Origin of the sequence: Kribbella sp. NPDC050124 (assembly GCF_044460355.1) — a bacterium.
Taxonomy (GTDB): Bacteria; Actinomycetota; Actinomycetes; order Propionibacteriales; family Kribbellaceae; genus Kribbella.
This window is the reverse complement of sequence record NZ_JBITJU010000012.1, coordinates 109,263-222,543: the sequence shown is the minus strand read 5'-3', so window position 1 is coordinate 222,543 and position 113,281 is coordinate 109,263. Positions and strand designations below refer to the sequence as shown.

The 113,281-nt window shown below is 69.2% G+C and carries 105 protein-coding genes (2 of these 105 only partly in view); 57 read left to right on the top strand and 48 right to left on the bottom strand.

Annotation, left to right across the window (positions count from 1 at the left end):
* A protein-coding gene (locus ACIBL3_RS26795; protein WP_396356328.1) for a response regulator transcription factor crosses the window boundary here: on the bottom strand, positions 1 to 541 show its 5' portion. 152 nt of this gene lie to the left of the window's left edge; only the first 541 of its 693 coding nucleotides appear in the window; the start codon lies at positions 539 to 541; the stop codon falls past the left edge of the window.
* Positions 542 to 667: 126 nt separating this feature from the next.
* Here ACIBL3_RS26795 and ACIBL3_RS26790 point away from each other — a divergent pair, with 126 nt between their 5' ends.
* The 5 genes from ACIBL3_RS26790 to ACIBL3_RS26770 all read left to right on the top strand — a co-directional run bounded on the left by ACIBL3_RS26790 (position 668) and on the right by ACIBL3_RS26770 (position 5,022).
* Complete coding sequence (locus tag ACIBL3_RS26790; protein ID WP_396356327.1) at positions 668 to 994, top strand: hypothetical protein; 327 nt, start codon at positions 668 to 670, stop codon at positions 992 to 994.
* Between the two features lie 98 nt (positions 995 to 1,092).
* Positions 1,093 to 2,103: an AAA family ATPase gene (locus ACIBL3_RS26785; RefSeq protein ID WP_396356326.1), complete on the top strand. Its 1,011-nt coding sequence runs from the start codon at positions 1,093 to 1,095 to the stop codon at positions 2,101 to 2,103.
* 76 nt (positions 2,104 to 2,179) lie between these two features.
* Positions 2,180 to 3,124, top strand: a complete 945-nt coding sequence (locus ACIBL3_RS26780) for a DUF58 domain-containing protein (RefSeq protein WP_396356324.1) — start codon at positions 2,180 to 2,182, stop codon at positions 3,122 to 3,124.
* Positions 3,121 to 4,059 carry a VWA domain-containing protein gene (locus ACIBL3_RS26775; RefSeq protein ID WP_396356323.1) on the top strand — a complete coding sequence of 313 codons (939 nt, stop codon included), beginning with the start codon at positions 3,121 to 3,123 and terminating at the stop codon, positions 4,057 to 4,059. Before ACIBL3_RS26780 ends, ACIBL3_RS26775 begins: the two co-directional genes overlap by 4 nt.
* Before the next feature lie 18 nt (positions 4,060 to 4,077).
* Positions 4,078 to 5,022 (top strand): S1C family serine protease, encoded by a 945-nt coding sequence (locus tag ACIBL3_RS26770; protein WP_396356322.1) that lies wholly within the window; start codon positions 4,078 to 4,080, stop codon positions 5,020 to 5,022.
* Here the strand turns inward: ACIBL3_RS26770 and ACIBL3_RS26765 are convergent.
* Positions 5,015 to 6,052 (bottom strand): DUF5937 family protein, encoded by a 1,038-nt coding sequence (locus tag ACIBL3_RS26765; protein WP_396356321.1) that lies wholly within the window; start codon positions 6,050 to 6,052, stop codon positions 5,015 to 5,017. The two genes, ACIBL3_RS26770 and ACIBL3_RS26765, sit on opposite strands and share 8 nt — an antisense overlap.
* 55 nt (positions 6,053 to 6,107) lie before the next feature.
* Here ACIBL3_RS26765 and ACIBL3_RS26760 point away from each other — a divergent pair, with 55 nt between their 5' ends.
* Positions 6,108 to 6,932: an aldo/keto reductase gene (locus tag ACIBL3_RS26760; RefSeq protein WP_396356320.1), complete on the top strand. Its 825-nt coding sequence runs from the start codon at positions 6,108 to 6,110 to the stop codon at positions 6,930 to 6,932.
* Between the two features lie 18 nt (positions 6,933 to 6,950).
* Entirely contained in the window at positions 6,951 to 7,418 is a 468-nt protein-coding gene (locus ACIBL3_RS26755) for a YkvA family protein (protein ID WP_396356319.1), read from the top strand.
* A gap of 225 nt (positions 7,419 to 7,643) precedes the next feature.
* On the opposite strand, the gene ACIBL3_RS26750 is transcribed toward ACIBL3_RS26755, so the two are convergent.
* A complete protein-coding gene (locus ACIBL3_RS26750; protein ID WP_396356372.1) occupies positions 7,644 to 8,381 on the bottom strand; it encodes a sulfite exporter TauE/SafE family protein in 738 nt (245 codons plus the stop codon).
* Between the two features lie 88 nt (positions 8,382 to 8,469).
* Between ACIBL3_RS26750 and ACIBL3_RS26745 the strand changes: the two genes are divergently transcribed.
* Positions 8,470 to 9,345: a LysR family transcriptional regulator gene (locus tag ACIBL3_RS26745; protein ID WP_396356318.1), complete on the top strand. Its 876-nt coding sequence runs from the start codon at positions 8,470 to 8,472 to the stop codon at positions 9,343 to 9,345.
* On the opposite strand, the gene ACIBL3_RS26740 is transcribed toward ACIBL3_RS26745, so the two are convergent.
* On the bottom strand, positions 9,342 to 10,046 hold the full coding sequence (locus ACIBL3_RS26740; RefSeq protein WP_396356317.1) for a TetR/AcrR family transcriptional regulator: 705 nt from the start codon (positions 10,044 to 10,046) through the stop codon (positions 9,342 to 9,344). The genes ACIBL3_RS26745 and ACIBL3_RS26740 overlap by 4 nt on opposite strands.
* A 70-nt stretch (positions 10,047 to 10,116) precedes the next feature.
* On the opposite strand from ACIBL3_RS26740, the gene ACIBL3_RS26735 reads away from it, so the two are divergent.
* The 3 genes from ACIBL3_RS26735 (at position 10,117) to pepN (ending at position 14,225) form a co-directional block, all read left to right on the top strand.
* The gene (locus tag ACIBL3_RS26735) at positions 10,117 to 11,196 is read left to right on the top strand and encodes an FAD-dependent oxidoreductase (protein ID WP_396356316.1); all 1,080 of its coding nucleotides are present in this window, start codon (positions 10,117 to 10,119) and stop codon (positions 11,194 to 11,196) included.
* Positions 11,197 to 11,286: 90 nt separating this feature from the next.
* Positions 11,287 to 11,766, top strand: coding sequence for a hypothetical protein (locus tag ACIBL3_RS26730; protein ID WP_396356315.1), 480 nt, complete (start codon positions 11,287 to 11,289; stop codon positions 11,764 to 11,766).
* A gap of 23 nt (positions 11,767 to 11,789) precedes the next feature.
* Positions 11,790 to 14,225, top strand: a complete 2,436-nt coding sequence (pepN, locus tag ACIBL3_RS26725) for an aminopeptidase N (protein WP_396356314.1) — start codon at positions 11,790 to 11,792, stop codon at positions 14,223 to 14,225.
* A 70-nt stretch (positions 14,226 to 14,295) separates the two neighbouring features.
* Here the strand turns inward: pepN and ACIBL3_RS26720 are convergent, their stop codons facing one another.
* Positions 14,296 to 14,835 (bottom strand): RNA polymerase sigma factor, encoded by a 540-nt coding sequence (locus tag ACIBL3_RS26720; RefSeq protein WP_396356313.1) that lies wholly within the window; start codon positions 14,833 to 14,835, stop codon positions 14,296 to 14,298.
* A 55-nt stretch (positions 14,836 to 14,890) separates the two neighbouring features.
* Between ACIBL3_RS26720 and ACIBL3_RS26715 the strand changes: the two genes are divergently transcribed.
* A complete protein-coding gene (locus ACIBL3_RS26715; RefSeq protein ID WP_396356312.1) occupies positions 14,891 to 15,916 on the top strand; it encodes a serine/threonine-protein kinase in 1,026 nt (341 codons plus the stop codon).
* Positions 15,917 to 16,190: 274 nt separating this feature from the next.
* Positions 16,191 to 17,087: a hypothetical protein gene (locus ACIBL3_RS26710; protein ID WP_396356311.1), complete on the top strand. Its 897-nt coding sequence runs from the start codon at positions 16,191 to 16,193 to the stop codon at positions 17,085 to 17,087.
* 275 nt (positions 17,088 to 17,362) lie between these two features.
* On the opposite strand, the gene ACIBL3_RS26705 is transcribed toward ACIBL3_RS26710, so the two are convergent.
* Genes ACIBL3_RS26705 through deoC form a run of 4 tightly spaced genes read right to left on the bottom strand, consistent with a single transcriptional unit; the run spans position 17,363 to position 21,635 of the window.
* Complete coding sequence (locus ACIBL3_RS26705) at positions 17,363 to 18,373, bottom strand: S66 peptidase family protein (RefSeq protein WP_396356310.1); 1,011 nt, start codon at positions 18,371 to 18,373, stop codon at positions 17,363 to 17,365.
* Positions 18,374 to 19,249 carry an aldehyde dehydrogenase family protein gene (locus ACIBL3_RS26700; RefSeq protein WP_396356309.1) on the bottom strand — a complete coding sequence of 292 codons (876 nt, stop codon included), beginning with the start codon at positions 19,247 to 19,249 and terminating at the stop codon, positions 18,374 to 18,376.
* Positions 19,239 to 20,675, bottom strand: a complete 1,437-nt coding sequence (locus tag ACIBL3_RS26695) for an aldehyde dehydrogenase family protein (protein WP_396356308.1) — start codon at positions 20,673 to 20,675, stop codon at positions 19,239 to 19,241. Before ACIBL3_RS26695 ends, ACIBL3_RS26700 begins: the two co-directional genes overlap by 11 nt.
* A gap of 3 nt (positions 20,676 to 20,678) precedes the next feature.
* Complete coding sequence (gene deoC / locus ACIBL3_RS26690; protein WP_396356307.1) at positions 20,679 to 21,635, bottom strand: deoxyribose-phosphate aldolase; 957 nt, start codon at positions 21,633 to 21,635, stop codon at positions 20,679 to 20,681.
* 80 nt (positions 21,636 to 21,715) lie between these two features.
* Between deoC and ACIBL3_RS26685 the strand changes: the two genes are divergently transcribed.
* The 4 genes from ACIBL3_RS26685 to ACIBL3_RS26670 all read left to right on the top strand — a co-directional run bounded on the left by ACIBL3_RS26685 (position 21,716) and on the right by ACIBL3_RS26670 (position 24,862).
* Positions 21,716 to 22,276, top strand: a complete 561-nt coding sequence (locus ACIBL3_RS26685) for a PH domain-containing protein (RefSeq protein ID WP_396356306.1) — start codon at positions 21,716 to 21,718, stop codon at positions 22,274 to 22,276.
* Positions 22,277 to 22,292: 16 nt separating this feature from the next.
* A complete protein-coding gene (locus tag ACIBL3_RS26680; protein ID WP_396356305.1) occupies positions 22,293 to 23,195 on the top strand; it encodes an alpha/beta hydrolase in 903 nt (300 codons plus the stop codon).
* 110 nt (positions 23,196 to 23,305) lie between these two features.
* Positions 23,306 to 24,241 (top strand): neutral zinc metallopeptidase, encoded by a 936-nt coding sequence (locus ACIBL3_RS26675; RefSeq protein ID WP_396356304.1) that lies wholly within the window; start codon positions 23,306 to 23,308, stop codon positions 24,239 to 24,241.
* A gap of 168 nt (positions 24,242 to 24,409) precedes the next feature.
* Positions 24,410 to 24,862 carry a hypothetical protein gene (locus tag ACIBL3_RS26670; protein WP_396356303.1) on the top strand — a complete coding sequence of 151 codons (453 nt, stop codon included), beginning with the start codon at positions 24,410 to 24,412 and terminating at the stop codon, positions 24,860 to 24,862.
* A gap of 95 nt (positions 24,863 to 24,957) precedes the next feature.
* On the opposite strand, the gene ACIBL3_RS26665 is transcribed toward ACIBL3_RS26670, so the two are convergent.
* Together ACIBL3_RS26665 and ACIBL3_RS26660 are read right to left on the bottom strand one after the other, a co-directional pair.
* Positions 24,958 to 26,610 carry a phospho-sugar mutase gene (locus tag ACIBL3_RS26665; protein ID WP_396356302.1) on the bottom strand — a complete coding sequence of 551 codons (1,653 nt, stop codon included), beginning with the start codon at positions 26,608 to 26,610 and terminating at the stop codon, positions 24,958 to 24,960.
* A 13-nt stretch (positions 26,611 to 26,623) separates the two neighbouring features.
* Positions 26,624 to 27,085, bottom strand: coding sequence for a gamma-glutamylcyclotransferase (locus ACIBL3_RS26660; protein ID WP_396356301.1), 462 nt, complete (start codon positions 27,083 to 27,085; stop codon positions 26,624 to 26,626).
* A 31-nt stretch (positions 27,086 to 27,116) separates the two neighbouring features.
* On the opposite strand from ACIBL3_RS26660, the gene ACIBL3_RS26655 reads away from it, so the two are divergent.
* Complete coding sequence (locus ACIBL3_RS26655; RefSeq protein ID WP_396356300.1) at positions 27,117 to 28,496, top strand: NAD(P)H-quinone dehydrogenase; 1,380 nt, start codon at positions 27,117 to 27,119, stop codon at positions 28,494 to 28,496.
* On the opposite strand, the gene ACIBL3_RS26650 is transcribed toward ACIBL3_RS26655, so the two are convergent.
* The 4 genes from ACIBL3_RS26650 to ACIBL3_RS26635 all read right to left on the bottom strand — a co-directional run bounded on the left by ACIBL3_RS26650 (position 28,493) and on the right by ACIBL3_RS26635 (position 35,503).
* Positions 28,493 to 32,755: a BTAD domain-containing putative transcriptional regulator gene (locus tag ACIBL3_RS26650; RefSeq protein ID WP_396356299.1), complete on the bottom strand. Its 4,263-nt coding sequence runs from the start codon at positions 32,753 to 32,755 to the stop codon at positions 28,493 to 28,495. The two genes, ACIBL3_RS26655 and ACIBL3_RS26650, sit on opposite strands and share 4 nt — an antisense overlap.
* A 72-nt stretch (positions 32,756 to 32,827) precedes the next feature.
* Entirely contained in the window at positions 32,828 to 33,724 is an 897-nt protein-coding gene (locus ACIBL3_RS26645; RefSeq protein WP_396356298.1) for a hypothetical protein, read from the bottom strand.
* Positions 33,725 to 33,734: 10 nt separating this feature from the next.
* Complete coding sequence (locus tag ACIBL3_RS26640) at positions 33,735 to 34,607, bottom strand: hypothetical protein (RefSeq protein ID WP_396356297.1); 873 nt, start codon at positions 34,605 to 34,607, stop codon at positions 33,735 to 33,737.
* Between the two features lie 11 nt (positions 34,608 to 34,618).
* A complete protein-coding gene (locus ACIBL3_RS26635; RefSeq protein ID WP_396356296.1) occupies positions 34,619 to 35,503 on the bottom strand; it encodes a hypothetical protein in 885 nt (294 codons plus the stop codon).
* A gap of 404 nt (positions 35,504 to 35,907) precedes the next feature.
* Here ACIBL3_RS26635 and ACIBL3_RS26630 point away from each other — a divergent pair, with 404 nt between their 5' ends.
* Complete coding sequence (locus ACIBL3_RS26630) at positions 35,908 to 37,917, top strand: hypothetical protein (RefSeq protein ID WP_396356295.1); 2,010 nt, start codon at positions 35,908 to 35,910, stop codon at positions 37,915 to 37,917.
* 82 nt (positions 37,918 to 37,999) lie between these two features.
* Positions 38,000 to 38,902 (top strand): hypothetical protein, encoded by a 903-nt coding sequence (locus tag ACIBL3_RS26625; RefSeq protein WP_396356294.1) that lies wholly within the window; start codon positions 38,000 to 38,002, stop codon positions 38,900 to 38,902.
* A gap of 58 nt (positions 38,903 to 38,960) precedes the next feature.
* Here ACIBL3_RS26625 and ACIBL3_RS26620 read toward each other — a convergent pair whose 3' ends face one another.
* Positions 38,961 to 39,785, bottom strand: a complete 825-nt coding sequence (locus ACIBL3_RS26620) for a hypothetical protein (protein WP_396356293.1) — start codon at positions 39,783 to 39,785, stop codon at positions 38,961 to 38,963.
* A 199-nt stretch (positions 39,786 to 39,984) separates the two neighbouring features.
* Between ACIBL3_RS26620 and ACIBL3_RS26615 the strand changes: the two genes are divergently transcribed.
* From ACIBL3_RS26615 to ACIBL3_RS26605, 3 genes are all read left to right on the top strand, one after another.
* Complete coding sequence (locus ACIBL3_RS26615; RefSeq protein ID WP_396356291.1) at positions 39,985 to 41,562, top strand: N-acetylmuramoyl-L-alanine amidase; 1,578 nt, start codon at positions 39,985 to 39,987, stop codon at positions 41,560 to 41,562.
* A complete protein-coding gene (locus tag ACIBL3_RS26610) occupies positions 41,559 to 42,779 on the top strand; it encodes a SpoIID/LytB domain-containing protein (RefSeq protein WP_396356290.1) in 1,221 nt (406 codons plus the stop codon). Before ACIBL3_RS26615 ends, ACIBL3_RS26610 begins: the two co-directional genes overlap by 4 nt.
* Positions 42,780 to 42,856: 77 nt before the next feature.
* Positions 42,857 to 44,008 carry a glycoside hydrolase family 76 protein gene (locus ACIBL3_RS26605; protein ID WP_396356289.1) on the top strand — a complete coding sequence of 384 codons (1,152 nt, stop codon included), beginning with the start codon at positions 42,857 to 42,859 and terminating at the stop codon, positions 44,006 to 44,008.
* 84 nt (positions 44,009 to 44,092) lie between these two features.
* Here the strand turns inward: ACIBL3_RS26605 and ACIBL3_RS26600 are convergent, their stop codons facing one another.
* Positions 44,093 to 44,938 (bottom strand): peptidylprolyl isomerase, encoded by an 846-nt coding sequence (locus ACIBL3_RS26600; RefSeq protein WP_396356288.1) that lies wholly within the window; start codon positions 44,936 to 44,938, stop codon positions 44,093 to 44,095.
* Between the two features lie 171 nt (positions 44,939 to 45,109).
* Positions 45,110 to 47,014 carry a hypothetical protein gene (locus tag ACIBL3_RS26595; protein WP_396356287.1) on the bottom strand — a complete coding sequence of 635 codons (1,905 nt, stop codon included), beginning with the start codon at positions 47,012 to 47,014 and terminating at the stop codon, positions 45,110 to 45,112.
* A 364-nt stretch (positions 47,015 to 47,378) separates the two neighbouring features.
* Here ACIBL3_RS26595 and ACIBL3_RS26590 point away from each other — a divergent pair, with 364 nt between their 5' ends.
* Positions 47,379 to 47,933 (top strand): hypothetical protein, encoded by a 555-nt coding sequence (locus tag ACIBL3_RS26590; protein WP_396356286.1) that lies wholly within the window; start codon positions 47,379 to 47,381, stop codon positions 47,931 to 47,933.
* Between the two features lie 95 nt (positions 47,934 to 48,028).
* Here ACIBL3_RS26590 and ACIBL3_RS26585 read toward each other — a convergent pair whose 3' ends face one another.
* Positions 48,029 to 48,676, bottom strand: coding sequence for a hypothetical protein (locus tag ACIBL3_RS26585; RefSeq protein WP_396356285.1), 648 nt, complete (start codon positions 48,674 to 48,676; stop codon positions 48,029 to 48,031).
* A gap of 185 nt (positions 48,677 to 48,861) precedes the next feature.
* On the opposite strand from ACIBL3_RS26585, the gene ACIBL3_RS26580 reads away from it, so the two are divergent.
* The 3 genes from ACIBL3_RS26580 (at position 48,862) to ACIBL3_RS26570 (ending at position 51,350) form a co-directional block, all read left to right on the top strand.
* A complete protein-coding gene (locus ACIBL3_RS26580; RefSeq protein ID WP_396356284.1) occupies positions 48,862 to 49,692 on the top strand; it encodes a helix-turn-helix domain-containing protein in 831 nt (276 codons plus the stop codon).
* A gap of 65 nt (positions 49,693 to 49,757) precedes the next feature.
* A complete protein-coding gene (locus ACIBL3_RS26575) occupies positions 49,758 to 50,339 on the top strand; it encodes a dihydrofolate reductase family protein (RefSeq protein WP_396356283.1) in 582 nt (193 codons plus the stop codon).
* A gap of 180 nt (positions 50,340 to 50,519) precedes the next feature.
* A complete protein-coding gene (locus ACIBL3_RS26570; protein ID WP_396356282.1) occupies positions 50,520 to 51,350 on the top strand; it encodes an alpha/beta fold hydrolase in 831 nt (276 codons plus the stop codon).
* Between the two features lies 1 nt (position 51,351).
* On the opposite strand, the gene ACIBL3_RS26565 is transcribed toward ACIBL3_RS26570, so the two are convergent.
* The 7 genes from ACIBL3_RS26565 to ACIBL3_RS26535 form a co-directional block, all read right to left on the bottom strand.
* Positions 51,352 to 51,999 carry a response regulator gene (locus ACIBL3_RS26565; protein ID WP_396356281.1) on the bottom strand — a complete coding sequence of 216 codons (648 nt, stop codon included), beginning with the start codon at positions 51,997 to 51,999 and terminating at the stop codon, positions 51,352 to 51,354.
* A complete protein-coding gene (locus ACIBL3_RS26560) occupies positions 51,996 to 53,123 on the bottom strand; it encodes a sensor histidine kinase (RefSeq protein WP_396356280.1) in 1,128 nt (375 codons plus the stop codon). Before ACIBL3_RS26560 ends, ACIBL3_RS26565 begins: the two co-directional genes overlap by 4 nt.
* The gene (locus tag ACIBL3_RS26555; protein WP_396356279.1) at positions 53,120 to 53,944 is read right to left on the bottom strand and encodes a hypothetical protein; all 825 of its coding nucleotides are present in this window, start codon (positions 53,942 to 53,944) and stop codon (positions 53,120 to 53,122) included. Before ACIBL3_RS26555 ends, ACIBL3_RS26560 begins: the two co-directional genes overlap by 4 nt.
* A gap of 77 nt (positions 53,945 to 54,021) precedes the next feature.
* Entirely contained in the window at positions 54,022 to 54,234 is a 213-nt protein-coding gene (locus ACIBL3_RS26550; protein ID WP_396356278.1) for a hypothetical protein, read from the bottom strand.
* 2 nt (positions 54,235 to 54,236) lie between these two features.
* Positions 54,237 to 54,932: a DUF2306 domain-containing protein gene (locus ACIBL3_RS26545; RefSeq protein ID WP_396356277.1), complete on the bottom strand. Its 696-nt coding sequence runs from the start codon at positions 54,930 to 54,932 to the stop codon at positions 54,237 to 54,239.
* Entirely contained in the window at positions 54,929 to 55,597 is a 669-nt protein-coding gene (locus tag ACIBL3_RS26540) for a hypothetical protein (RefSeq protein ID WP_396356276.1), read from the bottom strand. Before ACIBL3_RS26540 ends, ACIBL3_RS26545 begins: the two co-directional genes overlap by 4 nt.
* A 100-nt stretch (positions 55,598 to 55,697) precedes the next feature.
* Positions 55,698 to 58,349: a LuxR C-terminal-related transcriptional regulator gene (locus ACIBL3_RS26535; protein WP_396356275.1), complete on the bottom strand. Its 2,652-nt coding sequence runs from the start codon at positions 58,347 to 58,349 to the stop codon at positions 55,698 to 55,700.
* 46 nt (positions 58,350 to 58,395) lie between these two features.
* Here ACIBL3_RS26535 and ACIBL3_RS26530 point away from each other — a divergent pair, with 46 nt between their 5' ends.
* Together ACIBL3_RS26530 and ACIBL3_RS26525 are read left to right on the top strand one after the other, a co-directional pair.
* Positions 58,396 to 59,067, top strand: a complete 672-nt coding sequence (locus ACIBL3_RS26530) for a TetR/AcrR family transcriptional regulator C-terminal domain-containing protein (protein ID WP_396356274.1) — start codon at positions 58,396 to 58,398, stop codon at positions 59,065 to 59,067.
* Between the two features lie 22 nt (positions 59,068 to 59,089).
* Positions 59,090 to 59,839: an META domain-containing protein gene (locus ACIBL3_RS26525; RefSeq protein WP_396356273.1), complete on the top strand. Its 750-nt coding sequence runs from the start codon at positions 59,090 to 59,092 to the stop codon at positions 59,837 to 59,839.
* Between the two features lie 7 nt (positions 59,840 to 59,846).
* On the opposite strand, the gene ACIBL3_RS26520 is transcribed toward ACIBL3_RS26525, so the two are convergent.
* Both ACIBL3_RS26520 and ACIBL3_RS26515 read right to left on the bottom strand, forming a co-directional pair.
* Positions 59,847 to 60,320 (bottom strand): DUF488 family protein, encoded by a 474-nt coding sequence (locus ACIBL3_RS26520; protein ID WP_396356271.1) that lies wholly within the window; start codon positions 60,318 to 60,320, stop codon positions 59,847 to 59,849.
* A 60-nt stretch (positions 60,321 to 60,380) separates the two neighbouring features.
* The gene (locus ACIBL3_RS26515) at positions 60,381 to 60,776 is read right to left on the bottom strand and encodes a RidA family protein (RefSeq protein WP_396356370.1); all 396 of its coding nucleotides are present in this window, start codon (positions 60,774 to 60,776) and stop codon (positions 60,381 to 60,383) included.
* A 97-nt stretch (positions 60,777 to 60,873) separates the two neighbouring features.
* Here ACIBL3_RS26515 and ACIBL3_RS26510 point away from each other — a divergent pair, with 97 nt between their 5' ends.
* On the top strand, positions 60,874 to 61,848 hold the full coding sequence (locus tag ACIBL3_RS26510) for a helix-turn-helix transcriptional regulator (protein WP_396356270.1): 975 nt from the start codon (positions 60,874 to 60,876) through the stop codon (positions 61,846 to 61,848).
* A gap of 248 nt (positions 61,849 to 62,096) precedes the next feature.
* Here the strand turns inward: ACIBL3_RS26510 and ACIBL3_RS26505 are convergent, their stop codons facing one another.
* The 3 genes from ACIBL3_RS26505 to ACIBL3_RS26495 form a co-directional block, all read right to left on the bottom strand.
* Positions 62,097 to 63,644, bottom strand: a complete 1,548-nt coding sequence (locus tag ACIBL3_RS26505; RefSeq protein WP_396356269.1) for a hypothetical protein — start codon at positions 63,642 to 63,644, stop codon at positions 62,097 to 62,099.
* Positions 63,645 to 63,950: 306 nt separating this feature from the next.
* Positions 63,951 to 65,714, bottom strand: coding sequence for an acetyl/propionyl/methylcrotonyl-CoA carboxylase subunit alpha (locus ACIBL3_RS26500; RefSeq protein ID WP_396356369.1), 1,764 nt, complete (start codon positions 65,712 to 65,714; stop codon positions 63,951 to 63,953).
* An 83-nt stretch (positions 65,715 to 65,797) separates the two neighbouring features.
* On the bottom strand, positions 65,798 to 66,244 hold the full coding sequence (locus ACIBL3_RS26495; protein ID WP_396356268.1) for an Lrp/AsnC family transcriptional regulator: 447 nt from the start codon (positions 66,242 to 66,244) through the stop codon (positions 65,798 to 65,800).
* 70 nt (positions 66,245 to 66,314) lie between these two features.
* On the opposite strand from ACIBL3_RS26495, the gene ACIBL3_RS26490 reads away from it, so the two are divergent.
* Complete coding sequence (locus ACIBL3_RS26490) at positions 66,315 to 67,220, top strand: SMP-30/gluconolactonase/LRE family protein (RefSeq protein WP_396356267.1); 906 nt, start codon at positions 66,315 to 66,317, stop codon at positions 67,218 to 67,220.
* Here ACIBL3_RS26490 and ACIBL3_RS26485 read toward each other — a convergent pair whose 3' ends face one another.
* Positions 67,221 to 68,576 (bottom strand): three-helix bundle dimerization domain-containing protein, encoded by a 1,356-nt coding sequence (locus ACIBL3_RS26485; protein ID WP_396356266.1) that lies wholly within the window; start codon positions 68,574 to 68,576, stop codon positions 67,221 to 67,223.
* A 168-nt stretch (positions 68,577 to 68,744) separates the two neighbouring features.
* On the opposite strand from ACIBL3_RS26485, the gene ACIBL3_RS26480 reads away from it, so the two are divergent.
* Positions 68,745 to 69,674, top strand: a complete 930-nt coding sequence (locus tag ACIBL3_RS26480; protein WP_396356265.1) for an SMP-30/gluconolactonase/LRE family protein — start codon at positions 68,745 to 68,747, stop codon at positions 69,672 to 69,674.
* A gap of 117 nt (positions 69,675 to 69,791) precedes the next feature.
* Complete coding sequence (locus ACIBL3_RS26475) at positions 69,792 to 70,760, top strand: hypothetical protein (protein WP_396356264.1); 969 nt, start codon at positions 69,792 to 69,794, stop codon at positions 70,758 to 70,760.
* 48 nt (positions 70,761 to 70,808) lie between these two features.
* Here ACIBL3_RS26475 and ACIBL3_RS26470 read toward each other — a convergent pair whose 3' ends face one another.
* From ACIBL3_RS26470 to ACIBL3_RS26455, 4 genes are all read right to left on the bottom strand, one after another.
* Entirely contained in the window at positions 70,809 to 72,248 is a 1,440-nt protein-coding gene (locus ACIBL3_RS26470; RefSeq protein ID WP_396356263.1) for an Nramp family divalent metal transporter, read from the bottom strand.
* Between the two features lie 97 nt (positions 72,249 to 72,345).
* Complete coding sequence (locus ACIBL3_RS26465) at positions 72,346 to 72,786, bottom strand: YdeI/OmpD-associated family protein (protein WP_396356261.1); 441 nt, start codon at positions 72,784 to 72,786, stop codon at positions 72,346 to 72,348.
* Between the two features lie 395 nt (positions 72,787 to 73,181).
* The gene (locus tag ACIBL3_RS26460; protein ID WP_396356260.1) at positions 73,182 to 73,502 is read right to left on the bottom strand and encodes a hypothetical protein; all 321 of its coding nucleotides are present in this window, start codon (positions 73,500 to 73,502) and stop codon (positions 73,182 to 73,184) included.
* A 146-nt stretch (positions 73,503 to 73,648) separates the two neighbouring features.
* Positions 73,649 to 75,850 carry an MMPL family transporter gene (locus ACIBL3_RS26455; protein WP_396356259.1) on the bottom strand — a complete coding sequence of 734 codons (2,202 nt, stop codon included), beginning with the start codon at positions 75,848 to 75,850 and terminating at the stop codon, positions 73,649 to 73,651.
* Positions 75,851 to 76,029: 179 nt separating this feature from the next.
* On the opposite strand from ACIBL3_RS26455, the gene ACIBL3_RS26450 reads away from it, so the two are divergent.
* The 6 genes from ACIBL3_RS26450 (at position 76,030) to ACIBL3_RS26425 (ending at position 85,637) form a co-directional block, all read left to right on the top strand.
* Positions 76,030 to 77,397: an MFS transporter gene (locus tag ACIBL3_RS26450; protein WP_396356258.1), complete on the top strand. Its 1,368-nt coding sequence runs from the start codon at positions 76,030 to 76,032 to the stop codon at positions 77,395 to 77,397.
* On the top strand, positions 77,394 to 79,514 hold the full coding sequence (locus ACIBL3_RS26445) for a molybdopterin oxidoreductase family protein (RefSeq protein WP_396356257.1): 2,121 nt from the start codon (positions 77,394 to 77,396) through the stop codon (positions 79,512 to 79,514). The genes ACIBL3_RS26450 and ACIBL3_RS26445 overlap by 4 nt, the downstream gene beginning before the upstream one ends.
* Complete coding sequence (gene nirB, locus ACIBL3_RS26440) at positions 79,511 to 83,416, top strand: nitrite reductase large subunit NirB (protein WP_396356256.1); 3,906 nt, start codon at positions 79,511 to 79,513, stop codon at positions 83,414 to 83,416. The genes ACIBL3_RS26445 and nirB overlap by 4 nt, the downstream gene beginning before the upstream one ends.
* 91 nt (positions 83,417 to 83,507) lie before the next feature.
* Entirely contained in the window at positions 83,508 to 83,837 is a 330-nt protein-coding gene (gene nirD, locus ACIBL3_RS26435) for a nitrite reductase small subunit NirD (RefSeq protein ID WP_396356255.1), read from the top strand.
* Positions 83,827 to 84,954, top strand: coding sequence for a uroporphyrinogen-III synthase (locus ACIBL3_RS26430; RefSeq protein WP_396356254.1), 1,128 nt, complete (start codon positions 83,827 to 83,829; stop codon positions 84,952 to 84,954). Before nirD ends, ACIBL3_RS26430 begins: the two co-directional genes overlap by 11 nt.
* Positions 84,951 to 85,637: a sirohydrochlorin chelatase gene (locus ACIBL3_RS26425; RefSeq protein ID WP_396356252.1), complete on the top strand. Its 687-nt coding sequence runs from the start codon at positions 84,951 to 84,953 to the stop codon at positions 85,635 to 85,637. Before ACIBL3_RS26430 ends, ACIBL3_RS26425 begins: the two co-directional genes overlap by 4 nt.
* On the opposite strand, the gene ACIBL3_RS26420 is transcribed toward ACIBL3_RS26425, so the two are convergent.
* The gene (locus ACIBL3_RS26420; protein WP_396356251.1) at positions 85,634 to 86,473 is read right to left on the bottom strand and encodes a nitroreductase/quinone reductase family protein; all 840 of its coding nucleotides are present in this window, start codon (positions 86,471 to 86,473) and stop codon (positions 85,634 to 85,636) included. The genes ACIBL3_RS26425 and ACIBL3_RS26420 overlap by 4 nt on opposite strands.
* Positions 86,474 to 86,540: 67 nt before the next feature.
* On the opposite strand from ACIBL3_RS26420, the gene ACIBL3_RS26415 reads away from it, so the two are divergent.
* Together ACIBL3_RS26415 and ACIBL3_RS26410 are read left to right on the top strand one after the other, a co-directional pair.
* Positions 86,541 to 86,972 carry a MarR family winged helix-turn-helix transcriptional regulator gene (locus tag ACIBL3_RS26415; protein WP_396356250.1) on the top strand — a complete coding sequence of 144 codons (432 nt, stop codon included), beginning with the start codon at positions 86,541 to 86,543 and terminating at the stop codon, positions 86,970 to 86,972.
* Positions 86,972 to 88,264, top strand: a complete 1,293-nt coding sequence (locus ACIBL3_RS26410) for a hypothetical protein (protein ID WP_396356249.1) — start codon at positions 86,972 to 86,974, stop codon at positions 88,262 to 88,264. Before ACIBL3_RS26415 ends, ACIBL3_RS26410 begins: the two co-directional genes overlap by 1 nt.
* Here the strand turns inward: ACIBL3_RS26410 and ACIBL3_RS26405 are convergent.
* Entirely contained in the window at positions 88,242 to 88,628 is a 387-nt protein-coding gene (locus ACIBL3_RS26405) for a MerR family DNA-binding transcriptional regulator (protein WP_396356248.1), read from the bottom strand. The genes ACIBL3_RS26410 and ACIBL3_RS26405 overlap by 23 nt on opposite strands.
* A gap of 151 nt (positions 88,629 to 88,779) precedes the next feature.
* Here ACIBL3_RS26405 and ACIBL3_RS26400 point away from each other — a divergent pair, with 151 nt between their 5' ends.
* Together ACIBL3_RS26400 and ACIBL3_RS26395 are read left to right on the top strand one after the other, a co-directional pair.
* Positions 88,780 to 89,943 (top strand): acyl-CoA dehydrogenase family protein, encoded by a 1,164-nt coding sequence (locus tag ACIBL3_RS26400; RefSeq protein ID WP_396356247.1) that lies wholly within the window; start codon positions 88,780 to 88,782, stop codon positions 89,941 to 89,943.
* A gap of 7 nt (positions 89,944 to 89,950) precedes the next feature.
* Positions 89,951 to 91,480: an acyl-CoA carboxylase subunit beta gene (locus ACIBL3_RS26395; RefSeq protein ID WP_396356246.1), complete on the top strand. Its 1,530-nt coding sequence runs from the start codon at positions 89,951 to 89,953 to the stop codon at positions 91,478 to 91,480.
* 1 nt (position 91,481) lies between these two features.
* Here the strand turns inward: ACIBL3_RS26395 and ACIBL3_RS26390 are convergent, their stop codons facing one another.
* Positions 91,482 to 92,639, bottom strand: a complete 1,158-nt coding sequence (locus ACIBL3_RS26390) for an SMI1/KNR4 family protein (protein WP_396356245.1) — start codon at positions 92,637 to 92,639, stop codon at positions 91,482 to 91,484.
* 69 nt (positions 92,640 to 92,708) lie between these two features.
* Here ACIBL3_RS26390 and ACIBL3_RS26385 point away from each other — a divergent pair, with 69 nt between their 5' ends.
* Together ACIBL3_RS26385 and ACIBL3_RS26380 are read left to right on the top strand one after the other, a co-directional pair.
* Positions 92,709 to 93,482: an HpcH/HpaI aldolase/citrate lyase family protein gene (locus tag ACIBL3_RS26385; protein ID WP_396356244.1), complete on the top strand. Its 774-nt coding sequence runs from the start codon at positions 92,709 to 92,711 to the stop codon at positions 93,480 to 93,482.
* 61 nt (positions 93,483 to 93,543) lie between these two features.
* Positions 93,544 to 94,239 (top strand): maleylpyruvate isomerase N-terminal domain-containing protein, encoded by a 696-nt coding sequence (locus ACIBL3_RS26380; protein ID WP_396356243.1) that lies wholly within the window; start codon positions 93,544 to 93,546, stop codon positions 94,237 to 94,239.
* Here the strand turns inward: ACIBL3_RS26380 and ACIBL3_RS26375 are convergent.
* Positions 94,236 to 95,309 carry a CobW family GTP-binding protein gene (locus ACIBL3_RS26375; RefSeq protein WP_396356242.1) on the bottom strand — a complete coding sequence of 358 codons (1,074 nt, stop codon included), beginning with the start codon at positions 95,307 to 95,309 and terminating at the stop codon, positions 94,236 to 94,238. The genes ACIBL3_RS26380 and ACIBL3_RS26375 overlap by 4 nt on opposite strands.
* Before the next feature lie 95 nt (positions 95,310 to 95,404).
* On the opposite strand from ACIBL3_RS26375, the gene ACIBL3_RS26370 reads away from it, so the two are divergent.
* From ACIBL3_RS26370 to ACIBL3_RS26345, 6 genes are read left to right on the top strand one after another with little or no spacing between them, the layout of a single operon-like run.
* Complete coding sequence (locus ACIBL3_RS26370) at positions 95,405 to 96,613, top strand: GNAT family N-acetyltransferase (RefSeq protein WP_396356241.1); 1,209 nt, start codon at positions 95,405 to 95,407, stop codon at positions 96,611 to 96,613.
* A 17-nt stretch (positions 96,614 to 96,630) separates the two neighbouring features.
* Positions 96,631 to 97,347 (top strand): DUF4129 domain-containing protein, encoded by a 717-nt coding sequence (locus tag ACIBL3_RS26365; RefSeq protein ID WP_396356240.1) that lies wholly within the window; start codon positions 96,631 to 96,633, stop codon positions 97,345 to 97,347.
* The gene (locus tag ACIBL3_RS26360; RefSeq protein WP_396356239.1) at positions 97,344 to 97,937 is read left to right on the top strand and encodes a hypothetical protein; all 594 of its coding nucleotides are present in this window, start codon (positions 97,344 to 97,346) and stop codon (positions 97,935 to 97,937) included. The genes ACIBL3_RS26365 and ACIBL3_RS26360 overlap by 4 nt, the downstream gene beginning before the upstream one ends.
* A gap of 6 nt (positions 97,938 to 97,943) precedes the next feature.
* Positions 97,944 to 98,954 (top strand): AAA family ATPase, encoded by a 1,011-nt coding sequence (locus ACIBL3_RS26355; RefSeq protein WP_396356238.1) that lies wholly within the window; start codon positions 97,944 to 97,946, stop codon positions 98,952 to 98,954.
* On the top strand, positions 98,951 to 100,252 hold the full coding sequence (locus ACIBL3_RS26350; RefSeq protein ID WP_396356237.1) for a DUF58 domain-containing protein: 1,302 nt from the start codon (positions 98,951 to 98,953) through the stop codon (positions 100,250 to 100,252). The genes ACIBL3_RS26355 and ACIBL3_RS26350 overlap by 4 nt, the downstream gene beginning before the upstream one ends.
* On the top strand, positions 100,249 to 100,797 hold the full coding sequence (locus ACIBL3_RS26345; protein ID WP_396356236.1) for a hypothetical protein: 549 nt from the start codon (positions 100,249 to 100,251) through the stop codon (positions 100,795 to 100,797). Before ACIBL3_RS26350 ends, ACIBL3_RS26345 begins: the two co-directional genes overlap by 4 nt.
* On the opposite strand, the gene ACIBL3_RS26340 is transcribed toward ACIBL3_RS26345, so the two are convergent.
* On the bottom strand, positions 100,794 to 101,348 hold the full coding sequence (locus tag ACIBL3_RS26340) for a TetR/AcrR family transcriptional regulator (RefSeq protein WP_396356235.1): 555 nt from the start codon (positions 101,346 to 101,348) through the stop codon (positions 100,794 to 100,796). The two genes, ACIBL3_RS26345 and ACIBL3_RS26340, sit on opposite strands and share 4 nt — an antisense overlap.
* Before the next feature lie 125 nt (positions 101,349 to 101,473).
* Here ACIBL3_RS26340 and ACIBL3_RS26335 point away from each other — a divergent pair, with 125 nt between their 5' ends.
* On the top strand, positions 101,474 to 102,892 hold the full coding sequence (locus tag ACIBL3_RS26335; RefSeq protein WP_396356234.1) for an MFS transporter: 1,419 nt from the start codon (positions 101,474 to 101,476) through the stop codon (positions 102,890 to 102,892).
* A 98-nt stretch (positions 102,893 to 102,990) separates the two neighbouring features.
* On the top strand, positions 102,991 to 103,314 hold the full coding sequence (locus ACIBL3_RS26330) for an MmcQ/YjbR family DNA-binding protein (RefSeq protein ID WP_396356233.1): 324 nt from the start codon (positions 102,991 to 102,993) through the stop codon (positions 103,312 to 103,314).
* Between the two features lie 67 nt (positions 103,315 to 103,381).
* Here the strand turns inward: ACIBL3_RS26330 and ACIBL3_RS26325 are convergent, their stop codons facing one another.
* The 4 genes from ACIBL3_RS26325 to ACIBL3_RS26310 all read right to left on the bottom strand — a co-directional run bounded on the left by ACIBL3_RS26325 (position 103,382) and on the right by ACIBL3_RS26310 (position 106,205).
* Positions 103,382 to 104,053, bottom strand: coding sequence for a dienelactone hydrolase family protein (locus ACIBL3_RS26325; RefSeq protein WP_396356232.1), 672 nt, complete (start codon positions 104,051 to 104,053; stop codon positions 103,382 to 103,384).
* Positions 104,043 to 104,498, bottom strand: coding sequence for an SRPBCC family protein (locus ACIBL3_RS26320; protein WP_396356231.1), 456 nt, complete (start codon positions 104,496 to 104,498; stop codon positions 104,043 to 104,045). The genes ACIBL3_RS26325 and ACIBL3_RS26320 overlap by 11 nt, the downstream gene beginning before the upstream one ends.
* A 36-nt stretch (positions 104,499 to 104,534) precedes the next feature.
* Positions 104,535 to 104,918 carry a VOC family protein gene (locus ACIBL3_RS26315; RefSeq protein ID WP_396356230.1) on the bottom strand — a complete coding sequence of 128 codons (384 nt, stop codon included), beginning with the start codon at positions 104,916 to 104,918 and terminating at the stop codon, positions 104,535 to 104,537.
* A 66-nt stretch (positions 104,919 to 104,984) separates the two neighbouring features.
* Entirely contained in the window at positions 104,985 to 106,205 is a 1,221-nt protein-coding gene (locus ACIBL3_RS26310) for a neutral zinc metallopeptidase (protein WP_396356229.1), read from the bottom strand.
* 88 nt (positions 106,206 to 106,293) lie between these two features.
* On the opposite strand from ACIBL3_RS26310, the gene ACIBL3_RS26305 reads away from it, so the two are divergent.
* Genes ACIBL3_RS26305 through ACIBL3_RS26295 form a run of 3 tightly spaced genes read left to right on the top strand, consistent with a single transcriptional unit; the run spans position 106,294 to position 110,657 of the window.
* Complete coding sequence (locus ACIBL3_RS26305; protein WP_396356228.1) at positions 106,294 to 107,985, top strand: DUF885 domain-containing protein; 1,692 nt, start codon at positions 106,294 to 106,296, stop codon at positions 107,983 to 107,985.
* A gap of 11 nt (positions 107,986 to 107,996) precedes the next feature.
* Positions 107,997 to 109,181: a Maf family nucleotide pyrophosphatase gene (locus tag ACIBL3_RS26300; RefSeq protein WP_396356227.1), complete on the top strand. Its 1,185-nt coding sequence runs from the start codon at positions 107,997 to 107,999 to the stop codon at positions 109,179 to 109,181.
* Between the two features lie 9 nt (positions 109,182 to 109,190).
* Entirely contained in the window at positions 109,191 to 110,657 is a 1,467-nt protein-coding gene (locus tag ACIBL3_RS26295; RefSeq protein WP_396356226.1) for a M16 family metallopeptidase, read from the top strand.
* Here the strand turns inward: ACIBL3_RS26295 and ACIBL3_RS26290 are convergent.
* The 3 genes from ACIBL3_RS26290 to ACIBL3_RS26280 all read right to left on the bottom strand — a co-directional run bounded on the left by ACIBL3_RS26290 (position 110,654) and on the right by ACIBL3_RS26280 (position 112,875).
* Positions 110,654 to 111,013, bottom strand: a complete 360-nt coding sequence (locus ACIBL3_RS26290; RefSeq protein WP_396356225.1) for a hypothetical protein — start codon at positions 111,011 to 111,013, stop codon at positions 110,654 to 110,656. The genes ACIBL3_RS26295 and ACIBL3_RS26290 overlap by 4 nt on opposite strands.
* 10 nt (positions 111,014 to 111,023) lie before the next feature.
* Positions 111,024 to 111,224, bottom strand: a complete 201-nt coding sequence (locus ACIBL3_RS26285; RefSeq protein ID WP_396356223.1) for an acyl-CoA carboxylase subunit epsilon — start codon at positions 111,222 to 111,224, stop codon at positions 111,024 to 111,026.
* 73 nt (positions 111,225 to 111,297) lie between these two features.
* The gene (locus tag ACIBL3_RS26280) at positions 111,298 to 112,875 is read right to left on the bottom strand and encodes an acyl-CoA carboxylase subunit beta (RefSeq protein ID WP_396356222.1); all 1,578 of its coding nucleotides are present in this window, start codon (positions 112,873 to 112,875) and stop codon (positions 111,298 to 111,300) included.
* Positions 112,876 to 112,968: 93 nt separating this feature from the next.
* Between ACIBL3_RS26280 and ACIBL3_RS26275 the strand changes: the two genes are divergently transcribed.
* A protein-coding gene (locus ACIBL3_RS26275) for a hypothetical protein (RefSeq protein ID WP_396356221.1) crosses the window boundary here: on the top strand, positions 112,969 to 113,281 show its 5' portion. Its footprint extends 2,312 nt past the window's final position; the window shows 313 of its 2,625 coding nt (coding positions 1-313); it begins with the start codon at positions 112,969 to 112,971; the stop codon falls past the right edge of the window.

Sequence of the window (113,281 nt, the reverse complement as noted above, 5' to 3'; positions counted from 1 at the left end):
GCAGTTCCTCGGCGGAGACGACGTGACCGGGTCGCGACATGAGGTAGCGCAGTACGCCGAACTCCTTCAACGTCAGCGGGAGCTCGCGGCCGGACCGGGTGGCGAGGTGGCGGGAGGAGTCGAGCACCAGGTCGCCGACGTGCAGCTGAGTCGTCCCATTGGTGACGTCGCGGCGCAGCAGGGCGCGGATCCGGGCGAGCAGCTCGACCAGCGCGAACGGCTTGGTCAGGTAGTCGTCGGCACCCTCGTCGAGCCCGCGGACGCGGTCGGCCAGCGAGGCGCGCGCGGTCAGCATCAGCACCCGCAGCTCGCGGCCGGAGGCGACCTCGATCTCACCCCGGCGTACGGCGCGGCACAGGTCGAGGCCGCTGGTGTCCGGCAGGGTGATGTCCAGGATCGCCAGGTCGTACGCCGTGGTCGCGAGCTTCTCCATCGCCTCGGCGCCGGTCGTGGCCGTGTCCACGGCGTAGCCGGCCCGGCCGAGTCCGGAGCGCAGCGCGCTGACCAGGCCTTCCTCGTCCTCCACCACCAGTAGTCGCACGAGACCAAGGTAGCTCCCGGCGCCGGGTCGGCAGGCCTGCGCTTTCGGTGGACTTTCGCTCCGCTTTCCGGTCGTTTTCGGGCTCCTTTGATGTGGTGGGGGCCAATCGACCGAAGGAGTTTCTTGATGAACGTCCCAGGTAAGCGGCTCATCCTCGGTACGGCGGTCGCCGCGGCAGCTCTCGGCGTCGGCGGGATCGCCTACGCGACCACCGGCGACCCGGCGCCCGAGCAGGGCTACGTGACCATCGAGGACGGCGCGACGACGCCGTCGCCGGGCACCGGCGCCGAAGGTACGCCGGGAAGCGGCAGCGCCGGACGTGATGGCCAGGACTGCCCGGAGAAGAACGGCGGTCAGGGCCAGAACGAGGGCCAGAACCAGGGTCAGGGCCAGCAGGGTGAGCAGCCGTCGCAGCCCGAGCAGACCCAGCCGGACGCGGCCGAGAACGCATGACAACCCCGAATCCGACCGAGCCGGGTGTCGCAAGGCACCCGGATCGGGGGGTGGTAAGGCCCGCCCAGGTGCGGCGGACAGGTGACTTGGAGGTAGGTGTGGAAAGACGTACTGAGGGTGGGGTTCCGGCGGCTTTGCTGGAGCATGCGTTGTTCGAGGTGAAGCGGGTCGTGGTGGGCCAGGACCACCTGGTGGAGCGGATGCTGGTCGGGCTGCTGGCCCGTGGGCACTGCCTGCTGGAGGGCGTGCCGGGCGTCGCGAAGACGCTCGCGGTGCGGACGCTGGCCGAGGTGATCGGTGGGCAGTTCTCCCGGCTGCAGTTCACCCCGGACCTGGTGCCGGGCGACATCATGGGCACCCGGATCTGGCGGCCGTCGGCGGAGGGGTTCGACACCGAGCTCGGCCCGGTGTTCGCCAACCTGGTGCTGGCCGACGAGATCAACCGCGCGCCGGCCAAGGTGCAGTCGGCGTTGCTCGAGGCGATGGCCGAGCACCAGGTCAGCATCGGCGGCCGCAGCTACAAGCTGCCGGAACCGTTCCTGGTGCTGGCGACCCAGAACCCGATCGAGTCCGACGGCGTGTACGCACTGCCCGAGGCCCAGCGGGACCGGTTCCTGCTGAAGATCACAGTGGACTACCCGAGCCCGCTCGAGGAGCTCACCATCCTGCAGCGGATGAGCGCGCACCGGCCGCACGCGAACGCCGTGCTGACGCCGGAGCAGGTCGCTCAGTTGCAGGAGGCAACGGACGACGTCTTCGTCCACAACGCGGTGGCGGAGTACGTCGTACGCCTCGTGCATGCGACCCGGGTGCCACAGCAGTACGGCGTCAACGACCTGCAAGGCGTGCTGGAGTTCGGGGTGAGCCCGCGGGCCACGCTGGGCCTGGTCGCCGCCGGGCGGGCGCTGGCGTTGCTGCGCGGTCGGGACTACGTCCTGCCTGCCGACGTGTACGACGTCGCGCTCGACGTGATGTCGCATCGCCTGGTCCTCACCTTCGACGCACTCGCCGACGGAGTCGACCCGCGGGCCGTGATCTCGCGCATCCTGCACGCCGTCGAGCAACCGCACGTCGTTCCCTCGGACGGCGTCCAGGGGTCGGCAGCATGAACGAGCAGAGCGAGTTCATCATCAAGCACTGTATGACTCGTGCCTCATCCGCGCCCGGAGCGAAGCGAGGACGTGGATGAGTCTCCAGGGCCCGGACCTGCTCAAGGGGCGGGAGCGGGCGTTGCGGACGCTGGAGCTCTCCGTCAAACGGAAGCTGGAAGGGTTCCTGCACGGCGAGATCACCGGGTTGCGAAGCGGACCGGGCAGCGAGCCGAACGAGGCACGGCCGTACCAAGCCGGCCAGGACGACGTCCGCCGGATGGACTGGAACGTCACGGCGCGCTCGCTCGAACCGCATGTCCGGTCGCCGTTGGCCGAGCGGGAGCTGGAGACCTGGGCGTTGCTCGACGCATCGGCCAGCATGGACTTCGGTACCGCGCTGAGTGAGAAGCGCGATCTGGCCATCGCCGTGGTCGGGGCGGTGGGCCTGCTCGCCGACCGGCCCGGCAACCGGCTCGGTGTCCGCGTCGCCGTCGGTGACCACCTGTCCCGGATCCCCGACGTCGGTGGCGCGGCAGCACTTCGCCGTACCCTGCGCACGCTGTTGTCGTTGCCGAGGGCAACACCGGGTGAGCATCCCGCGGTCGCGCTGGGGACGGCGATCACCCGGTTCAACCGCGAGCATCCCCGCCCCGGATTGCGAGTGGTCGTCTCGGACTTCCACGACGACACCTGGGCGGACCCGCTCCGCCGGCTGGCGGCGCGGCACGAGGTGATCGCCGTCGAGGTGCTCGACCCGCGCGAGCTCGAGCTCCCCGAGGTCGGCCTGCTCACGCTGGTCGACCCGGAGACCGGCCGCCGGCGCGAGGTGCAGACGGCCAGCAAGAAACTGCGGCGCAAGTACGCGGACGTGATGACAGCCAAACGTGAACAGACCGCTCGCGACCTCCGGGCCGCCGGCGCGGCGCACCTCGTGCTGCGGACCGACACCGACTGGGTCCGCGACGTGGCTGCGTTCGCCACGGCCCGCCGCCGCGCGAGCGTCCGCCGGAACCCGATGGGAAGGACCGGTATCCGATGAGATTCGAGCAACCGCTGTGGTTGCTGCTGCTCGGCCTGGTGGTGGCGCTGGTCGCCGCCTACCTGGTGGCCCAGCGACGCCGCAGCAAGTACGCCGTCCGGTTCGCGACCCTCCCCATGCTGGAGAAGGTCGCCCCGACGCGGCCCGGCTGGCGGCGGCACGCGCCGGCCGTGGCGTTCCTGGCCGCGCTGACCGTGCTGACGATCGCGATCGCCCGGCCGGTCGCCGATATCCGGGTGCCGCGGGAACGCGCCACCGTGCTGGTCGCGATGGACGTCTCCAACTCGATGGCCGCGACCGACGTCGCGCCGAACCGGTTCGAGGTGGCCAAGCAGGCCGCGGTTCAGTTCGTCGAGGAACTGCCGGAGAAGTTCAACGTCGGCCTGGTCTCGTTCGCCCGGTCCGCGACCGTGGTCGCGCCGCCGAGCACGAACCACCAGGCCACCGTGGACGCGATCAACAGCCTGACGCTGACCGACAGCACCGCGATCGGTGAGGCCGTGCTGACCAGCCTGCAGGCGGTACGCACGATCGACCCGGACGACCCGCCGCCCAGCCGGATCGTGCTGCTGTCCGACGGCGGCAACACCTCCGGCCGCCCGATCGACGAGGCCGCCGAGGCGGCGGTCCAGGCCGGCGTGCCGGTGTCGACGATCGCGTACGGGACTCCCGAAGGCACCGTGAACCTCGAAGGCCGGAACATCCCGGTCCCCGCCGACACCGAGGCGTTGCAGAGCCTCGCCGAGGCGACCAACGGCGACTTCTACGAGGCCGAGAGCGACGAGCAGCTACGCGACGTCTACTCCGACCTGCAGTCGTCGATCGGCTGGACCACCGAACCACGCGAGATCACCAACCTGGTGGCGGGAATCGCCCTGGTCACGGCGCTGCTTGCCGCACTGGCCTCGCTGCTCTGGTTCTCCCGTCTGCCCTGAGCAGTGAAGGAGCCCTCGATGAGCCCTCATCTCGGTCAACCGTTCCGCGGCCCGCACTACGCGCCCGGTCCACCCCCTGCGGCGCCGCTGCCTGCACCGGAGCCGCAGTACCCCTTCTCCGTCACCCCGGCTTCCGCTGGGTCGGCTCCCCCCTCTCCGGCCGCGGCACCTCAGGCCGGGGTGACGGTCCAACCACCTGCGAAGACGTCCGGTACGGCGGCCCGCCGTGGACGGGTCGTGGTCGCCAGCCTCGCGCTGTCGATCGTGGCCGGCGGGCTGGCCGGCGCAGTGACGGGATCGCGCGATCCCGAGTCCGCGGCGGTCGAACTGCCCCAGGCGGCCGCGCCACCCGCGGCCGAGCAGGGCTCGATCACGGCGGCGGCCGCGAGTGTGCTGCCCGGTGTGGTGTCGGTGCGGGCCGGCCGGGCGACCGGGTCCGGGTTTGCGATCGATCAGCAGGGTCACGTGGTGACCAACGCACACGTGGTGGAAGGAGCGAGCGATGTCTCGCTGGTGCTGTCGAACGGCCGCCGGGTCGACGCCGAGATCATCGGATCCGACGAGGACAACGACCTCGCCGTCCTCCAGGTCTCGACCGCCGACGCCGAGGGACTGCGTGCGCTCACGCTCGGCCGGTCCGCACAGCTGCGGGTCGGCGACCCGGTGCTGGCCGTCGGCTCACCGCTCGGCCTGGAAGGGACGGTGACCGCGGGGATCGTCAGCGCGGTCGACCGGCAGGCGCGGTTCGGCGACAACAACACCCGCCAGTCGGCGATCCAGACCGACGCCGCGATCAACCCGGGCAACTCCGGCGGCCCGCTGGTCAACTCCGCCGGTCAGGTCGTCGGCGTCAACACGGCGATCGCCACCCTCGGCACCTCGTCCCGCTCCGGCAACATCGGCATCGGCTTCGCCATCCCGGTGGACCGGATGAAGACCATCGTCGAAGGCCTGATCAACTGACCTGAAGAAGTGCCTCGGCAAGAGAAGTTCGGGCGTAAAGGACGAGGCGGCCCGAGCGGTGGGAAGTGACGAGCCCGGCGGCGCGGAGCGCACTCAAGTGCTGTGAAACGCCGCCGGGTGTCAGGCCGGTTCGCCCGGCCAACTCTGTCGTCGATCTCGGGCTGCCGAGCTGGTTCAGCAGCTCGGCCCGGGATCGGCCCAGTACGCCGGCCACCCCAGCCGGCGTCGGTCGCGTGGAGTCGTCCCAGAGCGTGGCGACTCCACGAGCCGGGTAGGTGAGTGTCGGCTGCCACGGCGGGATCGTGCTCGAGTACACGTTCGGCCAGACAAAGGCCGACGGCGTCAACAACAGTCCTTCACCGGCAAGCCGCCGTACACCTTGGAAGCGCCGGTGCCTGATGTGCAGCGAGTCGCCCCGCCACCGCACCGACTCGGCGAGATCGTCGAACAGCCCGGCCGGCCCGGCCAGTCCGAGTTGCCGGCCGCGATAACGCAGATCGTCTTCCAGCAAAGCGCGGATCCGCCCCCAGTGCGGTGCGATCGCCAGCTCCCAGTACGTGCGCACCTGCGCGGCAAGCAAGGCGATCCCGGCCGCTGGATCGGTGTACAGCTCGGCAACAGCCGCCGAAGGAAAATCGTTGGCCTTCGGCAACTGACGGGGAAGTTGCGCTTCTGCCAGCGAGCCGAGTGGATGGCTGCGCGCATACGCGAGTACGTCGAGATCGGCACGGACCTGCTCGGCCGGGACACGCTTCAGGGCGCCGAGATCCGCGTCGAGGTCGGAGAACGGGCTGTGCGGCGCCGGGGTGAGGAAGTCCGGGATGTACCAGACGGCCGGATCGACCAGATCGAACAGCAGGCCGAGGTCGGCGCCCGCGATCCGCTCCCGCGCCGTACGCGCCCAGCGGTCGTGGAAACGGTCCGGCCGCCGGGTCTTGAGCAGCCGGATGCTCGCGGCCACCTCCCACAGCGGCGAGACCGCGATCCGGGTCCGGGCCAGGTCGGCCACGGTGAAGGTGATCGTCAGCATTCAGCTCAGCCTAAATCAATTCAGTCGGCGCCCGAGCGGTCCGAGGGTTGAGCCCATGACGATGCGACTCAAGATCGGCGACCTGGACGTTCATCGACTCGGCTTCGGCGCGATGCGGCTGACCGGCTACCGGCCGGTGGCCGACCGGGCGGACGCGATCCGCGTGGCCCGGCGGGCGGTCGAGCTGGGCGTCGACTTCATCGACACCGCCGACGCGTACGGTATCGGGGCCAACGAGGAACTGCTCGCCGAAGCCCTGCACCCGTACGGCGACGTGGTGATCGCGACCAAGATCGGCCACACCCGCCCATCACCGCGCGAATGGATCCCGCTGGGGCGACCGGAGTACCTCAGGCAAGCGGCCGAGCTCAGCCTCCGTCGCCTGCGGGTCGAGCGGATCGACCTGCTGCAACTGCATCGCGTGGACCCGGCAGTCCCATTCACTGACCAACTCGGCGCGCTGGCGCAGCTCGTCGACGAGGGCAAGGTGCGGTACGTCGGCCTGTCCGAGGTGACCGTGGACCAGTTGCGGGAGGCGCGCCGGCACGTCGAGGTCGTCAGCGTGCAGAACCGCTACAACCTGACCGATCGCGGGCACGAACCGGTGCTGGACTACTGCACCACCGAAGGAATCGCCTTCATCCCGTGGGTCCCGATCGCGCTCGGCGAGCACGCCGGCTCGCGTGCGATGGCCGAGATCGCTGCCGAGACCGGAGCCACCGCCGCACAACTGTCGCTGGCGTGGTTGCTGCACAGGTCGCCCGTGGTCGTGCCCATCCCGGGCACGAGCTCCGCAGCCCACCTGGCCGAGAACGTCGCTGCAGCCGACGTACGCCTGACCACGGGCCAGCTGACGCGGCTCGAGGCCTATAACGGCTGACGCCTCTACAGTTGGTGGATGGTGTTCTTCGGTGGACTGCTCGGCCTGATCGGGCTGGCGACCCTGGTGTTTCGCGACGGCGAGATCGCCGGGTTGCCGGCGGTCGGGGTGGGTGTGGGCCTGCTCGTCGTCGGGGCGGTGGTGGCCGGGCTGGGCGTCGTACGGCGTCGGCGGCTGAAGCGCCGGCGGGCCGAGCGAGGCGAGCCGGAGCCGATCGGGGACGTGTTCGAGCGGGCTCGGGCGCTGCCGCGGCTGCTGCGTGCCGCGCGGCGCGGAGACTACCCCGGGTTGCCCACGAGCCGGATGGCGCTGTGGGGGCTGGCTGTGGTGTACCTGATCTCGCCGATCGACATCCTGCCGGAGTTGCTGCCGCTGCTCGGGATCGCCGACGACGCTGGCGTCGCGGTGTGGCTGCTCACGAGTGTGTCGACCGCGACGGGCCTCTACCTTCGTCACGAACGCGATCAGCAGCGAGCCAATCCGTGATGTCGGCCGCGGCCTCCTCGGGATACTCGTAGGCGAACAGTTGCAACGGATCGGTGGGTGGCGCTGACTCGTTGAGTCGCGTAGCCGCGGCGAGGAGTTGGCGGGCGGACGCCAGTACGAGCTCGGCTTGGGCGACCGCCTCCGCAGGGTCGTCCAACGTCACCGCCGACCGGGCGAGATCGGCGACTTCGCAGGCCTGGTAGGCCATTGCGAGCTGGGCGCGGTTCATCGGAACGCTCGCACGAAGAAGAGCACGGTCATCGCCACCGCAGTCGTGAGGACCAGCGTGCGCAGGAGTTTCGCGGGTATCCGGCGGACCAGGTGGGCGCCGGCGTAACCACCGACGACGGCGCCGGCCAGGAGCGCTGTCAGCTCCAGCGGCTGCTGCAGAACATCGGCAGCGAAGAGGAAGATGACGGCGGCGGTCAGATAGACGGCGGCGACCTGGATGACCCGCAGCGGGTTACCCCGGGCCGGGTCGAGCGACGTGGTCGCGGTCCAGAAGGCCAGCATCATCAATCCGACCGCACCACCGAAGTACCCGCCGTAGATCGACAGCAGGAACTGCCCGGCCAGGATCGCCACCGGCCCGGGCCGTCCGAGCCGCAGTGCTGCTGTCAGCCGCTTGCCGAACGCGAGGACGACGGTCGCGAACGCCAGCAACCACGGCATGGCCGCCTCGAACGATGCCGATGGCAACAACAGGAGCAACCCGGCGCCGATCGCCCCACCCAGCACGCTGGCCGTCGTCACGGCGGTCGTCGAGGGCTGCGCCAGCCCCTCGACCTCCCGCCGGTAGACCCAGGCGCTGGTCGCGTTCCCGGGCAAAAGGGCGACGGTCGTGGTCGCGTTCGCGGTTACCGGGGCCATGCCGCCGGCGACCAGCGCGGACAGTGCCACGAAGCTCCCGCCACCGCCGACGGCGTTGAGCGCGCCGGCGGCGACACCGGCCAGGAGGATCATCAGCACCCTTCGAGGATCACGGCTCGGCCGACGCTCCACAATGCGCGATCCCCGTAGTCAGCCTAAGGCTGAGACGTAGGCTGGAGACATGCGGTACGACCTGGACGACCTGCGGCTGTTCACCCTTGTCGCGGCAGAAGGCTCGATCACCAGTGGCGCGCGGGTGATGCACTTGAGTCTGCCTTCGGCGAGCGCGCGGGTCAGGGCGCTCGAGGTACAGGCCGGCGTACCGCTGCTCATCCGCGAGCGCCGCGGGGTCCGGCTCACTCCGGCGGGTGCCACGCTGGCCCGGCACGCCCGCGAGGTCCTGGCCGAGACGACCCGCCTCGACAGCGCGGTCGCGTCGTACGCCGTCTCCCGAACCGCCCCGATCCGCCTGGTCGCCGGTGGATCCGCGATGCACCAACTCGTGCCCGCCGCCCTCGCCACCTTCCTGCGCGACCATCCCGAGTACGACGTGAACGTGAGCGAACGCCGGACGATCCGCAGCGTCCGCCTGCTCGCCTCCGGAGAGGCCGACCTCGGCGTCATCCTGGACGACGAACCCACCAACCTCCGCACCGAACCGCTCGCCGACGACTCCCTGGTCGTGATCGGCCAAGCCGGCGGCGTCCTGTCCGGCCGCACCTCGATCGCGTACGCCGAGGTCGCCGAACATCCCCTGGTCGGCCTCGACCGCGGCTCCCCGCTCACCCAGTGGATGGACGACCGCCTCGGCCCACACGCACCGGCCCCGCGCTACCGGACCCTCGTCCCCACTCTGCACACCCTGATCACCCTCGCCACCGCCGGCGCCGGCCTGGCGATCGTCCCGCGCCGAGCCGTCGACGCCAGCACCGCCGTGGAGATCTGCCCGCTGCAGGACTCCTGGTCCACCCGCGCTCACCTGCTCTGCTACGCCGCGAACGCCCCCGAGCCCGCCCACCTGTTGGCATCCCACTTGCACTCCGCGGCGACGCGCTAGCGCTGCAGGCGGTGCGACATGCCGTCCAGCAGGTAGCTCAGACCCAGCTCGAACACCTCGTCGGCGGACCGGTGGTGGGCGTCGTGGATGGTCTTCTCGAGGGTGGGGTAGTGGCCGGCGGCGAACATCCGAGACAGATACGGGAAGGTCTTCGCCTGCCATTCCCGCTCGTTCTGCCCGGAGGCGCGTTCGGCGCGGCGCTCGGTGACCACCTTGCGCACGGCGCCGATCAGGTAGAGGTCGAGCGCCTCGATCACGCCCATCATCGTGTCGACGTCGTCGATCCCGGCAGCCCGGAGCGCGGACAGCGACGCCTCGGTGTGCGCGAGGGTCGCCGGGCCGAAGTGCGGGCGGCCGCCGAGCAGATCGGCGAACCACTCGTGCCGCAGGGCAGCGTCCCGGATCCCGTTCGCGATGGACCGCAGTACGTCGGCCCAGGTCGACCCGGTCGGCGCCGGGATCTCGCCGTACACGGCGTCGACCATGAGCTCGAGCAGTTCTTCCTTGGTGTCGACGTACCGGTAGAGCCGCATCGGGCCGGCGTCGAGCGCGCCGGCGACCTTGCGCAGGGACACGGCCTCCAGGCCTTCGGCGTCGGCCAGAGTGACCGCTGCCTGCACGATCCGCTCCCGGCTCAACGGGCTCGGGACCCGCCGCTCCGGCGGCTCGGGCCGCTCCCAGACGAGGGGATTGTCTGCCACGTCGGGAACGATACACTGGCTCTGGCGATACAGTGTATCGGAAAATACGGCGTATCGAGGAGAGCTCATCGTGATCGCGATCATCGGAGGCGGGCCCGGCGGCCTCACCCTCGCGCGAGTCCTGCACGTCCATGGCATCGACGCCGCCGTGTTCGAGCGCGACGCCGGACCGGAAGCCCGTCCCCAGGGCGGCATGCTCGACCTGCACACCGACACCGGCCAGGCTGCCCTGCGCACCGCCGGGCTCGAGCGGCAGTTCCTCGCGGTCGCGCGCCGCGAAGGGCAGGACATGCGGCTGCTGGATCACACCGGCACGCTGCTGCTCCAGGAGGACACCCCGGACGATGCGCCGTTGGCTCGCCCGGAGATCGACCGGGCGGATCTGCGGGATCTATTGCTCGCCTCGCTTCCGGTCGGCACAGTCCGTTGGGGCAGCGTCTTCAGTCATGCCGCGCCGCGAGCCGGTGGGTACGTCGTGCACTTCGCCGACGGCAGCGTGGTCGAGTGCGACCTGCTCGTCGGTGCGGACGGCGCCAACTCCCAAGTCCGCTCGCTGGTCACGGACGCCAAGCCCGTGTACGGCGGGAGCACCACACTCGACAGCGCCATCCACGATGCCGACCGCACCCAGCCCGAACTGGCCGCGATGGTTGGTCGCGGCAACTACTGGGTGTTCGGCCCGGACCGGCACCTGGCTGCCCAGCGCAACGGCGACGGCACCATCCGGCTCGGCATCTCGCTCCAGGGCGCCCCTGACCTCGACAGTGACCTGCTCGACGGCTGGCATCCGCAGATCCGTCGGCTGTGGGCCGCGCGGGACGAACCGATCGTGGTCCGCCCGGTGTACGTGCTGCCGGTCGGCCTGACCTGGCCGCGCCGGCCCGGTGTCACCCTGCTCGGTGACGCCGCCCATCTGATGCCACCGGTCGGAGAGGGGGCCAACCTGGCCATGCTGGATGCTGCCGATCTCGGTCGTGCCATCGCGGCACACCCGGGCGATCTGGATGCCGCGGTGGCGGACTATGAGCCGGCGATGCTGTCTCGTGCCGCCGAGACCGCGAAGAGATCCGCGGCGGTCGCGGAGCTGCTGACCGGACCGGACGCCGCGCACAAGGTACTGCGGTTCTTCCAGCCACAGGTCGTCGACTAGCGTGCGGGGGTATGAACGAACGCAGTGAGTTCATCATCAAGCACAGCCGCTTTGTGCCTCATCCGCGCCCGGAGCGAAGCGAGGACGTGGATGAGTTCGGATGAGGCGATTCCCCTGCAGGCGTTCAGTGCGTTGCTCCACAGCGAGAACGTCGCGACGGTCTGCAGAGCATTGAACATGTACCAGGTGGCCGCGTCGTACACGCGGTTGTCGGGAGGGAATCCGCTGGAGCCGCTCGGCGGTGAGGTGCGACAGGTTGCTCGGCAGGTGTTGTCGCGGCCCCCGATCGAGGGGGACGCGGAAGTGCGAGCGGCGTTCGATCACTTGAGCGCGCTGAACGTGCTCACGAGTCTCGCTGAGTCCGAGGATGGGGAGCTGATCGCGGACGTGCTGGAAGGCACGACGGATACGGACGTGCGGGCAACGGCTCTGCTTGCGGCAGCCGCCGTACCTGCTGATCCTGGTGCGCGGCTGCTCGGCGTGCTCGACGCGATGACGCAGGACGAGGCGCTCGACGAGCGGGACCGGGCGCGAGCGCATGCTGTGCGCGAAAAGCTGACGAGTCCTTAGGGTCGCTCGGATAGCGTGCAGGCATGCGCGCGCTGACAGTTGAAGAGGCCCGGCAACGGGCAGCAGACCTTGCAGTCCGGTCCTACCGGGTCGACTTCGACCTGACCGGGCCAGGCGACACGTTCGTCACCACGAGCCGGATCCGGTTCGGCGCGGCGAGCGACTCGACCTGGGTGGACGTGAAGCCCGAGCGGTTGCTCGCGGTCGAGCTGAACGGCGACGCGCTCGACGTCGGCCTGCTCGCGGAGGGCCGCTTCCCGCTGTCCGGTCTGCAGGCCGAGAACGACCTCGTGGTGACTGCGGAGCTGAAGTACTCCGTGGACGGCGAGGGCCTGGTGCGGTCGGTGGACGCGGCCGACGGGCGGGTCTACACGTACGGGATGTCGTCGCTCGAGTCGGCGCCGCGGTACTACCCGTGCTTCGACCAGCCCGACCTCAAGGCGCCGTACACGGTGACGGTGAAGACGCCGGTGGACTGGGTTGTGCTGGGCAACGGCGCGGCGACGCAGGTCGCTCCGGGGCAGTGGGAGCTGGCCGAGACCAAGCCGCTGTCGTCGTACTTCGTCACCATCGTGGCCGGCCCGTACCACCTGATCCGCAGCGAGTACGACGGGATCCCGCTCGGGCTCGCCTGCCGGCAGTCGCTGAAGGAGCACCTGGAGCGGGACGCGGCGGACCTGTTCCGGACCACCGGGCAGGCGTTCGACGAGTACCACCGGATGTTCCGGCGCCGGTACCCGTTCGGCGAGTACTGGCAGGTGTTCGTGCCGGACTTCAACCTCGGCGCGATGGAGAACCCGGGCTGCGTGACGTTCGCGGACCACCTGGTCTTCCGCAGCAAGGTGACCGAGGCCGAGCGCAGCACCCGGGCGCGGATCGTCGTGCACGAGATGGCGCACATGTGGTTCGGCGACCTGGTCACGATGAAGTGGTGGAACGACATGTGGCTGAACGAGTCGTTCGCCGAGTACATGGCGCACCGGGTGTCCGAGCACGCCACCGACTACCAGGGCAACTGGACCGACTTCGGATTCGTCCGCAAGTGGTGGGGGATGCAGACCGACCAGAGCAGCTCGACCCACCCGGTCGCGCCGGACAGCCCGAAGGACGCGCGGCAGTCGCTGAACGACTTCGACGGCATCTCGTACGCCAAGGGCGCTGCCGTGCTCAAGCAGCTCGCGAAGTACCTCGGCGACGACGTGTTCCTGAAGGGCGTCAACGCCCATTTGGAGGCGCACGAGTACGGCAACGCCGACCTGCACGAGTTCATCGCCAAGCTGAATGAGGCCGGCGCCAGCGACCTGGACAGCTGGTCCGAGCAGTGGCTGCGGACCTCCGGTCTGGACACCATCACCGCCGAGCGGACGCCGGCCGGCGTCGTCCTGCGCCGGACCAGCCCGGACGGATCCCGCCGCCCGCACAAGCTGAGCGTCCGCGGGTACGACGAGACCGGCGCGTCCGGCACCGTCGACGCCATCCTCGACGGCGACACCGTGGAAGTTGCCCTGAGCAATCAGGTGGTGGTTCCGGACGCCGACGACGACACCTGGGCGAAGATCCGGCTCGACGCGACCAGCCTGGCGAACCTGCCCGCCGTACTGCCGACGATCGAGGACGGCGCCACCCGCGCAGTGATCTGGAACTCGGTCCGCGACGCCACGGCCGACGCCGAGCTGGACCCGCGGCAGGCGCTCGAGCTCTTCGCCACCGCGATCCAGCACGAGGACAGCGACATCGCGGTCGGCTCCCTGGTGCGTTGGCTGCAGGAGCGGGTGCTCGGCGGCTACCTTCCGTACGACGAGTCGCGCGCAGTCGTCGCCGATGCCCTGAGCAACAAGCTCGCAGCGACCGAGCCGGGCGGCAGCCTGCAACTCGCGACCGTGCGTGGCTTCATCGCGACCAGCGACGACGCCGGCCTCCTGCAGTCCTGGCTCGACGGCAAGCAGCTCCCGCCGGGGCTGGACATCGACGCCGATCTGCGCTGGGCGCTGGTCCTGAGGTTGGTCCGGCTGAATGCGCTCGGCGGCGACGCGATCGACGCCGAGCTGGCCCGCGACACCTCGACCGAAGGGGTCAACCACGCTGCCCGCTGCCGGTCCGCGCTGGCGGACGGCAAGGAGGCCGCGTGGACTCGGATCATGACCGATCCGGCGATCGGGGTGAAGGAGTTGCTGGCGGCGGCCGAGGGCTTCTGGCATCCCGGTCAGGCGGCGGTCACCGCGCCGTACGTGGACCGGTTCTTCACCGACATCCATCGGACCGCCGAGATCAGGGCCGGCATGGTGGTGGCGCTCGCCGCGCAGCGGATCATGCCGGAGTTCGTGATCGAGCCGGAGCTGCTGGCCCGTGCCGAGGTGCTGGCGGCGGACGAGACGGCTGCCCCGGGCATCCGGCGGCAGGCGGCTGACTTCGCCGACAACCTCCGGAAGGCGGTCACGGTACGACGCACCTTCGGCTAGCCTGACTACACAATGTGTCTCCCCGAGTCTGAGGAGTCACCGACTGCGTTGGTCCAGGATTCTCGCTGTCTCAGTGGACGGTGAGTCGCTCGGCGACGGCCTTCCGGGCCTGGTGGATCCGGGCCTTCACCGTGCCCAGCGGGACGTCGAGCTCGTCGGCGATCTCGGCGTACGAAAGGGCCCCGAGGTCGCGAAGGACCAGCGGTTGGACGAGCTGCGGGTGGCTCGACTCGAGGTTTTCCAGGGCCTCCAGCAGGTCCAGCCGTGAACCGGCGATCACCGACGTGGTGCGCGGGTCGACGGCCTCCGGCAGCACCTCGGCGGACTGCTCCACCGACCGCCGCTTGAGCGAGCGGTAGGTCTGCCGGGCCTGGTTGGTGGCCACGATCGTCACCCACCCCGCGAAGCTGCCGGTGCCCTTGAAGGTGTGGATCTTGTTCGCCACCTGGAGCAGGGTGTCCTGGACCGCCTCCTCGGCGTCCTCGTGGTACGGCAGGAACTTGGCCACCCGCCGCTGTACCTGCGGCCGGATCGCCTTCAGCAGTTCCGGTACCACCGATTGGTCCCCCGTCGCGGCGCGTGCCGCGAGTTGCTCCAACTCCTCGTTCATGCTCCCCCAGAGTGGTGTTCGCCTGACGGCCCGGCTGTGATCGACAATAGCCCGGATGGATGTCATCGGGAGGTACCGGCTGCAGGACAAGATCGGCGCAGGCGCGTTCGCGACCGTCTGGCGTGGGTTCGACGACGACCTCGACGTCGACGTGGCCGTCAAGGTCCTCGCGGACAACTGGGCGTCGCGCGCCGACGTGCGGGAGCGTTTCCTGTCCGAGGCGCGGCTGATGCGCCGGATCGCCAGCGACCGGGTGGTCCGGGTGTTCGACCTCGGCAAGCTCGACGACGGCCGCCCGTACTTCGTCATGGACTACATCGGCGGTGGCACGCTGGCCGACATCCTGCGGTTCGGGCCGCTGGAGCCGGCTGACGCATTGTGGTGGGGCGCCGATCTGGCCCGTGCGGTCGCGGCTCTTCATGGCGAGGGCGTCGTACACCGCGATGTCACCCCGGCGAACCTGCTGCTCCGGCCCAACCAGGGTGACGAGTCGGGCGGTGGAACCCACCGGATCGTGCTGGCCGACCTCGGCCTGGCCAAGCGGGCGGCGGAGGCCTCCGGACTGACCCAGGCTGTCGGGACGCCGTCGTACATGGCGCCCGAGCAGGGGCGGGGTGACGGTGGGTTCGACGAGCGGGCGGACATCTACGCGGTCGGCGCGGTGACGTACGCGCTGCTCACCGGGCATCCGCCGTACTCAGCCGGCTCGATCAGCGACGTGCTCAACCGGGATCCCGACCTGCCGCCGCCGAGCCTGCGGTCGACCCTGCACGACGCGGTCGGGCCGCTGGACGACGTGATGGCGCGGGCGCTCGCGTACCACGTCACCGACCGTTGGGAGCGGGCCGACACCCTCGCCGAGCGGCTGGAGGTGGAGGCGTACCGGCTCGAGCAGGAGGCGCCGCTACGCGCGATGGAGCGGACCCAAATCAGCGAAGAAGACGACGACCTCCCGACCACAGTCGCGACGGAGGCCCCTCCAGTACGGCGAAGCCGTCGCGGCCGAGCCTTGTTCCTGCTGGCCCTCCCGATCGTCTTCGTCCTCGCCGGCGCCGGCGGCTGGTACCTGTTCGGACGGTGAGACGCGGGGATCCGTCTCAGCGCTTGGCTGCTTAGAGTAGTTGCATGGCTACTCATCGCAGTATCCTGGCGCTCGGGGTTGCTGCGCTTCCGACACCAGCTACGACGATCCGGGTCTCACCTTGCAGGCCAAGATCAAGTGGAAGTTTCGTCACGATCACGGCGCCGGTCTCGTGTTTCCCGGACCCCAATCCGGCGCTCGCTCGAACCGTCGTTCGCTGACCCTTGCCCGCCGCTAGCCTGCGACCGGGTCAACCGAGAGGGTGGGAGTGCTGATGCGGACGAGTGGGCTCGTGGGTGTGGTGGTCGGGTCGCTGCTACTGGTCGGGTGTGGGTCGACCGAGCAGCGAGTCGCGACGTCGGGGAGTAGCCCGAGTGCAAGCAGTACGACGCCGTCCGCGACCACAGCCCCGTTGTCGCCCAAGGCGGAGTACCAGAAGAAGCTGACCCAGATGGACGTGCGGCTGTCGGTCGCGTACGAAGGTCTGGTCACGATCACGGACCCGAGCAAGCTGGGCGACAAGCGCTCGAACCTCAACCTGGCCGTGACGATGGAGACCCACACCATGACGGTCCTCCAGCCGCCCGCGGAGGCGGCGGCCGCGCACCGGGCGCTGCAGCAGGCGCTCACTGCCCTGAACACGTCGATGGGTAGCTTCGACGTCAAGTGCGCAGGCTTGGCGCTGACCGTGCAGGGGATCCAGCGGGGGATGGAAACCAAGCTGCGGCCGGCCCTCAACCAGCTGGCGAAGCTCGGCCTGCGGGCCGGTACCTTCCTGCCGAAGAAGTTGCCGCCGGCCCCTGTCATCACTCGCCCGGACAACGGGACCACGATCGTCCGCAGCGGCTCCCGGGGCGCCGGCAGGCTCCGCGTGGACAACGCCGGCACCGCCGATGTCGCGGTGTCGGTCGTCACCGGCGGCAAGCCGGCTTCGCCGCACGTGATGACGTACGTGCGAGCCGGCAAGGTAGCCACCGTGAGCGGGATCCGGGGCGGCTACCAGCTGTACTTCAAGTCCGGCGCCGACTGGAACCCGAAGACCCGCCAGTTCACCGACTCCTGCACCTTCCAGAAGTTCGACCAGCCGTTCCCCGCCAACCAGAGCTGGCAAATCAGCCTCAAACCAGTCATCGGCGGCAACGCCTCGACAAGCGAAGTCGACGGCTACTAGGCGGGTGGTGGCTGGCGGGGTTTGTGGTCGGTGGCGGGTTGCAGCACGTCAGCGGTGACATATCCCGCCAGCGGGGCACGCCCGCCGGGGTTTGCCCGGTATTTGGGCGGTTTCGTCCGCATCTTGGGCCCTTGGGAGTCCGGCGGGGGCTTGCGCAGGAAGTGGGGACCTGGGACAGGGTGTCTGCTGTTCAAGGGTCCCAGAGGCTGTTCAAGGCGCCGAATGCCGGCGAGTTGTTGCCTGCGGCAACTGCATGGTCTCGAAGGGACGGCGGATCAGTACGTCACGGTGATGCGCTGGGTGGCGGGGGTGATGGTGACCTGGCCGCCGTACGGGAGGACTTGCTGGGGGTCGGTGTGGCCTATGTCCAGGCCCTTTACGACCAGGGCGGAGGGGTTGTACTCGGTTAGGGCGCGGTCGACGGCGAGGTACTGGCCGGTGACGTAGGCGACGGCTTCGGCGGGGGTTGTGTGGTGGTCGAGGGCCCAGGACTTCGGGCGGCCCCAGAGGACTGCGTCGAAGCGTTCCAGTAGACCGCGTTCGCCGAAGTTGCGGAGGATTCGGTAGACCTGCTCCGCCGTCGGCATCTCCTCGCTGGTCTCCAGGAACAGCACGCCGTCGTAGGAGTCGACCGGTCGCATCCACCGGTTCGCGGACAGCTGCCAGTCGAGGATCTCGAGGCAGCCGCCCCACAGCCGCCCGCTGACCGGCTCTGAACCGCTCCAGGTCCACCCGGTGCCGTCGAACAGCTCCGGCTCGGTCTCCAGTACGGACGGGTCGGCCCAGTCGCGGTCGTGGTCGGTCCAGCCGGTGGCCGGGGTCAGGTCGAAGTCGCCCGGCGTGAACAGCGCGGCCCGCAGCGAGCGCTCGCTGTCCGGGTGCATCGCGCCGCCGCGGCCGAACTGCACCATCACGCTGCCGCCGTGGTACGCCGGCAACCCGTGGAAGTACAGGAAGTTGAGCAGGTTCGTGTTGTCGCTGTACCCGTAGAACGGCTTCGGGTTCGCGCGGAACACCTCCGGATCGAGGTGCTTCAGCACGGTGAGCTGGTCGTCGCCGCCGATACTCGCGATCACCGCGCGAATCGACGGATCCGACCAGGCTGCGTGCAGATCCGCCGCCCGCTGCTGCGGCGTCGTCCCGAGCTTGCGGGTGGTCGGATACTCGACCGGCTCCAGCTCCCAGGACCGCAGCCGCTGCAGCCCGAGCTCGTACGGCGCCGGGAAGAGCTCGGGCAGTCCACCGGACGGCGAGACGATCGCGACCCGGTCACCAGGCTGGACCATTCAGACTCCGATCGGGTGCCAGACGGTCTTCAGTTCCAGGTACTGCGTGAGGCGGGACAGCCCCGGAGACTCCGACCAGTCCTCCTCGGCGGGCCGCCGTACCCGCTTGAGGTTCTCCGCCGCGGCGGCCTCCAGGTCACGGGCCTCGTCGGCGTCCTCGATCCCGCACAGGTCGATCGCGTTGACGTCGAGGTGCGACGCCAGCCACGGGCCGATCTCGGACGCGGACCCGGTCAGGATGTTGACCACGCCACCCGGCAGGTCGGAGGTCGCCATCACCTCGCCGAGCGTGACGGCCGGCAACGGACGCTCGTACGACGAGACCGCGACGACCGTGTTGCCGGAGACGATCGCGGGCGCGATCACGCTGGTCAGGCCGAGCAGGCTGGAGTCCTGCGGTGCCAGCACCGCGATCACACCGGTTGCCTCAGGCAACGAGAAGTCGAAGTACGGGCCGGCCACCGGGTTGCTGGAGCCGACCACCTGGGCCAGCTTGTCGGCCCAGCCGGCGTACCAGACCCAGCGGTCGATGGACGCGTCGACGACCGCGCGCGCCTTGGCCGCCGACAGGCCCTCGGACGCGGCGACCTCGGAGCTGAACTGGTCGTGCCGGCCCTCCATCACCTCGGCGATCCGGTACAACACCTGGCCCCGGTTGTACGCCGTCTTGCCGGACCAGCCGCCGAACGCCTTCCGGGCCGCGACCACCGCGTCCCGGGCGTCCTTGCGGGAGGCTTGGGACGCGTTCGCGAGGAACCGGCCCTTGGCGTCGTTCACGACGTACGACCGTCCGGACTCGCTGCGCGGGAAGGCGCCGCCGACGTACAGCTTGTAGGTCTTGCGCACCGCGAGCCTCTGGTTGTCCTTAGTGGGCAAGGTAGGCCTCCAGACCGTGGCGACCGCCCTCGCGGCCGTAGCCCGACTCCTTGTAGCCGCCGAACGGCGAGGTCGGGTCGAAGCGGTTGAACGTGTTCGCCCAGACCACGCCGGCGCGCAGCTGGTTCGCCATCCACAGGATCCGGGAGCCCTTCTCGGTCCAGATCCCGGCGGACAGCCCGAACGGGGTGTTGTTCGCCTTCTCCACCGCCTCGGCCGGGGTCCGGAAGGTCAGCACCGACAGCACCGGGCCGAAGATCTCCTCGCGGGCGATCCGGTGCGCCTGCGACACCCCGGTGAAGACGGTCGGCGGGAACCAGTAGCCCTCGGCCGGCAGCTCGCACTCCGGCGACCAGCGCTCGGCGCCCTCGTCCTCACCGATCTGGGACAGCTCGCGGATCTTGGCCAGCTGGGCCGAGGAGTTGATCGCGCCGATGTCGGTGTTCTTGTCCAGCGGGTCGCCGACCCGCAGCGTGCTCATCCGGCGCTTCAGCCGGGCCAGCACCTCGTCGTACACGCTCTCCTGGACCAGCAACCGCGAACCCGCGCAGCAGACGTGGCCCTGGTTGAAGAAGATGCCGTTGACGATGCCCTCGATGGTCTGGTCGATCGGCGCGTCCTCGAAGACGATGTTCGCCGCCTTGCCGCCGAGTTCGAGCGTGATCTTCTTGTCCGAGCCCGCGACCGCCTTGGCGATCGAGCGGCCGACCTCGGTCGACCCGGTGAACGCGACCTTGTCCACGTCCGGGTGCTCGACCAGCGCCTGGCCGGTGCGCCCGGCGCCAGTGACGATGTTCACCACACCGGGCGGCAGGTCGGCCTGCTGGCAGATCTCCGCGAACGCCAGCGCGGTCAGCGGAGTCGTCTCGGCAGGCTTCAGTACGACGGTGTTGCCGGCTGCCAGCGCGGGCGCGATCTTCCAGGCCAGCATCAGCATCGGGAAGTTCCACGGGATCACCTGGCCGGCGACCCCCAGCGGCTGCGGGTCCTCGCCGGCGCCGGCGTACTCGAGCTTGTCGGCCCAGCCCGCGTAGTAGAAGAAGTGCGCGGCCACCAGCGGGATGTCGACGTCGCGCGACTCCCGGATCGGCTTGCCGTTGTCGAGCGACTCCAGCACGGCCAGCTCACGGGAGCGTTCCTGGATCAGCCGGGCGATCCGGAACAGGTATTTCGCCCGGTCCCGGCCGGCCATCGGGCCCCAGACCTTGTCGAACGCTTTACGGGCCGCCTTGACTGCTTTGTCGATGTCGGCCGGCCCGGCCTCGCTGACCTCGGCGAGCACCTCCTCCGACGCCGGGCTGACGGTCTTGAACGGCTTCCCGTCCGTCGCCTCGACGAACTGGCCGTTGACGAAGAGCCCGTACGACGACCTGATGTCGACGATGGCCCGTGACTCGGGAGCCGGTGCGTACTCGAATCTGCTCATGCCTCAGTCCAGCGTGAAGTAGTCGGGTCCGGGGTAGTGCCCGGTGGCCAGCTTGGTGCGTTGCATCAGCAGGTCGTTCAGCAGGCTGGACGCGCCGAAGCGGAACAGCTCCGGGTCCAGCCAGTCCGGTCCGGCCGTCTCGTTGACCGTGACCAGGTACTTGATCGCGTCCTTCGCGGTCCGGATCCCGCCGGCCGGCTTGACGCCGATGTGCAGGCCGGTGGCCTCGTGGTAGTCGCGGACCGCCTCGAGCATGATCAGCGTCACCGGCAGCGTGGCCGCGGGGGACACCTTGCCGGTCGAGGTCTTGATGAAGTCCGCGCCGGCCAGCATCGCCAGCCAGGACGCCCGCCGGACGTTGTCGTAGGTGACCAGCTCACCCGTCTCCAGGATGACCTTCAGGTGCGCGTCCCCGGCCGCCTCGCGGATCGCGGTGATCTCGTCGAAGACCATCGCGTACCGCCCGGACAGGAAGGCGCCGCGGTCGATCACCATGTCGACCTCGTCGGCGCCCGCGGCGACCGCGTCCTTGGTGTCCTGGACCTTGATCGCCAGGCTGGAACGCCCGCTGGGGAAGGCGGTTGCGACACTCGCCACGTTGATCCCCGAGCCCTGCAGCTCGCGCTTCGCGGTCGCCACCAGGTCCGGGTACACGCAGACCGCGGCGACCTGCGGGGTGCTCGGGTCGGCCGGATCGGGCCGGCGCGCCTTCGCGCACAGCGCCCGGACCTTGCCGGGAGTGTCCTGGCCCTCCAGCGTGGTCAGGTCGATCATCCGGATCGCCAGGTCGAGTGCATACGCCTTGGCGGTGGTCTTGATCGACCGGGTGCTCAGCGTGGCGGCCCTGGCCTCGGCGCCGACCTGGTCGACGCCCGGCAGGCCGAGCAGGAACCGGCGCAGCCGGTCCTCGGACGAGGTCACGTCGGCCAACGAGTCGACGCCGCTGTCGAGTGTGGTCACGTCCGGCAGTCTACGGCGACCAGATCACGATCCGTACTCCACTGTGGGGTGGGTGACCGGTCGCCGGTTACGTTGTGCGGGTGAAGCAGAAGCCGTCGGAGCGCGAGCAGTACCTGTCCACGTCGAACCGGATCACCGGGGTGATCGTGATGGTGATCGGCGCGGCCGGCCTGCTCGACATCGTGCTGGAGTGGCGGACCGTGACCGGTCTGCTGGTTGCCGCCGTGATCGGCCTGCTGATGATGCTCGCGTACGTCGGCCTGGTCCGGCCGTCGGTCACCCTCAGCCCCGACAACATCCTGCTGCGTAACCACCTCCGCGACCAAACGATCCCGTGGAACAAGGTCACCGGAGTCGACGTCACCGACATCCTCCGCGTGCACACCGCGGACTTCCGTTACCGCGCGCCCGGCGTCCAGGTCGTCATGCGTGATCTCCGCAAGCAGCGCGTCGGCGGCCGCAAGCTCTCCGACGACAGCTCGATCTCCCGGGCCGACTTCGTGGTGGACCGGATCGAGACCCATATGGAGCAGTACGGCAAGAAGGCCGAGGGGGAGATCGTCACCTCCTGGGCCCGTCCTGAGCTGGCTATCGTGGCTGTGCTGGCGGTCGTCGCCGTACTGGCCGCCCTGTTGCGCTGACCGGGGCGGGACGCAGATGCCACCGCTGTCCCGTCGCACGCTGATCCGCACCGGCGTGGCCGCGGCGGTCACCGGTGTCGCGACCGTGGCCGCGGTGGAGACCGGAGTGATCCCCGGTCGCGCTCGCGTGCACGACGTACTCGGGCTGACCGGGCCGGATGGCGTCGTACCCGATGTGCCTGGTGGGCCGGTCGAGTCGGGCACGTTCGAGTCGTTCGGACGCCGTACGACGGTGGGCTACAGCGTGATCTATCCCGACGGCTACGGGCCGTCCGCGGCGCTTCCCGTCGTACTCGTGCTGCATGGGCGTGGCGGCGACCACACGTCGGCGGTCAACGACCTCGGCATCGATCGCTACCTGACCGCCGCAGTGCAAGCCGGTACGCCGCCCTTCGCGCTGGCAACTGTGGACGGTGGGCGGGACACCTACTGGCATCGACGTTCCGGCGGTGAGGATCCCGGGTTCATGCTCGACCAGGAATTCCTTCCCCTGCTGGCGAAACTCGGCCTGGACACCTCGCGCTACGGCCTGCTCGGCTGGTCGATGGGCGGGTACGGCGCACTGCTCTGGGTCGCGCTGCACTACTGGCAGCGTCGTGTCCGGCCGGCCACCCGCGCGGTCGCGGTCGGTGCCCTCAGCCCGGCGCTCTGGCGTCGCTACGAGGACACCACACCCGGTGCGTTCGACGACCAGGGCGACTTCGAGATCAGCCAGGTGTTCGGCCGCAAGAGCGGGTTCCGGGATGTTGCCGTGCGCATCGATTGCGGCCGGGACGACCCGTTCGCCGAGGCCGCGGAGGACCTGCGGACCGAGCTCGGAGCGACCGGTGGTGTGCAGCTGGGCGCGCACACGGCCGGCTACTGGCGCCGCATGCTCCCTGACCAGCTGAGGTTTCTCGGCGCCCGAGTTGCCGATTAGCGGGAACTCCCGGTCCATTCGCGGCGTCAGAGCCCGTGTTCAGCCTGGGATGGCCCCCTGCGCACTCCAGGATGTGCACGACAGGTCCCTAATTCTCGAGAGTGGAGATCATGCTCAACCTCTCCCGCAGCACCCTGCGTGGTCTGACCGGCGTCGCCGCCGTCACCGCCCTCGCAGCCTTCGCAGTACCGAACGCGCACGCCGTGCCGGCCGCGAACCCGTCCTACCCGGCCCTGCCGCAGCCGGCCGAGACCCCGAACCAGGTGGTCGGCACCCCGCCGGCGGGCGAGGGCCTGACGACCATGGCGTCCTCGCCGACGACCATCGTCCGCTACAACCGGCTCTACAGCACCCCGGCGATCACGCCGTCGAAGTGCAAAGAGGTCAACGTCTCACTGCGCACCCAGGCGGGCGTGGCGTCGTACGCCACCCAACTCTGGACCTGCATGTACGCGGCTTGGGCCGTTCCGCTGAAGGCAGCCGGCGCGGCATACAAGGTGAAGCCGAAGCTGTCCGTGCACAGCGGCACCAAGATCGCCACCGACTGCGGGACCGTCAACAACACCACTGGCTACTACTGCAGCGGGCGTGGCGGTGTCATCTACATCCCGGCCGCCTACATCATGCAGACCTGGGGCCAGAACCCGACGTACGCGCGGGCGTGGCTGACCCAGATGATGTCGCACGAGTACGGTCACCACGTGCAGTTCCTGACCGGCATCCTGAACGCGTCCTGGACGCGTCAGCTGTCGTTCACCACCAACTCCGCGCGGCTCGAGGAGAGCCGTCGCCGTGAGCTGCAGGCTTCCTGCCTGGGCGCGGCCTACGTCGGCGCGAACAAGCGGTACTACCCGATGGCCGGCGGCCTGCTGACGCAGTACAACTACCTGATCAGCCACATGGGCGACCAGCCGGGCGGCGTCCGCGACCACGGCTCGCCCAAGAACCACGCGTTCTGGTCGACCGCGGGCTTCAACGCGAGGCACACCTACACCGTCGCGGGCAACTGCAACACGTTCAACGCGTCGTCGACGTACGTCGCCTGACCCGCTGGACGTTCTAACGTAACTCAGCCGCCTGGTACGCGTTGGCGTACCGGGCGGCTGTTGCGTTTTGCCGACACGTGCACGATCTGCGATCGTGTGGTTACTTGTTTCGGGCTCGCACGCCTTACAGTTCTGAGTCGAGCAGTCTCACGGCAGGAGTCAAGGACAGTGAACTACGACGAGTTCAACACCGAGTACGCCAAGGTGCTGGACAAGATCAAGAGCGGCAGGTGCAGCTGGTCCGAGCTGTCCGGTCACGTCTCGCGGCTGCGTCAGGCGACCGCGGGGATCACCGTGCCGGTGGAGCGGACCCAGGTCGACCACGACCTGGCGGCGCTGAGCCAGATGGTCGACATGTCGCGGCGGACCAACGACAAGGAAGACGTCTGGACGGTCACGTCCGAGGCGATCCGCCGGGCCAGCAGCCAGGAGGGCTCGGTCGCGGACCGGATCGCCCGGATCGACGCGAGCATCGCCGAGATCGCCAACCTGGCGAACCGGAACCCGGACGAGCGCGACGCGCTGATGCAGTCGACCAGCACGCTGCGCATCCTGCACTCGTCGCTGCAGGCGTCGCTCCGCGCCGAACAAGCCGAAGCCGCGGCGGCCGCCGCCCGCTGATCCTCGTTCCGGGAAGCTACCCGCCAGGTGCTCCCGGTACGTCGAACGTCAGCCGCTGACCCTGGACGGTCGAGCGGCTGACGTTTCCGTGCGTTCTACAGGCCCAGTGCTGTTGAGAGCGACTGCTTGACCGTAGCCAGGTCCGTCGCTGCCTGCTCGCGGGCGGCGGCGACGTCGGCGGTGACCGGGATGACGACCTCGAGGTAGCACTTGAGCTTCGGCTCGGTGCCGGACGGGCGCACCACCACGCGGGCGCCCTCGGACAGCGTGTAGCGCAGGCCGTCGGTCGGCGGCAGGGTCTCGGAGCCCTCGCTGAGGTCGTCCACCCGCTCGACCGTGTGACTGCCCAGCGACGTCGGGGGAGTTGCCCGCAGCCGCTCCATCGCGGTCTTGATCAGCGACAGGTCCTCCACCCGCACCGACAGTTGGTCGGTGGCGTGTAGGCCATGCTTGACGGCGAGGTCGTCGAGCAGGTCCAGCAGCGTGCGCCCCTCCGACTTCGCCCGGGCCGCCAAGTGCAGCACCCGGACCAGCGTCGACACGCCGTCCTTGTCCTTCACCGCCACCGGGTCGACGCAGTAGCCCAGCGCCTCCTCGTAGCCGAAGACCAGCCCCGGCACCCGTCCGATCCATTTGAATCCGGTGAGTGTCTCGACGTACTCGACGCCGTGTGCGGCCGCGATCTTGCCGAGCAGCGACGACGACACGATCGAGCACGCGGCGACGCCGTCGGGCCGGGACGACAGCAGGAACTCGCCGAGCAAACCACCCAACTCGTCCCCGCGCAGCATCCGCCACCCGCCCTCGGCCGCGGAATCCGGTACGGCGACCGCACACCGGTCCGCATCCGGGTCGTTGGCCACCGCGAGGTCGGCGTCCATCGACCGGGCCAGCTCGAGCGCCGCGTCGATCGCACCCGGCTCCTCCGGGTTCGGGAAGGACACGGTCGGGAAGTCCGGATCCGGATCCGCCTGCGAGGCGACCACCGACGGTACGGCGAACCCGGCCCGCGCGACCGCGTCCTCGACCAGCGACCGCCCGACGCCGTGCAGCGGCGTGTAGGCCACGGTCAGCTCGCGGGGCGCGTCCGCCGGCACCAGCTCGGCGATCCGGTCCAGGTAGGCGTTGATCAGCTTGTCGCCGGTGGTCTGCCAGTCGTCGCCGCGCGGCACCGAGTCCAGGTGGCCGACCGCGGCGATGGCGGCGGCGATCTCGGCGTCCGCCGGCGGCACGATCTGCGATCCGTCACCCAGGTAGACCTTGTAGCCGTTGTCCTGCGGCGGATTGTGCGACGCGGTGACGACCACGCCGGCCACGGCGTTCAGGTGCCGGATCCCGAAGGCGACCACCGGCGTCGGGGCCGGGCGGTCCAGGAGTACGGCGTCCAGGCCCGCGCCACGGACCACGGCGGCGGTGTCCTGCGCGAACACGTCGGACTTGTGCCGGGCGTCGTACCCGATCAGGACCGGGCCGTTGGTGAGGCCTTTCGCCTTCAGGTAGGCGCAGAGACCGGCGGCGGCGCGGATGACCACGACCCGATTCATCCGGTTCGGCCCGGCGGCGACGGCTCCGCGGAGTCCCGCCGTACCGAACTCGAGGGTGCCGGCGAAGCGGTCGGCCAGCTCGGCCGTGACATCGGCCCTGTCGCCGGCGTCGAGGAGCGCCCGGAGCTCGGCGCGCGTGTCGGGGTCGGGGTCCTCGCTCAGCCAGGCTTCGGCGGCGGTCCTGAGGTCATCATTGACGGTCACAACCGCAAGATAGCTAATGTCCAGACGACTGGCAGGGGCGCGCGCGGAGGTCGGCGACGTAGTCGTCCGGCGCGCCGGCGGCCTCGGCGGCCTCGGCGAGGATGCCCAGGTAGCGGGCCGACGGGAGACCGCCCTCGTAGGCGTTCAGGACGTACATCCAGGCCAGCTGCTCGCCGTCCAGGGTCTGCACCCGGACCTGGATCTTGCGGTAGACGCCCTGGTCGATCCACTCCCACTCGTCCAGCCGCTCGACGTCCTTGGGGTGGATGTCGTACAGGGCGACGAAGACCTGGTTCGCCGGGTCGGCGGGGTCCTCCACGACGGTGGCCATGGCGCCCTCCCAGCCGAGCTCCTCACCGCCGAAGGTGAGCCGCCAGCCGGTGATCCACCCGGTCCCACGCAGGGGGGAGTACGGGCACCGCTCGGCCATCAGGTTCGGGTCCAGATTCGACGCAAACGCGGCGTACAGGGTCACGACGACACAGGATACGGAAGAATGGCCTCCCGTGGCGCGAGTTGTGATCATCGGAGGCGGTCCAGGCGGGTACGAAGCGGCGAGTGCGGCCGCCCAGCTCGGGGCGGAGGTGACGGTTGTCGATTCCGACGGAATCGGCGGTTCCGCGGTGCTCACCGACTGCGTTCCGAGCAAGACGCTGATCGCGACGGCCGAGGTGATGACCGAGGTCGAGGAGGCCGGCCGGCTCGGTGTCCGGCTCGAGGACGGCGACGAGGATCCAGCGAACTCCGTGCGTGTCGACCTCTCCGTCGTCAACCAACGGGTCAAGCGGCTGGCCGCCGCGCAGTCCGACGGCATCACCCGGCGGCTGGACCGGGACAAGGTGAGGATCATTCAGGCGCGCGGCCGGCTCGACGGGCCGGAGACCGTGGTGGCCGGCGACGAGCGGCTGGACGCGGACGTCGTACTGATCGCCACCGGGGCGCGGCCGCGGATCCTCAAGGGCTCGGAGCCTGACGGTGAGCGGATCCTGACCTGGGAGCAGGTGTACGAGCTCGAGGAGCTGCCCGAGCGGCTGATCGTGGTCGGGTCCGGTGTCACGGGCGCCGAGTTCGCCAGCGCGTACGACGCTCTGGGCAGCGACGTCGTCCTGGTGTCGTCGCGGGACCGGGTGCTGCCCGGCGAGGACGCGGACGCGGCCGCCGTACTGGAGGACGTGTTCAAGCGGCGTGGGCTGACGGTGCTGGGCAAGTCCCGGGCCGAGTCGGTCAAGCGGCAGGGCGACGGGGTCGTGGTGACGCTCACGGACGGCCGTACGGTCGAGGGATCGCACGCGCTCCTCGCGGTCGGATCGCTGCCGAACACCGATGACATGGGCTTGGCCGAGTCGGGCGTGTCGCTGGGCGACGGCGGCTTCGTCACGGTCGACCGGGTCTCCCGCACGACGGCCCGCGGCGTCTACGCGGCCGGCGACTGCACCGGTGTCCTCATGCTTGCCTCGGTCGCCGCCATGCAGGGCCGGATCGCGATGGCGCACGCGCTCGGCGACGCGGTCAGCCCGCTGGACCAGTCGACCGTCTCCGCCAACGTCTTCACCGCCCCGGAGATCGCCACCGTCGGCGTGTCCCAGGCGGCAGTCGACGCCGGCAGCAGTACGGCGATCGTCGTGAAGGTCCCGCTCGCCGACAACGCCCGCGCCAAGATGCAAGGCGTCCGGGACGGTTTCGTGAAGCTCTTCTGCCTCCCGAACACCGGCATCATCGTCGGCGGTGTCGTCGTAGCGCCCCGCGCCAGCGAGCTCATCCACCCCATCTCCCTGGCCGTCGGCGCCCGCCTCACCGTCGACCAGGTCGCCGCCTCCTTCACCGTCTACCCCTCAGTCTCCGGCTCCGTAGCCGAAGCCGCCCGCCAACTCCACCTGCGGGGCTAGGGGAGGTCGGGGCAGACCTTCTGGAACGGCTGCTGCGGTAGGTACTGCGCCCACTCCGCCGCCGTCAGGTTCCGGCCGGCCATCCGGCAGCCGACCTCGACGGCGCGCTTCGGGTCGGTGTCCCAACGGAAGATCTGCCCGTCGTGCGACGCGATGACGACGTCGTGTGTGCCGGCGACGAACTCGGCGGTCGCAGGCACCGGCTCGCCCGGACCTTGCGGTGCACGCGCGGTGCCGAGCAACTCGAGGGTGCCGGCATCCCAAAGGCTGACGCCGCCGTCGATCGCCCCGGTGATCAGCCGCGTGCCGTCATCGGAGTACCGCACCCGCAGGACCTCGGTGCCGAGCCCGGTCGAGGGCTGCCGCAGCTGCCCGGTGGCGAGCTCGATCGTGACGACCTCACCGCTCTGTCCGGTGACCGCCACTTTGTCCCCGGCGGGTGATACAGCCGCGCTGTAGGCGCTGAAATCCAGGTCTCCTTCGGTTCGGATTTCACCGCTCGCGATGTCGATCACTCGCCAGTGCTCGGACGAGCCGTCGAGCGAAGTGTCGAAGATCATGGCAGTCCGCCCACCCGGCGATGCCACGGCGCAACAGTCAGCCGGACCGGCGCGCAGGCGCCCCTGGGTTCGTAGCGTCTCCGCGTCCAGCAGTGCGATTTGCTGCTCGGCGTCGCCGGACAGGAGCTTGCGGTCTCCGTCGACATAGGCCAGCGCGCCGATCTCGACCGTGGTGACGCGCCGCTCGGTCAGGACTTTGCCGGTGGCTGGGTCGAGCACACTGATCGCACCGCCTTCCCCGCAGTCGCCCGCGCACCCGGCATGACTCACGTACCGCAGTCCGTCGGAACGCCAGACACCCGGCACCACCCCGCCCTCCCAGGTCGGCAGCGCCCGAGGCGGTGTCGCACCTGCACCCGTGGTGTCGGCGAATCTGATCCATGCTCGGTCACCGTCGAGCCATCTGTACGCGACCCGCCGTCCGTCCGGCGACAGGTCCGTCTGGCCAACGACCGCCATACCGCCGACAGTTGCGGTTCGTCGGAGGTAGGTTTGCTGCGCGATCAGGTCCCACGTGCGCAGCATGCCGTCGTCACCTCCGGTGTAGAGCGACCGGCCGTCCTGGCTGAACCGCACTGCCCAGCTCTGCTCGAACGTCCGCCAGCGAAGGATCGGCTGCCACGACGTGGTGCTCCAGACGATGACCTCGCCGTCGTGAGAGGCCGACGCCACCATCGTCCCGTCGGTCGAGAAGCTCAGGCCTCGAGGCTGATCGGCGTGCCCGCGCAGGCGTCCGAGGTCCTTGCCGGTCCTGGCATCGAGCACGTGCATCGTGTTGTTCATGACGAAGTCGTGGAACTCTCCTACCAGCACAGTCCCGTCGGGGCTCAGGCCGAGCGCACCGAAGGTCGGCACGTCCGGCCGCTGCCAGATCCGGCGGCCGGTGTCCACGTCGTACGCCGTCATCGGCCACCCGGTGTACATCGTCCGCCCGTCGTCGCTGATCGCCATGCTCTGGACGCCCTTGCCGAGCGGCAGCACCTTCGGCGGCAGGTGCCGTGCCCGCAGGTCCCACACCACCGCGAACCCGTTCAGTTCGATCAGCCTGACGTCGGCGCGGTGGTCCTCGATCGCCGTCACGACCAGACGATTGCCGTCCGCGCTGAAATCCGTCGAGATGATCCCGTACTTCGCTGACGCCGTCGGAAGGCGTGGCCGGGCCAGCCGGGGTCCGGACTCCTGCATCGTCGCGGGGTCGAGCAGCCGCACCGGATCGGGATCCGGTGTCTCCGCGGTGGCGACCAGCAGGCTGCCATCAGGGCTGAACACCCCGCCGACGAAGGCTTGCTGCTGAGAGGGCGGGAAGCCCGCGTAGGTGCCGATGAGGCTGTTGTCGGTCGCGTTGTACAGGCGCAGCCGGTTCCGCGCGTCACCGGAAGCGAGCCATTGACCGTCCGGGCTCAGTACGATCCCGTCGACCTCCCCGCCGCCGGCTGGTGCGGACCGGACCAGCCGCGGGTGCTTGCTGAGGATGGACACGAGGTTCGCACGGGTTTGCGGTGAGTCGACGAGCCGGGCGCCGGCGGTCGCGAGCAGCACCGACAAGCTGATGTCCTCGGACAGTTGGGCCTGGGAGCCGACGCGTTGGGCGTCGGCCGCCAGTGCCAGTCGCTGGGCCGTCGAGGCCTGCCTGTCGGCGCGACCAGCTTGGCTCGCGGCGAGGAAGCCCGCGATCAGCGCGCCGACGAGCAGCACCGCGGCGGTGGACAACGCGGCACGCAGCCGCCGGTTCACGCGCAGCTGATGCCGGGCTCGTTCCTCGGCCGCCCGAAGCTCTGCCTCGGACAACCGCTTGCCCTCGGCAAGGAAATCCTGTTCTGTGGCGGTCAGCGCCGCCCTGCCGGTGGCCTGCCACTCCAGCGCTTTCGTCAATCGCGTCCCGCGGTACAGCTCGCTGTCCGGCCGCCCGAGGCCATCCCACGAGTCGGCCGCCACCGCGAGATGGTGCAGGATCCGCTGGCCCTCCAGGTCGTCGTACAGCCACTCCCGCAGCCGCGGCCAGGCCCGGGCCAGCGCCTCGTGGGCAACCTCCAGCACCCCGTCGTCACTGGTCAGCAGCCGCGCTTCGACCAGCACGTCGACCACCGCGTCGTTCTCCGGGCCGGTGACCACCAACCGGCGCGGCAACCGGCTCCGGACCGGGTCTCCCTCCGGCCCGGGGGCCACCAGCCGCAGCAGGAGATCCCGCAGTGCGGTCTGCTGCTCCGGGGCGAACCGGTTGTAGACCTCCTCGGCGGACTGGGCGACAGCCCCTTGGATTCCGCCCGACGCGCGGTAGCCGGCGACGGTCAGCGTCCGGCCCTCGCGACGCTCCCAGGTCTCGACCAGTGCGTGCGACATCAGCGGCAGCGCGCCGGGGCGACCGGCGACGTCGTTGACGAGCAGATCGACCAAGCCCGGCTCGATCACGAGCGAGGCCTGCCTGGCCGGCTCGACGATCGCTGTGCGCAGATCGTCGTCCGCCATTCCGGTCAGCAGGTACAGGCCCTCCTCGACGACCCGGGCCAACGTCGGGTGCGAGGACACGTCTGCGAGCCGATCGGCCCGCAGCGACAGGATCAGCGGAGCCACAGTCCGGTGCGCAGTCAGGGCGCTGATGAAGGTTTCGCGCTCAGCGAGGTCCTGGCACAGCGAGAACAGTTCCTCGCACTGGTCGACGATCAGCGCCGGCACGGGGCCACCACGTGGCATCGCCGTTGTCAGCGCGGCGACCGGATGCGCTCCAGGGGTGATCACCACGACGACCCGGCCGTCGTGGCGCAGACCGGCGGCCACACCTGCCCGGATCAACGACGACTTGCCGCAGCCGGACGGGCCGACGACGGCCAGCACCCGCGACTCCGCCAGCTTGTGCAGGCAGGCGGCGAGGTCGGCTTCGCGTCCGAAGAAGCCGTCCGCGTCCTCGACGTCGTACGGCTTCAGGCCGGGGTAGGGGCACCGTGGGCTCGGCTCCGGTAGTGCGGTCGCGACCACGAGCGCCGGGTCCTGACGCAGAATCGCCTGCTCCAACGCCTCGACTTCCGGGCTCGGGTCCAGACCGAGCTCCCGATCCAGGACGGCGCGCAGCCGCTGGATCGAGCGCAGCGCGTCGCCCTGTCGTCCCGCCTGGTACTGCGCGGTGGCCAGCAGCGCCCAGCGACGTTCGCGCAGCGGTGCCTCGGCCACCAGGGCTTCCGCCTTGGCCAGCACCGCATCGTGCCGACCCGCTCGCAGCTCCGCGTCGACGTACATCTCCTCGGCCGTTCGCCGCAGCTCCTCCAGCCGCGACACCTCGATCTGGGCGAGGTCCCAGCCCTCCAGTTCGTCCAGCGGCCTGCCCCGCCAGAGGGTCAGGGCATCGGCGAGGACCAGCGCCGAGCGCTCGGCCTCGTCGGCCGCCAGCAGCTCACGCGCACGGCCGATCGCGCGCTCGAAGCGGCGCGCGTCGATCTCGTCGGCGGGGACGGCCAGCCGGTAACCGAGCGGTGTGGTCTCGATCGCGTGGCTGCCGAGCATCTTGCGGAGCCGGACCACGCACCCCTGGAGGATCTTCGCCGCCGAGGCCGGCGGTCGCTCTCCCCACAGCACATCGATCAGCGCGTCCGCGCTGACCACTTCTCCCGGATGCACGACCAAAGCCGCGAGCACGACCCGGTCGCGCCGGCCGAGAACCTTCTGCTCCCCCTCGATCGTGAGCGGGCCGAGAACGGCGATACCCACTCCTCGACTCTCGACCCGCCGGTCACGGCGGTCAAGCCCCGCGATACCGCGGCGATACTCGGTTGCTGAGGACTACTCGCCGAAGAGTGGGGCGGCGGAGTCGGGGGCAAGGCGGTGGTTGACGGGGTCCTTGAAGGTGCCGGGGAGTTTGCCGAGGCCCTGGATGACGGTGCTGGTGCCGTTGGCGTGGCCGACGGCGTACAGGTAGGCGGCGCCGCCGTCGGTGTCGATCGCGGTCAGGAGGGTGCCCTGCGTGCCGCACTTCTCGGCGACCAGGGATTCGAAGGCGCCCCAGGTCGGCCGCCGGACGACCTTGACGACCGGGGTCGACGAGTTCGTGGTCGGGATCCGGATCGTGTAGAGCGCGCCGCCGTACGTGGTGGCCAGGAAGGTGTCGTAGGTCTTCGTCTCGCTGATCACGGTGAGCGTCTTCACCGCGGAGAAGCCGGCGAACGACCCGATCGGGTGCCAGCCGCCGTTGTCACCAGCCCGCCACCGGAAGATCACGCCGTCGTTGCGGAGGCCGTAGAGGTAGTTGTGACCGATCGGACCACCGACGTACGGCGTGTAGTAGGTGCTGGCGACCGCCGTGAAGCTGCCCCAGCCACCGGCGGCTCGAGTCACGTCCTGGAACGGCTTGCCGTCCCGGTCCCAGCCGTAGCTCGCGTAGTAGAGCGCCGAGCCTGCGATGACGGTGCCGCTGTACGTGGTGCCTTGGGGTGCGGTCAAGGACCAGGTCCAGCTGGTGCTCGCCCGAGCCAGCCCCGGGGAGAACAGCTGCCATGGGTCGCCCGGTCCGGTCGCCGTCGGCGGCGTGCCGGCTTGCACGCTCCGGCTCACCGCCGCGCCGGCGGCTGTGATCGATCCGACCTTCTGCTGACAGGCCGCCGTCGGCGCCGCGACCGCCGTACCCGCGGGAACCGTGGTCCCCAGCAGCACGGCTGACACGGCCAAAGCCTTCATCCGCATGGTTGGTCCCTCACTCGCCGAACAGCGGCGCGTTGCCTTCGGCGGTGTCGAGGTTGTACACCGGGTCCTTGTAGGTGCCCGGCACCTTGCCCAGGCCCTTGATCACGGTCGAGGTGCCGTTGGCGTGACCAACGGCGTACAGGTAGGCGGAGCCGGTGTCCTTGTCGATCGCGGTGAGGAGCGTGCTCTGCGAGCCGCACTTCTCGGCGACCAGATGCTCGAATCCCTGCCACGTCGACGCGCGCACCTGCTTGACGACGGGTTTCGCCGTGCCGACCGGGATCCGGATCGTGTAGAGGGCGCCGCCGCGGGTGGTCGCCAGGAAGGTGTCGTACGTCGCCGTCTCGCTCATCAGCGCCATCGTCTTCACCGCGCTGAAACCGGCGTACGAGCTGACCTGCTTGAAGCCGTTGGTCCAGCGGAACAGCACACCGTCGTTCCGCAGGCCGTACTTGGCGATCCGGGTCGTCGGTCCCCAGTAGAGCGACTCCTCGACGGCGATGAAGTTGTCCCAGCCACCGCCGATCCGGGTCACCGTGTTGATCGGCGTGCCGTCGGTGTTCTGGCCGTAGGTCGCCTGGTACAGCGAGGAGCCGAGGACGACGTACGCCGAGTCGTAGTAGCCGACCGGGTTGAGAAGTGTGTAGGTCCAGGTCGTGCTCAACCTGGCAGCTCCCGGGGAGAACCTGTGCTGGCCCGTGCGCTGCTCGGCCGTCGGCGGCGTCGAAGCGGTGATCTTGGCATGGGCGCGGTCGCCGTTGGCGTTGATGGATCCCACGGTCATCTCACACGCGGCGGTGGACGCCGCTTGGGCGGGCGTTGTTGCCAGGCCGGTCAGGAGTACGGCGGACGCCGCCAGGGAGACTGCTCGTTTCAAGCTCATCTATGTATGCCTTACTCGCCGAAGAGGGGCGGGGTGGTGTCGGTGGTGCGCAGGTAGTAGACGGGGTCGTTGTAGCTGCCGGGGATCTTGCCGAGGCCCTTGATGACGGTCGAGGTGCCGTTGGCGTGGCTGACGGCGTACAGGTAGGCGGAGCCGGTGTCCTTGTCGATCGCGGTGAGCAGGGTGCTCTGCGAGCCGCACTTCTCCGCGACCAGGTGCTCGAACGTCTGCCACGTGGACGTGCGCACCTTCTTGACCACGGGGGCGCCGGTCCGCGGGAACCGGATCGTGTAGAGCGCGCCGCCGCGGGTGTTCGCGAGGAACGTGTCGTAGGCCTTGGTCTCACTGGTCAATGCCATCGTCTTCACCGCGGCGAAGCCGGTGTAGCGGGTGACCGTGGACGTCGGGTTGCCGTCCCACCGGTGAGCGTACCGGTACAGCACGCCGTCACCCCGCAGCCGGTACGTCGCGAGGTGCGGACCGGACGACAGGTACGACGCTCGCTCGGTCACGGTGTACGTGCCGAAGCCCGTGCCCGCCCGACTCATGCCGACCGGGCCGTCGGGATCGGGCCCGTACCACGCGTTGTAGATCGTGTCGTTGAGCAGGACCTCGCCCGAAGTGATCGGTCCGTCCGGCTCACCGGTCCGCCCCCGGATCCACGTCGAGCTGATCTTCGCGATCCCCGGCGAGAAGAGATGGACACCGGTCCCTTGCTTCGCGGTCACCGGCGACGAGGCCGTGACATCGGAGTACCCGACATCCCCGCCACTCGTGACCGAGCCAACAGTCATAGTGCACGCGGCAGTCGTCGCCGCCGTACTCACGGAGGCGGTGGCAAGACTGCCCAGCAGCCCGGCACACGCCGCAACCGCGAGAGTTCGTTTCAGGGTCATACCGACTTGATACGGGCGACTCCGGAAAAGTTGCGGAAGACACGGGAAAACCTGCATCTGCGCAGATCGGGGGGTGACCACGGGGTGTGACCGGGGTGCTGGGCGTCGTTCCGGGGAGAAATCGGGTCGGCGATTTATATTGGTGACTAATAGTTATCGTTGCTTGTGGCAAGCAAAAGCCGTGGTCCTGAAACGCCTGGGTCACCTGGGGCGGCACCAGCCGGTCCACCCCGGTCGCAGCCGGCGCGACCGCACTGGTCTACCAGGCCTACGAGAAGGCCCACGGCGGCAACGTCCCGGCAGGCTTCTACTCGACCGCGAAGGACATCCTGAAGTCGTCCGCGAAGGACCTCGGGTACGATGCCACCGTCCAGGGCTCGGGGTCGATCGACGTCGGCAAGGCGGTGGCGAGCGCGGGCGGCAAGCGTGCCGTCGTCACGCCGTCGCAATGGCGGGTCGGCGATTACCGCGGCACCGAGTACCCGGTGTTCGCGAACGTCATCTCGCCCGGCGCCTCGGACTCGCAGAAGTTCACCCTCCAGGGTCCCGGCGTCTGGCAGGTCAGCGACCGCCAGCTGGTCCGGACCGCGAACGACACGTTCTCCCTCAGCAGCAAGGACCTGAGCAAGGAGAGCACGGCCAACTTCAACGCGCCCGACTACCTGATCGACCTGACCAAGAAGGTCCGGCAGCATCGGGACGCGGACCTGATGGTGGTCAAGCTCGAGTACCCGCGGTCGCAGTTCGACGGTGACAACAACCTCACCGAGGACCAGGGCTGGCGGCTGCTCACCTACAACTGGACCGACGTGAACCACGACGGCAAGCTGTGGACCGACAAGGACCACAACGGCGTCGTCAACCACACCGACAAGACGACGAGCTCGAACATCGACGGCTTCCTCGACCTCGACTTCGCCAAGTCGGAGCTGCAGCAGGGCGAGTACAGCCGGTTCATGTACCACCGCGCCGGGGCGAACGCGTTGCAGTCGTTCGTCCGCGACCCCGCCCAGCGGATGGCCGACGGCCTGTTCCTCGGCCTGCAGCACTCTGCCCGGAACGCCTCGATCCCGGTCACCGACTTCAAGATCTCGATCGACTGGTACAAGAACAGCGACTGGAAGTGGGTCAGTACGCCGAAGGTCGCGAACGGCCCGTTCACGGCGTCGATCAAGGTGCCGGCCACGGCGCCGTACGGGATGTACTCCGGCGCCGTCGTACTGACTCGCGGCTCGGACGAGATGGTGGTGCCGGTGTCGGTGGCGGTCGCGGCCAAGGCGACGCAGGACGCGAGCGGCAGGATCACCGGTGCGATCACCTTCGGCGGTGACGACGTCGCGAAGGCGCAGCAGAACTACACCTACAACAACGGGTCCGTGTTCGGCGCCAACGACTGGACCTGGCGAGCCGAGTCCGGTGACTGGCGGTTCTTCTACCTGGACGTGCCGAAGACACCGGCCGAAGGCACGAAGTTCTTGGCCAACACCAGTTGGGAGGACTCCGGTCCCTCCACCGACCTCGACACGTTGATCATGGGCCGGTCGGTGAACCACTTCCAGCTCGAGCCCGACTCGGTGTTCGGTGCGCCGTACACGCTCGACACGGTCGGGAAGAGCCCGAACACCAACGTGCGCGCCGGTGTCTGGCGGTTCGACACCGCGACCGGCGGTCCGGCCGACGTGGTGACCGCGCCGGCGCAGGAAGGCCTGCAGGCGGTTGCGTTGCACCAGGTGAGCTGGCAGGGCGACAAGTTCAGCACGCCGTTCAAGGTGCAGCTGGGCAGCGCGTCCGTCGCCCCGTCGTCGGTCGTCCAGACCGCGACCGGGAACACCGGTGGGTTCGACGTGAAGTTCGAGTCGAGTGTCCCGCTGGACGGTCTGAAGGCGGCCGCGTTCGGTCTCAGCCAGCCGAGTACGACGACCGAGGTGGCGCACCAGGACAACCCGGACGACCCGGCGACGGCGAGCGTGAAGCGGAACCTCACGCTGTCACACGCGTCCCGGCTGAGGGTGAGTACGGCGCTCGACGGCAACGACCTGGATCTGTACGTGGTCCGCGACGCCAACAACGACGGCGTCTTCTCCTCGTCCGAGATCGTCGCCTCATCGGCCGGCGGGACCGCGAACGAGGCGGTCGACCTGGTCAACCCGCCGGACGGCAACTACCAGATCTGGGTGCACGGCTACGCGGTCGCCGGTACGCCGTCCTTCACGCTGAACGTCAACGCGATCCAGGGGAACGACCTGACGGTGAGCGGCCTGCCCACCGGTCCGGTCCCGGCCGGCACCCAGGTCACGCTGCACGTCGACTACGACAGGGCGATGACACCGGGCCAGACGTACAACGGTGAGCTGCTGCTCGGACCGGCCACGGCACCCACCGCGCTGTCGGTCCCGATCAAGATCACCAGATAACTCGCAACTTTTCCGGCGGGGACCGTATCTAGCTCTGCAAGAGAGGGGAGAAACCACATGAGCTTGAAACGAGTTCTCCGCCGTGATCGCCGCCGCAGTGCTGGCCGGCGCGGCGGCGATCCCGGCGAGCGCGACCCCGCCGAAGCCGGGGCCGGAACTGAAGGCAGGACCACCGAAGGTGGCCGCCGGTACGGCGGCCAACCCGTGCGGCATGTACGTCGGGGCGTTCGACGCGGCCGGCAACACCGGCGGGGCGGACGTGGTCGCGACCCGGCCGCCGACGGCGCAGCCGTTCGAGGACCCGATCAAGGTGTTCCCGGTCAAGGAGAGCGCGACCTGGTACTTCAGCGCGCTCACCGCGGAGTCGTGGTGGTACGGCAAGGTGATCAGCGGCACCGGCCTGTACTCGGCGGAGATGCGCTGGGACGGCGTCGAGCCGGAGCCGGTGGTCAGCTCGAAGCGGATCGGCGGCGGCTGGGACCGGTTCACCCAGATCGAGGAGTCCGACGCGGCGTTCGTGAGCAAGCCGCACAGCTACCTCTACGGCCTGCGCGACGACGGTGTCCTGTTCCGCTGGGACACCAACGGCTTCAAGTCGCTCGGCTCGTACCCGGGCTTCTCCGCGGTCAAGACGATGGCGATCATCAGCGAGACCGGCACCTACGACACGCTGCTGGCCACCACCCGCGGCGGCGCGCTCTACACCATCCGGATCCCGCTGACGTCCCCGATGAAGCCGATCGTGAAGCCGGTCCGGACCCGGACCTGGCAGGGCTTCGAGTCGATCGTCGCCTACAAGTGCGGCACGCAGAGCACGCTGCTGACCGCCGTCGACCACGACACCGACAGCGCCTACCTGTACGCCGTCGGCCACGCCAACGGCACCGCTACGTTGATCGAGGGACTCGGCAAGATCCCCACCCCGTTCCCTGGCGTCACCCACTTCGCCATGACCGGCGAGGGTGAAGACCTCTTCGGCGAGTAACCCACCAAAGGCACGAGCCCCGGCGACCGATGTGGTCGCTGGGGCTCGGTCGTTCGGGTCAGAAATCGCCGCCGAAGTCGCCGCCGCCGAAGTCCCAGCCGCCGGAGTCGCCGCCGCCGTCACCCATGTTGAAGTCGTCGCCACCGCCGCCGTCGCCACCCGCGTCGGCCTGGCCGGCGTCGTACCCGGCCGCGTAGTCGCCGTAGCCGCCGCCGGCGAACATGCCGCCGAGCATGGTGCCGAGGAACATACCGGTCATCACGCCGCCGAGGGCGCCGAACATGCCCTGCGCGTACGGCGAGTAGGCCGGGCCGGCCTCCCAGTACGGGACCCGCTGCGGGCCGACCATCACCTTGCGGACGTCCGGCTCCGCGCCGGCCCGGACCCGCTCGGCGTCGGCCGCGCAGGCCGGCACCTCACGCGGCGCGCCGCCCGGCGGCGCCCAGGTCACGTCCTCGACGGACGGGCCGTGCTGCGGGTTGAAGAAGCAGGACGGGCGGCGCTGCGGCAGCGGCTCGCCGTTCACCCGGGCGCGCACGCACGCCGCCGCGTAGCGGCCGTCCTCGAGGATCTCGATCACGTGCTTGATCTCGTCGGCCTGGGTGACCTTGCCGACCGCCTCCTTGGCCGACTCGTACGCGTCCAGGGCGCGCTGGTAGTCCTGCCGGGCCCCGTCGCCGAGGTCCTTGCCGACCATGTCCAGGTCCAGGTCCTGCAGTTCCTCACCGAACCTGGTGATGTCCTCGTCGGCGGTGCGCTTGACCGATTCGAGCTCGGCGGCGGTGATCTGGTGCTGCTGGCGGTTCTGCAGCTGGGTCCGCCGGTACGACCGGTATGCCAGAACGGCGATCACCACGAGTGCGATGATCAGGATGAGTTCCATGACGGGCCTCTTCTGCCTCTAGGGCTGTCTCGCAGGGCTTTACCCAGAGCCTACCGAAGTCCTCAACACCCGGACGCCACGCAGGGTGACGCAATCCCGGAAAAACGATCACCGAGCGCGCATAATCGATTACCGCCGCCCAGCGACCGTTGGACCTCCGCCGGAAGGCTGTGTCATGGGCAAGGGCATGAGCAGGGCGATGAGCAAGACCTCGCGACTCGTGACGCTCGCGGTGACCGGGCTCGCCCTCGCCTTCCCACAGGTCCTGCCGGATCTGCAGTCCGTCCCTCCCACGACTCCGCCGACGCCGGCGCCGGCCGAGGCGTCGTACCAGGAACTCGCGATCGACGGGCCGACGGTCGCGGCCGAGACGAAGCCGTTCGCGATGGTGGGAGTCACTTGGCCGAGCGGTGCACAGGCAGTGCAGGCGCGTGTGCGGGTGCTGCGGGCCGGGCAGTGGGGCGAGTGGCAGCGGCTGACCGTTGAGGACGAGCATGGGCCCGATCCGGCGTTGCCGGAAGGCACGCGGGCGGGGACGGAGCCGCTGTGGGTCGGTGACGCGAGCGGTGTGCAGGCCAGTGCGGTGACGGGCAGTGGTACGACGATCGCCGACGCGAAGGTGGTGCTCATCCAGCCCGGCGTACTCGCGACGGACGCGGACGAGCCGACTGCGCAGAGTGTGGAGCCGGAGGCGGCCAGAGCGCCGTACCCGATGCCGGCGATGGTGAGCCGGAAGGCGTGGGGCGCGGACGAGCGGCTGCGCAGCCACAACGGCAAGGCGTGTGCGCGTCCGAAGTACACGACCACAGTGCAGGCGGCGTTCGTCCACCACACCGCCGACCGGAACGACTACACCCGCGCGCAGGTCCCGGCGATGGTGCGCGCGATGTACGCGTACCACGTGAAGAGCCGCGGCTGGTGCGACCTCGGGTACAACTTCCTGGTCGACCGCTTCGGCCGGGCCTTCGAGGGTCGGTACGGCGGCGCGCAACTGCCGGTGCTCGGCGCGCACACCGGCTCGTTCAACGCGAACTCGTTCGGGGTGGCGTTGATCGGCAACTTCGAGAAGTCGACGCCGAGCCAGGCGATGCTGGAGAAGACCGCCTGGGTGATCGCCTGGAAGCTGGACGCCAACTACCGGTCGCCACTGGCGACGATCGTGCTGGCCGGCAGCCGCCTGCACACGGTCTCCGGCCATCGCGACACCAAGGCGACGGCGTGCCCGGGCAACCAGTTGTACGGCAAGCTCGGCTGGCTCAAGCAACGGGTCAACGTCCTGATCGGCGGCAGTGTCTCTACGCCGATCTACCGCTTCGCCAAACGCATCGGTTTCCGGCACGCCGGCCAACCGTTCTGGGGCGAGCACCGGACGAGGACCGGCTGGGCGACGTACTTCGGCACCCGGGACGTCTTCAACTCCGTCGCTACTGGCACCCATTCGACGGTCGGGGTGTTCCGGGCTCGCTACCGGCAGCTCGGGCCCGACACGGTGCTCGGGCTGCCGACGAGTGAGTTCCGGAACAGCGTGAACGGCACGAAGGTGCAGTACTTCCGCAACGGCGCGCTGTACTGGTCGAAGTCGATCGGCACCCGCCCGGTGGGTGGACTGATCTACGCGCGGTACGCCGCTCTGGGCGCGGAGCGGTCGCGGCTCGGGCTGCCGATCACCGACACGTACAAGGTCAAGGGCGGTCTGCGACAGAAGTACCAGCACGGCTGGCTGACCTACAACCAGCACCGCGGGAAGGTCTACGTCGAGTACCGGAGCGTGCGATGAAGAAGCGCGCGATCGCTGCCGTCGTCCTCGGCTCCACGGTGATCAGCGCGACCGCTGAGGCGCGGATCATCGCGCCGGACGCGGTGCCGGACACGACGATCAGCGGCCGCGGTTTCGGTCACGGGCGGGGGATGTCGCAGTACGGCGCCCAGGGTGCGGCGATCGCGGGGAAGTCGGCGCGGCAGATCCTCGACTTCTACTACCCGGGCACGGCAACCGGCAAGGCGACCGGGAGCATCCGGATCCGGATCAGCGCGGACACCACCGACGGCGTCCGCGTCGGCGCGGTCAACCACCTGAAGGTCCGCGACCTGAAGACCGGCAAGGTCTACCCGTTGCCCAGGGCGTCGACCCGGAACCAGTGGTCGATCGACCCGTACGGCGACCACGGCACCACGGTCAGCTCGTACGACGCGAAGACGCGGAAGTGGACGCTGTGGAAGACGTTCACCGGCATGACGCAGTTCGAGGGTGCTTCGGTGACCGGGCTGATTTTGCCGAGTGGCGCCGTACGGCGGTATCGCGGGTCGCTGCGGGCCATCGACGTACCGGGGACGGATCTGGACACGGTGAACGTGGTGTCGCTCGAGCACTACCTGCGGGGCGTCGTACCGCGAGAGGCCTTGTCCAGTTGGCGTCCGGCGGCGCTGCAGGCTCAGGCCGTTGCCGCGCGCACCTATTCGGTGTTCCACCGTGGCCGGGCGACGAAGCGGGCGTACGACCTCTGCGACACGATCTCCTGCCAGGTGTACGGCGGCTACGACTCGGAGAAGGCGGCGGCCAACACAGCGATCGCTGCGACGGCGGGACAGGTCCGGCTCTACAAGGGCAAGCCGATCATCGCCGAGTTCTCGTCGTCGAACGGCGGCGCGACGGCGACCGGCCCGATTCCGTACCAGGTGATGAAGCTGGACGGGTGGGACGCGTACCCGGGCAACGGGAATCCGAACGTGACCTGGACGGTCACCCGGACGGCGGCGGAGCTGCAGGCGGTGTTCGACGTCGGGTCGATCCGGAGCCTGCGGGTGCTGAAGCGGACGGGGATCGGGCCGAGCGGCGGGCGGGTGCTCACGGTGGAGGCGGTCGGGTCGAAGGGGCGGCGGGTGCTGACCGGCGACCAGCTCCGCGGGCGGCTGCAGCTGCGCTCGGCCTGGTTCGCGTTCGTGCCCAGTCCGCTTGATATACCAATTAACCCGGCTGAAGCTGCCGGGCGCTGAGCCATTGACGCGATTCCCTTGCTCCGGTTAGAACTTGACATCGATGTCAACCGCCACCGCCCAGGAGGAGCAGGTCGATGCGCAGGAGAATTGGTATATCAACCAGGATCGCGGCCGGGGTGCTGGCTGTCGCCGTACTCGGGTCGCTGCACGTGACCGGAGCTGATGCCGTGACCAGCAACGCGGCGCGCGCCCAGGCGTCGTACGAGGCGCTGAACAAGTACTTCGACGCCGGGCAGAACCTGCTGCTCGAGGAGTACCCGAACACGCACCCGAACCCGTACGCCTACGTCTGGCCGTACTCGCAGGCGGCGATCGCCGCGGAGAACCTGGCCGGCATCCCCGGCGCGGGCATCCAGGCGTCGAAGGAGGCCGACCGCCGGATCGCGGCGTACGAGCCGTACTGGAACGCCGAGACGACGCCGAAGGGGTACGACTCGTACGTGCGCCCGCCGCTGGGTCAGGGTGGTGACAAGTTCTACGACGACAACGAGTGGATCGGGCTGCACCTCGTCCAGCACTACAAGCGGACCGGTGACAAGGCGGCGCTCGCCCGGGCGCGCGAGATCTTCGCGCTCGTCGTGCACGGCTGGGACACGGACCCGACGCACCCGTGCGCGGGCGGCGTCTACTGGACCCAGGCGCCGTGGAGCCAGGACCGCAACACGGTGTCGAACGGACCTGGTGCCGAGCTCGGCGCGCATCTGTACCTGCTGACGCGGGACAAGTCGTACCTGTCCTGGGCGAAGCGGATGTACGACTGGACGCAGGACTGCATGCTGGCGCCGAACGGGTTGTACTGGGACCACATCGACCCGGCCGGCACCATCGAGAAGACGCAGTGGAGCTACAACCAGGGCGTGATGCTCGGGGCCGGCGTACTGTTGTACAAGGCAACGGGTGAGCGGAAGTACCTGGACGACGCCAAGTCGGTCGCGAACGCGTCGCTGGCCTTCTACGCCGAGGACGACCGGCTCTGGAAGCAGCCGACCCGCTTCAACTCGATCTGGTTCAAGAACCTGCTGATCCTCGACTCGGTCGCGCCGGACCGCCGCTACAAGCAGACCATGCAGGCGTACGCCGACCGCGCCTACACCGAAGCCCGCGACCCCGCGACCGGCCTCTACCACTTCGTAGACGGCCCCGTACAACTCCTCGAACAATCCGGCATCGCCCAAATCCAGGCGCTGCTCGCCTGGCCCCGCACCAAGTACGACCTCCTCGCCTGACCACCACCGGCTAGGCACCCGGCTCAACTGACAACACGCCCGTCGCTCTCGCTAGGGAGCGACGGGCGTGCTCTTTGTTCTTACTCAGGCAGCAGCAGAAGCCGTCTTGATGTCCACGGGGGTGACGGGGGCGCCGTCGGTCGGCCCGTTCTGGGGGACTACGCCGGCTTCGGCGACCTTGTCGATCAGCTTCAGGCTCGGCTCGTCCAGCGTCCCGAACGCGGTGTAATCCGGTGACAGCCCACTCCCGTCGCCGTACACGATGAAGAACTGGCTCCCGTTCGTGTTCGGCCCGGAGTTCGCCATCGCCAGCGTGCCCCGCCCGTACTTCAGCGTCGGGAACACCTCGTCCGCGAAGCTGTACCCCGGCCCGCCGCTCCCGGTCCCGCTCGGGTCGCCGCACTGCAGCACCTGCAGCCCCTCGCCGACCGTCATCCGGTGACACTTCGTGTTGTCGAAGTACTTCTGCCCGACCAGGCTGAGGAAGTTCTTCACCGTGCACGGTGCGAGCGCGCTGTCCAGCGTCAGCTGCAGGTCGCCGATCGAGGTGTCGAGGCTGACCTTCGACGTACCCGACGCCTTGGTCTTGCCGTCGGCCGGCGGGTTCACCTTCTTGCTCGCCGCCTCGGTGCCCTTCTTGTAGGTGCAGCTCACCTCGGCCGGCAGCGGCGTCTCCCGCTTCGGCGCCGGGGCGAGCGCGGTCGGGATGCTCTTCGGCATGTTCTCCGTCCGCGCAGTCGACGCGGCCGGCGCGTCGTCATCGCCGGTGCCGAGCACGATGAAGACCCCCACCACGACCGCCACCACCGCGACGACCGCGGTCACGGTGACCGCCAGGTTCCGCCGCTGCCGGCGCCGCTCGGCCTCCCGTTCAGCCTGCCGCTTGGCCTTCCGCGCCGCCAGCTGCTGCTGATGGGTCTTCTTGGACATGCAGAACCCTCCTCACGAGATGTCTGCAGGGAACCTACAGCGTCAACCTGAGAACTGTCTGTCAATCCCCGAGAACTGTCGCGAGCCGCCCCCAAAGGACACCGCTCCGCGGCGGCTGCCTACTTCCACCTTCGGCGGGTGCGCAGGCTGTTGTCCGCTCGCCTCCGGTGGTCAGACCTGGGCCTCCGCGTGGACGTGGGGTTCGGCGGGGTGGGGAGTGCCGTCGGAGAGGACGATGATTCGGTCGGCGGTGGTGAGGGTGACGGGGGCGTCCTTGGGTGGGTTGAGGACTACGCCGTACGTCGGGGGCTGGTGGAAGCGGGCGTGGAGGCGGTAGCCGATGGCGGTTTCGTTGTGGCGGCGGGCGGATTCGGCGAGGGTGGCGAAGTTGGCGGGGTGACCGGGGACCAGGTAGTCGGCGGCGGGCTTGAGGTAGATCTCGGCGCCGTCGGGGCTGAACAGTTGCGCGAAGACCGCGGCCAGGTGCCGGTTCTCGGTCAGTTGGGTGAGCAGCAGGCTGATCAGCTTCTCGCTGACCACGAAGTCGTCGGCCTTGGTGACCTGGGCGATCTCGCGGTTCGCCTCGTCGTTGATCTCGCTGACGATCGAGTACGGGTCGCCGAGCTGCTGCGCCAGGTCGCGCAGGTGCAGCAACGTCAGCAGGGTGCGCGCGTCCGCCTGCTGCTCGCCGTGCGCGTCGGCCGACAGCACGATGACGTGCTGGTACGTGCTCATGTCGAGCGCCTCCAGCTCACCACGGTTCGTCGGGTCGCAGTACGTCGTACCGGTCGAAAGGTTCTTGTAGTCGCCGAGCTGCGGCTCCACCTCGTCGAGGCCGGCGATCTGCAGGTGCGAGCCGGGGGTCGCGAACTCGTCGAGCAGCGCGATGATCTTCGGCGCCCGCTTGTTCCAGCCGATCATCAGCGTGCGCGCCGGGTCCGGCGCCCGTACGACGGGTGCGGCGATCGCCTCCTCGATCACGGCCGGCGAGACGGTGGCGCGGTGGATCAGGCTGTCGTCCTCCGCGAGTACGACGAGCTCGTCGGTCTCGCGGACGATCCGGTCGGCCGGTGGGTTGAGTTCGATGCGGCCGTCGGCGTACCGGAGTCCGACGCCGATGCCGCGGTCGAAGCTCCGGCTCACCTCGCCGAACGGCAACCCGGCCGCCGACGCGTCGCGCCGTACGTAGAACTCGGTGCCGGCGAACGCGAGCAGGTCGGTGCAGACCGCAGACAGCCCGGACTGACGGTGCGCTTGGACGATCAGTCGTACGGCGAGATCGTCGGCGCCGATGAGTTGGGTCCGGGGCCCGCCGGCCAGCTGCGCTGCGGCGAGGTTGTCCGAGTCGGAGACCGCGGCGACGACATGCGGGCCGCCGGCCTGGCGCGCCCGGTCGCCGAGCGCGAGCAGGACCTTGATGACCTGGATGTCCGCGTCCTCGGCCGGCGGTGGAAGCACCATGACCGAACGTGCCGCGGCCAGGTTCACCAGGTCGAGGTCGGCCGGGCGGAGTGGGTTGCCGGTCCGGCAGACGACCACGGTCCGGCCGAGATCGCCGACCCGCGCGCGCAACGCGTCTTCCATCTCCACCTTGTCCTTGTCGGCAAGGATCGCGATGCACGACCGGCGCTCGCTCTGGTGCGCCTGGACGAGCTCGGCGACGACGGTGAACACCTGCTCCGACCAACCGAGGATGACGGTGTGGCCGCGCTCGACGACCCGCGACCGGCCCTTCCGCAGATCTGCGATCTTGCCTTCCAAGCCGGTGGTCAGCACGCCGATGAATGCACTGACCACGAAGATGCCGCCGAGGGTGATCGCGAGCATCAGAGCGAGGAACATCGGGCTGCCCTGGTCCCCACCCATCGTGCCGGGGTCGATGGCGCGCAACAGCGTCATCCACAACACTCCCGGCCAACCGCCGTGCTCGGTCACATCACCCGGCACCATCGCAACCACCAGCGCCGAAACCACCAGCACCAGCAGACCGCTCGCCAGCCCGAGCCATCCGATCAACGCCGGTGTCCCCCGCGACATCGTGCTGTCGAACCAGTACCGAGCCCGCTCCCGCCACATACACCTCTCCTCACAAAGCCAACCCGCGAACTATGCCATCAACCACGCCCCAACACAGAACCGAGGAAGGGACACCGCCCAAAGGACACCGCTCCGCCGCGGCAGTCCTGTTGCCGCCTCGGCCTGTCGGCCACCGCAGGCCGGCCGGCTGGCAGGTTGTTTGACCGCTGACGTGCTGCAACCTGCCAGCGACCATGGAGGCCGCCACCGGCCGGGCTGTACCCGCCGCTCGCGGGGTTCGGCTTACAACTACCGCGCCGGGAAGTGGTCGCCCTATCCGTGGGCTTGGTTGTGTCGAACGTCGGGTGATCCATTCGATCGACCGGTCGACCGATCAACGTTCTGCGTGGGAGAGGAAACAGTCATGCAACAGACGCGTGCACCCAGTCGGTGGCGGCGGGTGCTGAAACGGTTCGCCGCGGTTGCGGCCGTGCTGGTCCCCATGGCGGTCGTCTCGGTCGTCCTGGCGGAGCCCGCTCAGGCGACGGTTTGTCGGACCAACGCCCATGTCTACCTGACGTCGGTGTATCCGGGCAGCTTCCGGTTCGAGAACCAGCCGGTGGACGGCGGCACCGACGACTACCAGATGTTCGCCGGCGACTGGACATCGCTCCGGGTCGGCGGCAACGGTCTGCGGCCGTACACGTCGGCGTTCTGGAATGTCCAGAGCAACGTCAGCGGTTCGTTCACCTTCAACAGCGCGGTCGCCGGAGGCAACTGCGTCGCGAACGAGACCTACGTCAACCTTGCGAGGCACACCGTCGCAGGGGAGGTCTGGACGGTCCGGGCCAACTACCTGACCGGAAACTCGGGCCAGTTCATCCAGAACCAGGCCCACTTCCGCATCATCTTCAACGACCCGCCCCCGCCGGACCCGTGGTACCAGCAACCGTGCTACTACGCCGAGGCGTGCTTCTGAACACCTGATCGACTCGTGTGAGCTGGGCTGGGCCCGGCTCACACGAGCCAAGGAACCAGACCGACAACGCGATTCCAACGTTCTGTGCCGCGGTGCTAGTCCTGCGGGTAGAACCTTGTCCAGTACAACGTGCCTTCGTCGAGGAATGGCTCGTAGGTGCAGGTCGTGGAGGATGGATTCGCGGCGTTGCTCCTGCGGGCGTAGCCCTGGAGGACGGGCCGGCCGAGTGTGAGTGCGTCGGCGACGTCCGACAGCATGTCCGTCGTACTCATCCAGTACGGCGAGAAGGAGCCGCCGGCCTCCGCGTCGTACCTGCCGATGCAGCCGTGCAGTTCGCCCTCCCGCAAGTCGGCGAACAGCTCGACGTCGGTGCCGGCGTCCCCGATCGGCAAGAAGCCGTCCAGCCAGGCGAGCGACCGCGTGCCCGCGTACTCCTGCTCGCCCGGTCGGTCCCACCTGGCGTAGATGCCGCGCAGCATCTCCCGCCGCCTCAGCATCAGCTCGCAGGTCATCGGGTTGAAGAGAGTCGGCAGGATGTTGCCGAAGCCGCTGCGCGGTTTGATGCCGTTGTTGAGGCTCAGCCAGGCCACGAGATCCGCGGGCAGGCGACCGTCCATGGCAGTCCGTACGGCGGAGATGCTCTGCGACGGCGACGGCGGCTGAAGGTCGTCGTACGCGTCGGGAAGATGCTGCTTCAGCCACCCCGTGATGGTTGCCCAGGACTCTGGCACCGGTCGTTCCACGGTCACATCCTGGATCACGCGTGGGATCAGCAGTGGGGAGAGGATCCCGGGTGCGGCAACCAGGGCGCGATCGCCGAGAACGATCCGGCTGAGCGGCGGCGCGGCTGGAGTATCCCGGGGTGCGGTGCCAGCGGGGTGTATCGACCTGCCGGTGGGGTGTCGGCGATGCTGTGGGGGTGGAGTACGTGTCCAGGGTGCCTCGACCGCCGCTCGACGGGCTGATCGACGACCTTTACTACCTGGAGGGTGCGCCGCCGTACGCCCGGCTGACGCTGCCGCCGGCGCCGGCGGCGTACCTCATCGTCAACCTCGGCGCGCCGTTCCGCATCCGCGCCGGCACCGACCTCGAGACGGCCGAGTACGCCGACGGCTGCGTGGTCACCATGCCCACCAAGGCGTTGGAGTTCGGCTACCCACTCCGGACCCGGTCCGTCGGCGTGCACTTCAAGCCGTGGGGACCGGCACCGTTCCTGCCGATGCCCGCGGCCGAGCTGTGTGACCGGCCGGTGACGGTAGAGCAGGTTTGGGGCCGGCCCGCCGTTGCTGAGCTGCGAGACCGGCTGGCCACGGCGGACGGACCGCACGAGATGCTGACGCTGCTCGAGGAGGAGCTGGTGCGACGGCTGTGCCAGACCGCCGGATTGGGGCTGGTCCGCCATACAAGCAGCGTCATCGCGGCGACCACTGGAGCGGTGGCGATCGGCGACCTGAGCGTGGCAGCCGGTGTCAGCACCACTCATTTGGCACAGCGGTTCAAGGAGCTGATCGGTGTCACTCCGAAGCGGCTGGCTCGCGCCTGCCGCTTCACCGCCACCGTGTTCGCGATCGACCCCGCCGGACCGATCGACTGGGGCGACCTCGCCGCTCGCGCAGGCTACTTCGACCAGGCTCACTTCGGCCACGAGTTCCGGGCGTTCACCGGGCTCACTCCGACCCGGTACGTCGAAGTCCGGCAGCAGTTCCTGCGCGAATATCCCGGCCACGTGCTGGACGGCTGGCCGCTGCCGGCCGATTGATTTCTTACAAGAGCAACAGCTCACGACGCGCTAATTTTGGAGCACCCAAAGCAGAGGAGAGCGCCGTGGGCAAGGTGGTCATGTACAGCACGGTGTCGGTGGACGGCTTCATCGCGGACGAGAAAGACCAGCCCGGACCGCTGTTCGACTGGTTGACCAGCGGTGACGTCCCGTTGGACGAGAGCGGAGTGCTCAAGGTGTCGCAGGTGTCGTTCGACTACACCAGGGAGTACTGGGACCAGATCGGGGTGACAGTCGCCGGCCGCCACGTCTTCGACCTGACCGACGGCTGGGACGGGAAGCCTCCGGCTGGGGTCGACCACGTGGTCGTCGTGACGCACCGGCCGAAGCCCGAGGGCTGGGACCCCGAGGCGCCGTTCCACTTCGTCGACGGCATCGAGGCTGCCATGGCCAAGGCACAGGAGCTTGCCGGTGACCGCATAGTCGAGGTCGCCGCCGGCGACGTCGGTGGCCAGATGCTTGCCGCCGGTCTGGTCGACGAGGTGCGCATGGACGTCGTACCCGTCGTGTTCGGGTCCGGCAAGCGCTACTTCGGGTCAGTCGACGCGCAGCACCTGTTGGAGGATCCTGACGTGGTGATTCAGGGCAACCGGGTGCTTCACCTGCGCTACCGGGTGCGCCGTTGACCGATCGGAGCGGCCGCGGGTCGACTGCTGACTCCAGGGCCCAGGTGACGTTGTGCTTGCTGGACTGGGGGATCGTGTAGACCAGGCTGCATGAGTCTTCCTGCTGAGGTTGTCAGGCCGGTGCGGATCGAGGTGAGGCAGGGGCACCACTTGGCGGTGCGGCGGCGTGGGGATGGTGGTGTGCCGCTGCTGTTGGTCCATGGGTTCCCGTGTACGAGCCGGATCTGGTCGCACAATCTCGTGCCGTTGGCTGAGGCGGGGTTTGATGTCGTCGCGCCGGATCTGCGTGGGTACGGCGACTCCGATTTCGCGCCGGATGACTTCTACGATTTCAACGCGTTCAACACTGACCTGACTGGTCTGTTCGACCAGCTCGGCTGGGGTCGCGTGGTCGTCGCCGGGCATGATCTCGGCGCGATGATCGCCATCGACATGGCCAACCGCCACCCCGATCGGGTCGAGCGGCTGGTGATCCTGGACGACTCCATGCCCGATCTGGGTGAGGCGTTCGCGGCGGCGGGTATCCCGTCGATCGATCCCAAACCCGCCGTCTACGACTACCAGCGCCGCCAAGGGCTCGACGCCGACGCCCTGGTCGCCGAGCTCGCGACACCCGAGCAGCGGCGGCGTTACGTGGCCGAGTTCTACGGACATCGCCTCTGGTGTCCGCCCGATGCCTTCGATGACGAGGACTTGGCCTTCCTGACCGAGCCGTACGGCGCCGCCGCCCGGCTGCGGGCCGCCTTCGCCGACTACGAGGTCGTCATGGGTACCCGGCCGCTGTCAGCCCCGGAGCAGATCGACCGTCCGGTCCAGCAGCCGGCGCTGCTGCTGATCGGGACCGACCAGGTGACCATCCGCAACCACATCGAGGAGCGGTGCGCGCTCGCCTTCCCCGAAGCGGTCGGTCCGTTCTGGGTCAAGGGAGCCGGCCACTTCATGCCTTGGGAGCGGCCCGAGACCGTCAACCGCGCCATCCGCTCCTTCTGCGGCGACCTACTCGCAGCCTGAACTAGCGGGCGATGCCGTGTCGGTGGGCCCAGATGGCGATCTGGACGCGATCACGGAGGTCCAGCTTGGTCAGGACGCGGCCGATGTGGGTCTTCACGGTGGCCTCGGAGAGGAAGACCGTGGCGGCGATCTCCGCGTTGCTGCGGCCGTCGGCGACCAGCCGGACGATCTCCAGTTCGCGGTCGCTCAGCAGTCCCGCGGTCGCCTGTCGGGCCGCCGGATCCGGTGCGAAGGCCAGCAGTTGTTCGACCACCCGGTGAGTCACCGACGGCGAGAGGACGGCGTCGCCACGGTGGACGGCGCGGATCGCGGCAGCGATCTCGGTGACCGGCGCGTCCTTGACGACGAAGCCCGACGCGCCCGCCCGCAGCGCCGCGTACACGTACTCGTCGGTGTCGAATGTGGTCAGCACCAGGATCCGGGCGTCGTGGTCCGACGCAACGATCCGCCGAGTCGCCTCGATACCGTCCAGGATCGGCATCCGGAGATCCAGCAGAACGACATCGGCCCTGCTGCCCTCGACAGAGCGGACCGTCTGTAATCCGTCGGCGGCCTCACCGACCACAGTCATGTCCGGTTGTGCGTTCACCGATGCGACGGCGCCGGCGCGGACCAGATCCTGGTCATCGGCGACGAAGACCCGGATCACGCCGACACCTTTGGGTGGTACGGCACCTCAGCCGTGACGGTGAAGGTCCGCTCGGTCCGTACCACCAACTGCCCGCCCACCGCGGCGAGCCGCTCGCGCATACCGACCAGGCCAAGACCTGGTACGCCGGGAACCGCAACGGCTGACCGTCGTGCGTTCGTGAAGGTCATCGTCACCCGGTCAGTCTGCCAGTGCTCCCGATAGCCGACCGCTGCGCCGGCGGCATGCCTGGCTGCGTTGGTCAGGGCTTCCTGGACGAATCGGTAGAGGGCGAGTTCGGTGGCAGCACCGAGCGCCCGCGGAGTGCCCTCCACCGTGTGGTTGACGTCGAGGCCTGCACCGCGAACCCGCGCGAGCAGTCCCGGCACCTGCGTCAGCATTGGTTGCGGCTGCAGATCGGTCGTCTCTTGCAGAGTCCGCAGTGTGGCTCTCAGATCGCTCAGCGAGGAACGAGCGGTGTCCTCGATGACCTCGAGCGCGGTATCGGCCTTCGCGGGGTCGAAGCGGGCGACGCGGGACTGGCCGACGATCACGGTCAGGGAGTGGGCCAGGATGTCGTGCAGGTCGCGCGAGATGCGGGCGCGCTCGTCGGCGACCGCGCGCCGTTCCCGCTCCCGTCGTTCGAACTCCGCGCTCTCGGCGGCCAGGACCGCGGCGTCGAGCTGGGCCCGACGGAGCAGGCCCATGGTCCAGGCGACCCCGACCACGGCGACGAGCAGTATCAACAGCAGCCAGGGGACCGGCCCGAACCCGGACCTCACCACGTCCGGATCGATGGCGTAGCGAATCGTCGTCCCGCCCGCGCCGGCGAGACCGACAGCCAGGGACATCACCCGGCTCCCGTAGGCCGCCGCCGCGTAGATCACCAGGAGTACGACGAGGGTGGACGGAAGGAGGAAGAACAACCCGGTGCAGACAGCCTGGCCGGCGACGCCAAGGGCCACCAAAGCCAAGGCCAGTACAGGCCGTTCGCGCCGCCAGGCCACCGCCGCGTGGGTGCCCGCAGCCAGGGCAGTCACGACCCAGGCCGACGTCAACGGCAGAGACTGGAACGCCATCACCGTGGTGAACGGGAGCAGTACGACCGCCGCGACCAGCGCGATCGCAGCCGACGGCGACCTCACACCGCGACCTCGGATCGCTTCGCCGGGACCGCTGCCGCGTCGAGAAACAGCAAGGTCGACGCCAGCATCACGACACCGAGTGCCAGCCACGAGCCGTACACGCCGGTCACCGTCAACGACGCCGCACCGGTGCCGAACCTGACTGGCGCACCCGCCACCTGCGTGACCTGCGCAAGGAGGCCGAACACCATCAAACCGCCCATACTGAGCAGCGCGAGAGACGAGAACCATCCGCCGGCGGCCAGGACGAACCGCAGCAGACCGTGTCCGGGCGAGGTAGTGGTGAGCAGAACGACCCAGACAGCTGCGGTGGCGAACGCGGTCAGCTCCATCGCGGGGAACCCGCTGCCGCCCTCCAACCACCACGCGAACTTCAGGAGCGGGTACGGCACCGACAACACCACTCCTCCCCAGCCGAGCATCCATCGAGCTCCGACCGGTACGGCCGCCGGCCTTGCGCGCCACGTGAACACTATCGTCGTCAGGGCCGCGACGAGGTCGAGTCCCCTGGCGACCGCACCGGGCCAGTCGACGGACGCGAACTCGCCGGCCGGGATGCCGGTCACCGCGAAGAAGGCGCGAAACCCGTCCAGCATCACGCCGCCGGATGCGCCGAGGAGCACGACCACCGCCGCCCAGCCCGCGACCGCGCGATGTCGTTGCAGCGCGAGGGACAGCACGGCCAGACCCGCTCCGATCAGACCCAGCCAGGATGGCGGGAAGATCCGCGCATAGTCGGCGCCAGGACCGACGACCAAAGCAACAGCCGAGGCGAGCGCGGCACCGGACACTGCAAGTACGGGCACGTGAGTTCGATTCATACCGAAACCCTGCCCGGGCTACCCTGCGCACACATCAGCCCCAGGTCGCGCCATCCTGCGACCTGAGTCGATGGAATTCAGCGGTTGGAGGTGAGGGAGATGAGGGTGGCGCCGAGGTTGTGGATTTGGGCGAGTAGGCGATGCAGTGCTGCTTGATCCGATACGGGGCCGCGCAGGGTGGTGGTGCCGTCGCGTTCGTGGGTGAGGGTGAGGCCGTCGAACCAGGTTGACCAGTGGTGGTCCAGGTGGCCGGCGATGCGGAGTTCGTAGGTTCGGGGAGGGGGTGGCATGGTCAGGGCTCCTTGGTTGCTCGCGCTCGGCGTACGGCGGGGTGGCGGATGAGCCACTCGGCTGCGACTAGGTTGATCAGCCAGCCGGAGCTGACTGATAGGGCCGTGGTCAGGCTGGTGGTGCCGAAGACGCCTTCGCCGAGGCCTTGGGTGAAGACCTGGGTGCCGGCTGCTACCGAGAGGGCGTAGGCGCGGATCATCCAGGCTCGGTGGGCTGCGAAGTTGCGGCGTCGTACGGCGGTGAACCCGAGGACCAGACTGGTTGCGATGGCGGAGCCTGCGATGAGGCGGGCGGTCCAGAGCAGGTCGCCGCCGGGGGCGCCGGCGTAGAAGAGCGTCATCCAGAGCCCGGAGCCCGCGACGAGCAGGCCGGCTCCGACGAGTACGCGACCGGCGCGGCGGTGCCAGGCGCGGTGCCGGCGACGCAGCCGCGCTGGGAACTGGAACGCGCCGACGACCGCGTACACCGCGGCGGAGACAACGTGTACGACGACCGGAGCAGGCGAGGCGTCGATGCGAGGGTTCGTAGGCAGCACCTGTGGACCGCCGGCGAGCTCCAGAAGCCGGAGCGATCCGGCGACGAGCGGGAAGATCGTCAGCGCGAGCAGTGCGGTCGGAACCCGCCAACTCGAGCCCTCCCGACCGCGCCGCGGGCGAGGCGGCGCGGGCAGGTTGCGAGAGGCGGCGTACTCCGTCATTTCGCACCTGCGGTGACCGGGGTTGCCTCGGAAGTGGCGGTGCGGGTGGTGCGCCAGAGCGAGTAGCCGAGGGCGATCATGGCGATGCCGTTGGGGAAGGCGAGGAGGCGGTAGAAGGCATCTGGCATGACGGAGAGGGCGATGGTCACCACGCCGCCGGCGGCGAGGAGCAAGGTTGCCCAGCGGGTCAGGACGCGGGCTCGGAAGAGGGCGATGCCGAAGACGAGGCCGCCGGCCAGGTAGCCGATGTCCTGGACCCGTACGACGGTCGAGAACAGGCCGACGTCACCGGTCGGGGTGTTGCCAGTGGAGACGGCGATGATGTCGTTCACGAAGCCGGGGTTGGTGTCGGCGATGGCCGGTAGCAGGTAGCCCGCCGTCAGCGCCGTACTCATGATGGCGAGGTAGCCGACGCTGAGCAGCGCGTAGCCGACGAGTCCCACCAGGCCGTTCCGCCGTACTTGGCTCACGTACATGCCGGTGATGCCGGCCAACGCCAGCACGGCCATCACGGCCTTCAGGGTGCTCCGTACGACGACCTCGGTCGTGGTGATGGAGGTGGCGTCCAGGTGTGGGTGGCCGATCTGGACGCCGACGAAGAGCAGTCCAGCAGCGACAGCGGCGGCCCCGGAGGCCCGGGTGAGGGTGGTTGCGGTGATGGTCATCGTCAGCTCCTTGGTTCCGGTGGTGCTTGGCTATGTCCGGAACGTAGGGCGCGAGGTGGTGACCAGACGTCACCACATCTGGTGACTGACGATGTGACTGTTACAGCAGGCCGAGCTCGCGGCCGCGGCGGACGGCGGCGGAGCGGGTGTTGACGTCGAGCTTGGTGAAGATGCGCTTGGTGTGCGTGCGCAGCGTGTTCAGCGAGACGAACAGGTGGCGGGCGATCTCCGGACCGGTGAGCTCGCTGGCGAGCAGCCGCAGTACGTCGAGCTCCCGCTCGCTCAGCGTGGTGGGCAGCGACGCCGGAGGGGGTGTACCAACGCCGTCGAGGAGCCGTCGGGCGTGTCGGCGCAGTACGTCGTACTGGCTGGAGCCGGCGTCGTGCAGCAGGGCCAGCATCGGAGCACCTTCGTCCAGGAACAGACGCACGTAGGCATCGGGTTCTGGTGCGGTGGTGAGTGCCCGGTTCAGGTCAGCGAGGGCCTCGGATGCTTGACCGCGCGCGTGCAACGTCAGCGCTTGCAGCATGCCGATCTCCAGGAGGCTGCCGGCGCGCGTCGGCTTCGCGTCGGCGTGCAGTCGTTGCAGGAGGGCCAGTGCATCCTCCAGCGCCCCCGTCGAGTCGCGCGCGAGCAGGAGCCGCACGTGCGTGAGGTGCTCGTATTCATGCAGGTAAGACAGCTCATCAGTCACGCCGTCGGCCCACTCCGCGGCCGCGTCGAGGTCGCCCTCCGCGATGCAGATCCGCGCCCGCATCGCGGGGATCGGGCGGAGGTCGGGATAGGAGCCCGGCCGATAGATGTCCGCGGCCTGGTCGAGTAGTTGCTTCGCCGCAGCATGGTCGCCCGTAGCTCCGTGCACTTGCGCCATGGCGACGTACCAGCGGTGCCGGTTCTCGGTGATCGACCCGCGCTCACCAAGGACCCGTGCGGTCTCGAGGTGCTCCTCTGCGCCGGCCAGCTCATTCAGCTCGCGGTCCAGCTCGGCGAGTCCCACGTGCAGGTCGGCGAAGGCCCGCGGGTACGGCGGTCCGGAGGCAGACGCCAGCGCCTTCTCGTAGAGACCACGCGCCCGCTGGGGACGCCCGGCGCTGAGCCACATGTCGCCGAGCACCACTGTGCTGTCCAGTTCGTCGACCAGGTTCCCCGCGGCGTGCAGGCTGCGCACTGCTTCCGAGAACGTCGACAAGGCTTCCGGCACATCACCGGCAGCCCAAGCAGCCAGCCCAAGGAACCCAGCCGACGCACCGCGTACGAAGTGGTCGTCAGCACCCGCAAGCTCCAGTGCGTGCCGCGCATGGCGCACAGTGGCCGGTACGTCGCCTCTCGCCTGCGCCAGCGCCGCCCGGTAGACCCACAGCGTCGCCGGTGCGGTGCGCAGGTCCTCGGTGTCGGCCCATGTCGCAGCAAGCGCTGTGTCGTTAGCGCCAGCCGCCAGTGCCGCCTCGACGTCGTCCAGCCGGTGCTCCATCCCGTCCAGGTCGCCGGCCAGCATCTGCGACCAGCCGGACGCGATGCTGAGGACAGGGCTCCGACGTACGACGGACTCCGGCAGCGACCGTATCCACTCCAGCAGCAGACTGTCCTGGCGGGCCCGGCGTACCTGCGGCAGCGCTTCCTCGATCAGGTAGGCGGCACGGTCGTGGTCACCGGCGGCCAGGGAATGGCGTACGGCGTCCGCGACGAGGTCATGTTCGGCGTACCAGGCGCTTGCCGCTCGATGCAGCACCGGGACCTCAGCTGGAGCCTCTGCCAACAGGCGGGCGCGGAGGACGTCGCGGAAGAGGTGGTGGTACCGGTACCAGGAGCGCTCGGCGTCCAGCGGGACCAGGAAGACGTTGCCGCGGTCCAGGTCTGTCAGTGCTTGGCCGCGGTCCGTCCTGCCGGTGAGGGCGTCGCACAGGGGACCGGTCAGCCGGTCGAGCACCGCGGTCCGGAGCAGGAAGTTGCGCACCTCGGCACTCTGGCGGGCGAGGACCTCGTCGACCAGGTAGTCGATGACGAAGCGGTGGCTGCCGGTGAAGTCCGCGATGAACTCGGCGACGTCTGCGCGGTCCGCCGTACCGCGGAGGGACAGTGCGGCGAGTTGGAGGCCGGCGATCCAGCCCTCGGTGCGCTCGTCCAGTCGTCGTACGTCATCGTCGCCGAGGCGCAGGCCCATCGCGTCGTTGAGGAATTCCTGGGCCTCCGCGGGTGCGAAGCGGAGGTCTGCCGCACGTACCTCGGTCAGTTGGCCGCGACTGCGCAGTCGTGGCAGCGGGAACGGCGGATCGGTTCGGGTTGCGACCAGGAGGTGCAGGTGGTCCGGCGCGTGGTCGAGGAGGAAGGTCATTGCCTCATGCACCTCGGGTGCTTCGATCACGTGGTAGTCGTCGAGCACGAGCAGCGCGTGGTCGGGCCGCCGCATCAGTTCGTTGACGACGGCAACCAGTGCGGCAGATGTGGAGGCGGCGTTGAGTGCATCGACGTCCAGGTCGAGACCGATACGGGAGAGCGCGGCCGCGAGGTGGGCCATGAAGCGTGGCGGCGCGTTGTCGCCCTCGTCGAGGGACAGCCAGGCCACGCGATCCTGAGTCCTTGCCCACTCGCTGAGCAGCGTGGTCTTGCCGAAGCCGGGCGGTGCGGAGACCAGGGTGAGCCGGTGCCCGGGCTGCAGGGTGCTGTCCAGTCGGTCGGCCAGCCGGGGGCGAGCGACCACCTCGGGCCGCTTGGCGGGTGGGAACAGCTTCGTGGCGAGCACCGGTGTCGACACCCTATGGATCATAAGTCGCTGTACTAAGTTCAACTAAGCTGCTGGCATGCCGAGGAACACGTTGACCGTCGAGCAGATCGTGGCCGCCGCCGTCGGGTTGCTGGACGAGGTGGGCCTGGACGGGCTGAACATGCGCGCCCTGGGGGAGCGGCTCGGTACGGCGGCCACGGCCGTCTACTGGCACGTGAAGACCAAGGACGAGTTGGTCCGCCTCGCCGGCGACGCAATCTGGGCGGAGATCGAGCTTCCCGATCTCGACGGCGACTGGCGCGGGGCCGCGGGTGCGTTGGCCACCGCACTCCACGAGATGCTGGCGCGGCACCCCTGGTACGGCCAGGCGCTCGGCAGCTACCTCCTCTACGGTCCCGGCAAAGCCCGCTACGACGACGCCACGCTGTCCCTCTACGAGAAGGCCGGCTTCACCCCCGCCGACGCCGACCTCGCCGCCGCAACCGTCTTCATCTACGTGGCCGGCAGCGCTCTGGGCTCCGCCGCGCAAGTCTCCCTGACCCGCCGCCTGACCCGCACCGGCCAGGACCCCGCCCAAGCCCTGGAACACACAATGACCGAGGCCAAGGACATCGCCATGGCCTACCCCACCCTCCGCAAACGCCTCAACACCCCCGCCGCCACCGACTACACCGCCGCCCCCGACAACACCTTCACCTTCGGCCTGAACACCATCCTCACCGGCCTCGAGTCCCAACTCACGCACTGAGCCGGTGGGAGAGGAGTCGAACATGGGCGGTTCACCGATGGGCAAGACGTACTTGTCCACCGCGGTGACGGAGGACGGCAAGCCCAGGCATCTCGTCCCGAACACGCGCCTCCGGCTGACGTTCGCCGAAGTACCCAACCTGAACGCGGAGGGACCGCGTGTGTACGACGTCCTCGGGGCCCACGCCGGCTGCAATCGGCTCAAAGCCGCCGTCGCGGCCGGTGAGTTGCTGACCGACGGCAGGTTGTGGATCGATGGATTCGGCGGCACCGCACGCGGCTGCACGCCACCACTCCGGGCCCAGGACGAGTGGCTGAGTGAATTCCTGACCAGCAGGCCCAGCTGGCACCTGGACGGCGATCAGCTCACCCTCACCTCAGCCGGTACGACGATCACGTTGCTCGACAGGCGGATCGTCGAACCCGACTTCCCACTCGACGGGATCCGCTGGAAGCTCATCGCCACCATCACGAACGGCGACCTGTTCCACCACCACCATTCCGCCGAGCCGGCGTGGCTCACCTTCGACGGCGAGCGTCTGACCGGCTCGACCGGCGCCAACGAACTCTCCGGCACCGTCACCCGCGCCGGAACAGAGCTGACCTGCGCCGTCCTCGCCACCGATCGCGCGTGCACAGGCCAAACCGCCGAAGTGGAGACCGCGATCCTGACCACACTTTCGGCCAAGGTCACCTTCGCCATCGACTACAACCGGCTGACTCTGATGACGCCCGCCGGGATCGGCCTCGACCTCACCGCCGGACGACCGTGAGACTTGCTTACGGGCGCAGGTGCTTGACCGTTACGCCGTACTGCTCGCTCAGGCGCTCGGCAATTAGTGAGCGGTGGCAGGCCTCTGGGTCGCGCTCAACACAGAGCAGCGCCGCGACCCTGCCGCTCGACAGGATTGGTGTGAGGTCGGCGGTGTCGAGGATTTCGGTGGTGTAGCGGTGGATGTACTCGGGAGAGAGTCGGCAGCGGGAGCGCTTGCCGACTCCCTGACGGTCGTCCTCGGCGTACTGGAGTTGGCGTAGCTCGGTGGTTGGGGCGAGCTCGAGGTGGTGCTCGTACGCGATCCCGGCTTGGGCGAGGGCCGCCTGCAGCCGGAGTGAGTTCGCCCAGGCGTACTCGGGTCCGCGGACACCACGGCGCTGACGTACGTCGATCAGCAGGCGAACGTCAGCGTCCATCAGTCGTTGCAGGAACGACTCGGCGTCGAAGTCGTAGACGCCGATTGTCAACAATCTGAACATCGACAATCACCTCTCTGCCAGCTTCTCGTGCCGGCTCGACCGGCACGAGAAGCTGTGCCGTCATGCGACCGCGGTTCCCTCGAGCTCGACCAGTTGGCCGGGGATCGCGAGCCGTGTCACCCCGAGCATCGTGGTGGTCGGCGCCACCCCGACGGTGCCCAGTCGCGACGCCAGGACGCCGTACTGCTGGAAGAGCAGATCGACGTCAGTGGTGTAGACGTTGAGCCGGACGAGGTCAGAGAGGGACATGCCAGCCTCGCTGAGTACGGCCTCCAGGTTGTCGAGGCTTAGCGCCAACTGTGCCGCCATGTCACCGTCGTGTTGGGGCTTGCCGTCCTTGTCCATCGCGGTCTGCCCCGAGATGTAGAGGGTCCGGGTGTGCCCGGAGACGAGCTCGCCTTGGTTGAAGCCCAGCTCAACCGACCACTCCACCGGGTTGACCGCCGTTCGTTGCAGTGCCACATCAGCTCCATTCGATCCGTTGCTCCGTACGTCGAGGAGCCTTCCAAGCAATCACGACACCTTGTGTCGTGTATTCCGATAGAGTTCTCTCATGCGCGCCGACCGGTTGGTCTCACTGGTGCTGCTGCTGCGCCAGCGGGGTCGGTTGACTGCGGACGTCCTGGCCAGCGAGCTGGAGGTGTCCACCCGCACCGTGCTGCGCGACATCGAGGCGCTGTCCGCGGCCGGCGTACCGGTCTACGCCGAACGCGGCAGGCATGGCGGGTTCGCGTTGCTGCCGGGCTTTCGGACCGAACTCACCGGTCTGAATCACGACGAAGCGCTTGCCTTGCTGACCGCCGGCTCGAAGCGCGGCGAGCAGGTGTTCGGACTTGGCTCGGCGCTCGCCTCGGCCATGCGCAAGGTGGTCGACGCCCTGCCCGAAAGCCACCGGACCACCGCCAGCGACGCGGCCCAAAGGTTTCTCGTCGACCCCGAGAACGACCTCCTCTCCCGCCCGCTCGCCGTTGCAGAGTTGCCCAGCGCAACCATGATCGAGATCCGGCGCGCCGTGGCCGCCGGTCACAAGCTGCGCATCCAGTACGCCGCGGCGGAGAAGGCCCCGAAATGGCGCACGGTGGACCCGATCGGCCTGGTCACCGTGCGAGACAAGGGCTACCTGCTGGCCACAACCTCCGGCGCGGACCGCACGTACCGCCTGTCCCGCATCCAGGCCGCCGAGGAACTCCCCGAACCGGCCCAGCGACCGGACCGGGTCGACCTGGACCAGATCTGGCAGGAACGCAGCACCCGCTTCCGCGCCGGCGGCGACCAGATCACCGTCCTACTCCGGATGAACCCAACCCGCCGAGAGGAACTCGCAAACACCGCCCTGGCCGTCCTCACCGAGACCCTCGACCCAGACGGCTGGCTACGCCTGGAAGCCACCTTCCAAGACACCCGCCACGCCGTGTGGGCCCTATGGCAACTCGCCCTAGACGCCGAAGCCCTGACCCCCCACTCCCTACGCACTGCCCTCCACAACCGCGCCACCGCCCTAGCGACCCGCTACGACCCCTCATCCTGAGCAGGGCGTCGAAAGTGAAAGCACTCGCTGCTTGCTGATCCGGAGGTGAAGCAGTGCGTACGAAGGTTGCTTGTATGTTCGCAGTGGCGTTACTCGTCCTGGGCGGCTGCACGGCCTGCGAGTCCGGCAGCGAGCCAATCTGCGAGGCAACAACTCCCGGAGTAACTCCAGCAACCCCCATACCCACAGGCGCCGAGTGCTAGAGGGCGCTGGTACGCGGTCGCACGCCCTCTGTGCAGTGCGGTTCTTTACCTGCTCGAAGGACGGTTCCAGATGCGCCACCAAGGTCTCTGAGCCGCGACGGGCGCCGGGCCCGGGTTCGGGACTGCCACGGAAGTCTGCGCCTTGAAGGTGTCTGCCAGATCGGGGAGTCCCGCGGCCACGGCGATGGTGAGGCGTTGACCGCGGTCGAGACGTGCGGTGGCGAGCAGGTCTGCGATGCGCTGTCGCTGCGCGTCGGTGGGCTTGAAGTACATCGGCGGCACCAGTTGCCGATGCACCGTGGCCAACTGTGGGTCCGGGTCGCGGAGGAGTTCGAGATCGGCGACGACTGCTTCCCAACCGCCGCGGTTTCGGTGGATCCACCACGCCCGGCGACGAAGTTCGGCGTCCTCTGCCGCCTTGAGCCCGGCAAGGTCGGAAACAGCCCACACCTGGGGACTGCGGATGAGGACCTCGCCCGCGAGCCGAGCCACACGGGACTGGTCGCCCGCCACGAAGGAGAGCAGCAACGGTAGGTCGTCGGCGGTGGCGCGCTCCCGGAGGAGCGACAGGCCAACCTTCCGCAGCGGGAGTTCTGCGCTGTGGACGAGGTCGAGGTCGAGGATCTCTTGGCGCTCGATCGCCGTACCGGTCTCCTCGAGCCCGGTGTAAGCGCAAGCGCGCACGATCGGCTCGGCGGCGGAACGCGCGACCTCGGCATAGGTTGTGATTGGGTCGCGCCACATCTCCTGCCAGCGACGTCGTCCCCACAGCCGCATGAGCATCGAGCGGTCTACCAGGAGCCGCTCGACGTCGGCAGAGTCCAGCTCAGCAGCCGCCAGCCTCACCAAGCCGATGGCGCGACCCTCGGCGGAGCGGCCGCGAAGCAACACCGTCGCGATGACCTTGGGAGGTGCCGAGTCGGCGATGACAGCTATGAGCCGTCGACGGACGACTGCGTCCCTCTCTGCGGGAAGAAGCGCGACCGCATCCTGCAGCCCAAGCAGTCCGGACTCGAAGCTGTGGCGGACGGCGACGCGCCGAAGATGGTGGTCGCCGGAGATTCGCAAGCGAGCCCACACCTCTGCTTCGCCGTGCTCTGTGACCAAGGCCTGCAGATACTGCGGCAGGACGTCAGCCCCTCGGCCGCGCTGCTCGATCCGATGCAACACAGGCACCAGGTGGTCGGCCTGCTCCAGCGAAGTACGCCGCAACACCTCTCGCGCGGCCGTTTCGCGGATAACCCCGACGTGGTCGGTGACTCGGACTGCCAGCGCGCGATCGCTCAACCGATCGAGAGACTCGGCCAACGACCGAACGGCGCGCTCACGCAGATAGCCGTCAGGGTGCATGCTGGCCAGTGCCGCGACGACCGGCACGGGACTCGCCAGAACCTCCTTGCTCCAGTCCTGCGACTGTCCCAACGTTGGACCTTCGTAGCGGATCTGGCGGGCGTGATAGTCGATCCGCAACAACTCACGCGCAGTCAACGAGGCAAGCCAGGACGCGGCCTCGTCCAAGACCGCCCGATCACCCCGGAGGGCCGCCGAGGCACCTTCCCCCAGTCGGTGACGGATCTCCGATGGACTCAGCATGCCCCCCATCCTGACGCCCTCGAGACCAGACATCATCCGAATTCATTCCGGCGACGCTTCCGCCGAACGAGCCCGGGGTCGATCATTCGAACGGCTCGAGCGCCATCCTGGGGCCGCGCGACACCAGTACGCGCCCCCGCCGAAGGCGGCTACGGAACAGCCGCTGCGGAGCGGTGTCCGCTCCAAAGCACATCGAGCCACGGTTTGTCGGCGCCGACCGGGGTTGCGTGTGAGACCGGTCGGCGCGCCCGCCGGAGGCGGCGAATAGGACAGCCGCCGCGGAGCGGTGTCCTTTGGGCGTGTTCTTCAGTCTTTGATTTCGCAGAGGATGGCGCCGGCGGTGACGGTCGCGCCTACCTCGGCGGTGAGGGCGGTGATGGTGCCGGACTTGTGGGCGTTCAGGGGTTGTTCCATCTTCATCGCCTCCAGGACGACGATGAGGTCGCCCTCGGCAACCACCGCGCCTTCCTCGACGGCGATCTTGACGATCGTGCCCTGCATCGGCGAGGTGAGCGAGTCGCCGGAAGCAGCAGAGCCCTTCCCGGATCCACCCGTCCGTCGCGTCGGCTTCTTCTTCGTGCCGGCGGCGGATGTACCCGCGACAGCGGCCGCGCCCAGGCCGGCTGGGAGCACGACCTCGAGGCGTTTCCCGCCGACCTCGACGGTGACCTTCTCGCGTTCCGCCGGTTCAACGGCTTCCGCCGCAGGTCCCTCGTACGGCGGGACCTGGTTGTCGTACTCGGTCTCGATCCAGCGCGTGTGCACCTTGAACCCGTCGTCGCCGACGAAGGCCGGATCAGACACCACGGCGGCGTGGAACGGAATGACCGTAGGCATCCCCTCCACCACGAACTCACGCAGCGCCCGCCGTGACCGCTCCAGCGCCTGCGTCCGGTCGCGACCGGTGACGATCAGCTTCGCCACCAGCGAGTCGAAGGCACCCGGCACGGTCTCGCCCTGGTCGTACCCACCGTCGAGCCGGATCCCCGGCCCGGACGGCGCGTGCCAGCGGGTCAGTGTCCCCGGCGCCGGCAGGAAGCCTCGTCCGGCGTCCTCGGCGTTGATCCGGAACTCGATCGAGTGCCCCGACACGACCGGGTCGTCGTACCCGAGCTCCTCGCCCTGGGCGATCCGGAACATCTCCCGGACCAGGTCCAGGCCGGTGACCTCCTCCGAGACCGGGTGCTCGACCTGCAGCCGGGTGTTCACCTCGAGGAACGAGATCAGCCCGTCCTGCCCGACCAGGAACTCGCACGTCCCGGCGCCGACGTACCCGGCCTCGCGCAGGATCGCCTTGGACGCGGAGTACAACGTCTCGAGCTGCTCGGCCGACAGGAACGGAGCCGGCGCCTCCTCGACCAGCTTCTGGTACCGGCGCTGCAGCGAGCAGTCCCGCGTGGACACGACCACGACGTTGCCGTGGGCATCGGCCAGGCACTGCGTCTCGACGTGCCGCGGCTTGTCCAGGTACCGCTCGACGAAGCACTCGCCGCGTCCGAAGGCGGAGACGGCTTCGCGTACGGCGGAGTCGTAGAGCTCCGGCACTTCGTCCAGCGTCCGGGCCACCTTCATGCCGCGACCGCCACCGCCGTACGCCGCCTTGATCGCGATCGGCAGCCCGTGCTCCTGTGCGAACGCAACCACCTCGGAAGCGTCGGCGACCGGGTTCGGCGTGCCCGGGACCTGCGGGGCGCCGACCTTGTCGGCGATGTGCCGCGCCTTGACCTTGTCGCCGAGGGAGTCGATGGCCGACGGCGGCGGGCCGATCCAGATCAGCCCGGCGTCGATGACGGCCTGGGCGAAGGCGGCGTTCTCGGCCAGGAAGCCGTAGCCGGGATGTACGGCGTTTGCGCCCGAGCGAGCGGCGACGTCGAGGATCTTGTCGATGTTCAGGTAGGAGTCGGCCGGTGTCCCGCCGTCCAGTGAGTAGGCCTCGTCGGCGAGCCGGACGAACAGCGCGTCGCGGTCCTGCTCGGCGTACACGGCGACGCTGCCCAGCCCTGCGTCGGCGGCGGCGCGGACGACCCGGACGGCGATCTCGCCCCGGTTCGCGACCAGCACCTTGGTGATCTGCTTGCTGTCGGACACAGCTGACTCCCTTCGGCCAGCCCGAGTCTAGGGTGAACCACCCCTTCGGGGAGACAGGGCGTTGCTCACACCGTAAGCGATCGCTCGAAGAAGGATTCCAGCACGACGACCGTCTGGGTGCTCGTCACGCCGTCCACTTGGTGCAGGGCGCGCAGCGTCGCCTGGAGGTCCTCGGTGGTCGCCGTCCGGACCTTGGCCAGCACGGACGCCGGACCGGCGATGATGTGCGCCTCCTCGACCGCCGGGATGTCCCGCAGCGCCTGCAGTGTCGGCTCGTCGCCCATCCAGGCGGACGCGTCGAGCAGGACGTAGGCGAGGACCCCGCGGCCGAGCGCGGCCGGGTCCACCTCGATCGTGGTCCGGCGGATGACGCCTGCCGCCTTCAGCTTCCGGACCCGCTCGTGCGCCGCGCCCGGCGACAACCCGACCGCCTGTCCGAGGGCGGCGTACGACTGGGTGGCGTCCTCCTGTAGCAGGCTGAGCAGCCGCCGATCCGTATCGTCTATGGTCATTGTCACCCTTTACCAAATCTCATCCTATCGATTACAACAGTAGCAGGATGAAATTCAATGGAGAGGCGAAATGACCATCACGCTGTCACCCCCGCCGCACCGGATCCGGGCCGAGCTCGTCGTCCTCGACGACCGGTTCCGCAAGGTCGCCGGCGACGAGTACGTCGAATGCCTGTACGACGGCGGTCGCTGGCTGGAAGGACCGGTGTACTCACCCGCCTGGCGCTGCCTGGTCTTCAGCGACATCCCGAACGACCGGATGCTCCGCTGGGACGAGGTCTCCGGCCAGGTGTCCGTCTTCCGCGAGCCGTCCGGGTACGTCAACGGCAACACCATCGACCGGCAGGGCCGGCTGATCAGTTGCTCGCAGGGCGACCGCCAAGTCATCCGGACCGAGTACGACGGACGCCGTACGGTGCTCGCCTCACACCTCGACGGCAACCGGCTGAACAGCCCGAACGACGTGGTCGTGAAGAGCGACGACTCGGTCTGGTTCACCGACCCGCCGTACGGGATCACCTCGAACTACGAAGGGCACGCGGCCGAGCAGGAGATCGACGGCTGTCACGTCTACCGGATCGGGCCGGACGGCGTGCTGACCGTGGTCGCGGACGACTTCACCCGTCCGAACGGACTGGCGTTCTCGCGCGACGAGTCCCAGTTGTACGTCGTGGACACACCGGCCAAGCACATCCGCCGGTTCGACGTGGACGGGGACAAGCTGCGTGGCGGTGAGGTGTTCGCTCCGTGCACGGCCGGCATGTTCGACGGGATCCGGCTGGACAGCGCCGGCCGGGTCTGGGCGGCGACGCATGAAGGCGTCCACTGCTTCGACCCGGACGGCACTCTGATCGGCAAGCTGCTGCTGCCGGACATCGTGTCCAACCTGACCTTCGGCGGCTCCAAGCGCAACTGCCTGTTCATCACCGCGACCACGTCCGTGTGGTCGTGGCTGCTCACCGCAAGCGGAGTCTGATCAGCGGTAGGCCTTGGAGACGCTGTTTAGCAGTCGCTCGAGCGTGTCGTACGTCGGCAGGTCGGCCACGTCGACCACCTGCTCGGCCACCGGCACCTTGCCGGCGCTGACGACCTTGGCGAACTGGTCCGGGTCAGCAGTCCGGAACCCGTGCTGTGCGGCGAGCTGCTGGAGCTCCTGGTCCGTCGACAGTAGCTCACCGAGCTTGTCGCCGTTCGGCTTGAGCGACAGCAGCGTGTGCCTGGACTGCACGGTCGGCGACGGGTACATCAGCACCATGTCGCTCTTCAGCTTCCCGCGGACGGCGGCGTCCACGAACTGCGCCTCGTAGATGCACACCAGCGGCGTCTTGCCCATCCCGAGCGACAGGTAGTCCTCGAACGGTCCTTCGCTGGAGTTGTCGGTGTAGCCCTGGTTGACGAAGAGCGGCGTCACGTACGGCAGCACCTTCCGCTCCTCCGCCGTGCCCTGCACCACGGTCTGGCCGTTGGCCACGTAGCTCGCGATCGACAGGAACATCGCCGCCGAGTTCGAGGTCCGCGGGTCGGTCGTGGTGACCAGGAGCCGCTTGCGCACCGGGTACGTCGTGTTGCCGCGGATGTCGTCCCACCGCCAGCCGGCCTTGGCGAGGTCCATATACCGGCGCATGTCGAAGTACCAGACCCCGTTCACCTGCCGCGCGATCCCGGTCGCCGACAGCAGGTTGGCGATCGGCCGGTACGTCGCGATCGCCATCGGCGACGAGAACACGGCGTACTTCTTGCCCGCGACACCGGGGCGATCGGCGGAGCCCTGCTGGATCCGGTCCGCCGCGACCGTGCTGGACGGGAACGCGAAGTCGTACTTCGCCAGGTCGACCGTGGTGGCGATCTCGCGGGACCCGGCGGTGTCGACCTGCACCGCGAGACCGTGTTTCGCCAGTGCGGCCTGGACGTCGGGATCCTCGAAGAACGCGCGCTTCTCGGAGCCGATCACGCCGGAGACGGTGGTGATCCCAGATGCCTGGACGTCGTCGCCGTTCCGGACGATCACGACGGTGGCGATGGTGGCGACCACGAGCACCCCGGCGATCGCCGCCGGGAGCGCGACGCCAGGCCGCGAGCCACGTTGTTCAGCAGTTGGCTCGGCGAGAGTTTCCGGTACGACGGGATCGGGGGCTGGAGTGAGTTGGGTACGGACGATGCGTTCGACCAGGATCGGCACGTACTCGCGGACCGGGTCGTCGGCGAACTGTTCACGGGCCACCCGCACGGCGGCCTCGACGTCTTCGGGAGTGTGGATGTCGGCGAAGGTGTCGGCGAGCCTGCTGGTGACGTTCAGGATCGCCTTGTCCTCGCGGACGGTGTCGAGCTTCAAGGGGATTTCTCCACGGTGTTGACTCATTGGGGTAGGCACGCGCCCCCGTCCGGCGCCGGTCCCATGGTTTCGTCCGGGAGGTCCACCGGCCGGTCCGCGGGCGCACGCCGTACCGAAACGGAATAGGCTTTCCGGCGAACCGGGGAGTCGACCTGCTGAGGAGTGACGATGACGGGCATTCTGGAGCCGCTGGCCGGTACTGCGCCGGCCGTCTGGGAGAAGCTGGACGACCGGTTCGCCGGGATCCGCGGCGACCGGCTGCTGGAGCGGCTGTGGACCGGCGGGCGGTGGGTGGAGGGCCCGGTGTACTCACCGGCCGGCCGCTACCTGCTGTGGAGCGACATCCCGAACGACCGCATCCTGCGCTGGGACGAGACGTCGTACCAGGTCTCGGTCTTCCGGCACCCGGCTGGGAACACGAACGGGCACACGCTCGACACCGAGGGCCGTCTGGTCAGCTGTGAGCACGGCAACCGCCGGGTCACCCGGACCGAGCACCACGGCGCCGTGACCGTGCTGGCCTCCGAGTACGACGGGAAGCGGCTGAACAGCCCGAACGACGTGGTGGTCAAGCGGGACGGGTCGGTCTGGTTCACCGACCCGGCGTACGGGATCGACAGCGACTACGAGGGGTATAAGAGCGAGATCGAGACCGGCGGCTGCCACGTCTACCGGGTCTCGCCGGACGGCGTGCTGACCCGGGTCGCCGACGACTTCAACCGGCCGAACGGGCTGGCGTTCTCGCCGGACGAGTCGCTGCTCTACATCGCCGACTCCGAGGAGGGCACGCTGCGGGTGTTCACCGTGGAGGGCGACAAACTGTCCGGCGGCGAGCTGTTCGCGGAGTGCGGCAACGGGATCTTCGACGGCATCCGGCTCGACACCGAGGGCCGGATCTGGGCCTCGGCCGCCGACGGCGTGCACATCTACCACCCGGACGGCACCCTGCTCGGCAAGCTCCTGGTGCCCGAGACGGTGTCCAACCTGGTCTGGGGCGGCCCGAAACGCAACCGCCTCTTCCTGACCGCGACCACCTCGGTCTACTCCCTGTACACCACCGTCAACGGCGCCCCCGGCCCCTACGGCCCACTGCGCTGACAGTTCCCTCGTGCGAGGGAGGGCGTTCGTCCTCCGGATGGATCACGTCGACGGGGTGTGAATGACAGCGTGCTTCGGGTGGCCCGCGCCGGGCGGGCCGGATCCGAAGGAGTTCACGTGCTCAGCCCGAAGTTCGTCCGTCGACTGGTTCCCGCCGGAGCACTGGCCCTGCTAGCGGCCATCGGCGTGCTGGCATCGCCGGCTGCCGCCGGTCAGGACCCGGTGATGCGGGTCTCTGGCGCGGCGGGCGGTCGACTGGGGCCGGAATGGCCAGGGATGGAAGGCGATCCGGTGCGGTTCGAGATCGACGGCCAGGCCACCGATCCGCTGCATCCGTCCGGAACGTTCCACGTCGTCCACCGCAAGCCGGACGGCCGGTTGCTGGCCGAGTTCAGCGGCCGGATCACCAGCCTGAAGGCCGTCGACGAGGTCGCGATCGTGACCGGCGTGATCGACGCGGCGGAGCATCCCGACATAGACCTGGAGTTCGTCGGCAAGCCGGTCGCGATGACGGTGTACGACGGCGGCGACCACGACCGGATCGGCTGGGCGTGGGGCTTCTTCGGCGCCCCGGTCAGCCCGCTGCAGGGCACCGCGCCGTACTTCGCCCTGACCGATGGTGGCTTCCGAGTCGACGGGGGAGCGCGCCATCACGGTGCCCAGGGCAACGGTCCGGCGGTGGACGTGCGGACGGGCGACGGTACGACGGTCGCCGCCGTACTCGGTGGTCCGAGCCCGACCGGCAGTGCGCTGCGCTTCGACCTCAGCGCACGCGTGCCGGCCGGGGGTGACGCGACCCAGGTCCAGGGAAGCTTCCACTTCACCGAGCGGGGCAAGGCGAGCCTCGAAGGCCGGCTCACCTGCTTGCAAACCGGCGGCCCTGTCGCGGTCACCACCGGCGTGGTGACCAGGTCGGACGATCCCGCCCAGGTCGGCAAGCCGGTCTCGTTCTCGCTCAAGGACGGGCAGGTCGACCGGATCAGCTGGCTCTGGAGTTGGTCCGCCGAGAAGCCGCCGATCGCCGACTGCCTCTCGACCGTCCCCTCCTACGCCCCACGCTGGGGCGGGGTCGTCGTACTGCCGTAGGCCTGACGGACCCGGGTACGGCGGTGGAGCGCCGTACCCGGGGTTGGGTCAGAAGTTCTTCTTGATCTGGTCGATGATCGTGAACACGGCCAGGAAGCCGAAGGCCAGGAACGAGAACGCCAGCACCGCGGTGCGCAGCTTCGTGATCCGGATCGCCTTGGGCAGGGCCCGCGAGTTCATCCACCACAGCAGGCCGGAGTAGAAGAACATCATCGTGCCCGCGGTACAGGCGGAGATGACCAGCAGCACCAGCGGCTGGGTCAGGCCGGCCAGCAGCACCATGATGCCGAAGGCAACGAGCCCCCAGACCAGGTAGAAGTACAGCTTGGACTCGCTCACCGCCGAGGTGCGCAGATAGCGCGACTTGACCATGTCCGCGGTCAGCCGGGACGTGTAGTCGACGATGCCGGCTGCCGCCGCGAACAGCGAGAACGCCCCGATCGCCCAGAACAGGTAGCCGAACCAGTCGCCGACCAGCGACTGCAGCGTGGTGCCCTCGATCTTCAGGAAGCTGATGTTGTTCTTGACGTCCGGGTTCCCGAACAGCGTCGCGTGCGCGAGCATCGAGGTGAACACGATGGTGAGCACCGTGATCGCCACGAAGGTCAGGCCCTGCTCGACATTGGCGAACTTCCACCAGCGCCGCCAGCGAGCCATGTTCGCGTCGTCGATGGCGAAGGTGTAGCCGTTGGCGGTCGGGTCCGCCTCCTTCTCACCGGTGATCGGCGAGGTCAGCCGCGGCACGTGCACACCCATGCCGAAGCCCTTGTCCCGGATCCAGTTGCTCTGCACCAGGTTCTGCCCGCCGCCGGCTCCGGCGTACGCGATCGCACCCATGATCAGGGCGAACCCGAGCTGGTCGGCCGGGAACTGCGGGTTGGTGACGGCGTCGCCGAGCGCGCCGTACGTCTTGCCCCGGATAGCGAACGCCAGCGCCAGCACGACCAGCAGGGCGACGGCCGCGATCTTGACGAAGATCAGCCGCTCGAGCATCACGTAGACGACCGGCGCGAAGGTCAGGATCAGGCCGATCACGAGCAGGATTCCGATCGCGATCCAGCGCGGATCCCCGGCGCCGAACAGGTACGTGAGCATCGCTGCCGAACTGGTCGCCCAGCCCGGCCACATGTTCGCGAAGTAGGTCATGATCGCGAAGAACAGGCCCCAGTGCTTCCAGTACCGGTTGAAGCCGGTCAACGCTGTCTCACCAGTTGCCAGCGTGTACCGCTCGATCTCCATGTTCAGGAACCACTGCACGATCACGCCGACCACGGCGCCCCAGAGGAACACCAGGCCGACCTGGCTCGCGATGTACGGCCACAGGATGAACTCGCCGGAGGCCAGCCCGACACCGGCGCCGACCATGCCGGGGCCGATGATCTTCCAGGTGTTGGTGGGTGGTTCGGGTAGGTCGCGAACCTGCGGTGCGGGCAGGTTCCTCGTCGGCAGAGCGAATCTGCCGTGCTCAGTCGATGTCGTGTCTGCCATCGTTGGTCCTCACTTCCTCGACCCCCGCGCACTTTGTCCGGACCTTAGCGAATACTGTCGACACAGGCGACCCGACACAGTGCGGCTGCAGGCGTCTTTAAGAGGACTTGAGCATCTCGACCGCCTTCGCGATCCGCCGTACCCGGGTCTCCGGCTTCTTGGCGTCGTTGATTGCGTTCACGTGCTCACGCCGGTGGCTGTAGCTCAAGGCATCGAACGCCTCCCGCACCCCAGCCTCCTCGAGCGCTGCCGCCAGATCCTCCGGTACGACGACCGTCCGCTCAGCCGTATCCCGCTCGACCGTCACGGTCACCGCATCACCGTCCCCCTTCCCCAGTTGAGTCCGGATCCCCTTCAGCATCCCGATCACCATGCACCCACCCATCGACGCGATCGACCCCCGATACTCAACCCCGTCAAACGAAGCCCGCACCGGAATCCGCCCCCCACCCCCCAACGCAGCAATCACCTCGCCGGGCACCTCCACCCAAGCCCCGCCCCCGTCATTAACCACAACCGTCCCCACAAACGTCTCCATACGCCCACGGTACAAAGTCTTTAGGATCTGGGGATGCGCTACCACGAGGTCGAGCCCGAGGCGGTGTACGGATAATCCCCTGAAATTGCCCCTTCTCCCTTGAAGTTTCGGTAGGAGAACGGGCCACGTGGCGGGAGAACCCCTCAAATGGTTCGGCCCCAGCAGGGCTGGGGGCCGATGCCGGCGGCGCGCGCTCGGGGCGGCTGTGGTGGCTGGCGGGGTTGTGACGTAGGAGGGTTTTGCCGCGCCAACGGGGTAAAACCCTCCAGCGATCCGACGCCGGGATCGGTGGCTCAGCGTGGGTCACATCCGGATGACCACCCACACATCAAGCAGAAGAGCCGGATAACCCCTCGCGTGACTGACCAGCCGAACTTCCTTGACGAGGCACTAGTCTAGGTGAGGGGAACGCGTCGGCCCGTGCCCAGCTCGCCGGCTTCGCCGGCGCCGGTAATGAAGTACAGGTAGGCGTCGCCGAACTCCTCACCGTCGTCGAACACCTCGAACTGCTCCTTCTCCGATCGCTCGGCGAGATATTCATCGACTTCGAAGATCCAAGGACAGTCGACGTCGTCGGGGACGATCGCCGAGCTCCTCGGCCAGGTGGAGCCGATTGGCGCCCCCGTGGCGATGAGGGGTACGTGGATCTCGACGACCAGTTGGCCATGGCAAGACCTTATGCCCCGCCCGCAGTCGATAGAGCGCGGTGAGAACACCGGTGCAACCCGCGACCCCGGTTCCCTCACGAATCACGGGCAGGCGGCGCCACGGGGCGGTCGATGAAGCGCGATAGCGCGTAATACCGGGTGGGTGGGAGCGGCCGCGTGCGAGCGGTAGCGAGCGTAGCGGCTGCGTGGGGAAGTCACTTCGCGAGTTTGCTGGGCCACCAGACCTTTTTGCCCAGGTCGTAGGAGAGGGCGGGGACCAGGAGGGAGCGGACGACGGTGGTGTCGAGGAGGACGCCGAAGGCGACCATGAAGGCTATTTGGACGAGGAAGAGGATGGGGAGGACGGCCAGGGCGGAGAAGGTGGCGGCGAGGACGACGCCGGCGGAGGTGATGACGCCGCCGGTGACGGCGAGGCCGATCAGGATGCCGGGTCTGGTGCCCTGTTGCTGGGACTCCTCCCGGACCCGGGTCATCAGGAAGATCGAGTAGTCGATGCCCAGGGCAACGAGGAAGACGAACGCGTAGAGCGGGATGCTCGGGTCGGCGCCGGGGAAGCCGAAGACGTGGTTGAACATCAGCGCGCTCACCCCGACCGTGGCGGCGAACGAGATCACGTTCGCGACCACCAGCAGGACCGCCGCCACGATCGAGCGCAGCAACAGCATGAGGACGACGAAGATCACCGCCAGGATCGCCGGGATGATCACCCGCAGGTCGCGCTCACTGGCGTCCAGCACGTCGAGGTTGATCGCGGTGTTCCCGCCGACCAGGATGTCCGGCGACACCTTGTCCAGCTCGGTCCGCAGGTGCTCGACGACCTTCGTGGCCTCGGGTGAGTCGGCCGCGACCTCCAGCGTCGCCTGGACCAGAACCTTGCCATCGACAACCTTCGGCGGTACGCCGGGAGCCGCCGACGCCGACGCCGTACCGACGCCCTCGACCTGCGACGCGGTCTGGACCACCTGGTCGGCCTGAGCGACCGGAGTGAGGATCTGGACCGGCGTACCGGCGCCGGCGTCGAAGTGCTTGGCCAGCTCCTCCTGCCCGGTGACGGACTCGACCTTGTCGAGGAACAGGTCCTCCTGCGAGATCCCGCTCGCCTTGAACGTCGGCAGGAACGCCGCACAGCCGAGCAGCACCAGCGCGGTGATCGCCCACACCTTGCGCGGACTGCGGCCGACCAGACCGGACACCCGTCCCCACAGCCGGCGGCCGCCGACCTGGTCGCTGGCGTGCACGTGGTCGACCCGCGGGATGGACGGCCAGAAGATCCGCCGGCCGAACGCGAGCAGGATGGCCGGCAGGAAACTCATCGAGGCGATCAGCGCGCCGGCGATCCCGATCGCGCCGACCGGACCGAGGCCCTTGGTGCTGCCGAGCTGGGAGAGCAGCAGGCAGAGCAGGCCGAGGATGACGGTCGCCGCGCTGGCCGCGATCGGCTCGATCGACGCCCGCCACGCGATCCGCATCGCGTCGTACTTGCTGGTGTAGTCGTGCAACTCCTCTTTGTAACGGGACACGAGGAGCAGTGAGTAGTCCGTCGCGGCACCGACGACCAGGATGAACAGGATGCCCTGACTCTGCCCGTTCAGCTCGAGTACGCCGTTCTTCGCCAGCGGGTACACCACCAGCGCGGCCAGCGCGAGGCCGAAGATGGCAGTGAGCAGTACGGCGATCGGCAGGATCGGGCTGCGGTAGACGATCAACAGGATCACGAACACCACCGCGAGCGCGACGCCCAGCAGGATTCCGTCGATCCCGCCGAAGGCGACCACGAAGTCCGCGAACACGCCGCCCGGCCCGGTCACGTAGACGTTCAGACCAGTGGGTGTGAGGTCTTGCTTGATCTCGGTCCGCATCGCCTTGGCGGCGGCGTACAGCACGGTCTCGCCCTCGTGGACCACGTCGTCGACCCGGTCGCCGTCGAGTTCGACGGTGATCAGCAGGGCCTTCTTGTCCTCCGACGGGATCACCGTCTTGGCCGGCGCGGCGAGGTAGTCGCCGATCGTCGAGCCGTTGCCGAGGTCGAGGGCCGGCACCTTGGCCAGGAACGCCTGCGCCTTGGCGAGGTCGGCGGGCGTGATCCCGGCGTCGCGCTGGATCAGGACGAAGTACGGCAACGCGTTGGAGTCGACGAACTTGGCGGACTCGTTGGCCACCAACGTCGATTCGGCTTGTTTCGGGAGGAAATTGGCGTTGTCGTTCTCCTGGACCTCGCTCAGCTTCCCGACCGTCGGCCCGCCCAGCGAGGCCAGCACCAGCCACCCGATCAGTACGGCGGCGATCGCCGCGCGCCACGCCCAGCGGCCACTCCCGCGCCCGCCGGTGCGCCTACCCTGGCCGCCGTCCCCGGTCTCCAGACCTGCCTCGTCGGTGGTCTGCTCGCTCTGCTTCAACGTTGTCCCCTCAGCGTCGGTAGGGGCACAGTACCCAGCCACGCCAGTTGTTCTCTCACCGCCCGCCGATGGGTGTGCGGGAGCCGTTTCGGCGGCGTAACAACAAGATGACTACGCGGAAACACCCCGGTCATAGCGTCCTGGCCTACTAAGTGAGGTCGGATGATCGGAGACTTACGATGACGCTCGAGGCACGACCAGAGGCCGTCGCCACCCGCGACGGCAGCGGGGCGGTCGGGACGGTCGAGGCGCCGCGACGCGGGCGCTGGATCGATGTCTGGGATCCCGAGGACACCACGTTCTGGGCCGAGAAGGGCCGTGCGGTCGCGCGGCGCAACCTGTGGCCGTCGATCTTCGCCGAGTTCCTCGGCTTCTCCGTCTGGCAGCTGTGGAGCATCGTCGTCGTCTCGATGCCGAGGGCGGGGTTCGACTACTCCACCAACCAGCTGTTCTGGCTGGTCGCGCTGCCGAGCCTGGTCGGCGCGACGCTGCGGCTGCCCTACACGTTCGCGGTCCCGCGGTTCGGCGGCCGGAACTGGACCATCGTGTCCGCGCTGCTGCTGCTGATCCCGACGATCGGGCTGTCGTACTTCATCACCCAGCCGGGCACGCCGTTCTGGCTGATGGCGCTGGTCGCGGCCACCGCGGGTGTCGGCGGCGGCAACTTCGCCAGCAGTATGACGAACATCTCGTTCTTCTACCCGGAGAAGGAGAAGGGCTTCGCGCTCGGCATCAACGCCGCCGGTGGCAACCTCGGCGTCGCGGTGGTCCAGCTGGTGGTGCCGGTGGTGATCGTCCTCGGCGCGGGCCTGACGCTGAACCGGGCCGGCCTGATGTGGATCCCGCTGATCCTGCTGGCCGCGTTCGTGGCCTGGAAGGTGATGGCCAACCTGTCCGTCGCGAACTCCTCGTTCCGGACCTCGATCGCGGCGGCGAAGCGGCCGCACACGTGGATCATCTCGTTCCTCTACATCGGCACCTTCGGCTCGTTCATCGGGTTCGGCGCGGCCTTCCCGCTGCTGATCAAGACCAGCTTCCCCGAGATCACGGTGTCCCACGTCGCCTTCCTCGGCGCTCTGGTCGGCTCGGTCGCCCGGCCGTTCGGCGGCAAGCTGTCGGACAAGCTCGGCGGCGCCTGGGTGACGGTCTGCGCGTTCGTGGTGATGGGCCTGGGCATCCTGTCGGCGATCGTCTCGCTGAACTCGGGCAGCTTCACCGCGTTCCTGATCAGCTTCCTGGTCCTGTTCGTTGCCAGCGGCGCCGGCAACGGGTCGACGTACCGGATGATCCCCGCGGTCTTCCGGCTGACCACGCCGGACGACCTGGGCCGGGCCAAGCGCGAGGCGGCGGCCTGCATCGGGATCGCGTCCGCGGTCGGCGCGTACGGCGGCTTCCTGGTCCCGCGCGGGTTCGCGATGTCGACCAGCAACTTCGGCTCGCTGATCCCGGCGCTGTACGTCTTCTGTGGCTTCTACGTGGTCTGCCTGGCCGTGACGTACTTCTGCTACCTCCGCAAGGGTGGCCCGCTCAGCATGGAGCGCGTGTGACGGCAGTTCCCTCCCACTGCCCGTACTGCGCCCTGCAGTGCGCCACCTCCCTGCACCCGGCCGACCGGCCGGGTGCAGTGGAGGTGCAGCCGCGCGAGTTCCCCACCAACAAGGGTGGGTTGTGCCGCAAGGGCTGGACGGCTCCGGAGGTGCTGACCGTGCCGGACCGGCTCACCACACCGCTGGTGCGGGACGCGGCCGGCGACCTGGTGCCGGTCAGTTGGGACGAGGCGCTCGACTTCGTCGCCGACCGGATCCGTTCGCTGCAGACCGAGCACGGCAACGACGCCGTCGCGGTCTTCGGCGGTGGGGGACTGACCAACGAGAAGGCGTACGCGCTGGGCAAGTTCGCCCGGGTGGCGCTGAAGACCGCGAACGTGGACTACAACGGCCGGTTCTGCATGTCGTCCGCGGCAGCCGCGACGAACCGCGCCTTCGGGATCGACCGAGGGCTGCCGTTCCCGCTGGCCGACGTGGCCGGTGCCGGCGCCGTCCTGCTGGTCGGCAGCAACATCGCCGAGACGATGCCTCCGGCGGTCTCGCACCTCGAAGGTGTCCGCGGCTCGGGTGGGCTTCTGGTCGTCGACCCGCGCCGTACGGCGACTGCCTCGCTGACCGAGGACGGTGCCGGCATCCACCTCCAGGCGACCCCCGGGACCGACCTGGCGCTGGTGCTCGCGCTGACTCACGTCGTACTGCAGGAAGGTCTCGCGGACACGGCGTACCTGACCGAGCGCACCGACGACCCGGACGCGCTGTTCCGCTCGACCGCCTCCTGGTGGCCTGAGCGTGCGGAACGCGTGACCGGCGTGCCGGCCACAACGATCCGCCGAGCAGCGCGGGCACTCGCAGCCGCGGCGCCCGTGCACGGGGGCGCCGGGGCGTTCATCCTGACCGGGCGCGGTGCGGAGCAGCACAGCAAGGGCACCGACACAGTCACGGCCTGCATCAACCTCGCACTGGCGCTGGGACTGCCCGGCCGGCTCGGCAGCGGCTACGGCTGCATCACCGGCCAAGGCAACGGCCAGGGCGGCCGCGAACACGGCCAGAAGGCCGACCAGTTGCCGGGCTACCGCAGCATCGCCGACCCCGCTGCCCGCGCGCACGTCGCGTCGGTCTGGGGCGTGGACCCGGACAGCCTGCCTGGTCCAGGGAAGAGCGCGGTCGAGCTGATCAATTCGCTGGGGACACGTCAAGGGCCCAAGGCGCTGCTCGTTCACGGCAGCAACTTGCTGGTGTCCGCACCTCGTTTGGCATCAGTGCGGGAGCGACTGGCAGCTCTTGACCTGTTGGTGGTCGCTGACGTCGTGCCGTCCGAGACGGCCTTGCTCGCGGATGTCGTCTTCCCGGTCACGCAGTGGGCTGAAGAGGAAGGCACGATGACCTCGCTCGAGGGCCGGGTCATTCGGCGCCGTGCTGCGATCACAGCGCCCGGTGACGTTCGCAGTGATCTGGCGGTCTTCGCCGGTCTTGCCGAACGCCTGGACAGCATTCCTTTCTCGACGGATCCGGCGGAGATCTTCGAGGAACTCCGGCTCGCCAGCAAGGGCGGCAAGGCGGACTACTCCGGCATCACCTGGGACCGGATCGACGCAGGCGAGGCGCTGTTCTGGCCGGTGCCTGCTGAAGGTCACCCGGGTACGCCGCGACTGTTCGCGGACTCCTTCAGTACGCCGGACGGCCGCGCGCACGTGGTTCCCGTCGACCACCGCCCGGTCGCGGACGACCTCAACGCCGCCGCGCCGATGTACCTGGTCACCGGGCGGCTGCTGCAGCACTACCAGAGCGGCGCGCAGACGCGGCGGGTGCTGGAGCTGGCCGAGGCCGAGCCGGAGGTGTTCGCCGAGATCCACCCGCGGGTGGCGGCGCAGCTGGGTGTTTCCGACGGGCGCCCGATCCAGCTGCGCACCGCCCGCGGTGCGATGGTCCTCCTGGCCCGGGTGACCACCGACGTCCGTCCGGACACGGTCTTCGTGCCGTTCCACTACGGCGGCGCCGGCGCGGTCAACGAGCTCACCAACGACGCGCTCGACCCGGTGTCCCGGATGCCCGAGTTCAAGGCCTGTGCCGTCGAAGTCACAGCCGCCAGCCTCCCGGCGACTGGAGTTCCGGCATGAACGACAAAGTGGTGATCATCGGAGGTGGCATGGCCGGCCGGCGGTTGGCCGGGCTGCTTCCGTCGTACGACGTGACCGTCCTCGGTGACGAGGGTTCGTACAACCGTGGCCGGCTGACCGAGTACGTCGCCGGTCGCGCAGCCGAGCCGGTGCTCGGTTCGGAAGCGGTGGCGACTGCTGCCCGGGTGGACCGTTCGCGGCGGGTGGTCACGGACACCGATGGTCGCGAGTGGGCCTACGACCGGCTCGTATTCGCCACCGGTGCAACACCTCTTGTGCCCAAGGGGATCCCGGACGCGGCCGGAGTGCACACGCTCCGGTCCGCGGCCGACGCGCGGGCGATCGTCGAGCAGGCCTCGCACGTCCGGCGTGCCGTGGTGCTCGGCGGCGGTGTGCTCGGTGTCGAGACCGCCTGTGCGTTGCGCGAGCGTGGTGTCGCGGTGACGCTCGTCCACGACGGGGAAACCCTGCTGGACAAGACGATTCGGCTCACCGCCGGTCGGCGGGTCACGCGCGCGGTGCGTGAGCTCGGTGTCGAGGTGCTGCTCAACACGACCCTCGAAGGCACCGACCTGCGCGACGAGCGGTTCCGGGCGCTGCGGTTGCGCGGCGGCCGCCAGGTGTTCGGCGAGTTGCTCGTCGTCGCCTGTGGCGTGCAGCCGCGTGCCAACCTGGCCACCGGGCTGACGGTCCGGACCGGCATCGTCGTCGACCGGACGTTCACGAGCCCGGACGACCCACGGGTGCACGCGATCGGTGACTGCGCCGAGTACGACGGCCTGGTCACCGGCACGGTCGCGTCGGCGTGGGCGCAGGCCGAGGCGCTCGCGCAGCATCTGGCCGGCGCGGAGCACGACGTACCGGACTACGAGGTGGTCCGGCTGACCGCGGGCGGCCTGGACCTGCTTGTCCTCGGCAGCAAAGAGGACGACGGGGAGGTGGTTCGGCTCGAGGACGGTGAGCGGTACGTCCGCGCCGTACTGCGGGACGGCATCGTCCGCTCGGCCGTCGCGGTCGGCGCCCCTGAGGTGGCTGCGGAACTCGTGCTGCTGGCCGACCGGGGTACGCCGGTCGCGGCCGAGGGACTGCTGGCGGCTCCCGACGTACCGAAGAAGAAGGTGGCCACCGTCTGCAGGTGCAACGGGGTCACCAGGGCCGCACTCGAGGCCGCTTGGCGTGGAGGTGCCGACAGCGTCGCCGGCATCGCCGCGAAGACGCGGGCGACGACCGGGTGCGGCAGCTGCACCGGCGCCGTCGGCGATCTGCTCGACCGCTTCCGCCGCGGCGAGACCGAACCAGTACCAACCAGGAGGGCGACGATGACAGAGCTGAACCAGGCCCGGCACGTAGTGGTGGTGGGCGGAGGAATGGTCGCTCACCGGTTGGTCGAGGCGCTGCGTTCTCGCGACCCCGAGATCCAATGGCGGATCACGGTGCTGGCCGAGGAGCCCCGGCTGCCGTACGACCGGGTCGCGCTGACCAGCTACTTCTCCGGTCGCGACCCGCACGACCTCTCGCTGGGTGACCCCGAGCTCTGGGACGACCCGGCGGTGACACTGCGCAAGGGCGTTCAGGTCACGTCGTTCGACAGCACGGCCAAGACCGTGACGACCACGCGCGGCGAGAAGATCGGGTACGACGAACTGGTCCTGGCGACAGGCTCGTCGGCCTTCGTGCCGCCGGTGAAGAACAACGACGCGCAGGGCTGCTTCGTTTATCGCACCATCGACGACGTGGCCGCCCTCCGGGTGTACGTCGAGCGGCTGAAGAGCGAGGGCAAGGACGTCCACGGCGTCGTGGTCGGGGGTGGTCTGCTCGGTCTCGAGGCAGCTGGTGCGCTCCGAGCCCTCGGTGCGGCGACCAAGGTGGTCGAGTTCGCGCCGCGGCTGATGCCGCTGCAGGTGGACGAGGGCGGCGGCGCCGCACTGGCCCGGCTGATCGAGGGACTGGACGTCGACGTGCTGGTGTCGACCCAGTGCACCAGGGTCAAGCTCACGTCGCAGGGCGCCGCGCGGGCGATGGCGCTTGCCGAAGGCCCCGATCTGCCGGCCGACGTGGTCGTGTTTGCGACCGGGGTGCGGCCGCGGGACGAGCTGGCCCGGGAGGCCGGTCTGGCGATCGGTGAGCGCGGCGGTGTCGTGGTCGACGAGGCCTGCCGGACGTCAGTGCCCGGGGTCTGGGCGATCGGCGAGGTCGCGTGCATCGAGGGCCGGGTCTGGGGTCTGGTCGCCCCGGGTTACACGATGGCCGAGATCGTCGCCGACCGGCTACTCGGCGGCGAGGCGACCTTCCCGGGCGCGGACACCTCGACGAAGCTGAAGCTGCTCGGGGTCGACGTGGCCAGCTTCGGCGATGCCTTCGGTACGTCGGAAGGCGCGCTCGACATCGTCTACGCCGACCCGATCGCGGGTGTCTACAAGAAGCTCGTGCTGTCCGATGACGCTCGTACCTTGCTCGGCGGCATCCTCGTCGGCGACGCGTCGGCGTACTCCGGACTCCGCCCGATGGTCGGTCGCGAGCTCGGCGCGGACCCGGCGGCGTTCCTGCTGCCCGAGGGCGCCGGGCCGGTCAAGCTCGAGCTCCCCGACGACGCGCCGGTCTGCTCGTGCAACAACGTGTCGGCCGGCACGATCCGCTGCGCCGTCCGCGACGAGGGCTGCGGCGACATCAAGTCGGTGTGCGGCAAGACCAAGGCCGGCACCTCGTGCGGCTCGTGCCTGCCGATCGTGAAGAACCTGATGAACACCGAGCTGGCCAAGGCCGGGGTCGAGGTCAGCAAGGCGCTGTGCGAGCACTTCGCGCTGTCCCGCGCCGAGCTGTTCGACGTGGTCCGGATCACCGAGCTGCGCACGTTCAGCGAGATCGTCGAGCGGCACGGCACCGGTCGCGGCTGCGACATCTGCAAGCCGGTGGTCGCCTCGATCCTGGCCAGCCTGGACCCCGCGGGGCACGTGCTCGAAGGCGAGCGCGCGACGCTGCAGGACACCAACGACCACGTGATGGCCAACATGCAGAAGGACGGCACGTACTCCGTCGTCCCGCGGGTCCCGGGTGGTGAGATCACCCCGGAGGGCCTGATCACGATCGGCGAGGTGGCCCGCGACTTCGGCCTCTACACCAAGATCACCGGCGGCCAGCGGGTCGACCTGTTCGGCGCCCGGATCGAGCAGCTGCCGGCGATCTGGAAGCGGCTGGTCGACGCCGGGTTCGAGTCCGGGCACGCGTACGGCAAGGCGCTGCGCACGGTGAAGTCGTGCGTCGGATCGACCTGGTGCCGGTACGGCGTCCAGGACTCGGTCGGGATGGCGATCGCGCTGGAGCTGCGGTACCGCGGGCTGCGGTCGCCGCACAAGCTCAAGCTCGGTGTCTCCGGCTGCGCCCGCGAGTGCGCCGAGGCGCGCGGCAAGGACGTCGGCGTGATCGCGACCGAGAAGGGCTGGAACCTGTACGTCGGCGGCAACGGCGGCATGACCCCGCGGCACGCCGAGCTGCTCGCCTCGGACCTGAGCGACGACGAGCTGTTCCAGGCGATCGACCGGTTCCTCATGTACTACATCCGCACCGGCGACCGGTTGCAGCGGACCTCCGTCTGGATCAGCGAGATCGAAGGCGGTCTCGACCACGTCAAGGACGTCGTACTGAACGACAGCCTCGGCATCGCCGGCGACCTGGACGCCGCGATGGCCCGGCACGTCGACAACTACGTCGACGAGTGGCGCGCCACCTTGAACGACCCCGAGAAGCTGGCCCGGTTCGTCTCCTTCGTGAACGCGCCCGACCAGCCGGACGCCGACCTGCGGTACGTGGTCGAGCGCAACCAGCCGCGGCCCGCCACCCCGGCCGAGCGCGGACAACTGGAGCCGGTGCTGCTCGCCGGCCCCCGATTGGAGGTACGCCCGTGAAGGAGCGTAGCGAGTTCACAATCAAGCACAGCGTGCCTGGTGCCTCAGCCGCGCCCGGAGCGAAGCGAGGACGCGGATGAGTGTGACTGCCATGAGTCAGACGGTCGTCTGCCAGTACGACGTGTTGCTGCCGGAGCGTGGGGTCGCTGCCTTGGTCGGTGGTGTGCAGATCGCGTTGTTCCGGACGCACGACGGCTCGGTATTTGCCCTCGGCAACCAGGACCCGTTCAGCGGGGCGAACGTGATGTCCCGCGGCATCGTCGGCAACCGGGGCGACGCGCAGACGGTGGCGTCGCCGATGTTCAAGCAGGTCTTCGATCTCCGGACCGGCGTCTGCCTGGACGACCCCACGGTGTCGCTGCCGGTGTACCCGGTGGAGATCGTCGATGGCCAGGTTTTGGTGACTATCGGTGAACAGTAAGCCGGGGCCGCTGAGCGGCTGCACGATCGCGATCACCGCGCATCGTCGCGCGGAGGACCTGATCGCCTCGTTCGAGCGCCGCGGCGCGAAGGTGCTGCACGCGCCGACCCTGCAGATCGTGCCGGTCGCCGACGACCACACGCTGATCGAGGCGACCCGGCGGGTGATCGCGAACCCGCCGGACGACGTCGTCGTCACCACTGCGGTTGGATTCCGCGGCTGGATCGAGGCGGCTGACACCGCCGGGCTGGCCGCGGATCTGCTCGGCACGCTGGAGCAGTCGCGCATCCTCGCCCGCGGCCCGAAGGCTCGGGGCGCGATCCGGGCCGCCGGGCTGGTCGAGCACTGGTCGGCCCGGTCGGAGACGACTGCCGAGGTGGTGGAGTGGCTGCGCGACCAAGGCGTTGATGGGCGGAAGATCGTCGTACAACTGCATGGACTGTCGGACCCCGGTCTGCAGGACTCGCTGCGGGGAGCTGGGGCGTCCGTACGCGGGCTCGAGGTGTACCGCTGGGGTCCGGCACCGGACGCGGCGGTCGTCGAGCGGATGATCGGCCAGCTCTGCTCGGGCGCCGTGGACGCTGTGGTCCACACGTCGGCGCCCGGTGCGCAGGCGATGCTCGACGCAGCGGCGCTGTCCGGGCAGTACGACGCTCTACTCACGTCACTGCGGACGGGACGCGTACTCAACGCCTGCGTGGGTCCGGTCACGGCGACACCCTTTGCGACGTTGGGGATGGAGCCGCTGGTGCCGGACCGCTTCCGGCTCGGCGCGTTGATCCGGATCGTCACCGATCGGCTCACCGAGGACCACGCGCGGTCGATCGAGACGGAGTTCGGGCAACTGGTGATTCGTGGTGGCGCCGCGGTCCTGGACGGAGTGGTGCTGCCACTCGGTCCGGGGCCGCGCGCCGTGCTGGCCGCTCTCGTCGCGGCCGGTGGTGATGTGGTGTCGCGACCGGAGCTGCTCGCGGTACTTCCTGGTGCAGAGGACGTACACGCGGTGGAGGTCACGGTGAACAGACTGCGTACGGCGGTCGGTAGGCCGGAGCTGGTGCGGACAGTGGTACGACGCGGCTACCGCCTGGCCGTGGAACCTGCCGGAGTGGCGTCATGACGATCGACCTGATCGCGGCAGCCCACGGTACGGCGGACCCGCGAGGCATCGCGACCGTGCACGAGCTCGTCCGGGAGATGGGCCGTCAACGCCCGGACATCCCGATCTCGCTGGGTTTCGTTGACGTCGACGTACCAGCTCTGCCCGGTCTGGTCAGCCGTGTCATGGCCGACGCCGGTGAAGCCGTCGTCGTACCGCTCCTGCTGTCGAGCGGCTATCACGTCCACGTCGACATCGCCGCCGAGGCTGCCCGCTACCCCGGTCGCGTCGACACGGTCGCGGCGCTCGGGCCCGACCCCGTCCTGGCCGACGTGATGGCCGATCACCTGGGCGACCTCCGCCGCATCGACCGCGTGGTGCTCGCCGCCGCCGGGTCCTCCGATCGCCGCGCGCTGGCCGATTGCACCGAGACGGCCCGTTTGCTGTCGCGCCGCGTCAACCGCCCGGTCGAGGTCGGCTACATCTCCGGCGCCGGCGAACATCTCACGTCCGTCTTGGCGCGAACCCCGGGCCGAGTAGCTGTGGCGACGTACCTCCTGGCCCCCGGCTTCTTCGCCGACAAAGTCCACCGCCTGGCCGCCCACCGCCCCGTCACGCCGCCCTTGGGCGCCGACCCCCGAATCGCCACCCTCTCCCTGACCCGCTACCAAGCAGCCCTCCGGCAGACCGCTCTGGCCGTCTAGGCCGCATCGAGGGCTGGGCCGAGGTGGGCTTCCTCGTAGGTGTAGTGGGTTTCGAGGGCTTCGGCGATGCGGGTGAGGTCGGCTCGGAGGGTTTCGACGTCTCCTCGGGTGGTCAGTCGCTCGACGGTGGCGATGAGTTGTTCGTTGAGCGAGGCAACGGTTTTGTGTTCGCGGGTCAGGCGGTCGAGGGCGGGCTTCAGCTCGGGGAAGTCGGCGGCGAGCCGGGGGAACACTCCGTCTTCGCGGGTGTGGTGTGCGTGCAGCGAGTTGCAGAAGGAGAGGCAGTGTTGCTGGAGCTCCTTGGGTGACTCGGGGAGTGGGCCGTCGCCGGCCAGGTAGGCGTCGACTGCAGTGAGCGTGTCGGCGAGTTGTTGGCGGAGACCGGCGTGGATCTCGCGGAGTTGGGCGGTGGCGGCGCCGACGCGGGCCGGCGTCAGGGCGACCACCTGGATGACGCGCGAGGTGTTCTGCTGGTAGACGCCGAAGGCAGGATCACGGGCGACCTGATCGGCGAACAGACGGTCCCGCTCGGACCCCGTGATCTCGGTGGCGATGGCGTCGTACGTCGTCTCGCCGACCTCGACGACCACGGTCGGGTTGGCGCGCAGGTTGTGCAGCCAGGCCGGCGCCTTGGGTCGAGCGGCGTTCGTGGCGAAGACGATCAGGCGGCCGGCGTCCTCGGCATACGCGGTGGGGGTGGTGCTTCGACGGCCGGAGCGGGCTCCGGTGGTGGTGAGCAGCAGCAGTTTCGCCTCCTTGAACATGCCGCCGAGTGCCGCCGGGACGCGGCCGGAGTTGGCCCGGAACTCGTCGATGACCTCGCGGTTGGGGTCCACGCGGATAACCTCACTCTTGGACGAAGTAATTTAGCTTTGCAAGCAAAGTAGTTTTGAGGACAAAGGTATGTCAAGCGTCGAGGAGAGCATTCGCACGCTGCTGCTGCTGATGCCGCGGATGGTCGGGCGGACGAAGCGGATGCAGGTGCCGGAGGAACTGGCCGGCCTGAATCTGGCTCCGCGGCACCTGAGCCTGTTCGCCTACCTGCTGTTCGACGGTCCGCTCGGCGTCAACGACCTGGCCGAACGCCTCGAGGTCACCCCCGCCACCGTCAGCCTGATGGTCGGTGAACTCTCCCGCAAAGGCATCCTCGACCGCCGCGAGGACCCCACCGACCGCCGCCGTGCCATCGTCACCCTCTCCGAGACCCACCGCCAGTCCATCGACACCTGGCTGGCCCGCAGCGCCCACGCCTGGCGCCAAGCCCTGGAACCCCTCACCGACAAGGAACGAGCCCTCTTCATCAACACTCTCAAGGCCTACGAGGACGCCCTGTGATGCTGGCGGCCTGGGCTGCGGTGCTCGACCGCTCCATCGAGCAGATCGCGGCCGCGTCGGCGGATGCCCGGACGTTCGACCGGCAGCTCATCATCAGCGTCTCCGATGTCTGGGACAACAACACCCATGGCTTCTTCGCCGCGGCGGTCACCCGCGGGGCGCGTCGCGAGCGGTTGGCTGCCGACGGCTTCCGGTGGATGGCGGAGTTCGGCGCGGACCGCCACGAGTGGGTGCGCGAGCAGGTCGCGGCCGCGGGTCATCCGGTGCAGGTGCCGCCGTCGTTGTGGCCCGATGGCGTCCACTATCGGGACTATCGCGGGCTGGTGTTCCCGACCCAACTGCCGCTCACCGCGGAGGTGGCGCGCGAGCTCGAGGCCGACTATGACCTGTCGACAGCGAGGGTCCGGAAGCTACTCGTCGAGCGTGCGGGCCTGCGTGGCCAACTGTCGCTCGCAGTGGACCGTCGGTTCGACCCCGACTGGGAGGATGCCCCTCCGGCGGAGCTGGACCTGAGGTTCAAGGGTGTTGACGACCTGCGATTCGACCTGGACGACTCCGGTGGGCTGGTGATCAACGAAGACCTCTCGCTGACAATCGGCCGGGGTGGCGTACTGCGCGCGTCCAGTGGTACGGCGTGGATCCACGACTCGAGCTGGCACCTGTCGGCTGCCGGCCAGGCCGCGGATCGCAGAAATCCGCCCGCGGTGCCCAGGTCGGAGCCGCCCGAGGTGCGCCGCATCCGTGAAACGGCAGCAGTTCTCGCGATGTCGCTGGTGAAAGCTGCGATGCTGGAGATCCGGATGGTTCGCTATGCCCACCTGGCTGACGCGATGCCCGTACGCCGGCTTGCCCAGGCCTTCTCCGGGGCGGGTGCCGCGGTCGTCGCCGCGGGGGCGCATCGCTGGAGACGAAACGCGGCGTTTCGCCGACTGATCGAGCAGTGGATCGCCGCCGGTGGCAATGAACTGGCGCCCTGGTTCGACGAGACGCTGCGATCGATCGCCGACGACGAGTGGCCGTCGCCGTCAGTACGGCGCTTGGCTCGCGACCTCCGCCCGCGTTCGGCCGCCACCGGACCTGACGAGGTACATCGCGCAGTGGTCGACTCTGAGGTCGTGTTGGTCGCGTACGCCGCGGAGAGCCCGCCACACCCCATTTCCGTCGTTGTTCAGCGCGCTGTACTCCAAGGAGCCGACTGGGTGCTGATGGGGTCGGAGGTCGAGTGGCCTGAGCAGTTCGGTGTCGTCGTGCGTGGCGGCGGGCTGACGGTCAGCGGGCTCGTAGAGCCTTGAGGTCGGCCTCGCAGCGGCGTTCTACTTCGGAGAGTTCTCGGAGGGTTTCCTCGATGTCGTGGCGGCGTTGTTCGAGGTCGGCGCGGCGGGTGGTGATCTGGTCGAGGAGGTAGACGAGCTGGCCTTCCTCGCCGGGTTCGGCGTCGTACATGTCGACGATGGTGGCGATCTCGTCGAGGGAGAAGCCCAGGCGCTTGCCGCGCAGGATCAGGCCGAGGCGGACCCGGTCGCGCGGGTGGTAGACGCGCATCGTGCCGCGGCGCTCCGGGGTGAGCAAGCCGCGGTCCTCGTAGAACCGGATCGTACGCAGGGTGACGTCGTACTCGGCGGCCAGTTCGGCGATCGACCAGGTCTGTGCGGGCACCCGGATATTGTGCACACACCCCAGGTTGCTTTACGTTTACGTAAGCGTCAAGCACACATCTTCTCTTCCCTCCCGTGATCACACCAGCCGGTGTGATCACGGGAGGAGCGAAGGGGAGGCGTAAGCGTCGAAGTTCGAGGGAGTCCCTGTCATGTTCGAACTGTCTGAGGAGCACCGCGAGTTCCGGCACAGCGTCCGCGACTTCGCCGAGGCGGAGATCGCCCCGCATGCCGCGGAGTGGGACCGCAAGCACTACTTCCCGGTGGAGGTCGTGCAGAAGATGGGCCGGCTGGGGCTGTTCGGGCTGACCGCTCCGGAGGAGTACGGCGGTTCCGGCGGCGACTTCACCAGCCTGTGCGTGGCGATCGAGGAGATCTCCCGGGTCGACCAGTCGATGGGGATCACGCTGGAGGCGGCGGTCGGGCTCGGCATCAACCCGATCCTCACCTTCGGCACCGAGGAGCAGAAGGCGACCTGGCTGCCCGACCTGGTGGCGGGCCAGAAGCTGGCCGGGTTCGGCCTGACCGAGCCGGAGTCCGGGTCCGACGCGGGCGCGACCAAGACCCGCGCGGTGCTGGACGGCGGCGAGTGGGTGATCGACGGCTCGAAGCAGTTCATCACGAACTCCGGCTCGACGATCACGTCCTGCGTGACGGTGACCGCGCGGACCGGCGAGAAGCCGGACGGGAAGGCGGAGATCTCCACGATCATCGTCCCGACCGGCACACCGGGATTTACGGCGGAAGCGTCGTACGACAAGCTCGGCTGGCACGCATCGGACACGCACCCGCTCTCGTTCGCCGGCTGCCGGGTGCCGGAGGGCAACCTGCTCGGCGAGCGCGGCAAGGGGTTCGCGCAGTTCCTCGCCACCCTGGACGACGGGCGGGTCGCGATCGCGGCGGTCGCCCTCGGCTGCATCCGGGCCTGTCTGGAGATGTCGGTCCAGTACGCCGGTGAGCGCAAGACGTTCGGAGTCCCGATCGGCCGCAAGCAGGGCGTCGCGTTCCAGATCGCCGACCTGAAGGTGATGGCGGACGCTGCTGAGATGCTGGTCTACCGCGCCGCCGCGCTGAAGGACTCCGGGGCGTCAATGGCCGACTTCAAGCAGGCGGCGTCGGTGGCGAAGCTGTACGCGACCGAGTCCGCGGTGACGGCGACCCGGATCGCGACCCAGGTGTTCGGCGGCTACGGCTTCATGGAGGAGTACCCGGTCACCCGGTTCTACCGGGACGCCAAGATCCTCGAGATCGGCGAAGGTACGTCGGAAGTGCAGCGGATGCTGATCGCCCGAAGCCTCGGGCTTCCGGTGGAATGATGGCGGCATGACCCACGATCACTGGACCGAGGTCAAGGTCGCTCGCGAGGCGACGCTGGGGCCGCCGGAGAAGGCAGCGGCCAAGCTCGCCTCCCAGAACAAGCTCTACGTCCGCGACCGGATCGCCCTGCTCGTCGACGAGGGCAGCTTCGTCGAGGACGCGCAGCTGGCGAACGCGCTGAACGCGGGCCTGCCCGCCGACGGCGTGGTCACCGGCCGCGGGCTGGTCGACGGCCGGCCCGCGCTGGTCGTCGCGAACGACCCGACCGTGAAGGCGGGCTCGTGGGGCGCCCGGACGGTGGAGAAGATCGTCCGGATCACCGAGGTGGCGATCCGTGACGAGCTGCCGGTGTTCTGGCTGATCGACTCCGCCGGCGCCCGGATCACCGACCAGGTGGAGCTGTTCCCCGGCCGGCGCGGCGCCGGGCGGATCTTCCACAACCAGGTCGCGCTGTCCGGCAAGGTGCCGCAGATCTGCTGCCTGTTCGGCCCGTCGGCGGCCGGCGGCGCGTACATCCCGGCGTTCTGCGACCTGGTGATCATGGTCGACGGCAACGCCTCGATGTACCTGGGGTCACCGCGGATGGCCGAGATGGTGGTCGGCGAGAAGGTGACGCTGGAGGAGATGGGCGGCGCCCGGATGCACACCAGCGTGTCCGGCTGCGGTGACCTGCTGGCCGCCGACGACGCCGAGGCGATCGACCTGGCCAAGCAGTACTTCTCCTACCTGCCCGGTTCGTGGCAGTCGCGGCCGCCGTCGTACGACGCCGCGCCGCCGGCCCGCGACTTCACCCGGGACCTGGTGCCGGCCGAGGAGAGTGTCGGTTTCGACATCCACGCCGTGATCGACGCGCTGGTCGACGCGGACACGTTCTTCGAGGTCAAGCCGTCGTACGCGCCGGAGCTCGTCACCGGGTTCGGTCTGCTGGCCGGGCAGGTGGTCGGCATCGTGGCGAACCAGCCGGCCGTGAAGGGCGGCGTGCTGTTCGTCGACTCGGCGGACAAGGCGGCCCGGTTCATCTGGCTGTGCGACGCGTTCAACGTGCCGCTGGTGTACCTGTGCGACGTCCCCGGCTTCATGATCGGCAGCGAGGTGGAGCGCGCCGGGATCATCCGGCACGGCGCGAAGATGATCACCGCGGTCTCGGAGGCAACCGTGCCGACAGTGTCGGTGATCGTCCGCAAGGCGTACGGCGCCGGGCTCTACGCGATGTGTGGACCCGGGTTCTCACCGGACGCGTGTGTCGCGCTACCGACCGCGAAGATCGCGGTGATGGGGCCGGAGGCGGCGATCAACGCCGTGTACTACAACAAGATCCAGGAGATCGCGGACGAGACCGAGCGGGTCGAGTACGTGTCCCGGCTGCGCGAGGAGTACGAGACCGACATCGACATCCTCCGGCTGGCCGCGGACCTGGTCATCGACGCCATCGTCGAGCCGGAGGACCTGCGCACCGATCTGATCGCCAGACTGGCCGCCGCGCAGTCCAAGGACCGGCACTTCAGCACCCGCCGGCACGGCGTCCCGCCGGTCTGAGTCACAGGTACGACTCGTCGTCCCACGGCTGGAAGGTCGCGTATTCGAGCGGATCGTCGGCTTCGTCGAGCCGCTCGAACACGCTCGACACCGGCTGCCCGCGCAGCCACGCCAGCAGGGTGTCGACGAGGCAGTCCGGTAGCGGTGGTCCCTGGTCCTGGTGGCGGGGATAGATGATGACCGGCCACTCGTCGGGCTCGCCGAGCGTCAGCCAGCCGAACACGTCGCCGTCGATCGAGTCGCCGAACGGCAGGAAGCCACCCGGCTCGGGCCACACCGCCAGCGGCTGGAACTCCGGATGCGCGGCGCGCAACTCGCGATAGATGTCGACGGTCTCCGCGACGTAGGCGGCCAGGCCGCGATAGCCCTTCGACTGTGACGTGTCGGGATCGCGGAGTGGCGTGACGAAGTTCAGCCAGGACCGCCAACTGCCCGCTCCGTAGGTCTCCATCAGCGTCACGTACTCCGAAGGCAGCCGCGTGCCCAGCCGCTCGTAGAGCCGTTCCCAACTGTCATCCCCGAGGTACGGCGTCGCCGGTGGCGGCACGAGTTGCCGCAACGCGTCGAGGCCGCTGCCTTCGGTGAGGGCGGCCCGCCGCGAAGGCGCGACCGGTTCGGGCGGAGGCGGTGGCGTCCACGGTCGCGGCTCCGGCAGGAAGGCGGTGCGTCGGGCCGTTGGCGGCAACGACTCCCGGATGGCTGCATCCAGCATCTCCAACAGCGGCATACCGAGGTTCTGCCAGGGGTTGTTCCCCGCGTGGGCGGTGTCCGCGTCGAAGACGACGACCGGCCACTGGTCCGGATGCGACGACGCCGACGTGTCCCAGAACAGGTAGGCCGACCGGCGCGTGTGGCCCCAGGCGAGTAGTCCGCCGGGCTCGGGGTGGAACGGCGGTGGCGTGTACGGCGGTCGCGAGCGAGACCAGCTCCGGCAGAGCCGATGCGTGTCCTTCAGCCAGTCGCCGTAATCGAACCGCCCGTCCTGAACACACGGCACGTGCAGCCAGATGAACTCGCCGATGTCCAGCGGCCCGTACGCATCCGCAAGCGACTTGTAGTCGCGTGGAAGACCGAGCCCGAGCCAGGACTCGACGGCCTCCCAGTCGATCGCGACCGGTTGGTCACCTGGGCCGGACAGGACGGTGAACGGCAGTTCCATGGATGGCGATACTCGCACAGCGCCCGGCGGGGGCGGTTTAGGGTTGGGGAAATCGTTGGAGGAGAACACGTGAGTTCCAAGGACTTTGCTGAGCGGCTTCGGGGTCGGGAGAAGCTGGTCGGGTACTGGGTCGTGCTGGATGCGCCGGTGGCCACCGAGCGGATCGCGCGGGTGGGCTACGACTACGTCGTACTGGACGGGCAGCACGGGCTGATCGGGTACCAGGGCTTGCTGACCGGCTTGCTGGCCGTGGACGCGGGTGCATCGCTCGGGACGGGCTCGGTGGGGCTGGTGCGGGTCGAGGCCAACCACCCGACGCCGATCGGACGTGCTCTGGACGCCGGCGCGGCTGGAGTGATCGTGCCGCTGGTGGACAGCTCCGAGGACGTGACGCGGGCCGTGCAGGCGGCGAAGTACCCGCCGGCCGGTGTGCGCTCGTACGGGCCGATGCGGTCGGCCCTGCGGGTCGGTCCGGTCCCGGCCGACGCCGACGCGGCGACCGTCGTACTGGCGATGATCGAGACGCCGCTCGGGCTGAAGAACGTGGCCGAGATCTGCCAGACGCCTGGGCTGGACGGTGTGTACGTCGGTCCGTCGGACCTCGGGCTGTCCGTCGGGGCGCGGTTCCCGGGTGACCCGGACGTGGCCGAGCCGTTCGAGGAAGCGGTCGCGCTGATCGCGCGGACGGCGCAGGAGGCCGGCGTCGCGGCCGGCATCCACACGCCGGACGGCCAGACCGCGCAGCGGCGGCTGAGCGAGGGCTACACGTTCGCGACCGTCGCGTCCGACCTCACGCACCTGGAGGCCGTGGCAGCCGCGCACCTCGACACTGCCCGTTCGTAGGAACACACCGGCGCCTTCTCGGGTTAGGTTCGGAGAGGACCGCGCACCGAGGAGGCTTGGTATGAGGGCGCCCGACCGAGGAGCACTGCCGCTGCGACTGGCCGCGACGCTGGGCCGGACGTACGGGCGGGTGACCGAGACCGTGCAGGGCCTGAGCGATGCCGACTTCGCCCGCCGGACCCGCTGCGAGGGGATGCCGGTCGGCCCGCTGCTCGTCCACCTCCTGTACGACGCCGAGCGCGCGCTGATGGCGTTCGCCAGCCCGGCGGCCGCCGTACCGGATCGGGACTTCGTGACGTACTGGCTGGACTCCCCGCCAGGGACGGAGGGCGACGATGCCTTCGTCCGCGCGGTGGCGTCGGCGTACCGCAGGCCCGGTCTGCTCGTGCAGCATTGGCGGGAGCTGTCCGAGGCCGCCGTACGCGCGGCCGAGGCCGGACTGGCGGACAAGGGGCGACGGGTCGAGACCCAGGGACACGTGCTGCGAGCGACCGACTTCGTGGCGACGCTGGTGCTGGAGGCAACCGTGCACCACCTCGACCTCATCGTCGATCTGCCCGACGCGCCGGAGCCGGACGCCGAAGGGCTGCAGGTCACCGCGCGGACGCTGGACGGCCTGTTCGGTCCGGACGCGTGGGACGTGATCGGCTGGGACACCACGACGTACGTGCTGAAGGCGACCGGCCGGGAGCCACTCGACGAGGACGACCGCGACATGCTCGGCCCGCATGCCGATCGTCTCCCCTTGCTGGGTTAGAACACCCCGGCGAACGGGTCGTCGAGGTCTTGCCACTTCAGGCTGGCCAGTTCGGACTCGGTCAGCAGGCAGGCGTCCAGGATCGCCTGCAGCCGTGCTGGATCCAGGCCCATCCCGGTCGCGACCACCGTGCACTCGGCCAGGTGCTCGGTCTCCGACCACTCGCCGAGCGTGCCGAGTGAGGCGCTGTAGCCGGCGGACTCCCACCGCACGCGCTGCGTCGGCCGGTTGGCCAGCCACACCACGCCACGACTCCGTACGACGCCGTCCACGATGTCCTCTAGTGCGTCGTTCAGCCGAGCCGGGTGCAGCGGTCGGGTTGACTGCCACAGGACTGTGGTCACACCGTCACCGCTCGGCTGCAGCCTGTCGGAGGATGCGAGCTCGCCGGCCCACGCCTCGGCCGCCGGGAAGTCGAACAGCCCGGTCCGAGCGACCGGACCGGTCGGCACACCGGACGGGTCGGCTGCGACGACCGTCGTACGTGGGTTCAAGTGCGCCAGCAGGTGGTGCAGTCGCTCCGGCGCTGCGCTCCGGTGGCTGTTGGCGAGCACGCACACGTCGGCGTACTCGATCTGCCGCGCGGTCAGCTCAGCCACGTTCCGCCGGTCCGGCAGGCCCAGCGCCAGCCCGCGCTCGTCCAGCAGTTCGTCGCCGGACAACTGCTCGACCAGCAGTACGGCGTCCACCACGCAGGTGACCGTGTCGACCACCATCTCCGGCATCGTCCCCACCAGCGTCGCGACCAGCGGCCGCGCCTCCATTGCCGGGGGAGCGGCCAGTACGACGTGGTCCCAGTGCTGACGCGCGACCAGAGTCTCGAGCAGTGGCAGCAGTGACTCGATCAGCTGGCACGCCCCGCACTCGTCGCCCACAGTGAACTCACCGGAGTCGATCGGACCGGACGTGTCGAGCACCCGCCAGGACAGCACGCCCCGCCCGGGCAGCTCGTCCTGGTCCACCACCACGGCCACCGTGGTGGGGTCCACCATCGCGGCGAGTACAGGTTCGCGAAGCGTTGCCGACAGGCCGACCAACAGGGACAACGAGGTTTTGCCTTGGGCGGTCATGGAGGCAGTATATGAAAACGGTTTTCATCAGTCCAGAGGCCGCGAGGGCCGGAAATCCTGCGCGTTTTGTCCGGATCGTCTGGTAGGTAAGGGGTATGGCGATCGAGATCGAGCGGTTCAAGGGTGACTGGGACGAGCTGATGGAGCTCGTCGACCTGGCGTTCGCCGCGCCGTGGAACGAGGCTCAGATCGAGTCGGAGCGGCGGGTTTGGGAGCCGGAGCGCAGCACTGTCGCGGTCGACGGGGAGCAACTGGTCGGTCATACCGGAGCGTTCTCGTTCCAGATGACAGTGCCGGGTGCGCAGGTCCCGGTGGCCGGCGTGACGCTGGTCGGCGTCCGGCCGACGCACCGGCGGCGTGGTGTGCTGCGCGAGCTGATGCGTGCGCAGCTCACCGAGGTCTATGACGCGGGCAACGAGCCGCTCGCGGCGCTGACGGCCAGTGAGCCGGCCATCTACGGCCGCTTCGGGTACGGGCTGGCCTCCGACCACCAAGAGGTCGTGATCCGGAAGCAGTCCCGCGAGCTCCGGCCGGTGGCCGGCATCGACGACGTACGGATCAGGTACATCGACGCGCGCGAGGCGCTCCGGGTCACGACGGCGCTGCGGAACCGGCTGGTGCCTTTGCAACCGGGGATGTTCGTCCACGACGACCGCTGGCAGGAGTACGCGACCGGGCCGAACGTGACGACCGACCCCGGCGGCTCCAAGCTCAGGTGCGTGCTGGCCGAGCGGGACGGCGACGTGACCGGCTACGCGCACTACCAGACTCGGCGTGAAGAGAAGGGTTTCGTCGACGTGATCCGCGTCCACGCGGCGGATATCGCGTCCCATGCGGCGCTCTGGCGCTACCTGCTGGAGCCGGACCTGCTGAGCGAGACACGCTGCGGGAAGCTGCCGTCCGACGATCCGCTGCTGGACTTGCTCCTCGACCAGCGGGCCCCGTCGCCGATCACTCGGGACGGGCTGTGGGTCCGGCCGGTCGACGTACGTCGGGCGCTCACCGCGCGGACGTATGCCCGCGACCTCGACGTCGTCCTCGCCGTGACCGATGGCTTCCTGCCCTGGAACGCGGGCCGATGGCACCTCGCCGGCGGTCCCGATGGAGCGACGTGCGAGCCGACGACCCGTCCGGCTGACCTGACCATCGACGTACGGGAGTTGGGCGCGGTGTACCTCGGCCGACCGTCGCTGGCGCGGCTCGGCGCGGCCGGGCTGGTTCAGGAACACACCTCCGGAGCGCTCCTGATCACTTCGGAAGCGTTTTCCGCCAGTCGGCTTCCGTGGCTCGACACCGGCTTCTGATCGGTTAGCCTTCCGTGGTGCAGCCGAGGCGGCGGGGAGCGCTGGTGCTGGTTGTCGTGCTGATGCTCGGCATCGCGGCGGCCGGCTTCGTGGTGCTCGCGTCGTCCGGCGGACCGGTGCGGCCGGTCAGCGAGAGCACGCGGACCTCGAGCCCACGGCCCGTGACTCCGGAACCGGCTGACGAGACCGCGCAGACTCCGAGGCCTGGCCCGCCGTCGGCCCTGAAGGATGTGGAGCCGAAGCCGCTGCCGGCCTGGGTGGAAGCACTCTGGCAAGCGATTGTGTGGCTGGCGATCACGGCCATCGTGGCGCTCATCGGACTGCTGATCTACCGGGTCGTGCGCCAGGTCCAGATGCCTGAGGTGGAGGACGAGGACACCGACTGGGAGCGGATCAAGGCCGACCGGCTCGCCGGGGCGGTCGACAGTGGACTCTCCAGGATCGACACCGGCTCGGCGACAGATGCGGTGATCGCGTGCTGGGTCGCGCTGGAGAACGCGGCTGCGTCGGCGGGAGTGCCACGGGAGCAGTCCGAGACGCCGGCGGAGTTCACGGTTCGCGTCTTGGGTGTGGGTGGGATCTCCGAGCCCGAGCTCGTTCGGCTCGGTGAGCTGTACCGCGAGGCCCGATACTCCACGCACGGCTCGACCGAGGAGGCTCGTGCCGAGGCCAGAGCAGCGCTGCTCCGCCTGCGTGACGAGTTGTCGGCCGTGAACACCGAGGTGGGCGGATGACGTCGTACAAGTGGACGCCGTTGGAGGAGACGGAGCGACGAGCTCCGGCCGCGCAGCCGCCGGTCCGGTCGATGCGGCTGAACAAGATGTTCGTGAAGCACGTCGGGATCACCGTGCTGGTGAGTCTGTTGCTGGTGGCCGCGTTCGGTGCGCTCGGGATGGCGCCGCGGCCGCTGTGGTTCGTTGCGACCGCGCTCGCGATCGGGTTGGGTTCGCTGGCGATCCGGCTGATCGTGCCGGAGGTGCTGGAGACCAGTTGGCCGGCCCGGCACGACGAGAGGCTGTCGGCGCTGCGGACCCGGAGCAACGACAACCGCACGCAGTTCATCGCCACCTGGCTGCAGGAGTCGAGCCGGGAGCGCCGGGCAGGCGAGGGTTCGCAGACGTTTGCGCGCCGGATCCAGCCGCTCCTGCTCGAGGTGACCACCGACCGGCTGCTGCACCGCCACGGCGTCGACCCGCAGCGCGACCCCGCCCGGGCGCGCGAGCTCACCGGCGACCGGCTGTGGGACCTGATCACCCGGGACGACAAGCTCACGGCCTCCCTCGACGAGATCGAGTACGCCGTCCAGACCATCGAGAACCTGTGAGGAACCGTGACCGACGCTGACCTGCCTGCCACCGAACCCGCCGGCCGCGAGCTGCGGGTGGAGGAGGTCTCCACGCTTAGCCAGGAGGTTCTGGCGCGGGTCGGTGAGGCGGTGGTGGGGAAGTCCGGGGCTCTGGAGCTGGTGCTGTCCGGGATCCTCGCCGGTGGGCACGTGCTGCTGGAGGACTATCCGGGGCTGGCGAAGACCTTGGCCGCGCGGTCCTTCGCGCAGGCGCTGGGGCTGGAGTTCCGGCGGGTGCAGTTCACCCCGGACCTGTTGCCGTCGGACGTGACCGGCGCGTTCGTCTACGACCAGAAGCAGTCCGAGTTCGCCTTTCGGCCCGGCCCGATCTTCACCGGGCTGCTGCTGGCCGACGAGATCAACCGGACACCGCCGAAGACGCAGGCCGCGCTGCTGGAGTCGATGCAGGAACACCAGGTCACCGTCGAGGGCCAGACCTTCCCGCTGCCCACCCCGTTCCACGTCCTCGCGACCGCGAACCCGGTCGAGTACGAAGGCACCTACCCGCTGCCCGAGGCCCAGCTCGACCGCTTCATGCTGCGGATCGGCTTCGGCTACCCGAGCGCGGAGGAGGAGTGGGAGGTGCTGCGCCGCCGGATGAGTCGCCGGCAGGAGGACCAGACCGTCGAGGCGGTCACCGATGCAGCCGGACTGCTCGCCGCCCAGCGCGCGATCGAGACCGTGAACGTCGACGACACAGTCGGCCAGTACTGCGTGGACCTTGCCGCAGCCACGCGTCGCGACTCACAGGTCCTGGTCGGCGCGTCCCCGCGTGGATCGCTCGCGTTGTTGCTGACGGCCCGTTCGTACGCCGTGATCCAGGGACGGGACTACGTCGTACCGGAGGATGTGAAGGCCGTCGCCGTACCGGCGCTGGCGCATCGGATCACGGTGCGGCCGGAGCTCTGGCTGCACGAGGTGACGGGTGCGACGGTCGTGCGCGCGGTGCTCGGAGCGGTCCCGACTCCGCCGACCGTGGTGGGCGCGTCCAGATGAGGTGGCAGCCTACGCACGCGCAGATCCGGGCGATCTGCGTGGCGGGGTTGTTGCTGCTGGTGGCGGTGCTGGCCCGGCGGCCGGATGCCGCCGTACTCGGGCTGCCGTTGGCGTTCGTCGCGGTGTGGGGGCGGTACTTCCGGCCGCGGGAAGCGCCTGAGGTGCACACCGAGCTGGATACGGATGTGCTGTTCGAGGGCCAGGCGACGACGTACCGGTTGCGGGTGGCCGGGACGCTCGATCCGGACATCGACCTGATCGTGGCGGCGTTGCCGCGGACACAGTGGTTCCAGTACGACCCGCCGCAGGCCGCGATCGCGGAGCCGGTGACCGGTGGTGCAGTGACGCTCGAGGTCGGGCTGCGGTCGAAGCGATGGGGCCTGCGGGCGTTGGAGCGGCCGACTGTCGTCGCGACGTCGATGCTCGGGGCGTACCGCGTCCCGGTGACGTCGACGGAGCCGCTGGCTGTCAGCACACTGCCGTTGCGCGAGGGCTTCGAAGCGGTCGACGCCGTACCGCGGCCGGCTGGACTGGTTGGGTTGCACCGGTCGCGGCGTCCGGGCGAGGGGACGGAGGTGGCCGGCGTCCGGCCGTTCCGGACCGGGGACCGGCTGCGGCGGATCAACTGGGCCGTGTCCGCGCGCACCCGCGAGCTGCACGTCACCTCGACCTGGTCGGACCGTGACACCGAGGTGGTGATCCTGCTCGACACCGGCGGCGAGATCGGGATCAGCGAAGGGATCGACGGACGGTCGAGCAGCCTGGACACCGGCGTACGCGCGGCCGCGTCGATCGCCGAGCACTACCTGCGCCACGGTGACCGCGTCCGGCTGATCGACACCGGCAACCTGGTCCGCGGCGTCCGCTCCGGCAGCGGTCGCGGGCACCTGCGCCGGATCCTCGACGCGCTGGTGCACGCCGATCGCCGTGGCCGGCAGCAGGACGAGCAGCAACTCGTCCGCCGAAACCGGATCAGGTCCGACAGCCTCGTCCTGGTCCTCAGCCCGCTGCTCCGCCAGGCGATCCTCGGGTACGTCGTCACGCTCGTGCACTCCGGTTGCACAGTCATCGCCGTGGACACGCTGCCCCCGGACGTCGCCTCGGTGATCGACCTCGACGAGCACGACGCCCGCGCCTGGCCGCTCGCTTGGCGCCTCCGGATGCTCGAACGCCGCCGCGAACTCGACCGCCTCAGCGACCTCGGCGTCCCCACCGTCACCTGGCACGGCGCGGGCACCCTCGACGAAGTCCTGAGAGACGCCTCCCGACTCGCGGCAGCCCCGAGGATGCGCTCATGACGCCGGCTGAGCGGGTGAGTTTGTGGTTGGCGCAACTGCGGGCGTCCAGGCGGGCTGCGGTCACTGCCCGGCTGACCGTCGCGGTGGCAGGTGCAGTGGCCTTGGGCGTTTCGGCGGTGCAGCCGTGGAATCAGCTGGATCTGGTTCCGCTGGTCGGGGTTCCGATGCTGGTGGCGACCGTGGTGCTGCCGGACTCGCTGGCCGGGGTGATCTTCCTCGTCGTGGTAGCCGGTGGGTGGTTGATCCGGGCGCCTGCTGAAGTGGGCTGGGGCGTGGTGCTGACCGGGATCGGCTTGCTGGTGGTACATCTGGCGACCGCGTTCGCCGCGCAGGTCCCGTCGTACGCGCTCGTCCACCGGCAGGCCCTCCAGCGGTGGTGGTTGCCGGGGGCAATCGGCGTGCTGATGGTCCCGGTGGTCGCGATCGCCGCCGCGCTGATCCAGGGCGCCGACGTCGCGGGCTCACTGCTCGTCACGGTCGCCGCGCTGCTCCTCGCCACAGCCGTGATCTGGTTCGCCGCCGGCCAAAAGGTCGGCCGCGACTAGCTCGCGTCCGGGTTGCCCAGGGTTGCGATGACCTCGTCGGCCCAGGGGACCGGTACGGCGGACGGGCCGAGGACCTGCATCGCGGTCATCACGGTGAGTAGCATGCCGGTGCTGAGGAACTCACGGGCCTCGGTCGGGGATGCGCCGGTGAGTTCGCGGACCAGCCAGTAGATCCCGCCGAAGCGCTCGCGGACCACGTCACCGATCGCGGGCTCGCCGCTGGCCGAGAAGCCGTGCAGCAGGACCAGGAGGAGCTCCCGCTCGGCCAGGAAGATCTCGTAGCGGCCGCCAAGGCTGGCCAGGGTCGGCTCCTCGGCCGCGGCCTCGCGGAAGGTCTGCTCGATCCGGTCGCACACCGACTGCAGCGCGGCCAGGAACAGCTGCTGCTTGGTGCCGAACAGGCGGATCACGTACGGCTGGGAGACCCCGGCGATCCGGGCGATCTCGTCCGTCTTCGTCCCCGCGTACCCAGCCGCCCCGAACGCCTGCACCGCGGCCGCGAGCACCTCCTCGCCACGCTCCGCCGCCGTCAACCGCACCCTCGCACCCATGCCTTCTCCCATCTGTCCCTTGACATGTTATCAGTGAATGCATACTTTGGGTTCAACGGACTTGTTATCAGTCAATTACAACTAATCCGCGCTTCGCGCGGGAGATGGTGTGAGGGGTGCTTGCAATGACATCGACCGCTCTCGAGGAGAGGTTGGAACCTGCGGCGTCGCCGGGCCGGCGGTTCGGGCTGGGCGCCGTCCTGACGGCGGTGGGGATCCCCACCTTCATGGTCACGCTGGACAACCTGGTCGTGACGAACGCGCTGCCGGTGATCAAGGCCGAGCTCGGCGCGTCGCTGTCCGACCTGCAGTGGTTCGTGAACGCGTACACGCTGGCCTTCGCCGCGCTGCTGCTGACCGCCGCCGCGATCGGTGACCGGCTCGGCCGCCGGCGGATCTTCCTGGCCGGGATCGCGCTGTTCACGGTCGCCTCGGCCGCCTGTGCGCTCGCGACCGAGCCGTGGATGCTGATCGGCGCCCGCGCGATTCAGGGCGTCGGCGCGGCCGCGGTGATGCCGTTGTCGCTGACGTTGCTGTCCGGCGCCGTACCCGAGCGGCTGCGCAGCGCCGCGATCGGCGCCTGGGGTGGCATCTCCGGTCTGGGCGTCGCGGTCGGCCCGGTCGTCGGCGGAGCGGTCGTCGACGGACTGAACTGGCAATGGATCTTCTGGCTGAACGTGCCAGTCGGCGTGGTCGCCGTACTGCTCGCTGCCCGCGTCCTGAGCGAGTCGCGCGGTACGGCGAAGCGCCTGGACCTGGCCGGGTTGGTGCTGGCGACGGCCGGCGTACTCGCGATCGTCTGGGGTGTCGTGCACGGCGCCGACGACGGCTGGACCTCGGGCGGCGTACTCGGGTCGCTGATCGCCGGTGTGGTGCTGCTGGCCGGGTTCATCGCGTGGGAGCGGCGGACCGCGGCGCCGATGCTGCCGCTGCGGCTGTTCTCGAACCGGGCGTTCAGCGTGGTGAACTTCGTGTCGTTCACGTTCTCCGTCGGCGTCTTCGGCGCGGTGTTCCTGCTGGCGCAGTTCTTCCAGGTCGTGCAGGGCTACAGCCCGCTGGAGTCCGGCGTCCGGACGTTGCCGTGGACGATGGCTCCGATGGTGGTCGCGCCGATCGCCGGGATGATCGTCGACCGGGTCGGTCCCCGGGTGCTGATCGCGACCGGGCAGGCGCTCCTCGCGACCGGGCTCGGCTGGCTGGCCCTGATCACCACGGCCACCACCCAGTACGGCGAGATGGTGCTGCCGTTCGTCCTGGCCGGGGTCGGGATGGGCCTGACCTTCGCGCCGGCGGCCAGTGTGGTGATGGCGAGCGCACCCGACGCCGACCGTGGCGTTGCCTCCGGCACCAACAACACGATCCGCGAGGTCGGCGTCGCGATGGGCGTCGCTGTCCTGGCCTCGGTGTTCGCCTCAGCCGGCTCCTACGAGTCTCCGGTCAGCTACACCGACGGCCTGGTCCCCGCAGTCTGGACCGGCGCCGCCATCGTCGCCGTCGGCGCAGTCATCGCCGTACTCCTCCCTGGCCGCAACCGCCACCCCTGAGCCCCACCCCGCAGGTTGCTGACCGGCTTGGGGAGTCTGACTGGTCACTTCAGGTGCACGATGCTCCCCAAACCGGTAGGGCTGATTAAGGTGGCAGGGTGCTGGGTGCTGACGACGTACGACGGATCGCGCTGTCCTTCCCCGAGACGGTGGAGAGGCAGCGATGGGGACACCCGACGTTCGATGTGGCCGGCCGGATGTTCATCACCATCCCGGACGACCAGACGTCGTTCGCGGTGCGGTGTCCCCGGCTGGAGCGGGACGAGCTGATCAAGGCGGAGCCGGACAAGTTCTGGGTGCCGCGGCACGAGGCGGGTTCGAACTGGGTTCGCGCCCGCCTCGCCGCGCTCGAGGACGCCGACGAGCTGCGTGACATCCTGATCGACTCCTGGCGCCAGGTCGCCCCGGCCGAGCTCACCTGACCCGGCAACCCAGGCGACGCCCTCTGATACCACCTGATCGGTCTGAGGTCGGCGCCATGTGGCTGACTCAGGTAGTGCTTGTGCCGTGCCGGACGTGTTTGTCGAAGAAGGCCAGTACCCGTTGCCAGGAGTCGGTTGCGGCCTCGGGGTCGTAGTTGCGCCACTGGTCGTTGAAGAAGGAGTGCTTGGCTCCCTCGTAGACCTTCAAGTCGTGAGCGACGCCTGCAGCCGACAACTCGGTTTCAAGGATGCCGGCCGCCTTTGTGGTGAAGTCCTTGCCCGGCCAGGAACCGACGACGGGGCACAGCCGGTGGATCGCGTCTCGTGGCTTGGGTGCGGCGCCGTAGAACGGGGCGATCGCGCTCAGCCGGTCATCGGTGCAGGCCCACGTCAAGACGATCGAGCCGCCGAGACAGAACCCGATGGCGCCGATGCGGTCCGCGTCGACGTCCGGATGGCTCGCCAGTTCTCCCAGGGCGTCCTTCAGTGAAGGTACGCCGTAGTGGTCGAGGTTGCCCCTCATCGCGCCCACGAACATCCGGGCCATGCAGACAACCCGGCTTCGCCCGCGGAACAGGTCGACACCCAGGGCGGCGAATCCTTGGTCGGCGAATCGCCTGCAGATCTCCCGGATGTTGTCGTTGAGGCCGAACGCCTCATGGATCACGACCACGCCGGGGTGCGGGCCCGCGCCGTCCGGCAGGGCCAGATACGCGTTGTTCGTCGAGTCAGTTCTCATCACCCGCCGCCGCGCCGGACTCCAGGTACCGCTTGAGTCCCACCCAGTTCCGACGCTCCCAGGCTGGGCCGATCAGGGCAAGCACCGGGGACATCACCCGCATCGGACCGACCAGGCGCATGTCCCAGTCCCACCTCAGCCGCGTCCCGCCCTCCAACTCTTCGAACGTCAACGTGCCGTCGACCTGCAGGTACGACGAGCGCACCACGTTGTGGAGCCGACGCGGCCTGTCGTACTCCAGAACCTCGAGGACCATCTTGCCGCGGGCCCGCATGCCCCTGGGCACGGCGACGAACCGCGCGCCCTCGCCGACTGGTCCCTCGCCCACCTTCTCGGCGCTGATGATCCGCGGGTTGTACCTCGGCTCGTTCCGCTCGTCGGCGACCACGTCGAACACGTCCTCGGCGGGTGCGTCGATCGTGACCTCTCCACAGATGCGCGCCATCGCGATTCCCCCCGGCGTCCCGTCGCCTTTCGGAGGTCAGCTGCCGCTGCCGTACGGGCGGGTGATGATCTCCAGCCAGTGCCCGTCGGGGCCCTCCCAGTAGAGGCCGCGGCCACCGTCGCCGTGGTTGATCTCGTGCGGCTTGCGCTTGAACGGGTCGGCCCACCACTGGCGGCCGTCGTCGCGCAGCCGGCCGAGGATGAGGTCGAACTCCTCCTCGCTGACCAGGAAGGCGTAGTGCTGGCCGTGGATCTCGCCCTCGGTGTCCATGAAGTCCAGGCTCGCCCCGTTGTCCAGCTTCAGCTCGGCGAACGGGCCGTACGCCCCTGCCTCCGGCAGACCGAGGACCTCAGCGACATCGCGAGCAGCGGCCCAACGGTCCTTCACGTGCACGATCGTGTGGTTCAGCTCGATACTCATCAGGCCCCCGGTTGCCGGTCGCAGCGTGCACACCACTGTGCACCGCGAACCGGCCCCCGGGAAGAGTCAGCTGACGTTGTTGGGTGACGCCGTGAAGGTGTTGCAACTGGCCGGGTTGCCGGTCTTGAAGGACTGGCCCATGAACCGCGCCTGACTCGCCTTGCTGCCGTGGGTGCCCTCGTTCGGCTTGTCGCCGGCGGTGACCACCCACTTGTTCCACACCTGCAGCATCAGCCCGTTGATCGGGTAGCTGCGCTTGTTCATCGCGAGGAACACCCCGGCGAAGCAGTTCGCCTGCAACTCGGTCCGGCGGTTCATCCGCAACCGCTCGTCGTACGACGAGGCGTCGTACTCGAGATCGTGTGCGGCCTCCAGGATCCCGGTGATCTCCTGGATGTGGTGACCGTACTCGTGCGCGATCGAGCGGGTGTACCACATCCGCGAGTACGCCTTGGACTCCGCGTCCGGGTACTCCATGTAGGTCTTCACGAAGACGTCGACCTTCATGTACATCGTCTGGTTCGTCGGGCAGTAGAACGGCACCGCGACCGGGCCGCTGCCGCACGGGGAGGCGTAGCTGGTACCTGCCCAGTAGACCATCTTCGGTGACACGAACCGGTAGCCGGCCTTGGCGACCAGCGGAGCCCAGCCGCGGTCCAGGCAGGGCTTCACCGTGGCCCAGTAGGTGGCGGCGTTGCGCTGGTTGGTCGGGCGGACCCGCGGCTCCCGGCAACCCGGCGCGGGCATCTGGCCGGCCTTGTAGAGCCGGTTCTTCGCGACGACGTCGATGGCCTGCGGCTCCGGACCCTCCGTGCTGGTGCTGGTCGGCTGCTCGGTCGGCTCGGACGTCGGTCCTTCGGTCGGCTCCGAGGTCGTTGTCGGGGACGGGGTGTACCGGCCCGAGCTGACCGGCGGGGTGTAGTCGTCGTCGGCGTCCTTGCTCACCTGGCTCCAGATGAACGCGCCGGCGACCGCCACCGCGAGCAGGCCGAGCACCAGGACCGCCGGGCCCTTGGACTTCTTCTTCGGCTGCTGCGGCTGCCAGCCAGGCTGGAAGCCCGGACCTCCCGGCCCGCCGGGACCAGGCGGACCGAAGGTGGGTCCCCAGCCGAATCCCTGGCCCTGCTGGGGCGCGACCGACACCGGTGCGTACTGCGGCTGCCCGCCGTACTGACCCGGTGGCGGACCGTAAGGCTGTGGCGGCGGACCCTGGGGAGGCCCCGGCTGCTGGTACGGCGGATAGGGCGCACTCTGACCCTGTGGACCGCCGAACGGTGTCTGGCTCAACCCCGGTCCCTTCCTTGAACGGCGACGGCCACAGTATCGGCAGAAACAGGTCAGCCGACTCCGGCCCCGCGGGGGTAGGGTCGGCCAGGTGACCGATGCCACCACACCGAGCAGCCCGATCGATCAGCTCTCCGACCGCTATCTCGAAGAGTTCGTCGCGCTGTCGCCGACCGCGGCCACGTTCATGGGGATCGAGGGCCACGACCACGAGCTGCCGGACTACACCCCGTCCGGGTTCGAGGCGTTGATCGACCTGACCCGGCGGTCGCTGGCCGAGGCCCGCGTGACCGCGACCGGCAGCCCCCGCGAGGAGGTCGCCAAGGACGCGTTCCTGGAGCGCCTCGGGCTGGAGCTGGAGACGTACGAGGCCGGCGTGCCGCAGCACCAGCTGAACGCGATCGCCTCGGTCCCGACCGAGATCCGGCAGGTCTTCGACCTGATGCCGACCGCGACCGAGCAGAACTGGGAGACCATTGCGATCCGGCTCAACCAGGTCGGCACGACCCTCGACGGGTACCGCGAGACTCTGCTGGAGCAGGCCGGGCAGGGCCGGGTGTCCGCGCTGCGGCAGGTGAACGACCTGGCCGACCGGATCGCCAGCTGGACCGGTGCCGACGGCGACGACTTCTTCGGCGGGCTCGCCGCGCAGGCCCCGGACAGCCCGGTCAAGGCGACCGTGGAGGCGTCGGCCGCGTCGGCGCGGAAGGCGTTCGAGCAGTTCGGTGGCTGGCTGCGCTCCGAGCTCGCGCCGCGGGCTCCGGGGCGGGACGCGTGCGGGCGCGAGGTGTACGCGCTTGCCTCGCGCAACTTCCTGGGCGCGGAGATCGACCTGGAGGAGACCTACGCCTGGGGCTGGGAGGAACTGGCCCGGATCGAGGCGGACATGCAGGCGATCGCGGCCGGCCTGAACAACGGCGACCGCAGTATCGAGGCCACCGCCGCGCTGCTGGACGACGACCCGGCCCGCAAGATCCACGGCAAGGAAGCCTTCCGGGACTGGATGCAGGAGCTGTCCGACCGCGCGGTGACCGAGCTCGGTGGGACGCACTTCGACATCCCGGCCGAGATCCGCACCCTGCAGTGCATGATCGCGCCGACCTCGGACGGCTCGATCTACTACACGCCGCCGAGCGAGGACCTGACCACCCGGCCGGGCCGGATGTGGTGGGCGGTGCCGAGCGGCGTCGACGACTTCGCGACCTGGCGCGAGGTCACCACGGTCTACCACGAGGGTGTGCCCGGGCATCACCTCCAGTGCGCGCAGACCATGCTGCGCACCGACCTGCTGAACCGCTGGCAGCGGATCGCCTGTTGGGTCTCCGGCCACGGCGAGGGCTGGGCCCTGTACGGCGAGCGCCTGATGGAGGAGCTGGGCTACCTCGAGGACCCGGGCGCGCGGTTCGGGATGCTGGACGCGCAGGGCTTCCGGGCCGCGCGCGTGATCGTCGACATCGGCATGCACCTGGAGCTGGAGGTGCCGGCCGGCAACCCGTTCGGCTGGCGTCCGGGCGAGGTGTGGAACGCGGAGCTCGGGTTCGAGTTCCTGCGGGCGCACTGCCGGATGGAGACCGAGTTCCTCAAGGCCGAGCTGAACCGGTATCTGGGCTGGCCGGGCCAAGCGCCGTCGTACAAGGTGGGCGAGCGGATCTGGCTGCAGGCGCGCGAAGAGGCCAAGCAGCGCAAGGGATCCGCGTTCGACCTGCGCAGCTTCCACTCCGACGCGCTGAACCTCGGATCGATCGGGCTCGACCCGCTGCGGCGCGCCCTGGCGAAGCTGTGAGCGTCCGGTTCGTGCTTGCGTCGGCGTCGCCGGCGCGGCTGAAGACGCTGCGCGGCGCCGGGGTCGAGCCGGAGGTGATCGTCTCCGGCGTCGACGAGGACCACGTCACCGCGGAGAGCCCGGGCGAGTTGGCCCGGGTGCTGGCGACGCTGAAGGCGCGAGCCGTGGTCGCCGACTTGACCGAGCACGCGACCGTGCTCGGCTGCGACTCGGTCCTCGAGCTGGACGGTGAGCCCTTCGGCAAGCCCGGTACGCCGGAGATCGCGCGCGAACGACTCCGGTCGATGCGCGGCCGGACCGGCGTACTGCACACCGGGCACTGCCTGATCGACACCGCGTCCAAGCAGGAGTTGCGCGAGCTGGAGTCGACGAAGGTCTACTTCGCCGACCTCACCGACGAGGAGATCGACGCGTACGTCGACACCGGCGAACCGCTCGTGGTCGCGGGCTCGTTCACCGTCGACGGCCTCGGCGGCCCGTTCGTCACCGCGATCGAAGGCGACTACCACAACGTCGTCGGCGTCTCCCTGCCCCTGCTCCGCCGGATGCTCGCCGAGGTGGGCATCACCTGGCCGGCGCTCTGGAAGTCCTCCCCGCGGATCTCGTACGACGAGACCGAGGCCGCGCGGTACGACGACACACGCGGCGGCGCCGTACGCGCTCAAGCCGCCGCTGATGCGGTGGACTCCCTGCTGCCGAAGGGCGGCCGGGTGCTCGAGCTGGCCGTCGGCACCGGCATTGTCGGCGCCGAGCTCGTTGCCCGCGGCAACCTCGTGCACGGGGTAGACCTGTCGACGGCAATGCTCCGCCACGCCCGCATCCGGCTTCCTGGTCACGTAGCGGCGGCGAACGCGGCCCAATTGCCGATCGCGGACCGCCGCTGCGACGCGGTGGTCGCCGTGTGGCTACTGCACCTGCTGGACGACAGCGAGCCCGTGATCGCCGAGGTGGCCCGAGTACTGCGCACGGACGGCGTATTCATCACCACGACCGAGAAGTCCGAAGCCAGCCGCTACGCCGACGGCCGCGGTCCCAACGACTGGCGCTCGCAGGACGCCCTCTCGCACCTGGTCGCGACCGCTGCGCGCCACGGCCTCACTCTGGACGCCGCCACGACCTTCCCCGGCCCACCCCGCACCTCGGGCCAGTCCCCGCTCTACCCACTCGTGCGCTTCCGCCGCACCGTGACCGGTTAGCGTTCGGCCGTGAGTGAATACATCGACGGGGTCCGGGTGCTGCGGCACAGCGGTACGCAGAACCACACCGACGTCACCCTGACCTTCGCGGTCGGCTCCCGGGACGAGACCCTGCGCACCGTCGGGGTCGCCCACCTGCTCGAGCACTTGGTGATGCACGCCGTACGTCACCTGCCGATCGAGATGAACGCCGAGGTCGACCTGATGACGACCACGTTCGTGGCGTCCGGGTCGGCGGCGCGGGTCGGGGAGTTCCTGAGTGGGTTGTGCCGTGCGCTCGCCGCGCCTCCGGTCGAGCGGATGGACGTGGAGGCCGGTGTGCTCGCGGCCGAGGAAGGACAGGCCGCGCACCCGGTGGTGGCTCAGTTGCTGAACGTGCGGTACGGCGCCAGGAGTGCAGGTCTGGCCTGGCTGGAGGGGCCCGGGTACGACGGGATCACTCCGGAGCACGTGGTTTCGTTCGCCCGCACGTGGTTCGTGCCGTCCAACGCGGTCCTGCAAGTGACCGGTCCGCTTCCGGACGAGCTGCGGCTCGAGCTGCCGACCGGTTCGGCGCCGACCCGGGTGCATCCCGTCGGTCGGTCCTTCGACGGTCCGGCCGTCGTCGGGTACGGCATCCCGGCTGCCGGTGTGCTACTCACGTTGCCGCCGGACGACGCCGTACGGCGTTCCTTCTTGGCGATCGACGTACTGCGGCAGCGGGTCGAGGAGGAGTGCAGGCATGCCGGCGGGCACAGCTACGAGGTCGGCGGTGATCTGGTGGCCGGTCCGGGTGGGAGCACCGAATGGGTGGTGTACGCCGAGGCGCGGGAAGGCAGCGAGGAGGCGGTGTCCCGTGCGTTCGTGGAGGCGCTGACCGACCTGGCCGAGAACGGTCCGACCGAGGCGGAGCTCGCGTACCACGTCGCTCGCAGCCAGGAACGGCTCGACACCGACGAGCCTGAGTTGCGCCGGGCCTTCAGCAACGCGATGGGTCGCATGTTCGGCGAACCCGAACTCGAGCCGGTCGACCGTGATGGTTTGGCAGCGCTGCGGCCGGCTGACCTCGCCGCCGTACTGAAGGCCGCCCTCCCGGACGCAATCGGCTACGCCTACGAGGATGCGGTCGAGGTGTGGACGCAGGCCGGATTCCGCGAGGCCACGCTCTGTCCGGTGATCCCGGAGCTGCCGGCCGGTCAGACCTTCAAGCCACCGTTCGCGGCGCGCGCCTTCGTCAAGGAGGTCCGATCGATGCTCCTGGTGCGGACGGACGCCGCGCTGGTACTGCGTGACGACGACGGGGTGCACGAGATCCGCTGGGACGAGGTCGCCGGCGTGATGCGAAGCCACGACGGCCCCGCGATCGTGATGGGCCTGAACGGCTGCGCGATCCCGCTCGACTCCGACCTGTTCCGCGGCGCCGGCAAACTGCTGGCCGAGCTCGCCGAACGCGTCCCCGACGACCTCTGGTTCGACGAGACGAAGTTCGACGCCTAGGCCTTCAGCCCCGACTTCTCGTCGAGCAGCTGAAGCAGGTCGTGGGCAGCCAGCTCCACGGCCTTGTGCCGCCACTCGGAGGCCCGGTAGACCGAGGCAATCAACGCGGTCCGATGGATCCGCCGGAAGTCCCCGATCACGAACCCGTACCGCGCCTTGGTCTCGTCCGACGGCCCCACCGTCAGCCCAAGATGCCAGGCCGCGTACTCCTCCCAGCTGTGGTTCTCCAGGTACGCGTTCTGGTCGTCCGCCCGGGGCTGCACCTCACCCCAGTCACTGTCCAGCACGTACTGCCTGCCCTCGATCAGCCGCTTGGCCTGCTCGACAGCCGCCTTGTTGACCTCGTACTTGGCCATGCCCCCAGTGTTACGGGTGAGCCGACGCCCGCCAACGACCTGGGCCCGGGTGGAAGGGCTGCCGGGCGTGTCGCCAGTACGTCGCCCAGTCGGACGCCCGATCCGGCTCGGACGGTACGGCGGTTGCCGCGGAGCGGGCTGCGATGACGGTGATGAGGGCGGCGAGTTCTTCGGGGGTGGGGTCGCCTTTGACTACCTGGAGGATCGTCACCGTCGTCCTCGCTTCGCTGCGGGCGCCGGTGACGAAGGGTCACTGTGCTTGATGATGAACTCGCTTCGCTCGTTCATAGTGGGATGTTCCCATGCTTCTTGGGGGGCAGGGTGTCGCGCTTGGTGCGGAGGAGGCGGAGGGCGCGGACGATTTCGGCGCGGGTCTCGCTCGGTTTGATGACCGCGTCGATGTAACCGCGCTCGGCCGCGATGTACGGGTTCGCCAGGTGGTCCTCGTACTCGGTGATCAGCTGCTGGCGGCGGACCTCCGGGTCGTCCGCGGCGGCGAGCTCCCGGCGGTACAGGATGTTGACCGCGCCCTGGGCGCCCATCACCGCGATCTGCGCGGTCGGCCAGGCGATGTTCATGTCCGCGCCGAGGTGCTTCGACCCCATGACGTCGTACGCGCCGCCGTACGCCTTGCGGGTGATGACGGTGATCATCGGGACCGTCGCCTCGGCGTAGGCGTAGATCAGCTTGGCGCCGCGGCGGATGATGCCGTTCCACTCCTGGTCGGTGCCGGGCAGGAAACCGGGCACGTCGACGAAGGTCAGGATCGGCAGGTTGAACGCGTCGCAGGTGCGGACGAACCGGGCCGCCTTCTCGGAGGCGTCGATGTCCAGGGTGCCGGCGAACTGCATCGGCTGGTTCGCGACCACGCCGACCGGGCGGCCCTCGACCCGGCCGAAGCCGACGATCATGTTCGGCGCGAACAGCGTCTGCACCTCGAGGAAGTCGCCCTCGTCCAGCACCGCCTCGATCGCGGTGTGCATGTCGTACGGCTGGTTCGGTGAGTCCGGGATCAGCGTGTCCAGCGCCAGATCGGTCTCGCTCAGCTCCAGGTCCGCGTCGGCCTCGTAGACCGGCGGGTCCTCCAGGTTGTTCTGCGGCAGGTGACCGACGAGCGTCTTCACCCACTCGATCGCGTCCTCCTCGTCGCTGCCGAGGTAGTGCGCGTTCCCGGACTTGGTGTTGTGCGTCCGGGCGCCGCCGAGCTCCTCCTGGGTCACATCCTCACCGGTGACGGTCTTGATCACGTCCGGTCCGGTGATGAACATGTACGACGACTCGTCCACCATCACGGTGAAGTCGGTGACCGCGGGGGAGTAGACGGCACCACCGGCACACGGGCCCATGATCAGCGAGATCTGCGGGATCACCCCGGAGGCGCGGACGTTGCGGCGGAAGATCTCGCCGTACAGGCCGAGGCTGACCACGCCCTCCTGGATCCGGGCGCCGCCGGAGTCGTTGATGCCGATCAGCGGGCAGCCGATCTTCATCGCCAGGTCCATCACCTTGACGATCTTCTCGCCGAACACCTCACCGAGGCTGCCGCCGAAGACGGTGAAGTCCTGCGCGAACACGCACACCTGGCGGCCGTCGATGGTGCCGAACCCGGTCACCACGCCGTCGCCGTACGGGCGGTTGCCGTCCAGGCCGAACGAGGTGGACCGGTGCCGGGCGAACTCGTCCAGCTCGGAGAAGGAGCCCTCGTCCAGCAGCAGCGCGATCCGCTCCCGGGCGGTCTTCTTGCCGCGCGCGTGCTGCTTCTCCACCGCGCGTTCCGACCCGGCGTGCACGGCCTCGTCCAGCCGGTGCTCGAGGTCCGCGAGCTTCCCGGCCGTGGTGTGGATGTTCACCGTCTCTCCCATAATCGGGCAGCCTACGCGCCGGTACGCCGTACTGCCCTGTGACGTCCACCGCAACGCCGTGGCTGAACCCTCACCCTCGGTAGGTTGCTCCGGGTGGCCGACCCGGTGCTGAACGACCTCATCCGCAAGATCAACCAGCTCGTCGTCGACGACACCGGCGGCCGGTCGATGGCGACCGGCGACCAGGTGCCCGGCGTGACCCGCAGCAACCAGCGGCGGCTGCAGCCGCTTGCGGAGAACCTCGACATCCCGGCCCGCCTCGCGCCGGGCCCCGAAGCGCTGGTCAACCGTGGCGACGGCGAGTCGTACGACCAGCGCGTGGGCATCCGGGCCGCGTTGACCGAGGTGGTGGCGAGCTGTGCCAACACCCTCGAGCCCTCGAGTCCGCTGCCGGAACCGGCAGACC

Coding starts and splice junctions, on each gene's coding strand:
- ACIBL3_RS26490 (WP_396356267.1), top strand. CDS start 66,315: ATGACCATCACGCTGTCACCCCCGCCGCACCGGATCCGGGCCGAGCTC.
- ACIBL3_RS26370 (WP_396356241.1), top strand. CDS start 95,405: ATGGCGATCGAGATCGAGCGGTTCAAGGGTGACTGGGACGAGCTGATG.
- ACIBL3_RS26315 (WP_396356230.1), bottom strand. CDS start 104,918: ATGAGTATCGAGCTGAACCACACGATCGTGCACGTGAAGGACCGTTGG.
- ACIBL3_RS26380 (WP_396356243.1), top strand. CDS start 93,544: ATGAGGGCGCCCGACCGAGGAGCACTGCCGCTGCGACTGGCCGCGACG.
- ACIBL3_RS26290 (WP_396356225.1), bottom strand. CDS start 111,013: ATGGCCAAGTACGAGGTCAACAAGGCGGCTGTCGAGCAGGCCAAGCGG.
- ACIBL3_RS26450 (WP_396356258.1), top strand. CDS start 76,030: ATGACGCTCGAGGCACGACCAGAGGCCGTCGCCACCCGCGACGGCAGC.
- ACIBL3_RS26790 (WP_396356327.1), top strand. CDS start 668: ATGAACGTCCCAGGTAAGCGGCTCATCCTCGGTACGGCGGTCGCCGCG.
- ACIBL3_RS26680 (WP_396356305.1), top strand. CDS start 22,293: ATGCCACCGCTGTCCCGTCGCACGCTGATCCGCACCGGCGTGGCCGCG.
- ACIBL3_RS26530 (WP_396356274.1), top strand. CDS start 58,396: ATGCCGAGGAACACGTTGACCGTCGAGCAGATCGTGGCCGCCGCCGTC.
- ACIBL3_RS26605 (WP_396356289.1), top strand. CDS start 42,857: ATGCGCAGGAGAATTGGTATATCAACCAGGATCGCGGCCGGGGTGCTG.
- ACIBL3_RS26750 (WP_396356372.1), bottom strand. CDS start 8,381: ATGATCCTCCTGGCCGGTGTCGCCGCCGGCGCGCTCAACGCCGTCGGC.
- ACIBL3_RS26470 (WP_396356263.1), bottom strand. CDS start 72,248: ATGGCAGACACGACATCGACTGAGCACGGCAGATTCGCTCTGCCGACG.
- ACIBL3_RS26635 (WP_396356296.1), bottom strand. CDS start 35,503: ATGACCCTGAAACGAACTCTCGCGGTTGCGGCGTGTGCCGGGCTGCTG.
- ACIBL3_RS26395 (WP_396356246.1), top strand. CDS start 89,951: ATGACCCACGATCACTGGACCGAGGTCAAGGTCGCTCGCGAGGCGACG.
- ACIBL3_RS26335 (WP_396356234.1), top strand. CDS start 101,474: ATGACATCGACCGCTCTCGAGGAGAGGTTGGAACCTGCGGCGTCGCCG.
- ACIBL3_RS26695 (WP_396356308.1), bottom strand. CDS start 20,675: ATGAGCAGATTCGAGTACGCACCGGCTCCCGAGTCACGGGCCATCGTC.
- ACIBL3_RS26640 (WP_396356297.1), bottom strand. CDS start 34,607: ATGAGCTTGAAACGAGCAGTCTCCCTGGCGGCGTCCGCCGTACTCCTG.
- ACIBL3_RS26770 (WP_396356322.1), top strand. CDS start 4,078: ATGAGCCCTCATCTCGGTCAACCGTTCCGCGGCCCGCACTACGCGCCC.
- ACIBL3_RS26350 (WP_396356237.1), top strand. CDS start 98,951: ATGAGGTGGCAGCCTACGCACGCGCAGATCCGGGCGATCTGCGTGGCG.
- ACIBL3_RS26675 (WP_396356304.1), top strand. CDS start 23,306: ATGCTCAACCTCTCCCGCAGCACCCTGCGTGGTCTGACCGGCGTCGCC.
- ACIBL3_RS26755 (WP_396356319.1), top strand. CDS start 6,951: ATGGTGTTCTTCGGTGGACTGCTCGGCCTGATCGGGCTGGCGACCCTG.
- ACIBL3_RS26415 (WP_396356250.1), top strand. CDS start 86,541: ATGTCAAGCGTCGAGGAGAGCATTCGCACGCTGCTGCTGCTGATGCCG.
- ACIBL3_RS26710 (WP_396356311.1), top strand. CDS start 16,191: ATGCGGACGAGTGGGCTCGTGGGTGTGGTGGTCGGGTCGCTGCTACTG.
- ACIBL3_RS26590 (WP_396356286.1), top strand. CDS start 47,379: ATGCAACAGACGCGTGCACCCAGTCGGTGGCGGCGGGTGCTGAAACGG.
- ACIBL3_RS26510 (WP_396356270.1), top strand. CDS start 60,874: ATGCGCGCCGACCGGTTGGTCTCACTGGTGCTGCTGCTGCGCCAGCGG.
- ACIBL3_RS26360 (WP_396356239.1), top strand. CDS start 97,344: ATGACGTCGTACAAGTGGACGCCGTTGGAGGAGACGGAGCGACGAGCT.
- ACIBL3_RS26595 (WP_396356287.1), bottom strand. CDS start 47,014: ATGTGGCGGGAGCGGGCTCGGTACTGGTTCGACAGCACGATGTCGCGG.
- ACIBL3_RS26615 (WP_396356291.1), top strand. CDS start 39,985: ATGAGCAAGACCTCGCGACTCGTGACGCTCGCGGTGACCGGGCTCGCC.
- ACIBL3_RS26730 (WP_396356315.1), top strand. CDS start 11,287: ATGAGTTCGGATGAGGCGATTCCCCTGCAGGCGTTCAGTGCGTTGCTC.
- ACIBL3_RS26760 (WP_396356320.1), top strand. CDS start 6,108: ATGACGATGCGACTCAAGATCGGCGACCTGGACGTTCATCGACTCGGC.
- ACIBL3_RS26325 (WP_396356232.1), bottom strand. CDS start 104,053: ATGAGAACTGACTCGACGAACAACGCGTATCTGGCCCTGCCGGACGGC.
- ACIBL3_RS26400 (WP_396356247.1), top strand. CDS start 88,780: ATGTTCGAACTGTCTGAGGAGCACCGCGAGTTCCGGCACAGCGTCCGC.
- ACIBL3_RS26375 (WP_396356242.1), bottom strand. CDS start 95,309: ATGACCGCCCAAGGCAAAACCTCGTTGTCCCTGTTGGTCGGCCTGTCG.
- ACIBL3_RS26425 (WP_396356252.1), top strand. CDS start 84,951: ATGACGATCGACCTGATCGCGGCAGCCCACGGTACGGCGGACCCGCGA.
- ACIBL3_RS26495 (WP_396356268.1), bottom strand. CDS start 66,244: ATGACCATAGACGATACGGATCGGCGGCTGCTCAGCCTGCTACAGGAG.
- nirD (WP_396356255.1), top strand. CDS start 83,508: ATGAGTCAGACGGTCGTCTGCCAGTACGACGTGTTGCTGCCGGAGCGT.
- ACIBL3_RS26645 (WP_396356298.1), bottom strand. CDS start 33,724: ATGCGGATGAAGGCTTTGGCCGTGTCAGCCGTGCTGCTGGGGACCACG.
- ACIBL3_RS26745 (WP_396356318.1), top strand. CDS start 8,470: ATGCGGTACGACCTGGACGACCTGCGGCTGTTCACCCTTGTCGCGGCA.
- ACIBL3_RS26280 (WP_396356222.1), bottom strand. CDS start 112,875: ATGGGAGAGACGGTGAACATCCACACCACGGCCGGGAAGCTCGCGGAC.
- ACIBL3_RS26620 (WP_396356293.1), bottom strand. CDS start 39,785: ATGGAACTCATCCTGATCATCGCACTCGTGGTGATCGCCGTTCTGGCA.
- ACIBL3_RS26775 (WP_396356323.1), top strand. CDS start 3,121: ATGAGATTCGAGCAACCGCTGTGGTTGCTGCTGCTCGGCCTGGTGGTG.
- ACIBL3_RS26545 (WP_396356277.1), bottom strand. CDS start 54,932: ATGACGGAGTACGCCGCCTCTCGCAACCTGCCCGCGCCGCCTCGCCCG.
- ACIBL3_RS26320 (WP_396356231.1), bottom strand. CDS start 104,498: ATGGCGCGCATCTGTGGAGAGGTCACGATCGACGCACCCGCCGAGGAC.
- pepN (WP_396356314.1), top strand. CDS start 11,790: ATGCGCGCGCTGACAGTTGAAGAGGCCCGGCAACGGGCAGCAGACCTT.
- ACIBL3_RS26720 (WP_396356313.1), bottom strand. CDS start 14,835: ATGAACGAGGAGTTGGAGCAACTCGCGGCACGCGCCGCGACGGGGGAC.
- ACIBL3_RS26505 (WP_396356269.1), bottom strand. CDS start 63,644: ATGCTGAGTCCATCGGAGATCCGTCACCGACTGGGGGAAGGTGCCTCG.
- ACIBL3_RS26550 (WP_396356278.1), bottom strand. CDS start 54,234: ATGCCACCCCCTCCCCGAACCTACGAACTCCGCATCGCCGGCCACCTG.
- ACIBL3_RS26540 (WP_396356276.1), bottom strand. CDS start 55,597: ATGACCATCACCGCAACCACCCTCACCCGGGCCTCCGGGGCCGCCGCT.
- ACIBL3_RS26555 (WP_396356279.1), bottom strand. CDS start 53,944: ATGAATCGAACTCACGTGCCCGTACTTGCAGTGTCCGGTGCCGCGCTC.
- ACIBL3_RS26715 (WP_396356312.1), top strand. CDS start 14,891: ATGGATGTCATCGGGAGGTACCGGCTGCAGGACAAGATCGGCGCAGGC.
- ACIBL3_RS26780 (WP_396356324.1), top strand. CDS start 2,180: ATGAGTCTCCAGGGCCCGGACCTGCTCAAGGGGCGGGAGCGGGCGTTG.
- ACIBL3_RS26480 (WP_396356265.1), top strand. CDS start 68,745: ATGACGGGCATTCTGGAGCCGCTGGCCGGTACTGCGCCGGCCGTCTGG.
- ACIBL3_RS26520 (WP_396356271.1), bottom strand. CDS start 60,320: ATGTTCAGATTGTTGACAATCGGCGTCTACGACTTCGACGCCGAGTCG.
- ACIBL3_RS26410 (WP_396356249.1), top strand. CDS start 86,972: ATGCTGGCGGCCTGGGCTGCGGTGCTCGACCGCTCCATCGAGCAGATC.
- ACIBL3_RS26390 (WP_396356245.1), bottom strand. CDS start 92,639: ATGGAACTGCCGTTCACCGTCCTGTCCGGCCCAGGTGACCAACCGGTC.
- ACIBL3_RS26525 (WP_396356273.1), top strand. CDS start 59,090: ATGGGCGGTTCACCGATGGGCAAGACGTACTTGTCCACCGCGGTGACG.
- ACIBL3_RS26610 (WP_396356290.1), top strand. CDS start 41,559: ATGAAGAAGCGCGCGATCGCTGCCGTCGTCCTCGGCTCCACGGTGATC.
- ACIBL3_RS26340 (WP_396356235.1), bottom strand. CDS start 101,348: ATGGGTGCGAGGGTGCGGTTGACGGCGGCGGAGCGTGGCGAGGAGGTG.
- ACIBL3_RS26765 (WP_396356321.1), bottom strand. CDS start 6,052: ATGCTGACGATCACCTTCACCGTGGCCGACCTGGCCCGGACCCGGATC.
- ACIBL3_RS26600 (WP_396356288.1), bottom strand. CDS start 44,938: ATGTCCAAGAAGACCCATCAGCAGCAGCTGGCGGCGCGGAAGGCCAAG.
- ACIBL3_RS26465 (WP_396356261.1), bottom strand. CDS start 72,786: ATGGAGACGTTTGTGGGGACGGTTGTGGTTAATGACGGGGGCGGGGCT.
- nirB (WP_396356256.1), top strand. CDS start 79,511: ATGAACGACAAAGTGGTGATCATCGGAGGTGGCATGGCCGGCCGGCGG.
- ACIBL3_RS26345 (WP_396356236.1), top strand. CDS start 100,249: ATGACGCCGGCTGAGCGGGTGAGTTTGTGGTTGGCGCAACTGCGGGCG.
- ACIBL3_RS26705 (WP_396356310.1), bottom strand. CDS start 18,373: ATGGTCCAGCCTGGTGACCGGGTCGCGATCGTCTCGCCGTCCGGTGGA.